The sequence below is a fragment of the Vibrio sp. MarTm2 genome, assembly GCF_027587055.1.
Taxonomy (GTDB): Bacteria; Pseudomonadota; Gammaproteobacteria; order Enterobacterales; family Vibrionaceae; genus Vibrio; species Vibrio sinaloensis_D.
In genome coordinates, this window is the sequence record NZ_JAPPTK010000009.1 from 1 (window position 1) to 115,343 (window position 115,343).

The following is a 115,343-nucleotide window of genomic DNA, read 5'->3' on the forward strand; positions in this document are numbered from 1 at the left end:
GCTGATACCACTGCCCTTTCGATTTACGTCAGTTGCAATGCACAAGGCAGTGCCGTTGGAAGTGAGTCTTGTGCTCAAATAGCAGAAGGCATGCTAGGCGTACAAACAGACTATTCCCTGCTAAATGAAAACTGCCATCAGTTCTGTAGCTACTGTCTAGACGGTGACATGTTCTCAAGCACTTTCACCTTAACTCAGCTTAAACGGGACGCTCGTGCGCACATTCAAGCGAGTCAGTGGCGCGTGTGGGATTTAAGGCATCGTCACAAAGGATAAACAGGTCATCTTTCTCAACCATCCAGGTCTGGTTACTGAGCTCCATTATCATTGCTCTTCCATCACAGAAAAGGCTAGCCCTCGCTAGCCTCATTACATATCAACTCAAAACCAACTAATATTAAATGAGCTCTGTTAATCGAGTATTCCTCCACTCAGTGACATCAGATTCAAACCACACCGTAGCTCTATCCTCAAAACTACGTCGCTGGCACCTGATAAGAGTAAGGCCCTAGCCCCGCCCGATCCTGCTACACCCAAATGAGCGTATCCCTTCTCCGAAATTCTTCGTTTCTCTTTTGGCTAAATAACACATTCTGAAAAGTAAGTCGTCATAGTTACTCTTGGTGTCAGGCCTATTTTGTACGACTCTGAAGTGATTATTCTTAGGGGGAAACTGAACTAAGCCTTTCATATCACAGTATGAAATTCCTAAAGCGTCAGACCATGCTTCTTGTAACAAGATTGCTAAGCTTTTTTCTGGCTCATGACTGGTAGAGTAGTGACCTAGAGTTCGGAAGTTTTCATAACTCAGTAGAATAAACATATGATAGTGGTCATTATTACTACTATCCCTTTCTCTACACCATATATTGAAAACCTTATTTCCCTTCTTGATATGATGAACCCTAGCCTTTCTCTTTTTTCTCTCCTCTAAAGTAAGAGCAACCTTCCTCTGAAATACCCTTATAAATTTTGAAATATATGATACATCTCTATCCTGCTTAAAATCTTGAGGGAACCGTAAGATAAGACTAAAAGAAAGAACTCTGTTATGTTCACTTGTAACATAATCAAGAAGTTCTTTCGACTTTATCAGATAGGGTTCATAATATTCTCTTTTTTTATTCAGTTTTATGTCGTGAAAGTACCTACCCTGATAAACCTTCGGCTCCCGTATCCTTTTCTTTGTATTCATTCTTATACCTAATCGATTTACTACCTCATAGGTTAGGTATCTTGGTAATAATTTATTGGTTGTGAATACTGATTGAGAATGAAACATATATAACTATATACCGACGGTTTACGAGCGAAACCAAACCGTACCAAGCCAGCTGGTTTATAGCGTTTTCAACGCTATTAGCTAATTAAGTAGCCTGTCCAATTATTTCCACCAGAAGCATAAGAAAGAGCCCTATCAAAGATAAAAGTAACAAAGTATAACCATCAGTTTCCAAGCAAATTAAAAACACTTTAAAAATAAAGCCAATCAGGCTAAGATGATATCTACTTATCTTGATTAAGTTTTCTTAGCTCAACTTTACGACACAACGGCTAAGCCCTACTTAAGTCACAAAAAACAGCAAAACCCACCAAAAAACCACACCAAACCAACCAAAAACAAACCCAATAGCGCAAAAAAACTCTCATAAACGTGGTATTTTTCTTGCTTCATACCGACAAAAAACCTCACTGAGAGTAAAACATGGTCCACAATCGCTACCGAGAACTAATAAAACATTCAACAATAGAAGACCTAAAGAAATATATAACCATTATCGAAACTAGACGCGATAATAATAGAAAAACAAAAGACTTAAATGAACGTAACAAACCCCAACTAGAGTTCTTATTAAAAGAATACATTTGTGAAAGATTAAATATAGATAGGGAAATCTTAGATTCTGGAAATTTAAACAAAGAAGAAGTGGAAGTACTAGGTGATTTTATTGATGATATTTTTTCACTATCTAAAAATATAAAGGATGAACTTGATGATTATATTGGTTGGTTACATGAACAACCTAGAGCTATTTACTTTTTCCTTGTAATGATTCGTGCTATATGTGAAAACGATTCAAACCATATTTGTTACCCTGTAATTGACTTTTCTTTTAAAGAAGCTAAAAAGCCTTCAGATATCGACATAAAACAAAGCAAAAATAGTTTAAAAATCATAGAAGATATGGATGATTTATTAAGCAAAACCAAACACCTTAATCCTTTAATAAATATATGCCCAAATAAAACCCCCTCAACTTACAATAAAATAGCAAATACTCTAGAGTTCATAGTCACATCAAGCAGCTCAAGGGAGCGTGATAGAACATATGATCTACTTCAGGATTTAGAAAAACTTTATAATACGGTTTATAAAAAAATAAACACGAATAAAAATGTCTTTCAGACAAGCAATAGCAATTTAATAAGCTGGCATTACCGTAGCTTAACCAAAGACTTCCCGGCGATCGGTCTCTCTGTAACAGAGAGCACCGATAAACAAAAGCAAACCATTTTGTGTATCTTTGATGTGCTTTGCGCTACCACAGACCCAAACCAATTTACAAAACTGGAAGCAAAACTAACCGAGAAGTTTGGCAGAAAGCAAAGAGAGCTCAATAAAAGCAAAGATACTAAAACCAGCAAAGAAGAAAAAACGCTAACATTTAGTGAAGCTGACTGGGCCAAACTTAGCCAAATTGCAGGTAGCCAGTCAAAAAGCCAGATCAAGGCAAAGCTAAAAGAGATGATTGATAATGAGCTGAGCATTGAGCTGTAACCTGCAGATACTCTCGACGATATACTTTAAGCAATACAGATTAAAATGGCCAAAGATCGTCTTATCATAACAGATTTAGGAACCATAGTAGTAACCACTTTAAAAATCAAACCGGCAATTTAACTTTAAAATCAAGAATTTAAACCATAAATTCAACTTACGCCAGCCCACCAAACGTTTGGAAAGGCGCTAACTCTTTGAGTTAGCGCCTTTTTTGTATTTAGCAACTTAACCTTATCGCGGTTGAAACTAAAAATAGGTACTAAAAATAGGTACTAAACCTGCGTAGTCTCAAGCCGATGAAACTAAATCCAAGGCATCAATTATTCCAACACAAAAATACCGAATTATTTGTTCCTTGATGTCTTTGATTCTCTACTAGAATGCATTCACCGTTTTGTAAGCACACATCGCTCTCGCTTTCTCAGCCCCTTGCGCTTTGTTTCGCAGGTAGCACGTTCGGTACGACTCGACATAACGGTTAAACAGTTTCGTCGCTTCAGGCTTAGGTTTGGAAACTAATTGGTTTACGAATTGCCTTGAGCCAACTTCAAAGTGCTGAGTATCAATAGGTGTGTTCCAATCCCCGCCCCAAATTAGAAAACCATGATGAGCAAAGAGATCAACCACCTCTTCCGCCATGCCTGTTCGGCTTAGTTCTGAGCGAGCACGAAACTGAGTTCGGTTGATGTACTTGGTCGCTGACTGAATCGGCTTAACGGTAATAGTACCGTTATCACCGAACTCTAAGAATGGGTTTTGCACTGGGTTAATGTCAATCGCGACACCATAGGCATGCTTTGACCAGCTAGAACCACCGGTTATTGGCCTCGCGTTGAAAGCACTGCTGTTATTAGCGTTCATTGAGGCGTTATCATCGCCTTTAAACTCACGCATTAAGCGAGCGGAGTGAAGCGGGAAATTTCGCTGCTTGAGATCAGAAAATATTTTCTCAACTGAAGGCGCAACGACATCAAGAACAATCACACTCCCCTGCTTTGATTGCCCTTGAAAATCGATAAACTCAAAGTCTACTTTAGATAGGCGCTCACACCCCACTGGCGCGCCCTGAGCTAACACACTGGTCTTACTCATCATGTCACATTGCCATTGTGAGATAGGAGCGACTTTAGCAAGGCTTGAAGCACTAAATATCGAAGCCGCGAGCATCATAGAAGCTGGCTTGAGGTTAAACATGGCATTCCCAAAAAAGATATACTTGTATCGAGGTAGTGTGCCTTGAATATCGATTTTTGCAATGCTCTCAATCCAAGTAGCAGGCTGCTAATCGTTATTTAATACGTCGATGACATCCACACTAAATTGAGGTATTCATCGAATGAGTAATGCCCTGAATACAAAAAAGAGCCTGCTTACATAGCAGGCTCTTTGGTTGAAATAGAAAGCTATTTTTTACGCACTTCAGAAGTATTGCTGTACCCTGAGACTTCACCAGATTTATACGCTTGAACACGATATGCATAGTTGCCGTTTGGCAATGAGCCGAATTCACTGTCCGTAAAGCTGGTTTCATTCGCACCGGCTTGACCTATTGGTGCAAAATCAATTTGACCTTTGCGTTTCAAGCCTCGCTCAATATAGAAACCTAACTCGTCGCCAGAATTATCTGACCAACTCAGATTAACCTTGCCACCGCTTGAAGACGCAACAAGCTTGGTCGGCGCAGCTAAGCCACCTGGCTCAGGCTCTGGATCAGTATTGGAATCCACCGTTACTTTAATGGTATCCGAAGTGGCTTCATCGTTTGTGTTTCTCGCAGTGATACGATAGCTGAACTCCCCTGTATTTGGCACGGCATCAACATAACTGGTTGAATCCATGGGTAGCACGGCAACTTGTTCAAACCGGACTCGGCCACGATATTTAGCCCCGCGCTCGACCACATATTCATCTTCATTGGCGCTATTATCTTGCCAGGTAAGTGTCACGGATAAGCCGTCAACACTCGCGGTTAATCCTGTTGGCGCATTAACCACAAATGGGTCGACTATCGTCACCATCACATCGGTACTATTTGCTGAGCCCGCATTATCTGTAACCGTTAAAGTCACGGTGTAAGTCCCTGCGGACGCGTAGGCATATTCGGGGTCCATGGATGAGCTGGTAGCACCATTGCCAAACTCCCATTGGTAGCTAACAATGTTGCCGTCAGGGTCGGTTGAGTTAGATCCAATGAAGAAAATACTCTCACCGATGTCATAGCTACTTGAAGCATTACTGATCTCAAGCACAGGCGTTGGCAGCATGTTCGTGACTTGAATATTAGTTAACGCAGAGTCACTAAGCCCATCATCATCAGTTACCGTTAAGCTCACTTGGAAGCTGCCTGCTTGAGCATAGGTGTGCGTAGCCATCATACTCGCGGATGTGTTGCCATCACCAAAGTCCCATAGATACGACACAATAGTACCGTCGCCATCTGTTGAACCCGAGCCATCAAAATCTACCGAACTGCCAAATGGCACAGAGTTACTGCTCACCACAATATCAGCCACAGGTGCCTCTAGGTTATTGAGGTTCATTGCGTACATCACAGCAGCGTATGCATCAACAAGACCATGACCAAACACATTATCATCACCCGCTGCGCCAATATCGACCGCGGTAGAGAAAAGCCCTGTTTCAATTTCCGCTGGAGTAATCGCAGGGTTAGCGGCAACCATCAACGCAGCAATACCAGCCGTCAGCGGAGAAGAAAATGAGGTACCACTATAGTAGACGTACTGGTCATCTGGGTAGGTCGTTGCGATATCGACGCCAGGAGCAGTAATGTCTACGTAATTACCCCAGCTTGAAAAACTGGCTCTGCTGTCATCTCTGTCTGTTGCGCCAACGCCAATAAAGCTGGTGAAATCAGGATAGGAGTGCTCTTGGCTGCTATTACCAGCCGACATAAACAGTAAGCCATTTTTCGAACGCAGATACTGGGCTGCGGCATCTATGGTGTCATATTGAATACCGCCATAGCTCAGGTTAACCACGCGCGCGCCATTATCAGCGGCATACTCAATACAAGTCGCCATAGTAGAAATATAAGCCGAACTGTTCTGATCGCTAATCGCTATACGAACGGGAATGATATCTACCTCCCAGTTCGCACCTGCAACGCCAATACCATTATTACCAACCGCACCTAGCGTACCCGCGCTCCCTGTACCATGGCCATTGGCATCAAAAATATTGGTCGAGCCATCATGGGCGTTAAAGGCAAGATCGGTACGTAGATTAGGACCTAAATCAGGGTGATTCACATCAAAGCCAGTATCACACACCCCCACTAAAACTGTGTGGCTCCCAGTAGTAATATCCCACGCTTGCTGACTGTTAACGTTGTTGTGGTGCCACTGATTGGCAAAGAAAGTGTCATTTGGCTGTAGTGTAGGTTCAACCACATAATCCGGTTCAGCAAACTCAACATAACCACTCTTATCAATGATGTTGGCAATCGCTGTTTCTCGGCCATGATGCTCAAAAGTCGCGATCACTATTTGGCTGCCTTCCAGTGTACGCTCTGAAACCAGTCCCTGACTTTTCAATAAGGCGTTAAGCCCTTTGAGATCACTGGGGGATGCGTTTGCGTCTATTTTGTAAATTACTGTGCCCGGTCGAAGTTCTACTGACTCATCCTTTTGTGCTAGGACGTTTATCGAAATAGGAAGAAGCAGAAGGCACAACCACTGCTTCCAATTGAACATCCCATAGTCCACTTCACGCATATCTCACTCCCCTCTAAGCATTTAGCGCTATAGATAGTTTGGTCAATAGCCAGCGATATGTACAACAGCAATAGCAATAAAATGGAGGCCTTTTACTATGCATTTTCGCCTCTCTGAAACCGCGTTCGAACAAACCTTAAAGAAGTCATCAACCTAGAGAGAAACTTCATTTATGCGGCGTTTTGGCTTCGCCATCTATTTACGAAAATAGTTTGAGGTAAACTTTAGGATTAGTGATGATTTGGTGTGACATTGGTGCATTTAGGGGCATAGCGTCAAAGTCTGATCCTAGATAATCACGTCGTGCGTATATACTGATTTGTACTACGACTCGGAGTATTTTAATGACTGCTCATTCACCGATTTCGGTTCTTGCACTCGATCATGTCGTGCTACGCACCACTCAACTTGACGCCATGCTCCACTTCTATCAGCAAATTTTGGGGTGTCAGCTTGAGCGAGAACTGCCTGATCTTGGCTTAACGCAGCTACGGGCAGGCAGTGCCTTGATTGATATTGTGACAGTAGACAGTGAACTCGGGAAACTTGGCGGTGAGCCACCACGCCAAAACGGACGCAACATGGATCACTTTTGCCTTCAGGTCGCACCTTTTGACGAGCAGCAATTGCGAGAATATCTTAGTCGCTACAACATTGCCGTGGAAGACTTTGCAGAGCGCTATGGAGCCCAAGGATTTGGTCGTTCAGTCTACCTCACCGATCCTGAGGGCAACATCGTTGAAATAAAGCCGTCTAAGCCCATCGGTGAATGCTAGCAGAAGGCTAAGCCCCTCTCTTCCAACTGAACAGCTTCAATAATCAGAGCCTCATCAATGTCTGAGGTTTTGGCTCGGCGTATAGTCAAAACTTTATTGCTCTGATCCAGAACTAGGAACCGCCCATGCTAACCCACGCTCAACTGACTGACTTACGAAAGGAGCTTCATCAACATCCCGAGTTATCGTGTTGTGAGGCAAATACAGCCGCACGCGTTGAATCACTATTCGAGCAATTTTCGCCGGATGAAACCTATCGAAACTTGGGCGGCCATGGTTTAGCCTTTGTGTTTAATGGCTCGCAGGCGGGCCCTACTACATTGATTCGTAGTGAACTCGATGCGTTGCCCATTCAAGAAATCAATCAGTTTGATCACCGCTCAGTCGTGGATGGGGTTTCCCACAAATGCGGCCACGATGGTCATATGGCGATTGTTTCATCGCTAGGAGCAGCGTTAAGTCATCAAAGACCGAAACAAGGGCGCGTTGTGCTTTGCTTTCAACCCGCAGAAGAAACCGGAACGGGTGCCATTGATGTGGTAAAAGATGCGCAATTTGCCAAGATTCAGCCAGACTACGCCTTTGCATTGCACAATTATCCGGGGCTAGCGCTTGGCAAGGTTGCAGTAAGAAGCGGCACCTTCAATTGCGCCTCTCGCGGGCTGATCATCAAATTGAGTGGAAAAACCTCACACGCAGCCCATCCAGAAGATGGCATTAGCCCAGCGATTGCCATGTGCCAAATTATTCAACAGCTCAACCAACTGCCAACACTACTTACACAGCAAGGGCTCAAGGGTAAAAGTTGGGTGACGGTTATCCACGCCAAACTTGGGGAAGTGGCGTTCGGCACCTCTCCGGGTGAAGCGGTGGTTATGGCAACGTTACGCAGTGAAACAAACTTGTGCATGCAAACCTTGGCTGAGCAAGCAGAAACTTGGGCTCGTTTGTATGCTAAGGAGTCTGGGCTTGAGGTGAGCTTTTCTTACGATGATGTCTTCCAAGCGAGTGTCAATAGCGATGAAGGATGCGAGCGGGTCGTGGCTGCATGTCGCCACACCAATACCGACTATATATTGATGGACGAGCCAATGCGCTGGTCAGAAGATTTCGGCCAATTTACCGCGGTCGCGAAACAAGGTGCCATGTTTGCCCTAGGTGCAGGAGAAACTAGCCCACAACTTCACAACCCAGACTACGACTTCGATGACCAACTGATTCCGATTGGCAAAGCGCTGTTTTTAGATCTAATTAAGCAAATCAATGGATTAGACTGAATCTCCAAATAGAGCCTAAGTTTCGGCTCAGGCTCTATTGCTTAGCTTTTAACGAACGACAAACACCGAACATGGCGCATGACGCACCACTTTGGCAGCATTCGAACCCAACAAATAGGAACGTAACCTAGGTTTGGCAGACGCCATCACGATGGCATCCGCATTTGAACGCTTGGCTTGAGCCACGACTTCATCAAACACAACACCATTTCTGACGATACTTTTGCCCCGATGTGGTCGAGGAACAAGCTGTTCAAGCATGGTTTGCACGCGGTCAAAAGCACTAAGGTGGTGTTCAGAAAACGCGTTTCCTGTCACCGTCGGAACCATACTGTGGTGCACTCTGGCATCATCCACATACAGCATGTCGATCACCCCGTCTTCAGCAATCAATTTGAGTGCCATTTCGACCTCCAGCTTAACGACATCTGGGTAAGCCAAATCTACAGGCATTAAGATTCGTTGCAGGCTCATATCAATTTACCCCCATCACTTTATTAGGCAGCCACATCACCACTTCAGGGAACAGCATACAAAGCACCAATACGCAGAGCTTGAGCAAGATAAATGGCAATATCGAACGGTAGATATCCATCATGCTCACCCCCGGCGGCGCAATACCTTTGAGATAGAAGAGGGCAAACCCATATGGCGGTGTTTGGACCGCGATTTCGATGTTCAAAATCATCAAAATACCAAACCATATCGGGTCATAGCCCAGCGATACCACAATCGGTGTGAAGAGTGGTGCACACATTAAAACAATGATCAGCTCATCAATGATGAAGCCCAGCAGCAGCATGATAACCTGCAGTAATATGATGACGCCAAGCGGAGGTAAGCCGAGATCTTGGGTAATTTGCGCCACCATATTTTGCACGCCACTGAGCATGTGGAAATTACTAAACAATGAAGCGCCGAGAATAATCCACATCGACACGCTGACCAACATGGCCGTTTCAAACCCAGAAGACTTAAACATCTCAAAACGGAAGCGTTTAAAGATCACCGCAAGCAAAATGGCACCAACCACACCGATTGCTCCCGACTCAGTGGGCGTCGCAATCCCTGTAATAATGCTACCCAGTACAGCAACAATCAGCAGTAGTGAGAACAAACCATCACGAGCCGTTCGCACCTTCTCTTTGCCTGTCATGCTGCTTTCCACACCTGTGCCTAACGGCGCTTTTTTTGGGTTGAGCTTGCAACTAATGATGACATAAGCAATCAGCAAGCTGATCGAGATAAGCGCGGGAATGATGGCGGCAAGAAACATACGCCCAACCGAGTTTTGCGTCGTCGCGGCATACATTATCATCGGGATGCTCGGCGGGATCAGAATCCCCAAGCCACCGCCCGCCATAATGACACCCAGAGCCAGTCGCTTGTCATACCCTCTTTCAAGCATTGGCTTGAGCGCGATACTACCTGAAGTCATGATGCCCGCACCGATGATGCCAACCATCGCCCCAATCATTGAGCAAACGCCGATCACGCTGATCGCCAGCGATCCTCGTAAACGGCCTATCACCATTTGGCTGGCGTTGAACATCGCATCCCCAATCCCAGAGCGAGTCAGCAATTGTCCCATGTAGATGTAAAGCGGAATAGCGAGCAAGATAAAACTGAAAAAGTTACTTTCTATCGTAGTAGGCACAAGGTTAAAAATTCCCTCTCCCCATGTCATGTACCCCATTCCCATAGCAATGCCGCCCAGAGCAAGGCCAACCGGCGCACCGAGTGCAAAACTAAATAAAATACAGCCGATTAACAGTAGGGTTAATACTTCAATACTCATACATCCCCCGCCTGTTCAACTAAGCTTTCGCTTGGTTGTTGCTCTTCAAACTGCTGTTCAATCAGCGATTTTCCCGTCACCACGTAGTAGAGGTCTTGGAGCATGTCACTGGTAAATTGAACAATAAATGCGCCGCATGCCACCATCATCATCACCCAGAAATGAGCCATAGACGGAGCCCACTCAGATTGGCGTCGATAGTTAAACTCCATCGCTTCTTCAAACTTGCCCAGTACCATCATCAGCACAACCGACAAGAAGAAGATTGCCAGTGAATAAGAAACGAGATTAAACAGCGAGCGAACGCGCATAGAAACGGAAAGGTAGAACACATCCACATTGATGTGCGCTTTATTCTGCTGGGCTAACGCGCCACCCAAGGCAGCAATATAGCCAAACAGAAACAATGACACGTCATATGCCCAAATAGTGGGTTGACCAAGCACGTAACGAGAGAACACTTCAAAGGCAACGGTGAGTGCTAATATCGGCACCAATACCGATGCGGACACACCAATCCAATAAACCAAGCGATTAACACCAAGGCAATACGCTGCCAAAACCTTACTTAACATAGACGCTATCCTTGCCAGCAAATGAGAAAAGGGGGCAAGCCCCCTAGATTGACCACTTCGCCTGTAATTCGATATCTACCCCAAGATTTGAACAAAGCGAAGTGGGCAAGTTTTAGTTATTTTGTACAATCTTAATTAGACGTTGGCTGTACTTGTCTGAATCGGCGTATTCGCTCCACAGTGAGCCTGCCGCATCGTTCCATTTCGCCACATCTTCAGCACTTGGCTCTGGGCTCCACTTCATGCCTTTCGCTTCCATATCTGCGATAGCTTGAGATTCCCACAGTCTCGACTTCGTCATCTGCTCACGAGCATGTACTGCGCTCGCCGCTCGAACGATCGCTTGTAGATCTTCAGGAAGTTTGTTCCACGCGCTTTTGTTCACCACGATTGGCAACGCCTGAGCGCCAGCAATCGGTAAGCGGTACATGTATTTCGCAACTTCGACGTGGTTACCATCTCGGTGGTCGATGAGGTTACTGCCAATTGAGCCATCAATAACCCCAGTGGCTAGGCTGGTGTAGATTTCACTCCAAGAAAGTGACGCAGGTGAAGCGCCCAAATTGCGAAGGAACTTACCGTATGCCCCTGGCGCGCGGATCTTCAGCCCTTTAAACTCTTCAACGGAGTTAATCGGCTTTTTGGTTAATACGTAAACAGGTAACTGAATGTAAGGTTCTAGCCAAACAAGGTTTTGCTTGTCATAAGCCTCTTCTAAAACGTCACCCCAACCTTTTTCGTGGAATAGCGCGCTAAGTTCACCGACATCGTCCGTCATTCCCGGTAGACCCACTTCCACCACGCCGGCAGGAAATTCACCCGCATGCATTGGCTGAAAAGGCGCTCCCATGGTCATTAAGCCAGATTTCACCGAGCCAAGAACGCCAGTTTGTCCAACGCCTTCTCCGGCATACATAACTTGTACTGAGATTCGTCCGTTCGACATCGCTTCAATATTTTCCGCAAAGCTTTTATACACCTCACCATAAGCGGTACCGCGTGAATAAAGGTTTACAAAACGCCAGTTATGCTCAGCGGCAAAGGCTTGCGACGCAGTAAAAAAGGTACTGGAAATGGCCAGTGCGTACCCTGCGACCATCTTGGTAATGCTTTTAGAGTGCAGCTTGCGTAAGGTTTTAAACATGAAGGTTCTCCTTGAATTATTCCTGTTTACTCTGACTGAGTCAGGCACAGTATTGACGTGACATTTCTCTTCCTCGTTGTCACCTTGTTAGAAATAATTACAATTCATTTACATTTATTAAATTCATATTTATCCACCTAAAGTTTTACCATCATCAAACCTTTTCATTTTTGGTGCTTATCTATGCATCTGTAGCAAACTACAAAAACAAAAAAAGCAGCACCGAAGTGCTGCTAAAAGCATGACCCCCAAGGGGCCTGAACAAACTAACAATGATAGGGAAACTGTTTTAAACGAGCCGATTACACCCCGTGACAGAGGTATTTGATCTCTAAATAATCATCAATACCGTATTTAGATCCTTCACGCCCACAACCAGACTCTTTCACGCCACCAAACGGCGCAACTTCGGTTGAAATGATGCCTTCATTGATGCCGATAATGCCGTATTCCAGCGCCTCACTCACTCGCCACACACGGCTATGGTTTTGGGTATAAAAATAGGCAGCCAGACCAAATGGGGTGTCATTGGCTCGGCGGATCACATCTTCTTCATCATCGAAGCGGAATATCGTAGAGACAGGGCCAAACAACTCTTGGTGTGCAATATCCATCGCTTCGGTCACATTCGTTAAAATCGTCGGTTGGTAATAGTGCTCACCGACCGATGAGACCGCGCCACCTAGCACTAACTGGGCACCTTGTTGCTGCGCCGTTGCCACCAGCTCGTCGACTTTATCGATGGCCTTTTGATTAATCAGAGGCCCGATGTCCGTTCCCTCAGCGAGACCTTGGCCGACTTTAAGCTCACTCACGGCTTGGGTATAGCGCTGTACAAATTCATCGTAAATCGCATCATGGATGTACAAACGGTTGGTACAAACGCACGTTTGACCGGCATTACGATACTTAGAAATCAACGCGCCCTGCACTGCTTTGTCTAGATCTGCGTCCTCAAAAACAATAAATGGCGCGTTACCGCCTAGCTCAAGGGAGACCTTTTTCACCGTATCAGCCGCTTGACGCAAAATCAGTTTGCCAACGGGAGTGGACCCCGTAAATGACACCTTACGAACTAAAGGATGGCAGCACAGTACCTCACCAACTTCGGCTGGGCGAGACGTAGTCACCACGTTAATCACCCCTTTAGGAATGCCGGCTTGCTCGGCAAGAGAAGCCATCGCCAATGCACACAGCGGCGTATCTTCACCAGGTTTTACCACCACGGTACAGCCCGCCGCGAGCGCAGGGCCGACTTTGCGGGTGATCATCGCAACCGGAAAGTTCCACGGCGTAATGGCACTCACAACACCGACGGGTTGTTTTATGGTCATGTAGCGATTATTAGGGTTGGCAGCAGGAATCACATCGCCGTACATTCGCTTCGCTTCTTCAGCGAACCATTCGATAAACGACGCGCCATACATCACTTCTCCGTAGGCTTCCTTGTAAGGCTTACCTTGCTCACTGGTCAGCAACTTAGCGAGCCCATCCGCGTTTTCAACAATCAAGTCAAACCAACGTTTGAGTAATCCCGCACGATGCTTCGCCGTAGTTTTACGCCACTCTTGGAATGCGGTATGTGCTGCGCTAACCGCGGCTTCCGACTCCACTTTTCCCATATCTGGCACAGTGGTAATGACATCTCCGGTCGCGGGATTGAGTACCTCGACTCGCTTACCATCGTTAGCATCGACCCATTCTCCGTTTATCCAACCTTGGGATAGAACCAAATCTCTCATCACTTAGATTCCTACTGTTATAAATATTATCAACGTCAAAGATTAATCAATCTAAATCGCGCATAATCACCAAAACACATAACAAAATAATAACAAACAGCCGAGGGATATAAATGCCCTTGGCTAAACATGAAGTTTTATGAGCCTAAAACTATGACTAAAAACCCTTCGCCTGTCGGTCAAATTGGTGACTACGAAATCAAACAACTCAAAATCTTTAAAGTTGTCGCAGATTGCGGTGGCTTTTCTGCGGCGGAAACCGAGCTGAATATCAGCCGCTCCACCATCAGTATCCACATTTCAAACTTGGAGTCTCGACTTAACCTCATCCTCTGCCGCCGTGGCCGTTCTGGCTTTGCGTTAACCGAAGAAGGCGTGGTTGTCTATGAAGCGACAGTCAAACTGCTCGGCGAACTGGAGGATTTTCGAAACACGATCAATCACCTAGACATACAGCTGTCAGGCAGCCTGACCGTTCTGTTTAGTGACACCATCAGTTTAGATCAACGAGCCTGCATTCCTGAGGTGGTTGGTAAGTTTTCAAAATTGGCACAAGAGGTCTATCTCACCGCCGAAGTCGCTCGGATGACAGAAATTGAACGCATGGTGATGCAAGAAGAGGCCGATATTGGCTTTATTCCTTTTCACCGTGAGTTGGATGGATTGGAATACGAACACATCTATACCGACATTTGCTACCTCTATGCGAGTAAAGAGAATCCGTTGGCGGCGCTGTCTGATGACGAACTGACTGATGAAATCATTGATGGCTTCCCCGTCGCCTATGCTGGAATGAAAACCCAAGAGCGCATTAACGGCCATCTTGCCAACATGAACCTCAAAGCCACTGCATACAACTATGAGTCTCGCATGGCGCTGTTGCTCTCTTCGCGCTTTATTGGTTACTTGCCAGAACACTACGCCAAACCTTACGTTGACTCTGGTGAGCTGGTAACAATCGCACCAGAGCGTCGCTACTATCACCTTGAGATCATGGCCATTACCAAAAAGACCAATGCGCTGAACAAGGTGCGCTCACTGTTTATTAAGACCATGCGCGATTATTACCGCAAGCACAATAAATAGCGGTGCGCACTGTGGCCCGAAAAGCAAAAAGCCTGAAGTGATATTCAGGCTTTTGACTCAATGGGTAATTAATCGTTATGCGACCTCTGAGATAGGATCATTTGAATCTTGCTGAGGATTGTCGCTCCCCTGTTTGGTGGCAATTTTGTCACAAATATAACCGCCGATAGGAATGGCGGAGGTGGCCGCAGGCGATGGCGCATTGCAAACATGCAAGCTGCGCTCACTTTCCGCAAACAAAAAGTCATGCACTAAGGTGCCATCTTTTAACACGGCTTGTGCGCGAATACCCGCTGGGTAGGGCTTTAGATCCTCGACAGTTATCTGCGGGCAATATTTATTAACCAGCTTTAAATAGCCCGGTTTCCACCACGAGTTTTTTGTTTCAATTAAGCCTGTTTTGAGGTGTTTGGCGCTCACTTTCCAAAATCCACTGAAACTCACCATGTCGAGCACATCACGCAAGTTGAAATTGATTTTGCCGTAACCTTCACGCTTCCAGCCTTGAACCGCGTTGGGGCCAACCGTCACAGAACCGTCGATCATCCGTGTTAAGTGAACTCCCAAAAACGGCAAATCAGGATCAGGGATCGGGTAAATAAGGTGATTAACAATATTGTTGTACTTCTCAGGCAAGCGATAGTACTCGCCGCGATAAGGCACAATTTGGAAATCGGTTTCGAGGCCCAGCATACGGGTTAATCTGTCGGCCATTAGCCCTGAACAAGCGACCAAGAACTGACCATGAAAATCGACGCTATGCTGCTGACACTCACCTTGAACCGTGATCTGCTTGGGCGTTTCCACCAGTCCTGTCACTTGAGTGTTGAGCTGTACTTCGCCACCCGCAGCAACGAACTCCTGCGCCATTTTTTCGGTCACTTGGCGATAGTTGACAATACTGGTGGTCGATACCGCAATCGCGCCCAAGCCCACGATGTTCGGTTCGCGCCTTTTCAGCTCAGCTTGATCGATCAGTTCTACGTCTAAGCCATTTTGATGACAGCGTTCGTACAGTGCTTGCATCCGCTCGACTTCTTGCTCTGAGGTAGCCACCAGCAACTTGCCACAGTTCTCCACTGGAATATCGTGTTTGGCGCAGAACTCCGTTGTCGCTGCCACGCCTGCTTTACAAAACTCTGCCTTTAAACTGCCCGGAGCATAGTAAACGCCCGCATGAATCACGCCGCTATTGTGACCAGTTTGATGGTGCGAAAAGCCCGATTCTTTTTCGATCAGCAATATCGTTTTCTCTGGATAGCGACTTTGCAACTGCCACGCTGTCGAGACACCCACAATGCCACCACCAATTACGATGTAGTCATACATTTTTTCCACGCTTACCTGCTCCTTCACTGCCGTTGTTATTGTTGTTTATAGCGAAACGGCTTCACCACTCCCCAGCAAAGCCGTTTGACTATACGCCCCATTTAGAGGCTAGCCGCTAACGCGTAAAGTGACCGCGTTGGCGTAACAGTTCACGCTTCAACCCTTCGTGTGCGACGAACTTATCGCGACCATGTAGCCAACAGTGGTTTTGTACCACCAGCATGCTGCCAACGTTGACACGAACATTGAAACAGTTGCTGTCACTCTCTAGTGACTCGCTCATCTGATGCAAATACAAACCTTGCTGCATGTTCTGTGGTTGAGCAAACTGGTCAATGAACAACATGTGCGGTTTGCCGTTCTTGTCCTCTTCAAAGAACACTGGATGCTCGATGGTGTAGCCAACGTTTTTACTCGGCGGCGCACCCCAAACAATGTTTTGCTTCGCCATTGGGTGATGATAAAAACGCTCAAGGTCTTGCCAATCATCCACATGAAGCAGCAGCGAATCCCCCATTTGCATGTTCTTCTCATCCATTTTCATCATCAGGACAAAATCGGTGCGCTCATTCACGTAGGTACCATCATTGTGCAGCTCCATACGACGATGCGCTTGACGCAAGTAACTATCACTGTTGTCGTCATTTTTTACTGTGAAGCGCGCGTAATATTTGCCATACATAGCATCGAAGTTAGGAATCCCGATAAGGTGAGAAATCGCAGTGGATAAGATGACAAAGAAGTCGCGCTGCTCATCACTGTCGTCAAATGCCGCTTTCGCCTCTTCAGACGGCTCCAGTAGAAACGCGCCAGTTTCACGATCTTCCATCGTTTCAACTAAGAACTTACCAAGTTGATAATCACACGCTTTGTCCAATGCATCAGCCACTGCAAAGCGGAGAAATGGCTTGTACTCCAACGATTGCAAATTGTAGTTTTGGATTAAATCGCCAAAGGCATCCAAGGTTTCTTTGGCTAACGTCACCACTTGTAAACGTGGGCTTTCTGGGTGCAAAGAGATGGTAAACCCGCTACGTTCTTCGACGTTTTGATTAAAAACCTTCGCAATGTTCATTGTTTCACTTCCTTATTTGGCTGAGCAGCAAATCTGCCGTTGTCGTCATTTGTTGTTTTGGCTAAGCGTCGACACTTGAGTTAACAAAACTATAACGATTGCGAGATCATATTAACAATATATGGTATGTATAGTTTTCATATACAAAATAGATAGTGAGTTAATAATGGATCTCAAACGCTTGCACTATTTCAATCAACTGGCCAAGACCGGTAACTTCACCAAGGCGGCGGATCAGCTAGGGATTGCGCAGTCCGCTTTAAGTACCAGTATCAAAAAACTTGAGCAGCAGCTCGGTCTAAAACTGGTGAACCGCACCGAACGACAAATGAGCTTGACCGCCGAAGGCCAAGTGCTACTGCGCCACGCCAAAATCATTTTGGAAGATGTCGAACAAGCGGAAAAAGAGCTCCAAGAGCTCAAAGGGCTAACAAGCGGAGTGATCAAGTTTGGTGCCCCAGCGATGCTCGCCTCTTACTTTCTGCCCGATGCGTTAGAGCAGTTCAAAAAAGCCTACCCTGGTATTCAAATCAACATTCACGAGGCAGGGACCGCAACATTGGCACAAATGCTGGTTAACGGTGAGCTTGACTTGGCCCTTATTCGTGGCGATCGCGAGCACGAACAAATCCGCCAAAGCTTGCTCGCTCAAGATCAAATCGCCGCTTGTGTGCCTATCTCTCACCCTTTCGCAAAGCGCAGCGTCATCACCCTTGATGAGTTTTGCCAACAACCTTTAGTGCTGTTTAAAAACGGCTACTTTTTGCGTGAAACGGTGAACAGCTATTGCCAGCAAAACAAACTCACCCCACAAGTGCATTTTGAGACCAACCTCCCTGAACTACTCAAATCCATGGTTAGGCGCCAAGTCGGAATTGGCACCTGCCTGCCCATTTTGGTCGCCGATGATCCCGAGCTAAAAGCGATCCCATTTGACCCGCCGATCCCTTTGCAACTGGGCATTGGTTGGAAGTCGAGCCACTATCTATCGACCGCCGCAAAAGCCTTTGTCGATTTTCTCCAAGGCACGCTAAAGCAAAGCAACACAGAGAAAGTTTGATGCCTCTAAACCTTTATATTTATCGCGCGTGATTTTACCGCTCTACTGGCATCGATAACATCTCTGCAACATTAACAACCGCAGAGCTTGTCGAACATGGAAAGAAAAGTCAGTTACGATGCCTTCTGGATGCCATTTACCGCGAACCGCGATTTCAAACAGAACCCTCGTATCATTAATCGAGCTGAAGGCATGTATTGCTACTCAGACCAAAATACCCAACTGCTTGACGCTACCGCCGGCCTTTGGTGTGTCAACGCCGGTCATGGGCGCAAAGAAATTGGCGAGGCGATGGCAAAACAAGTGGCCGAGTTGGATTACAGTTCGCCGTTTAACTTTGGCCACGACATTGGGTTTGAGTTCGCCGAGCGATTGGTTAAATACACACCGCCGGGGCTCAACAAGGTCTTCTTTACTAACTCTGGTTCTGAAGCCGTCGAAAGCGCCCTAAAAATCGCACTGGCTTACCAACAAGCCAAAGGCAACACCGGAAAGTTCAAATTGATTGGTCGCGAGCTTGGCTACCATGGCGTGAACTTTGGCGGCATTTCTGTGGGTGGTTTAACTCCAAACCGCAAAGGCTTTGGCCCACTGCTGCCAACCGACCATCTGGATCATACGCTCGATATTGAACGTAACGCCTTTAGCCGCGGCCTGCCTCAACATGGGGTAGAAAAAGCCGAGCAACTAGAAAGACTCATTCAGTTCCATGGCGCAGACTCCATCGCAGCCGTGATTGTTGAACCCATCTCAGGAGCGGGCGGTGTTATCCTCCCGCCAAAGGGATACCTACGCCGTTTGCGCGAAATCTGTACTCAACACGATATTGTTTTGATTTTCGATGAAGTGATTACCGGATGGGGACGCCTTGGCTCTGCATTTGCGGCCGAAGAGTTTGATGTGATTCCTGATTTGATTACCTCAGCGAAAGGCATCAGCAGTGGCGTTGTCCCACTCGGCGCGGTGTTCGCTCAAGACGAGATCTATCAAACGGTCGTCAACAGTGCCCCTGAAGGCAGCGTTGAGTTCTTCCATGGTTACACCTATTCCGGTCATCCGGTGGCTTGTGCGGCTGGTTTGGCGACGCTCGATATCTACGAGCAGGAAGGGCTACTTAATAGAGCCAGTGGTGAAATCGGCCAATACTTTGAGCAGGGTCTGCACTCACTAAAAGGGGTCGGCTCTATCGTCGACATTCGTAACTATGGCTTGATTGGCGCGGTACAGTTTGCCCAGCCCGCTCATGGTAAGCCGATTGGTTTCGATATTTTGAAGCGTTGTTATGACAAGGGCGTTATGGTGCGCAGCATGGGTAACACCATCGCCTTGTCGCCGCCGCTTATCATCGAAAAACAGCACATTGATGTTATTGTCGACACCCTTGGTCAAGTCGCCAAAGAACTGCCAAGCGAATAGACAAGAGACAAAAAAACGCCCCAAACGGGGCGTTTTGCTTATTGAGAGTACAAACTGCGGATGGGCTCGGGCTCAATGTAATCAATGAACTCACTACTGATGAGTTGATCGAGCTTATCTTTGCTCCCCTTCACCACAAACACCTCTTGCTTGCTCAGAGTTTCCACAATCTCCAGTTGATGTTGCTGAAGAAGCGCACGCGCTTGCCCTTCTTTTTCTGGATAATACTTCACAAAGAAACGAGGCATTTGCTGCTCAGCCTCTGCGACGCGGTCATCCACCGGAGGAAACGCCGAGTTACCCGCGACAACCAATGTCGTTACACCACCAGCAAGCACCATAAACAGCGCACTTGCCACGATTTGCTTCTTCATATTGACTCCTTACTGAAAGGATAGTGTCCAACTGTTGATCGCACCGGTGTCTTGGCGAGCGCTGTCGACCGCTTTAAGCTCCCACTTACCTTTGGACTCAAAACCAGTGAAATCCACTTGGTAGCTGGTGTTAATATCGTTTGCCGAACCACCCGTATTTTCGTGCAGCACCACTTGACCGCCAGTTGGCGACGTCAGCGTCACTTTGAGATCACCAATGTAGCTGTGGCTGATATCAACATCAATCGCAACCGTGCCTGAATCGCCCGAGCGCCAAACATCAATACCGCTAACGACTCCTAAGGCACTGTTATCTGGGATGCTCACTGCGTTGGTATTGCTGTAGCTTGATGGCGCTTCACCACCAGAGTTGCCACCGCTCGCACTGCCATTGTGAGTTGCCGTTAACGTCGCGCCAGAATAGGCAGAGTAACCATCAATCAGAACTTGATAAGTGCCTGCTGACGTCACATTCAGCGTGCAGCTCTCGTTGTTACCACTTTCCCATGAACGACAATCGTAAGTGCGCGTTGTTGGGGTGCCTTCAAAGCGTACGTACATGTCTGCATCACCACTGCCGCCTGCTAGCGTAAAGCTGGCCTGCGTGGCATCGGCTGGAACGTCAAAGGTAAATAAGATGCCTGATTTAGATGCGCCTGATAGCGGACCTTTTGCAACACCGTTTTCCAAAACATTGTCCGTTTGACCCCCATCTGGACCATTACAGCCCGCGTCTAAATATGTCTTGGCGGCATCAGCATTCACTAGACCATAACCAGTGCGGTTATCACGACCTGCGACATCAATATCCGTCGCACTCGCGGTTAGCGCTTTACGCACTTGCTGCGCGGTACAGGTTGGGTGGTAGCTCCATACTAAACCTGCAACACCCGCCACGTGCGGCGTTGCCATTGATGTACCGTTGTAGTACTCGTAATCTTCCCCTGTCGTTGTAGACACCGTCACCTCTTGACCTACTTGGCCAGCAAGCTCAAGACCAAACGCTCGGTCAACCGTAACCGACACCAAGCGGTAGCGATCGTAATCATCGAGTACAAATGGGTTCTGTAGACCTGGCAAGTCAGCGTTACTGTAAACAATCGCCGCTTTCGCCCCCGCGTTGTAACACGCTTTGACAGGATCGATTTCCGGACGCACGCCGCTGCGTTGGTTTTCGATACGTTCAGTCAAACATACTTTGTCGCTCATATCACCACAGTTGTAACTGCCCGATGAGATATCACAACTTGCCAGCACGCCAGTCACACTGCCAGCAACAGGATCCGACACGTAGCTGCCCGATGTTTTGCTCTTACGGTTATGTGGCACCACACCGCGATCAAAATTGCTCACACCGCCGATGGTAATGTCAGAAAGTACACCCTCGCCTACCGTAACGGTCGACAGTACCGCCACACCCGGAGCTGCGATGTCGACTTGATCAGTCGCTTGAGAGAAGGCCGCGTGATCGTTGTTGGTATCGACTGCTGCAACTGACATCACCGCATCGTAAGACGCAGGATAGCTGTGTGCGGTATTACCAGAGTTACCCGCCGCCGCGATCAGCAATACGCCTTGGTCATACAGATCTTGCAGCGCATTTTGTTCCGTGCGGCTCGACTGACTGCCCCCTAGGCTCATGTTGACCACATCGGCATTGTTGTCCGCACAGGTTTGAATCGCTTTAACTAGGCTTGACGAATAGCCCCAACCCGATTCATTGAACACTTTTACAATGTGCAGATTAACGTTTTGATTTGGCATCACGCCTTTCACACCTTCCGTGTTAGCGATAGCCGCGATGGTGCCCGCAACGTGAGTGCCGTGCGCATTGTTATTACCTGGAGAACTCCAAGAGCCCGTGCCGCTGTCGTTAGTTCCAGTCACACGGTTACCACTCAAGTCGTTGTGGCTAAGATCGTAGCCCGAGTCGATAATACACACGGTGCGATTACCCGCATTGGCGTCACTAAGAAGCTGCGCATTCACCGCGTTAAAACCCCATGGCGTTGTCTCACTCAGTAGGTAGCGCGGCGGATCCACCTCGACATACTCGACTTGTGCATTGCCGCGTAAGTTAGACACTTCACTGTCATCCATCTCAACGCTGTAAATTGTGTCTGAGCCTAGCCTTTCGACCTGACGTGCTTGCACCGCTTGCAGTACATTTTCACGCACCTCTGTTGGGGCCATTAAAGCCTCACCTGAGCGAGAAAATGGTACTGGCGCATCTTCCTTGAATTTAACGATGTATTTGGTTGGCAAGTCTGCCTCATTGAACCCCATCAGTGGTGCTGCGTTGACTGCTGATGTACTGGCCAAAGCCACTGCGATTGTTGAAAGGGCAAATAAGCCCTTGGTTTTATTATTAATGTTGTGCATCTGCTCGTTTCCTTATTGAGCTATTTTTATTCACTTTTTTGCTATGTCTAGTCATTAAAGCTGACTATGCATAAGCGCCTTAGCTATAAGACAGATTGATAAAATCACCAAAAATTTATAGAGCAAATGCACTATATCCAGACTGAATATCACCAAATAAATAAAAAGAGTGAACACTCAATAGAAAAATAAGGCTTTAAAAAGCAATTACTTAGTAACGCTAAAAGTGGGTAAATATGAACAAAGTGGGCTCAGGAGAGACGTTTATTACCACTCATTGACGAGTAAGCGGCTTTTCACGCCGCGGATTTGGAGTCCCATCGCATCAAAGACTTCCTCGAAGTCGCGACACTGAGGTGGAATATTGGGTAGAGACAAGGAGGCCTCTGAGAAAAATCGCGTTTGGTCGTTCGGAGAATCCCAAGCCGTTTGCCACCAGCTGACAATACGATGCTTAGAGTCCGACAAACGTTTCTTGGCAGGCAGTCGATCTTTTTTATCTAGGTTTTCTTTTGCTGTGGTTGGAACAAGGTTCCATCTGTCATTATTTGGCCAATGGGCGAACGGCAAGCAATGATCGACGTGATACCCTTTTGCCAGACTCGAACCACTCCATACACTGCGAACATCGATATCGGCAACTCGCAGCTCATCAACCCTGCTTCTGACATCTTTAGTATCGTGGACTTTATCCAGCCATACCAAGCAGTCATGATAGTTTTGCAGCGTGATGTTTCGCTCTTGATTGCGACTAAATCGCTGCATCTCCATGATCCATTGATTGACTACCAGAGGTTCAATCCACGCATGGTAAAGTCGGAAACAGTCCCAAAGACTCTCATCTAGGGTAAGTACGCCATAGCTTTGCAAAAACTGACTATCGATGAGGCAAGAATCGGACTTCTTGGGCGTTTTTCGATGGATGTGGAAGTAAGGATTGGAAATATCGCCGTGGTAGGTGAATTTAACAGGACCACTCTTTAATGTGCTGATGGTGTCACGAATCGCTTTGTCGAGTGCTTTAGCCTCGTCATCGATAAAAAGAGCCCCAATCGCCAAATCATCCGCCGACAAGTGTGCGAGTTTGCCCCAACCGTCAGGTTTCACAAAACCCAAACCTTTCGACACATCGGAGCTTTGCTGAAGGTTTTCTTTATCGATCAGACGTTTAAACTGGCGAATCCAATACAAGGCCACTAACCCCAACGGAATAGCTACTTTCCCTTCAGAGCGATCAACCACCGCACCAGAATGCGCATCTGCAATCCGTAAAATTGTCCTTAACAGTGCTAACTTATACGTCGCCGATTTGCTGTCATTGACGATAATGTGGCGCACTTTATTCAAATCACCAGAACCGTCATCAGGCAGTGTTAAAACAACCGTCTGCCACCACACATCTTGACGGCGCATTTGGTCATCACTGTCTGAAATCTCTCGCACGAGTAAGGCGCTGTTTTTCGCGAGCCTTTCTAACTCCTCAACAGAAACAGGAAAGCTTTTACGCGTATCATCAAACTCACCATGACGAAGTGAAACCACCAACTTACCATTTGGTGCCAGCAAATTAGACAGTTTTCGAAACGCGCGCTCTCTGTGGCTGGGTGCCAAGTGCATCCAAACGGCACTGACCAAAATCAGATCAAAACGCATCCCGAGGTTTTGTGTCGCCGTTAACTCTGGCAAGGCATCATCCAACCATGTCACAGAGTGCCCCGTAAACTGATTGCCCAACGCTCTCAATGAATGGCAAGGCTCAATCGCAATGACCTCACAACCTTGCTCTGCCATCCACTTCGCATCTCTTCCGCTTCCAGCGCCAACATCAAGCACCTTGTCGCCTGTCAATGGCCAGAAAGACTGCCAACTTTGATGCACGCGTTCAAATGCTACCGATTGGTATTGCTCCATCAGTTGGTTGGCATTTTGTTCGTAAAAAGAGAGAGTTGAAGACATAAATCAACATTGGTGATTAAACTCGTTGCATCATAAATCGCTTCAAAAGTGATTACCACCAACAGCTCTCAGAAAAATTGTTGCAATTTGGTTAAATAGAATTAAAACTCTAATCTTATTCCACCCCATGCGCTCTACTCGCCTAGAGCCCAGAAGGAGTTAGCTGTGCTTGCTGTTCTACGTTTAATCTTGGCTGCGGTTTTTGTGGTGTTTACCACCCTATTCGCCCTGATCTATTGTTTGTTTAGTCCAAGGAACCCAAAACACGTCTATTTCTTTTGCCGCTGGTTCAATCAACTGCACAAGATCGTGGGCTTAACGCTCATCCAAAGAGGATTAGAGAACGCGCCAACGCCAAAAAACAGTGTCTATATTTCCAACCACCAAAGCGTGTTTGATTTTGTTACGGATCCCGGAATGCTAAGACCTCGGGCGGTCTCTCTGGGTAAGCGCGATCTGCTGTGGATTCCTTTTTTTGGACAGCTTTATTGGATTACCGGCAATATTTTGATCAACCGAGAAGACAAATCCAAAGCGCGGGACACCATCAAGCAAGTCGCCGAAGCAATTCACCAACGTGACTTATCGGTGTGGGTCTATCCGGAAGGGACGCGCAGTAAAGGGCGAGGTTTGCTTCCGTTTAAAACGGGGGCGTTTCGTATGGCCATCGAAGCTGGCGTGCCAATTACCCCTATGTGCACCAGCACCACGCATAACAAGATCCAGCTTAATCGCGCCAACAACGGTATTGTCATCACCGAAATGTTAGCGCCCATTGATGTCTCAAACTATGAGCTACAAGATGCTCGTGCACTCGCCGACCACTGCCATCAACTTATGGCTGAAAAGATCGCGCAACTGGATGCGGAAGTCGCGCAATTAGAGGCTCAGGCGGCCAATCATAAAGAGAGCCCAAACCGCTTCGTTTGAGGGAGTCTAAGGTTAGCTCACACGTAACAAATGCATGTTCAGTCAGTGGACTCACCGCTGACTGAACATAGAGTACCCGTTACCAACTCGCTTCTTTCATGTGAACTTTAGCGCCAAGTTCTAGGCTAAAATCGGAACCGAACTGAGGGTAATGCTTTACCATCGCGTCGATCACCTCTGCGCTATTGTCACTGCGCTTCTTCGCCGCTTCAAAACGTTCAATCCATGTATGAGTAAACGAAATCGTGCTTGCATCAAGCTTGCCGTCTTCCATCATATGACCCGGCACCACCAGCTTAGGTTTAAGGGCTTGCATCTCTTCAAGCTGAGTTAACCAAGCATCCACTTCTTGCTGAGATTGGGTGTCTGCCATCCATACGTGCATGCCTTGCACAATGCCCACGTTACCTAAGATGGCTTTCTCGCTCGGTACCCATAAGTAAGGGCGATGAGCAAGCACACCTTCGGCATCGCGAATCTCGATAATTTTGTTGTCTACCGTAACCTGACGCGCATTAATCGCAGTTGGTAGCTTAGGATTCTCTGGCGCATTTAACCCCATTTTTGGCCCCCAGAAGCTCACTTTGGTTTCGAGCTTTTTGGCAATCGCCTCTCGAACCGCCGGAGTGGTGATCACGTTCGCTTCAGGGAATATCTCAAGCAGCTGAGACGCGCCAAAATAGTAGTCAGGATCCGCTTGGCTGATGAATATTGTTTTCAATGGTTTGCCCGCATCCATCACTTTGGCCGCAATACGCAGTGCATCGGCGCGAGTAAAGCCAGTATCAATCAGCAGCGTTTCTGTCTCACCGATAACGAGTGTCGATGTCACGTTAAAGCTGTTCTCGTCTGCGTTGTACACGTCAAACGTGAGATCACCTTTCGCCATGGCCGCCTGAGAGGTCGCAAGAAGTAATGCTAAAGTGGTGATGTTTTTCATAGTCTCTGTCCTAATTCGAAGGTTTTCTGTTCAGTCGCCGTCATAGTAGCGACTGGTTTTATTTCGAAATAGAGCCTATTCTTTGCATCATTATTTCTTAATTCGAGCAAGTAAATGGATAAACTGACCGCCGCTAAAGTGATGCTAGACGTAGCACAAACAGAAAGTTTTACTGCCACTGCCGAAAGGCTAGAGATGTCTCGGCCTATGGTGACTCGCTACGTGGAAGCGGCTGAAAACTGGTTGGGTGCCCGCTTGCTACAGCGCACCACAAGAAAAGTCTCTTTAACCAGTGCAGGAGAGCAGTTGCTACCGAACTTGCAGCACTGGGTTGAGCAAGCGCAGCAAATGGAAGAGAGCTTGATGCCATCGCAAGCCGTCACAGGTTACGTGCGCTTGTCGGTGAGTATGTCTTTTGGATTCTCTCAATTGATGCCTGCACTGCAAGCATTTCGCCAACGCTATCCCGGCATTAAGCTAGACATTGATGCCCAAGATCGCGCGGTAGATATGGTGGCAGAGCGCATTGATTTGGCCATTCGCACCACCAATGAGCCGAATCCTGCTTTGATTGGTCGTCCGTTTTCGGTGTGCTATTCAAAGCTGGTGGCCGCGCCCGAGTATTTGGCCTGCCATGATCCAATTACTCACCCTCAAGACTTAACGCGTCACGCTTGTTTGGGCTATAAGAATTTTGGTCGTCAGATCTGGCAGCTCACACAAGGAGACCAGCAGCACGATGTCGAGGTGAGCTGTGACGTGACCGCCAATGAAGCAACGGTGTTACTGCACGGCTCTTTGGCGAGCTTGGGCATCTCGATGCAGCCGGACTACTTGGCTCAAGAGTGGATTGACCAAGGTAAACTGGTTTGGGTATTGCCTGAATGGCAGTTGATGACGTTGCAAATGTACTTGCTTTATCCGTCACGCAAACATCTCTCACCGCCGGTACGAGCGCTGATCGACTTTATCATCGACCACTTTAAAACACGCAGCTCACAGTAATCGAATGCGAGCTCTTCTCTGGGTCTCACAGAATCAATATGACAAACAACGCAATTACCTAAAGATATTGTTTGGTTTCCAATATTTGTGACAACAGGATTACCGCGACACCCTCCACAATTAAGCTGTGAAAAACCAACAATTAAGGTGTGGCTATGAGTGATATGAGCAGCAATTTTGTTATCTGTGTTCGCAACGTAAAAGGCAAAGGGGAACAGGCAAAGTTTGGTAATGAGCCCGGGACAACCCGTTACTTGGAAGTACCTGATGGGCAGTCCCCTCACCCTCAACAGCACAGGCTGACACGAACCGAGTGGCTAGAACGCTTGCTAGTGAGAGCCCGCACAGGCCAGCACGACACCATTGAAAAATCGCCCGTTTCAGGCTACACCATTGGCGATATTCTTATCTTTGTTCACGGGTACAACAATTCGATTACCGCCATCATGCATCGACATGACTTGCTGAAAAAAAGGTTGCGAGAGGTTGGATATAAAGGCGCCATCGTGAGCTTCGATTGGCCAAGTGCGCAATGTACCCTCAACTACGTAGAAGATCGCTGCGACGCCAAGCAGACCGCGCTAAAATTAGTCAAAGACGGTATCGCAGTGTTAGCGAAAGCCCAACTGGAGCAAGACAGAAACCACTGCGATATTGACGTTCACCTGCTTGGTCATTCCACTGGCGCCTACGTCATTCGTGAGGCCTTTTATGAAGCCAAGTTCGATCGCTATTTGCAACGCATTAAATGGAACGTCAGCCAAATCGCTTTGATTGGAGGCGATATCGCACGTAAATCCACCCACCGAAAAGATGGCAAATCTCAAGCCCTCTTTGAACACGCCATTCGTATCACTAACTACCAAAATCCGCACGACAACGCACTGAAGATTTCAAACATTAAACGGCTCGGTGCCGCTCCGAGAGTCGGCCGCGTGGGTCTCGATGACAGCGCGCCCGACAACTTGGTCAATGTCCGAGTGGATCGTCATTGGAAGCAACTCGATGAAGATAAAAGCGCCGTTCACCCTGATGCCAATTGGACACATTCTTGGCATTTTGACGACAAACAGTTTGCTCGCGATCTGCTGTTTACTCTGCAAGGGGATGTTGACCGAGCCAGTATCGAGACTCGTGAAAAGATCGATGGTGAGTTGCACCTCAAAGTGAGCGAGCAATAATGAAGATTCGACCTGCCGACCACAAGGCAGGTCGAAACTTGGCTCAAACTTTCAATCAGAATATCCTATCGTCACCGTAAAAATATTTAGCGTTATCGTGGACTTATTGCCTATCTTTTATAAGTTGCTCTCGTTATCCTGACGACGTGTTTATTACTGGAACAATCAATGGATATTTTCATACTGGTGGGGCTTATCACCCTTAACGGCATTTTTGCCATGTCAGAACTGGCGCTCGTCGCAGCAAAATCGAGCCGCTTGAAAAAGCTCGCAGAAACGCAACCCTCCGCACAACTCGCATTAGAGCTAAAGAACAACCCAACCCGATTCCTCTCTACAATTCAAATCGGTATTACCGCGATCGGTATTTTGAGCGGTATTTTCGGTGAGGCGACCTTATCTGCCCCGTTTGCAATTTGGTTGACATCACAAGGGCTTGAAGCCGAACTCGCTTCTATTGTTGCGACCGCGAGTGTGGTTATTTTGATCACCTACTTCGCCATTGTGGTCGGTGAGTTGGTACCGAAACGCTTCGCGCAAAGAAACGCCGAATACATCGCGGTGATCGTGGCTTACCCTATCCACTGGCTGGCGATTTTGACCACTCCGTTTGTGGTGCTTCTAAGTCGCTCGACCGACGCTCTGTTAACGCTGCTGCGTCAAAACGGAGATGACAGTGATCAAGTCACTGAAGAAGACATCGTCGCCTTGGTGACAGAAGGGTCGGAGTCTGGAGCGATTGAACCGCAAGAGCAGCAAATGATCAGCAATCTGCTCCACCTGAATGACCGCTTAGCGACATCACTAATGACGCCGCGCTGCGATATTGAATATCTGGATGTCAGCCAGCCGATTGAACAGGTTCTCAAACAGATGCGTCAAACTCAGCATTCCGTTTGGCCTTTGGTCCACGGCAGTTTAGATAACATCATAGGAACGATTTCATCCAAGGTGCTGCTCGATCAGTATGACGAGCTCTCCATCACCACCTTAGTGAAACAAGCTCGCCGACCGCGTTATGTGCCAGAGTCGATCAAAGGCTTACCACTGCTGAACGATATGCAGAAAAGCAACAGCGAGATGGCATTTATCGTCGACGAATATGGCGACGTTCAGGGCTTAGTCACCCACTATGATTTGCTCGAAGCGATTGCTGGCGAGCTGGGCATGACTCCACTGCACTCGTGGGCGAAACAGCAACATGATGGCAGTTGGTGGATGGATGCCTTGATTCCACTCAATGAGCTTAAGCATCGCTTAGAAATTAGTGTCATTGAGGGCGAAGAGACAGAAGGCTTCCAAACACTGAACGGATTGTTGACTTGGATGATCGGTCGAGTGCCTGACGTTGGCGAGTGCATTCGTTATCAAGAATGGCAATTTGAGATCATCAAGGTCGATAACAACCGGATTCTTCAGGTCAAGGCGACGCGAGCCGATACCCTCCCAGAGTAACGCCTTTCCCTCATCCAGGCTCATTAAGCATTGAGCCTGGATGTGTTAGGCTTATGTTAATGCTGTAAAAAATGGAACACTGTTATGGACAACACGACGCCAAAACTTTCTCTACGAACCATCGAGAAAGAGGACTACCCAGAAATTGCCGAGCTCATGGATCTCGTCTTCCCAGATGTTGGAGGCGCTTGGCCACGCAGTACCATCATGGAATTGATTCGCCAGTTCCCTGATGGGCAAGTGTGTATCGAGGATAACGGAAAAATCGTTGGCGCCGCTCTGACCATCAAAGTCGACTACAATCGCTTCTCTTTGCCGCACGTTTACACCGACATCATTGATGAAAACAATGTCATCCAAAACAACCCGAAAGGCGATGCCATGTATGGTTTGGATGTCTTCGTTCACCCAGATTATCGCGGGCTCAGATTAGGACGCCGTCTCTACGACGCACGTAAAGAGTTATGCCGCAGTAAAAACTTTAAAGCGATTCTCACAGGCGGCCGTATTCCTAATTATCTGGAGCACGCTGATTCACTGACGGTGCCAGAATACATCGACAAAATAAAACGTCGTGAGCTGCATGATCCTATCTTGTCGTTCCAACTGGCGAACGATTTCGACGTCAAACGCTTGATGCGCAACTACCTGCCCGAAGACGACGCCTCGCAAGGTTACGCGACCTTGCTTGAGTGGGATAACTTCTTTTATGAAGAAGACATTCAGTCTGTACACGATATCGAAAAGACGTTAGTTCGCATTGGGGTGGTGCAATGGCAAATGCGCGCCATGCGAGACTTGGATGACTTGATGGATCAAGCGGAGTTCTTTGTGACCTCGCTATCTAACTACAAAGCGGACTTCGCCCTCTTCCCCGAATTTTTTAATGCGCCGCTGATGGGGATGCAAAAAGGTCAAAACTCAGTGGAGGCGATTCGCTTCCTTGCCCAATTTAGTGAAGAGATCAAAAACCGATTTTCACAAATGGCGGTGACCTACAACATCAACATCATCGCAGGTAGCGTGCCAGTACTGGAAGATGACAAGCTTTACAATGTCTCCTACTTGTTGCAGAGAGATGGTCACATCGAGGCGCAATACAAAATCCACATTACCCCTCATGAAGAAAAAGATTGGGTTATCGATGGCGGAGACAACGTCAAAGTGTTCGAAACCGACGCGGGTCGAATTGGTATTTTGATTTGTTACGACAGCGAATTTCCGGAACTTGGCCGCATGATGGCAGAGCAAGGCGTGCAGATCATTTTTGTCCCATTCTGGACAGACACCAAAAATGGTTATCAACGAGTCAGAATCTGTTCTCAAGCAAGGGCAATTGAAAACGAATGTTATGTGGCGATTGGTGGTAGTGTGGGCAACCTACCACGAGTGGACAACGTTGATATTCAGTACGCGCAATCGGCGGTCTTCTCACCTTCTGACATCTACTTCCCCCACGATGCCACGCTCACAGAGGCCAGTGCCAACACCGAGATGATCATCTTTGCCGATGTCGATCTTACTAAGCTCAAGCAGCTCAATACCGAAGGCTCGGTCACCAACCTGAAACACCGACGTCATGATATTTATGGCTCTTTCATCAAGCCAACCAACGAGTAAGCCCAAAGGTCACTAGGGTGAAATAAAAAACGGCGCTGACAATTTCAGCGCCGTTTGCTGTTTATGACCGTTAAGCGTTTAAGGCTTGCTCTAGGTCAGCGATGATGTCATCTATGTGCTCAATGCCCACTGACAGGCGAATCATCTCTGGTGAAACGCCCGCTTGTTTTTGCTCCGCTTCACTCAATTGACGGTGCGTGGTAGACGCAGGGTGACAAGCCAATGATTTTGCATCACCAATGTTGACCAAACGCTTAAAGATCTGCAGCGCATCATAGAAGCTGACGCCAGCGTCATAGCCACCTTTCAAACCAAACGAGAGAATCGCAGATGGCTTGCCCTTCATATATTTTTCCGCCAGTGGGTAGAACTCGGAGCTCGGTAAACCCGCGTAGCTCACCCAGCTTACTTTGTCGTGCTGCTCAAGGTACTGCGCCACTTTCATAGCGTTTTCAGTGTGTCGTTCCATGCGCAGAGATAAGGTCTCTAAACCTTGCATCAACATGAACGCATTCATTGGCGACAACGCCGCACCGGTATTTCTTAACGGAACCGTGCGAGCACGACCAATAAACGCCGCCTCACCGAATGCCTCAGTGTAGACCACACCATGATACGAAGGCTCTGGTTGATTAAAGACTGGGAATCGTTCTTTGTGATCTGCCCATGGGAACTTGCCGGAATCGATAATAATGCCGCCTAGCGTGGTGCCATGGCCGCCGACGTATTTAGTCAATGAGTGAACAACAATATCCGCACCAAACTCTATCGGTTTGCACAGCGCAGGAGTGGCTACAGTATTATCAACAATCACAGGAACGCCTTGTGCGTGCGCCAACTCCGCCACTCGCTCTAGATCAATGATATTGCCAGCGGGGTTACCGATGCTTTCACAGTACACCGCTTTGGTATTCTCATCGATAAGTTCAGCCAAACTTTCCGGCTTATCGTCTTTGGCAAATTTCACCTTGATGCCTTGGTTTGGCAGCATGTGGGCAAACAACGTATAGGTACCACCATAAAGCTGCGGCGTTGAGACGATATTATCCCCCGCTTGTGCCAACGTAAGAATGGCATAGTTAATCGCGGCGCTGCCTGCGCTAACAACCAAACCCGCTATCCCACCTTCTAAGGCCGCCATGCGTTTTTCCAACACGTCGTTGGTTGGGTTCATGATTCGGGTGTAGATATTGCCTGGGACTTCGAGGTTAAATAGGTCAGCACCATGCTGTGCATTGTCAAACTCGTAGGCAACCGTTTGATAGATGGGTGTCGCTACTGATTTGGTGGTTGGGTCTGTCTCGTAGCCAAAATGGATAGATAGCGTTTCGTCTTTCATGCGCTTTCCTTGCTTGTTATCGGTGAAATAGTGTCCAACCAATTAACCCGATAAAAACCAAGCATGCTGATTATTAATGCAAATATGGGCGGTGAATCACATTCATTTTTTATCCACCTTAAGACTGTGCTTATAAATCCTACAAACGGTCGACAGAACAATTACACCGCGACTCGGGTCACTTTACATTTGGGGTATTCACACTACCATTCCTTTGATATTCATAACCAGAATGCTTCTTAGATGAAAAAGCTAACAACTCCTTTGGCTCTCGCCATTAGCGCAACACTGCTAACTGGCTGCGGCGCTATGACCAACCAAACGACCGAGTCCCCAATGACTGAAGTAACCATCGCTACTTACAACCTCTCTTTCGACCGAGCGGCCTTCGAAGACTTAGTGAAAGAGATGCAGATCGAACCTAAGCAACAAACCACTTTAGTGACTCGCTACCTTGATGGCTCGATCAGTGAGGAAGACAAGCAAACGGCTGAGAAAGTCATTCAGATTCGCAACGTTGCGGCTATCATTCAGAAAAACCGCCCTGATGTGATCATGATGGCTGAATTCAACAACGACGGTACCGGTGAAGATAAAGCCGCGCTTATTGGTTTTCAAACCAACTACCTCTCTGTTCCGCAAAGCAGTGAGGGCGCGGGCGGCCAACCTAACCTAACCGCTATTGAGTACCCGTTTTTTGAATCTTACGCGACCAACACGGGGTTATTGAGCGATCTCGATTTGGACAACAATGACAAAAAAGGTCAACTGCCAGGCGACGCATGGGGCTTTGGTTTCTACCATGGCCAATACGCGTTCGCTTTAATGTCCAAGTATGAAATTGACACTGAAAACACGCGTACTTTCCAAGAGTTCAAATGGAAAGATCTCGCTGGTGCAACGATCCCAACCATCACCAAATGCAATGATAAGTACAATAAGATCCCGCAAGGCATGAAATGTGGTGACCCTTGGTACAGCGACGAAGAGTGGCAACAGGTTCGTCTCTCGTCGAAAAACCACGTCGATGCACCAATCATTATCCCGACTGACAAGGGCGACCAAGTGGTGCACCTATTGATGTCACACCCAACACCACCTGTGTTCGATACGGGCAAAAATCAGATGCAAAACGCAGCTGAAGTCGCCTTCTGGCATCAATACGTTCAAGGTAAGCCATACTTCTATGACGATGCGGGTAACACGGGCGGTCTGGAACAGGGCAAACACTTTGTGATCATGGGTGACCTAAACCTCGACCCTGTAGCTGGCGACGGCGTAAGTTCGGTGATGCAAGCGCTGCATAATGACCCGTTGCTCAATCAAAAAGTGATGAACGGTGAGCTCTATCCATCAAGCCAAGGCGCGGTCAAACACATAGAAACAAGTGGTAAACGCCATCCGAAGCCTGAACATGTGACGTCAACCTTCGGGTTAGGAGTGGATTACGCAATGCCATCTGCGACGCTAAACGTGATTGACTCGGGCGTGTACTGGTCGACGCCAACGGAAGAAAGCTATCGCCTGTTTAACGACAAACGTGTCGGCAAATATGGTAATGGAAAAGATGTATCTTCAGATCACCGCATGATTTGGGTGAAAGCCAAGTTCTAATCTAAACAAGCCCTACAACAAAGGTAGGGCTTACTTTTACTGACAAGTAAGCAAAAGTAAGTGATTTAAATATCAATTATAAATTCCGCTATAGTCCGTTCCTGATTTATGACCAATAACCATCGGGAAAGCACTATGATTACCTTCACGAATGACTCTCTGCTGACTATGTGTCGTTACCTGCAGGATGAAACCTTTCCATCTGAAACGACCTATCTGTTCAACGATGGTATCCAACTTAGATCCGTTGCCAACTTCAAAGCGATTGAACAGTACTTTGAAGGGGCTGGAATGCTCAGTTCTATCACGACAGGCTATACGCTGACGTTTGAATCTGGCGAAGAGATCCAATTCAAAATAAAAGATAACCAACTGGTGTTGGCTCAAACTAACTTACCTGCGAAAGCAAAAACCGATCATGGTGTGCACCACTCGGTATCTCAATACATGTTCTAAAGACGTGTATCTGGCTTTTAGGCGCATTTTGCAACCGGCCTAGTCGCACTCTTGCTTTGCGCCTTTTATACTAGGGCTTTGATTTAGCCAGACCATCAACACAATGAGCCCACAACTTTCGATTCCTTTGTTTGACTTTTGTCATACCGCCAACACGCCTTTACTCACTCAAGATTCAGCCAACTCCGCAGTTGCAAAACACCGCCAAGATATCGAACTACTGAAAACGTCACTGAACGAACTTCCACACTTAGCCGGACACCTTTTCTTGTCGCTTCCAGTGCCAGACTACTCTGAAAAAGTAGATTGCGTGGTTCTCTATCGCGGTTTGATTTTCGTGCTATTAATTGATCACGTCAGTCACGATTACGATTGTGCCAAAGCCGACCAAATCCATAACTTAGCTCGCCAGTTCAAAGAGCAGCATCAACCAAGTCGAGACAAGTTCATCATTCCAGTTCTGGTAACACCAAAAGCTCAGCCCCAAGCCAGCCCGGTTCATGTGTCTGAAGATTTGGTCGCCAACACGCTTTGCGATACGGGTGAACATCTGGCAGCTCTGTTAGAGCACTTCTCAAATCAATATAAAGATGATGAGATCTTGGCTGAGACTTGGCTTACTAAGCGATAATTTACTCAGTTTTCACGAACCTTAGCTCTTGGGTGCTGGGAGCCGATAACGACGGTAAAACATCAAGCCCAACCCAATCAAGCTTAACCACCCGTTGCTGCCACCACTGCTTGAGCCCGAATCGCAACCAAGCTGCGCCGTCCCACTGCCCACGCCGATATTGGCACTGCCCGAACAGTTGGGCGAGGTTTCAGGTGTGGTGCTGCCTTCTTCTGCCTCTTCATCGGGGGTATCGCCGGGATCAGGAGTCGTGGTTGAGGTCAAAAATGTCGGCTTGATGACAGTTTGAGTCGGTGGTGTTGGCGCACTTGTGTATGTCGATATCCAAGTCAGATAGTGATTGAGATTGGTGTGCCAAGCTGGAATAGTCGCAGAACTGCATATCGTGTTGCTCACAGGGCTAGCGCTAATAATGCCAACTTGGTAAGTGTTAGAGTCAGCAGCAACAAAGGTCAAAGGGCCCCCAGGATCACCCTCACAGGCTCCGTTTCCATACGCTTCATCTTGGTCATTTGTCACGACCAATGTCGACATCGTGCATAGCTTGGTAGGATCGGTTGTCGACGCAATGTATCTGGGCGTATCACGTCCGCTCTCTAGACGAGCATAACAATCGGCGATAGGGTTAAAAGCAACGTCGACTTCATCCAATATGGTATCACTACCACCAAAAGCGGGATCCGGCTCTGTGGTGTCACCATCTCCCCAACCTGCTACTTTTACATTAGGCTGCGGGTTAGCAGGATCCCACAGAGGTCCTAGCGCGAGCAATTCACTATATCTTGTCGAATCAACTAAAGAGACGGGGGTACCAGAGAAAGTGCGCTCAACATAAAGTAGCGCAATATCATTTTGATAAGCTGTTGTGGTTGCGCTGGCAGTCGGATAATAATCTGGGTGTATGACAACATGCGTAACGCGATACAAATTGCCAATGGCGGTATCGCTCAAATCAGCCACACCTGCTGTCACCGACAACTCTATTGGTTTCGCAACATTGTATTGCGTTATGTTCTCTGGGTTCTCTTCCGAGTCTTCTTGGCTAGAGCTTGATGCAACTAAACAGTGCGCCGCAGTCAATACCCATTGCGGAGCGATGATGGTACCACCACAAAAGTGGTCTTCAGCCTTAACACTCGCTCCCACTGATACAACATGACTGTAATCACTTGTGTACTCAATTTGGCTTACGGCATTACCTGAAACTATCGCATAAACAGAAAGCGGCCAAAGAGAGAAAGCCACCCAGATTAGGTGAAGTCGTGACATGTCACCTCCTTGTCCAAACTTAACGTTAGAATGACATTGTTACTAAACTAATCACTTATCTTAGTATTGACCAGTTGTGCAAATATCGCACAAAAATATTATTTTCAATATTCACTGTAGCTTCTCATCTGGATAGACCATTTGATTGACTGCCTTCATGTATACTTCGCTCCAGTTATAGTTATAGCCACATGAATTCAACTATGTTTCTGACACCGTATTTTTCGCAAAATAGCGACCAATTTCAGTTTACTCGTCAACAAGCGAGCCATTTCGCTAAGAAAGTGGCGGGTGATTTCAACCCAATCCATGACGAAGACAACAAACGCTTCTGTGTACCAGGCGATCTCCTCTTTGCCGTTTTGCTTAGCAAAGAAGGCATCAGCCAGAAAATGCGTTTTGATTTCTCAGGAATGGTGAATGATGGCGTCGCGTTATCGGTTGATAATAAATGCGAAAAAGAGAGTGCAGTTGTCGATGCCAATGGTAAAGAATACCTACACATGTCTCATGAAGGTGAAGTGAACCGCAACCCAGAGTTCATCGAACACGTCGTAACAAGTTACGTGCAGTTTTCTGGCATGAACTTCCCGCACATCATGGTACCGCTGATGGAAGAGCAACAGGCGATGATCAATTGCCAGCGTCCTTTGGTTATTTATGAAAGCATGGAAGTGGAGTTTGACCGCTTAGATTTGACTCACCCTGAAGTCGACTTTACTGGCGCGACCTTCGACGTGGATGGCAAGCGTGGTGTGGTGACGTTGAACTTTGCCTTTAAAGAAGATGGCGAAGTGGTTGGCAAAGGCATCAAGCGTATGGTGGCAAGTGGTCTAAAACCTTACGACCAAGCCTCTGTAGATGATTTGGTCGAACGTTTTAACGCTCGTAAAGATGCCTTCCTAGCGCAATTTGCTAACGCGGCATAATCGACAAAGGCTACCTCGGGTAGCCTTTTTTACGCGCTTAACGTTCTAAAAGCGTAATTGCCAACGAGACAAGGGGCTTTGTCTATCTACTCCCTTGCTTCCCCAGCGGTCCAACACATCAATCTGGACAATCCGCTCTACGGGAACCAATGACTTGAGCAGAGCTGAAGGCTTTTTACTCGTTATAAGCCACAATGTCTCATCTTGTTGAAACTGCGCAGCCAAAGCGCGCTTCTCTGCTTCTGACCATTCCAGTTCAGGCTTGAATTGACGATCAACAACGAACAGTTGGTTTCCAGACGCAAAATCCTCTAATGATTCCCCTAGCAAGACCACTGAATCAATCTCTTTCGCAAAGATAACGTCCTGTTGTTGATTAATCAGCTCACGTACGTCTAACATCAACGCTTGCTGGTTCTTTTCTATTTGAGCTTGATATTGAGGATAAACCTTTTGTAGATCCTCACCCACGATCGCAGCCATTCGAATTAAGTTAGTAGGATTCATCCACGCATACTTGGATGGTTCACCATTGTCTAACGTCAGTGCCGCAACGCCCGGTGCTCTTGGAGATATCGCCTGAGACGCGTCAATCTCAATCAAGCGAATGTTCCCCTGACGAGCATAAACAAAAGTTGGGTCTTGATGCCAAATAGCACCCAACGTAATCGCAACGGTCGCCTCCTGCCCGGCTTTAATGGCTTGTTGTTGACCTTTACTTGCAAACCAGTTCACCAAACGTTCAACGCCATATCGCTTAGGTGGCAAGTAACGGGTTTCAATGCCTGTGCCTTGCATCAGTTGCTCAGACAACATGTAAGTCACAGGCGTGCTGGTAATAATATCTTTGCCATAAGAGAACGGTGCAAATGTACTCGTCAAAACCAAGCCCATTGTTATGATTTGTTTTTTCATCTTCATCATTGGTTATCCAGATTTAAGCTTTTCGCACAATGCGGTAGATCGTTGCCGTTAGGAAAAACGCAGCAGAGACAATAATAATTGAGGCGCCAGACGGTACCGGCAATTCAAGTTCCATTGGCAAAACGGTCCCAATCAAGCAGGCAACGGTAGCCAATAAGGATGAAAGCAAAACAAAACTGCCCATTCGCTTAGTCAGCAAGCGTGCCGTTGCCCCCGGAATAAGCAGTAACGCTCCAACCAAAACCGCACCGATAATCTTCACTGCTGCGATTGTCACGAGCGTGATCATCATGACGAACAGGTAGTCATAGAAGCTGGTGTTGAATCCACGAACACGCGCGATGTCAGGGCTAATGCAAGTCAGTAAGATTCGGTTAAAGGTCGGAATCAGTAACAATAAAATGATCAAACAGCTCACCGCAAGAATCGTTATGTCTCTGTCTGTCACCGTCAGTATCGAGCCAAACAAAACGTTCTCTAACATATGAATATTGATCTTTCGTGCCACATACATCAGCAGGGCAGCACCGACTGCCAAAGCAAGAGCAAGGAACACACCCACGAGTGTATCGTAGGGGACATTGGTTCGATTTCGCACGAAATGCAGCAATAGCGCGAAAATCATGCAGAAGCTGAATAACCCGATAAATGGATTTTCCGGTGGTTCACCAAGTAGCACACCGATCGCTATACCAGTCAGCGCTGCGTGACCAACGGCTTCAGAAAAGAACGCCAAACGCTTCGCGATGACCAAGGTGCCCAAACCGCCCAGTAACGGACCAAGAATTAGCGCTGCAACAATTGCGTTAACCATAAACGCATAAGCGAAGCTGTCACTGAGCCACCCGGCTTCTACTCCGTTGAGGGCAAATTGTCTTAACCAATCCATTACGCCGCCTCCACTTTTGCCGTGTAGTGCTTAAACAGAGACTCAATACGCTCAGGACTCAATACTTCAGAGTGATGCCCCGAAGCGACGATTTGACGATTGACAACATGCACCTGCGCATCCAAACGGCGCACCGCTGTTACGTCATGATGGACAGCAAGAACGGTTTTACCTTCTGCTACCACTTCATGAATCAAACCTTCTAGATAACGTACCCCTTGCTCATCCATACCCGTTGTCGGTTCATCTAGAACAAGTAAGCTTGGATTATCGAGTAGAGCTTGGGCGAAGAGAACACGCTGTTGCTCACCGCCAGATAGTTGTCCCATACGACGATCACTTCTTGTTGCCATACCAACACGCTCTAATTGAGCTAACGCCTGTTGAGCTTGCTTGGTTTTACGGCGCCAAAATAAAGGCACACGCGTTTGGTTAAGCAGTACAAAATCCATGACCGTCAAAGGTAAGCTAGCTTCAAACATGGCTTTTTGTGGTACGTAACCAATTTTTCCGGCTTGCTCAGCCTCCGCCCAATGCACCGAGATGTCACCCGAAAATGGCGTAAGTCCTAAAACCGAACGTAACAATGACGTTTTGCCACCACCGTTTGGTCCCATAATCACATGGCATTGACCTGCTTCAAAACAAGTCTGAATGTCTTGCAGAATAAGGTTGTCCCCGTACTGCAAGCAGACTTTATCAAGAGAAATCGAAGGACCTCGCATTAGGCTTTCTCCTGCTCATGCTTGCTTGCAACAAACTTCATCGCCTCTATTAAGGTTGCTACGTTGTCGCGCATCTCCACCTCGACTTTGTCGGCTTCGTATTCGCCGTGCGTCATGTGAGAAAAGCGATATAGCTTCACGCCCGTCGCTTCTTCGATGGTATCAACAAAACGATTTGGCATATTCAGCTCGTAAAATAGAACATCAATACCAGATTGGCGGATCTTCTCGATGGTTTCCTGTAGCTGACTAGCGCTTGGCTCTACGCCATGAGCAGGTTCGATTACCGCGGCTACATCGACGCCAAACTCTTGCAGAATGTATCCATAAGCATTGTGCGTTGTTGCGACCTTCATACCTGCTGTATCTAGCTGCCCTAGAGACAACATCGCATCACGCTTTAAAAGGCGAAACGTTTTTGCGTACTTTCGCGCATTTTTTCGATAAAAAGCTGCGTTTTCTGGGTCAAGTTCGCTCAACTCACTGGCAATGGTGTAAACCTTTTGAATCGTGGTGGATAGTCCAACAAAGGTATGTGGATTCACTGCGCCTTTACCAACGGATAGCCCCATCGCAGGCAAGAGTGGCACTTCCTTATTTGCCTCAATCACCACCAGATCGTCGCGCTGCGCAGCTTGAATAACTTTCAGAGCAAAATCATCATGCCCAATCCCATTGACGACAATCACATCCATCTGATTCAGTCTTTTAAGATCATTGGGTTGGGGCAAATAGTTATGAGGATTGAAGCCCGCATCGACCAAAGGAATGATCTTGGCTTTATCACCGACCACCGCTTTTACATAGCTGTAGTAAGGTTGCAAAGTAATACCAACGCTGAGCGTTTCGGCATAACTTGAAGCGGAAGCGACCAGTAAAGCACTAGCCGTTAGAATTCGACGTAAAAGAGAGCGTGTCTTCATAGTTGTTATCATGTTGGTTATTGCTTAATGCTTATGAGGGCTTGCAGGAGAAGAAGGCGTTAACACGATTTGTTGCCAACCACTTAGCTTTCGTTGACTTTGCTGAGTTAAGTCCTCGATATCGATAGAAACAGCCGTGGAAAACCAAATATCAGCATGTTCGTGACGGCTATCAAGTAGCATCGACGCTGAACCTTCATCGTCCTGTCTCAAGCCAAGATAAAGTCCTGCATCCAACATCTGCCATTGATGAGAACCTTTGCGCTGCCAACTTTGGTCTTTAACAAATGGAGCGAGCCAAAACGTTTCAAGTTCACTGACTTCAGGCCACTTACCCTCATCAATGTAGAGATCTCGAATTTCCTCATGAGCAAGTTTAAGCTCTGCAACCATTGCCAACTCTTCTTGCCCAAGGTCAGTCATCAACACTTGATGCTCGAGTGCTTCTGCGTGCTCAACTTCGGTCTGATGATAGGGCAATAAGGCGGCAGACACCGCAAGAATGCCGGCGATGGTTAATGCCACCCATTTACCTTCGCGACTGCCATTATCCGGTCGAATTTTCTGAGTGATCATTTCTCTTTCAACTCAACCACATCAACTTCTACTGGGTTTTCATGCCCTGCGTCGAAAACAAGATAAAAATCCATTTTAGGATGAGTAAACTCAGCGATAGAGCGCTTGTCTGTGGTTACTTTGGCAATCAAGTTGTCATCGTAATCGTACATTTCGACGTCATAGTCCACTGCAGTAGAACCATCGGAGTAACCTGCTTCACAAATGACTTTGTCTTGTTCTAAATGGCAGCTCATTAATGGAAAGTGCGCCGCAGCTTGAAAGGACAGTAAGCCGCCCGAAAGAGCGGAAGCGATAAGAATAGAGCTGTTTTTCATGGTGTATCCAAAATGGCTCAGCGTCGCACTGAGCCTCAATTGTATTAGTTCAGTTGAGTTTCAAAGGTTAAATGCACATTTGAGCTAACCTTGTCGGCCAACGGATCGTTATTCAGTTCGCCTCTGTGATTCGCCTTCATGAGATAACGACCAGCGACCGTTGGGGTAAACGTAATCTTGCCTTCTGAGTCACTCACTAAATCCAGTTGCTCTTGGTGGTTTCGATACAGGGTACCGTCACGAGTAATTTCCGCCGTAACGCCTTGTTGCGGCTCACCATTAAAGAAGAATTGGAAAGTCACCGCTTCACCTTCGATGATGTCTGATGGGTGAGTGATCGGTTTCATTTCGAGCAGCTTGCCTTCAATTTCCAGCGCTTTTTCTGTCGGCATTCCCACCGTCACGTAACTTTCCGCTCGGGTGTAGCTAAGTTGCGTAACAACATCGCGGGCTTTTTCTGGAATAACACTCGCGCGATCGGCTTTACTTGCTCGCGCCCACTTTACTGTGTCTCGGCGACCTGCTTTATATTGTGTGTAGTAAGTTGGCTGATTGTTGATTGCGACCTTGTGCGTGCCTTCTTCTTCAAAGTAGAAATCAAACATTGAGCGACGTTTACCACGAACAACAAAGTTCGGACGCTCCGAACGACCATCCGGCATGATCACAAAGGCTTTTTCACTACCTGCTGGTTTATCAAATACGAATGTACCGTGAGAGGCAGTCACATCAAACGTCAGCCAATCTCCCCCTTCCTTCGATACCGTAAAGTGAGAAGGCAATACCCAGCGAGGGTGCGCTTGTGCCGTTGTTGCTGCAGCGAGTCCCATCGCCATTACACTTGCGAGAGCCACCACTTTCATTTTACTTTTCATTGTTGTTCCTTATCACTTAACTTGGTAGTTGACGGAAATCATGCCCGTCTCTTCGGTTGGTTTGAGTTGATAGCGCACGTCACTGTCCGCTAACTGCATTTTCTGTCGTAGGTAGTTTCGACCGCCATGTTCGCGTACCACCTCTATGTACAATGTGTAAGTACCCTGATCGACGCGCTTGCCGTCATCGTTCGTTCCATCCCAGGTAAATCGATACTGTCCCGCCGGACGAGTAGCAGATGTCACAGCGTCCACTAATTCGCGGTCATAGCGACCTACCTTTCGCCACCAGCTTCGAAGATCTTTTAGCCATTCGTCTTTACCCACCCACAGTTGAATGGTCTTTACAGGTTTACGCTTACTGTCTTCAATCCAGACTGCGACATAAGGACGGGCGTACATCGAGGTATCAATTTTTGGCAACTCGAATTCAAAATCGACTTTGGCACTGTCTGGCAAAGGGGTCGCAAAAACTGAAAATGGGGCTAGCGCGGCAATAAGAACGAGCTTTTTTACTGAGCTGCTGCGCAAAAGTCGGGCTGTATTTAACATAGGGAGTTCTCTAAACAGGCTGTCACATCCAACGTTGGATTAAGGCACAGCAACAAAATAAATAACGAGCGACAGCAAGGTGCCAAAAGCCATCCATTGCATCGACGTTCTTAACGTTTTTTTCTTAGGTAGCAGCAAACACACGCCAGTTAGAACAAAGAACACCATCAATAATGCAGTGATATCAATGAACCACTTCCAAGCATCGCCGCTATTGCGACCTTTATGGAGATCATTCAGTCGCGCAACAATGCCGTAATTCGTTGTTTCAACTTCTGCTTCTCCCGTGGTCATATCGACAAAAACGGTGGCGTTATAGCCAGGGCCTTTAAAATCCAAAGAAAGCTCGCCAATCACCAGCTCTCCACCTTCGATTTCGGTGTACACATCTAAAGCAGAGGGCATGCCACGCAAATGGGCTTCTTGAGTAAGGAAGTTCAATAAAGCAGAGCGATTAGGTTGGAAGCGGCCTTCCGTTGCAAAAAGTTGCTCTGAAGGGATCGAGAGTGTGTGTTGTTGAATGATTGGTTCGCTACGCTCAAACAATGTCGGTCTGTTCAAGGTAATGCCCGTGACGGCAAAAAACAGAGTCACCAATAACAGAGCCATTGAAACATAGATGTGCAGGCGGCGTGCCCAAGTTTGGACGCCTTTGCTTTTGAGCAACATAAAAAAACAATCATCACCAATAAATGAGGGCTTAATTTAGGTGATAATCATTCTTATTGGCATTTAATTTACATTGTTTACGTTTTACAAAATCAAACGTCGTTGTTCTATCCGACTTTGACCTGAGCCGAATACCAAGGACACCCTATTTTAGCAGCGCCCTCTACCCTCTATAAAAACAAAAAGACCCGAGATCTGACTCGGGTCTTTCGGTGCTATGAAATACGCATTAACTATTCTGGCTTGCTTTGGCTTTGCGCAATTGGGTTAGGTACTTCACCCAACTCTCAGATTGAGCTGAGGGCTTGATGGCATTAGCTCGCTTCGCATGTGCCAGTGCATCCTCAAAGCGTTTCAACTTGTAGTAAGCTCGGGCTTTCACCAGTGCCACCTCGGCTTTTCGTCCAGACACCTTATTTAGCGCGATCAATGCTTGCTCATAGTGACCTTCCTGAACCAATAACTGAGACAAGTTCCAATAGTACTGGCGATCGAGTTTCGCAGCGACACGCCAGCTTTCAATAGACTTATCCCACTCCTTTGCCAACTGCCAAAACGTCGCTTGTTGCGCTTTAAGTTTACCGTCTGAATTTAGGCCTTTTAGCTCGCCTAACACCTCAGCAGCACGCTCAGGGATTCCCCTTTGGCCGTACAACTGAGCCAGCAACTTAATATCATCTTGAGTGAATACCGCACCTTGCAGCTTAGCGAGGGCAAAGACGTCTAGAGCCCGTTTACTGTCTTCTGTCCGAAGGTACAAAGCGACGAGCTGTCGCCACCATTCCATACGCTCAGGTTCAATGACAATTAAGCGCTTGATCGTCCCTATGGCAGACGTCCATTGTTTGAGTTCAAGCTCTGCGGAAAGCTTAATCGACAATGGCGGCAACTCATCGGGTAAGCCAAATTGCTCGTATCGTGCCATTGAAGAGAGCACGTCTCGCCATTGACTCAACTGGTAATGAGACTGAACGATACGTAGCCACACTTCATGCGCTTTCTGGTTTTCAGGCACCGACTGGCTTAGCTCATAGTAATGAGGCAACGCTTGTGAAAATCGCTGTTCATTGAGCAATAAATCCGCCAGCATCTTACGAGTTTGCCAAGCTTGTTCGTCGTTCAAGAGCCCACTTTCGACAGATGCATCAAGCTGTTTTATCGCCAAGTTTATTTGATCGTTTTGCCAGTAAAATATCCCCAGCATACGAGCGATAAATGCCCGATCATATTCACGAGACGTTTCCAGAGCTTCCAGTGCAGAGATCGCTTCTTGGAGCTTTTCTTCTTGGGCCAAGTTATGCGCTCGTTGGACACGCACAGCGGTATATTCACTGAGCTCGTTAGCGATAGTGGTAAATGTGCTAATACTGAGTACTGCCCCGATTAAGAGAGTTTTCATCATTTGGCTAACTTAAACTCCACTCTAGCGGTTTGTCCAAACTGTTCAACCGATACGCCCTCTTCAACTTTTGGCTGATACTTCCATTTTCTCAAGGCGCGAACCGCTTCTTTCTCAAACATACGTTTTGGCTTTGCCTCAATCACTTGAATGTCTTTGGGGCGCCCAGCAGCATCAATCGTAAACTGCATAATCACATACCCTTCCACGCGCCTTTTCAATGCTTTACTTGGGTAGCGAGGCTCAACACGATACAAAGGAAGAGCACGCTGGTTCCCCATCGTTCTTTTTAGGTTTGGAGCACTAATAGCAATACCGTCAAGGGCAGTATTAAGCCCCAAGGCACTAATCGGTGTCACAGGGCTAACTGGCTTAACCTGCGTCTGCGCTTGCGCTAGGTTCATCGGTTCGGGAGGCGAAGGAGGCTCTGGCTGCTTTGGGACTGAACGCTGACGGCGTTGCACATCTGCATCATTTTCCAACATCACCATATCAAACCGCACAGCTTCAGACGCCTGAGGTACGCGTTGGTTGCCTTTATCAACCATCCAAGCCATTACGCTAAATAAGCTCACCGCAATCAGCATCGATATAGGCAACGCAAGTATGAGTCTACCCATTAAGGCTTCTCCGCCGCCAACGCAATATTTTTAACGCCCGCACCTTTTGCTGCATCCATCACTTTCACTACCGTGCCGTTGTAGGCATGTTCATCCGCTTGTATCACTAGCGACGCATCGGGTTGCTCAAGTAACAAGTGCTCAATGGTGGCTTCAACACGTTCAATATCGACCAAACGTTTATCAATATAAACATCGTTAGCAGCATTCACAGCGATAAAGATCCCAGCGTCTTTTTGGCTCACCACATTCGACGCTTGAGGACGGTTCACTTCTACACCTGACTCACGCACAAATGAGCTAGTCACGATGAAGAAGATAAGCATAATGAATACGATATCGAGCATTGAGGTTAAGTCGATTTGCGCTTCTTCTTGACGACTGTTTCTACGACCGAGTCTCACTTCTGACTCCTTAAAGATTGTTCTAACTGGAAGGCTTTGCGTTCACACACTTTGCTTAAGCGAGCGTGTACAAACATACCAGCAAGTGCGGCAACCATACCTGCCATTGTGGGCAAGGTGGCCAATGAAATACCGGAAGCCATTAATTTGGGATTGCTGCTGCCTTGCGTCGCCATCACGTCAAAGACAGCGATCATGCCAGTAACCGTGCCTAACAAACCGAGCATTGGGCAAATCGCGACCAGCACTTTAATGGTTGATAGGTTTTGGCGCAGTTCAATTTGAGCCTTTGCAATCCATCCATCGCGGATTTGATGCGCATACCAAGAGTGGTGTTCAGCTCTCGCATACCACTGCTCACAAAGCCGATTCTTTACTTTGGGGAAAGTCACTGCAAGGTAGAGAACGCGCTCCATAACCAGCAGCCAGCATAGTGTCACAACCGCCGCCAACCACCATAAAATAGGGCCGCCTTGCTGCATAAAACGCACTAAGGTTGAGGCCCAGTCCTCGCTGATCAAACCCAATGTGTTGAGTAGGATCTGCTCCATTATGCTGCGCTCTCCGCTACCGTATTCGACGCCATGCTCCCTGTGGACGTATCGCGTTCAGCTTGCTCAGCCACAAGGCCAATACCCTGTTTTTCTAGAATATTGCGAATGTTCTCAGCTTGAGAGCTCAGTATGTTGTGCGCCAGAAGCAACGGCATTGCAGCCACAAGACCCAGAACCGTTGTGACAAGTGCCATCGAGATCCCCCCCGCCATAACTTTTGGATCGCCATTACCAAACTGGGTGATCACTTGGAAAGTTTCGATCATACCCGTTACCGTACCAAGCAAGCCCAACATAGGTGCAAGGGCGGCGAGCAGCTTCAGCATCGACAAGCCTTTCTCAAGGTGAGTGTGTTCATCAACGACTGCTTCCAATAAACGCAGTTCCAGCGCTTCAACACTGCGATGTTTGTCTTTTTGATATACAGAAAGAATACGCCCCAATGGATTGTCACTTGGCTGAGTTGGATTCTTTAATTGCTTTGCAATCTTTTGACGTGCAATGAACAACGAGACACCACGAACCAGCGCGATGATCAAACCAATGGCGAGCAAACCAAGGATAATTTTACCCACTACACCACCAGCATTCAGTCGATCGGCCATGCTTGGAGAGTTTGCCAATTGCTCTAGCAAAATGCCTCGTGATGGGTCAATCACCAGTGAGTCAATATCTCCTGAGCTTAATGTGTTCGCCGTTGGACCGTTTTCAGGCTGGCGTAGATAGCTCACGGCATCGCCACGCTGACCATTCCACTTCACGTAGCCCGCATTATCCAATAGCGCCATAGAGCCCAAGCGAACACCATTAACGGTTTGTTCACGGCCCTCACCATCTAACAAAGAAAATTGCACATTGGCGATTTCACCGCTGGCTTTAATTTGCTCTTCCATACTGCGCCACATTGCACGCAGCTGAGGCAGTGTTGGCAGTGATTTCGCAGCAACGATATCATCAATGTTTTGTTGAAATGAGTTAGCATCGACGCCTGTGACAGAGAACTTAAGCTCTGACTCCAATTCTTTTGCGTTTTGACGCACGACGCCAAAAAGCTCACCTAAACTGCCTGTTTCTAAGCGAAGCTTCTCTTCAAGCTCGGCAAGCTGCGATTCGTTTTCGCTGAACGTAACGCTCAGGGTGTCCGCTTCTGATTGCAATGCTGCACGCTCGGCAACAAGCTGATTTTTCAGGGCTTGTAGTTCTTGCTGCGTTTTCTTAAAACCTGCTTCACGAGCCACATTGTGCGACTGCTGCTGACGATTTTCTTGTTTCGCTTTCTGCAATAATGCGTCGCTAGCAAATGTTGTGTGAGGTAGAAGAGCAGCAGAAGAAATCAGCGCAACCGATAGCCATTTTTTCATCATTTATTTGCCCTCCGCGACATTAATGGACACGGGCAGAGTCAGCATGCTTGGAGCAATCTGCTTGTTCGCAACGGCAAACGCTTTGTCTAGTTGCGCTTTTGGGTCAGTGCCCACCGCTTGCCATGCTTTTTGTTGCTGTGACCAGCTCCAGAATTGCTCACCTGATAAACTACGTGCAACCAATGAAACACGACCTAGATAAAGGATATCGGCTTCGATTTGATCATTACCATCTAATGCAATCTTGCCTTGGTAGACGCCTAACTTCGTGCCGTAGTCCATTTCAATCTGGTACGCCTCTAAAATACGACGAAATTTTTCAGCGTCAGCGACATCGGCGCGCGTCATCATTGCTTCCAGCTTTGCAATACGCTCTTCGCGTTGTGTCTTGCGGATCGGTTTGTCATTAGCAACGATACGCTTTAGGCCATCAATCATGTGATACATCAACGGCACCACACCCTGTCGAGTTTGGGCAATTTGCTCGATTTGCTCGTTGAGACTCGCCACTTCTTCATTTTGGCTGTTGACCAAACTCGAAAGGTGGTTGCGATAGATTGTTAAGTTGCTCACTTCCTCTTGCAACTGTTCGATTTCTGCTTCGAGCGTCAATGCCTTTTCAGCGCTTACGTCGATGCGTTTCTGACTCACGGCTGAGGCTTGATTGGTTTTACTCTGAACCGCTTGCGCATCACTAAGTGCATCCGCGTGTGCGGGAAGCAAAGTCGATGAGATCAACAAAGCGATACTGGATTTGATTAGATTCATACGAGTTATATTTCTGTTTTCTAAAAACCACTAAAGGGGAAGACATGTCTTCCCCTTTTACTATCAGATTGTTATCAGTATTTGAACTGGATGGTTGCCATGTAGTTTCGGCCTTCGCCTAATGTTACACCACTCGCACCTTCTTGCTCACTGTTTGTACTGCCGCCTCCGGCTAGATAATCCGTATCAAACAGGTTTTCAACGTTGAAACGAGCCACAATGTCTAAGTTCTCATCATACTTGTGGGTGTATGACACCCCCATATCGACACGGGTATAGCCATCTTTCTTGAAGGTGTTTCCAGCATCACCGTAACGCTCCCCTTGGTATACAATACCTAGGTTTACATCGGTATTGCTCTGCACTTTGTAACTAGACCACAGGCTGGCCGACAATTCTGGCACATCTGCAGGACGGTTACCTTGGTAGTATCGGCTTTTGGTAATCTCAGCATCAAGGTACATAGCAGAAGCCGTGATCGAGAACGCCTCCGTCACAAAGCCTTGCGCAAGAGCCTCCGCACCACGGTGAACTTGCTCGCCGCCTTGCGTTTTCTTGTACATAACGCGATCACTAGCATCTACACCATCTTCCACATCTAATGAGATGTTTTCTAACGTAATATCAAACAAAGCACCCGAAACGTACAGACGTTCATCAAACAGTTCCCATTTTGTTCCCATCTCATAAGAAATGCCGCGCTCTGCGTCCAATTGCTCGCCATCGTTGGTGTACTTTGTACCGTAGACGTTCCCTTGCGGCATAAAGCTCTCAGAGTACTGAACATAAACCGAACCATTGCTAGATGGGTGGTAAATCACGCCAAGTTTTGGAGAAATCTGATTTTCTTTAACTTTTTCATTTGTACGATCACGGCTACGCTTCTCGTCGTAACGAATGCCCGCTAACACTTGCCAATTTTCATTAATTGTCATCATGTTTTGCGCGTATGTCCCCCAAGTTTTGTACTCACTTGTCGGCCAAGTTCTGTCACTTTTGTAACCCGGCTTAGGAACAGTCTGCCCAGGAGCAATGTCCGCTGAGTGATGGAACTCCATTTTGCGCTTATAGCTGTATTCTAAATAATTCGTGCCTACAAGCAGGGTGTTTTCAGTACCAAGAAAATCAAAATCTGTCGCGACATCTGCATACGCAGTATCAAAAATCCAACGATCGGTACGGTCATTTCCTGAATGAACGATCTTGTTATCTTGAGCATATTTCCTGAAACTCGGATAAGACTCTACATCAAAACGATTGAAGTCTTGTCGGTTATAACCCGCTTTAACGTTAACGTTATCCAGTACTTGCGCATTGATGTCGATACCGTAGTTTTCTGAGTCATTTTCAATGGTCGACCACTGTGCATCCCAGATGTACTTGTCTCCAAGAACCGGTTTGCCATCAACAACATAAGCGCCTGAGTCGACACTGCCATCATCTTTAGTACGGTCATAGTGCGCCGACACCATGATGTCGTCTGTCATATCGTATTCGACGATCAACCCACCAACCAAGCGATCGGTTTGCGGTTTACTTCCATCGCCGTATTTACGCCATGAACTGTAACTTTCTTTGGAAAGAATCGCGCGCGCACGCAACGTTTCTTCATCATTCAGAGCACCACTCACATCAAGAACCGTACGTGAGTGATTATTTGAACCAATGTCTTGGCTTAAGCTTGCTTGGGTTTCCGTGGTAGGCTTCTTAGTTACCATGTTCACAAGACCACCCGGCTCAGATTTACCATACAGTAAACCTGATGGTCCTTTCAGAACTTCAACACGCTCTAACAGTTCAATCGGTTGACGGTAATGAGACCAGTGTTGGCGACCATCACGCAAGAAACCGTCCGAACTGCTTAATGGAAAACCACGCAAAGAAAAACGTTCACGGTTACGACTTGTGCCTTCTGCGCTGATACTGGCATCGTTTTGCAAAACTTTACCTAATGTGCTCGCACGTTGCTCATCGATAACCGTTTCATCGATAACCGCGACTTGCCCCGGAGTTTCCAATTGGGTCATTTCCATTCGCATGGCTGTACTGTTGGTATCCGCTTTGTAGCCGAATTCACGACCCTCTACCACGAGATGTTCATCTGCCTGATTTTCTTGTGCAATGGCTGGCGCAGCTAATACCGCACAGATCACTAATGCCAATTGGCTCTTAGGAAACATATTTTTCACTCCGACTATATTCGAGTCACTTAATACACGATGTCATGACCCTAGAATTATTTCGGGCGTGAATATAATTGATAATTATTACCATTTGCATCAAATTTACATTCTTTGCATTCACCTCATCGACGCAAGCGGTATTGCCTTTCTATCAGATATATGATCTTCTATGCATATCGATAATTATGACCAATTACGGTTTAAACAATAACGTCACTGCAAACCCACCGTGTAAGCGGTTTTCAGCCGTGACCTGTCCTCCCATTACCCGCATTGATTCTTTCACTATGGCGAGCCCCAGACCGTAGCCGCCTAATTTCTTATCTCGTGAGGTATCTAAACGCGTAAAGGGGTCAAAAATATTTTTTAATTTGTCTTGTCTGATCCCTTTGCCGTCGTCCATGACGGTTAGAGCAATATATTGATCGCTGTTGACTCGTTGATGACTTAACGACACCTCAATGATTGCTTGCTCTCCTGCATACTTAATCGCATTACCAACTAAGTTGTTCACGCATCGCAGCAGTAATGTCTCATCACACAACGCTTGAACATTTTTTAAAGGAGAAGTAAAAAACAGTTTTTGCCTCTCTTTCAGGTCGATCTTGCAGCATTCTATTTGAGGGCGAATAAGTGCTTCTATATCACACTGCTTCAGCTCTTTTTCATAGCGAGAGTTCTCTAACCGACTGAACTGCAATATTTCATCGATTAACCCGTTCAGTTCGTTTGCTTGCTGCTCCATTTGGCTGACCAGCGCCAAGTCTTGTTCTGCTACTCGCCCGCGAAGTAAGTGCAGCACCAAGTTCTGCCGCGCTAGAGGTGTACGCAATTCATGCGATACATCTCGAATCAATCGACGTTGTTTCTCAGCGAGCGAATGAATCTCATGCGTCATAAAATCAAAATCTCGGGCAAGTTCATTAAACTCTCGCGTATTCGATTTGAGTTCGCTAACTACGCTGACATTAAAATCCCCATTTGATAATTTTTTACTGGCTTCTCTTAACCTATCTAGAGGTTGCTGTAAGCGCCTGGCAAGCAGAGACGAAAATAGCGCTAAGATCACCACGGCGATCACCACTTTCAGTACGGAAAAGTAAACAATAAAATCATTTGCTGGATGCAATTGGTGGGGGAGCTGAACAACCAAACTGTTATTGTTTTTCAAAGGAATGTGAATGATGGGTTTGCTCACCCGGCCTTCAAGCTGTTCATCAAGCTTTCGGATAAACCTCAGCTTGAACTCAAAATGAGGGTGCATCATTCGATGAGTTAGTGGTTTTTTCTGCTCATCAAGAACAAACAGGTAAAAGTCTTGCGCATTGGCCCAGTCTGCCAGTTCATCCATGTCGCCAAACTCGATCAATTCATCGGCTTGATGTGCTAAATCGAGCATTTCATTTTTCACCCGCTCTGGCACTTTCAACATCGCCTTAATCAATGCCTGCTCTGCCAGAACTTGCATCAGGAGAATACTCACGATAATCGCAGCCATATAGCTAAACAGTTGAAACGCAAGACCATCTTTTCTATGACGAATATACGCTGGACAAGAAAACCGACTCATCCTTGGAGTTTCTCTTGGTAGCTGTACCCCTTTCCGCGAAACGTTTTAATGTGCTGTTTTGAAAAGCCAGATTGAACCAATTTACGTCTGATGTTGCTTATGTGCATGTCGAGGTTGCGGTCAAATGGGCTAAGTTCTTTCTTCAAGACTTGGGTTTGAAGTTCTGCTTTTGAAATCACTACTCCTTGGTTCTTCGTCAAGTAGCTAAGCAGGTCAGCTTCGGTCTCGGTCAGTGGCAAGCTGTCTAACCTGTCGTGAATGCCCTGATACATCGCCTGTCTTTGACGCTCTAAACCAACGCGACGCAATAAGGCTTTAATCCGAATTAGGAGCTGAGCAACATCGAAAGGTTTTCCTATGAACTGATCGGCGCCCGCTTCGTAGCCGTCGATCATCGAGCTATCGTCATTCAATGCGGTAAGCATTAAAATAGGTGTCGCAAACCGCTGACATATTCGTCGCGCTACCTGCATGCCGTTAAGATTAGGCAGCATCACATCAAGCAATACCAAATCAAAGGGCATTTTTTCCATCGCTTGAAGCGCACTCTCGCCACAGTGAACATACGACACACTATATCCCTCTTGCTTGAGAACCTCTTCTAGCAGCTCACACAAGAGAACATCATCATCAACCACCAATACTCGCGACATCATTTCAACCTCAAATAAAAACGATTCGCATTCTAGTGCTTGTTGATGATCTAAACAACAGCACAACTGCCTTGCTCAGCCATTTGATGAAGGAGCGATGTTTGCGGCTTGTTTAACTAAGCGAGCATGTTTCATTCAATAGTTTATAGGGGGTATTCTCCTGAAAAACGACATCAACGGGTCATTTTCTTCACGAAGACCACCACAAACAGCGCCATGGTAAAACTGCCTAAGAAGGCCTCAAACGCTGCTATAAACCGAGCAACTCCCACTGGGGATATGTCGCCGTAACCCAAGGTTGTGAATGTCACCACACTAAAGTAAAGCGAGTTAAAGAACTCAAGCAGATAAAACTGCCATCCAGTTACGCCTTCATAGATGGGGTGCGCCCCTGTGGTATCTAAAAAGAAATACGCCATCGCACAGACAAAGATTAACAAGATAGAGAACAGGACGACCCTAAGCGGATCCTCACCGTAGCCACAGAACATGTCGACTGATTTGGATATCCAGCGCTTCATGCTCAGTCTCGGCATTTGGTAACGCCGAAAGCGCATCTCTCGTTTAAAGAAATCGCCTGCGGTTTCAAATAATCCCTGCTTCTCGCACTGCTTACGGATGTTACGGCACACCTCTTCCGCTTCTTGATAGAGTGAAGCCGCCATTGAGGAGTCTCGCCGCTTCGAAGCTTGTTTAGCCTGCACTTCTTGTTTAAGCCGCTTGCCCCACTCAACGTTTTCTAACTTAGCTCGCCCAAGCTCTGCCCCAAGCAAGTTGCAGTTGTCTAACTTGGCACAATGTAGATTTGCGCCAAGCATTTTTGACTTCATCAACGAAGAACCACGTAGATCTAAGCCAAAAAAGTGAGCATCAGATAAATCGGCACGGTAAAAATCCGCATCCCGACAAGAAAAGCCTGTTTTGCACCCTCGGTTGACCAAATCGATGTCAACCAAGTTTGTTTTTGCCAACTGAAATCCGTCGAGAGGTTTACCCGCTGCGGCCCATTGCTCAACCTTACTTTTTACGTCATCGTTGCTTTTATCTATATCGGGATCGTGCCAGTAACAAAGCCCGGACTCTCCACTCGGTTGATCGCAGCACCAGCCATCAGGGTTTCGATAGCTGCATTGGCCATGTTCAGATTTCATAGTTGCTGCCCTAAAGTGTACAAACGTCGCGTTATCGCTTGTTCATCCTAAAGTGTAGTGGGTGCATATGAGGATGTAAGACTATTTTATGATTTATCAATAAGACTCTGCTGGCGAAGCCACTGTTTGAAAAGTCGTGTAGGCGGATTGTCGACATGAGTGATAATGAAATAGCCAGCATTGGCTTTGATTGGTTCAAAGGGGGCCACCAGCCGACCCTGATTGATTTCATCACCAAGCAGTGCGGTTCGTGCCAACGCGACGCCAACCCCGGCTTCGGCGGCCGACATCGCCATATCTGTACGGTTAAAAAAATGCCCTTGCTGGGTATTAAAATCGAGTTGTTGCTGTGACGCCCAATAAAGCCACTCGTAATCTTTCGGCGATCCCTGCCACGGCATAGCATCATGCAAAAGCGTCACACTCTGCCAAAACTGCCCCGCTTCAAGCGTCGCTTGGTGCTTCGACAAATAGCTTGGGCTCATCACTGGAACTAAACACTCTTCCATCAACAACTCCGCCTCCGTCAGCTTGTACGGAATCGGTCCGTAATCAATGGCAACGTCAAAGTTTCGATTGTCACTATCAACTAAGGCACCTTCAGCAAAGGTGTGTATTTGGATCTCAGGGTACTGCTTTTGAAAATCTTCTAGCCTTGGCACCAACCATTTAAAGGCGAGCGATGGCGTGAGTTTCAAACGGATCTGCTGACTGTCTGACACTCGGGTGAGTTGATAGACGTTTTCTTCAATCGCCAACAGGTGATGAGAAACAGAATCGACCAACTTTTGCCCCAAGTCTGTCAGCCGAATCCCACGAGCATGGCGTTCAAATACACTAAAACCCAAGCGCTCTTCGATTGCTTGCAATTGCTGACTCACCGCTCCCGTTGTCAAATTCAGCTCGCGAGCGGCGCTGGTCAAGCTCGCATGGCGAGACACAATGCAAATCAGATGAACACCATGTAATAAAGCAGACTTCATAAGTATTTAGTTTTTCTAAAGGGTGATATTAATTCTTATCGATTGTTAACCAGATGTAAACACCTCATTCTTGGCAAAATTGTTCTTCAGGAGTAAACAGTGAAGGTCGTTGTATTAGGAAGTGGTGTCGTAGGTTTAACCACGGCGTGGTATTTATCTCAAGCAGGGTGTGAGGTCACGGTTATTGATCGTCAACCGCGCGCCGCAGAAGAGACCAGCTTTGCCAATGCGGGTCAAATCTCTTATGGCTATTCGTCACCTTGGGCGGCGCCTGGCATACCAATGAAAGCCCTCAAGTGGCTATTTGAAGAGCACGCACCATTGAAAGTAAAGCCTTCCCTTAGCCCTGAACTAATGAGCTGGGCAAGTAAAATGCTGCTCAATTGTCAGCTTGATCGATACCGAATCAATAAAGCACGGATGTTAACGATCGCTAATCGTAGCCGAGAATGTTTAGCTGAATTAAACAAGCAATACGCAATTGAATACCAAGGTCGAACTCAAGGCACTTTGCAGATATTTCGCTCTGCCGCGCAGCTCAAAGCGGTTGAAAAAGACATCGCTTTGCTCGAAGAGAGTGGGACACGCTACCAACTTATGGATAGCCACCAATGCTTGGCCCAAGAGCCCGGGCTGGCCAATATGCGCGGCAATTTAGTCGGAGGTTTGTATCTGCCAGACGATGAAACCGGTGATTGCTACCTATTTTGCCAGCAGCTTCAGAAATTGGCGCAGCAAGCAGGTGTCACCTTCCTCTATAACACCGATATCGATAGCTTGATTCAGCAAGATGGTGAGATAAAGGCCGTCAAAACCCATCATGGAGAGATAACGGCGGATCGCTTTGTCGTGGCGTTAGGTAGCTACTCTAAGCATTTGCTGGAGTCTGTCGACGTGGATTTGCCCATCTACCCTGTCAAAGGTTATTCGCTGACCTTGCCAGTAATTGATGAGCTCAGCGCCCCTCAGTCAACGATTATGGATGAAACCTATAAAGTCGCGGTGACACGCTTTGAGCAACGAATTCGTGTCGCAGGTACCGCCGAGTTGGCAGGCTTTGATCCGGCACTGCCCGACAAGCGACTCGCGACACTTAATCATGTGGTTTCCAACTTGTTCCCACAGGGTACCGATTTAGCAAAAGCAGAGTATTGGACAGGCTTTCGCCCCATGACGCCAGATGGCACACCGATCATAGGGCAGACTCCGATTCGCAACCTTTACACCAACACCGGACATGGCACCTTAGGTTGGACAATGGCCTGTGGCTCTGCGGAAATTCTCACTCAAATAATGACGGGCGATGCTGCCCAATATCGCGAGTTGAGCTGCGATCGATATCAATAATAGAAGCTATCGCCAAGCATTTATCAATTTACAGAATATATAAACACCCCACGCACCTAGCCGATAATGATTAAGTTATCGGCTTTTCGTGCATTTTCACCCACAAAACCTTACCAAATACGCACATTTTAAGAATTAGCTTCAATTTTTAACATATATTTAGCATTTTGTGCCTAAGTTCACGCAAATCAACTTTAAAGAACAAATTCATTAACAATTGAGTTACAGAAAGGGTAATATTCTGCTCAGAAAACAACCATTACAAACTCATAACAGGGAAATACTTATGCAGTCACTTGTTGATTTTTTGAATGGAATCATCTGGAGCCCGGTACTGATCTATCTGTGTCTAGGCGCTGGTTTGTTCTACTCAATCATGACTCGTTTTGTTCAAGTTCGTCACTTTGGGGAAATGTGGCGCTTACTTCTATCAGGAAAAAGTTCTTCGAAAGGCATTTCATCGTTCCAAGCTTTAGCCGTGTCACTTTCAGGCCGTGTGGGTACCGGTAACATCGCAGGTGTTGCAGCAGCCATTGGTTTTGGTGGCCCAGGTGCGGTATTTTGGATGTGGGTGGTTGCTTTCTTCGGCGCTGCAACGGCATACGCAGAATCGACACTCGCGCAGATTTATAAAGAGGAAGACAACGGCGAATTCCGTGGCGGTCCAGCTTACTACATTGAAAAAGCGATGGGACAAAAATGGTACGCTTGGATCTTTGCGATCGCGACCATCTTTGCATGTGGCTTCTTACTTCCAGGCGTGCAATCTAACAGTATTGGTAACGCGGTAGAAGCAGCATTCGGCCCAGGTGAAATGATTGAAACGGCTATCGGCACATTCAGTTTTGCAAAAATTTTCACTGGTACGCTGATTTCTGTCATTCTTGCCTTCATCATTTTCGGTGGCGTTAAGCGTATTGCAAACTTCACGCAGATCGTCGTGCCGTTTATGGCTCTGGCTTACATCATCACCGCGTTTGTCATCATTCTACTCAACATCGGTGAAGTACCACGCGTATTTGCGATGATTGTTGGTGACGCCTTTACCCCTATGGCAGGTGTTGGTGCGGCAATCGGCTGGGGCGTGAAACGCGGCGTTTACTCAAACGAAGCAGGCCAAGGTACAGGTCCTCACGCGGCAGCAGCAGCAAGTGTTGATCACCCAGCTCAGCAAGGTCTTGTTCAATCTTTCTCAATTTACATTGATACCCTGTTGGTTTGTTCTGCAACCGCGTTTATGATCATCATTACTGGTGCTTACAACGTACATGGCGCAGAGGGCTTACTAGTGCAAAACGTTGCGGCAGACATCGCAGCCAACGGCCCTGTGTTCACCCAGATGGCTATCGAAAGTGCGCTACCAGGCATTGGTAAACCCTTCATTGCGATTGCACTGTTCTTCTTTGCTTTCACCACCATTCTGGCTTACTACTACATCGCAGAAACAAACATCGCTTACATCCGTCGCACATTCAAAGTAAGCGGTTTGATGTTCATGCTAAAAGTCGCACTTATCGCGGTTGTCTTCTACGGCACAGTGAAAACGGCTAACTTAGCTTGGGCTATGGGTGATGTGGGCGTAGGTCTCATGGCTTGGCTCAACATTGTGGGTATTTTGATTATCTTCTTTATGTCTAAGCCAGCACTTAAAGCGCTGCACGATTACGAAGAACAACAAAAGCAAGGCGTTGAAGAGTACACCTTTAACCCTGTAAAACTTGGTATCAAAGGCGCGGACTACTGGGAAGACAAGTACCGCCGCAAAACAGGTAAAGAACCAAGTGAAGAGGTTGAAGCAACGCCAGTAGAGCAGCCATCAACCTAATTCATTCAATAAGAAATGCAGTGGTAAAAAAAGGGGTTAGCCAATCGGCTAACCCCTTTCATTTACTGTTCCCGTATATGTCCGTCACAATGCTTCAGGCAAGCAGCGTAACATCATATTCATTTCATTACGCAGCAACTTGCTCAAGCTCTACGTGCTGCTCTACCTTCTTTTCACCGATAGGCAAAATGGTACGGCCGTACTCATTGTTAAGCACCTGTGCCATCGCAAAGTAAATTGCGCTCGCGCCACAGAAAATACCTTCAAATCCGGCAATCGTGCCAATAAGCTCACTACCTGTAAAGTCACGCGCCGCCAATAGGAAGAATAGAATGGTCAGAGAACCAAAGACAATTTGCTTAGCAACTGGGTAGCATAGTGAGCCGATAAACATGAAGCCTGTGAACACACCCCATAGCAATAGGTACCAACCCATAAAGCTAGCAGGGCTTGCTGGCAGCCCCATGTAAGGCATAACAATCAGGCCAACCAGTGTCAGCCAGAATAGACCGTAAGAAGTGAACGCCGTAGTACCAAATGTGTCACCGCGTTTGAAACACATCATGCCCACCAAAACTTGGCTAAGACCACCATAGAAAATACCCATCGCTAGGATCATCGAGTCAATCGGGAAAAAACCTGCATTGTGGATGTTAAGTAAGATGGTTGTCATACCGAAACCCATTAGACCCAATGGGGCTGGGTTCGCCAATTTAGTTGACATTTTGCGCGCCTTTAAAAAAAGTTAATAAAAATTACGCGCAAAGTTTAATCCGAACGCCGTAAAAAGATAGATAGCTAAATCGCAATCTTAGATTGCACCGTTAGCGAGTTCTGCTTGGGTCATAATTTCGAGCGTTTCACCCACTAACTTAACTTTCTGTTCAACCAATGTCGCCTTCACTTCCGGTGTCACACACGCCAACCATTCTGTCATTGGTTCATGATTAAACTTGTCCATTGGTCCCATCTCTGGGCTCCATTGACCTGAAATATTGACCGTCTCTTTTTGACCATCCGTTGTTGAGTAGTACTGAAAGGCAAACTCAATAGATTTAGCCGGAGTTAAGGTGCCAGAGGCTCCCCACGGGGCAGGCAATTCGAGCATTGGGCCAATAGGGTAACTCTCTCCCTCGATTTCAACAGTGGTCGCCTCTCCAATTGCAATCTCTGCATCGTTAACAGACTCATTCACGCTAAAATCTTGTACAGATGTAATGGAACGAGGACCCTGTGGTCTCCCCTTCTCTAAGAAAAATCGAACAACAGAAGGTTGAGCTTTTGCCGCGGTTCCGATCTCACCAATCTGTGCCATACATTCTTCATGTGAAAGCACTCCCACCTGGCCAACACCATAAAACAGAGCGCCTTGCAGGGTTTCGATCACATTGAATCGGCTATCAGGCCCAGTGATGGACATGACCTGACCTACTGGCGCTTTATAGATGTCATACTTTTGATTGCCAACGTCTGCAACTGTTGCTTCAAAGCTTAAACTGCCGAAGTTGTCCCAACCACGTGGCTTGGTCTCTTCATTTTTAACAGTTAGCCAGCTTGGCGTTTCTACTGGTTCTGCTGTTTCAGCGTTAGCACAACCGACCACACTGGCAACCAGGATTGTTAATAACGAAATCTTTGCTTTCATCTTTATTACCTCTAAACCCTATAACTGATGCAGCAATTGTATAGAGATTCAGCAGAAGGTACTGTAATGAAACGTAAGGGGAGTGTCGTAGGATTGTTACAGAGAAAGCAAGCCTCTTGGAGACTTGCTTATATAGGGAGTAAAAGAGGTTAACTACTGGCAGCTGATCTCATCCCAGAACCAGTTAGATTGTGTCGGGCTTTCCCACACTCCAGGTCCATTCTTGGCAATAAAGCATTTACCGTTGAATGTTACTTTCTCACCATTGGCAATTTGTGTTACACCCGGCTCCCACTGGATAAACGTATCTGGAACCGGAGTGGGTTCTGGAGTAGGCTCTGGGTCGGGTGTTGGAGTCGGCTCAGGATCTGGAGTAGGTGTTGGAACTGGGTCCGGAGTAGGCTCAGTTGGCGTGCCGGCGATCAGTTCCCATGGCCCGCCTAAGCTTGGATCATCCCCTTGAGTCCACCACTTCGCTTTGTACGTCGCGCCTTTGTAAGTCACCTGCTCACCGCCGGTATAAACTTTGTTTGCATCCCAATCAGTCCCCGTACCTGGGCCAGTGCCGGGATCAACAGGGTCTAGTTTTTCCACCACTCGAACCTCAGGCCAACTTGAGTGAGAGCCGTAGAAGTTCGTTACACACTTCTCGTAATCACCCGGAACCAAGGCAGAGTATGCGGTTTGGAATCCAACCAATTCACATTCAAATGAGTAACCACCAGGGCGATCAGCGTAGTACTTCCAGTTGCCATCCCAGTTGGTATACAGCACATCGGTCGCACCATTTAAGTTCAAGCTACCGTAAGGAGTTTGTTGCCAACAGGTGTTCTTTTCATCTGCGCCAATAGGGATTTGATAATGTGCTGCCAAGCCTTCCCAGTAGCGGATTCGGTTAACTGGCTGCCCCTTATCTTTATTTTGCTCACCACACTCAATACCGCCATTGATGATATTGATTGTGGTACCAAAGCCGTAACCGATACCTGCATCAATTTCGCGTTGAGAAGGTGTCCACGTTTTATCAATCACGTGCAGCATCGCTGGTTTTGGTGCTTGCGGGGTTAAAAAGAACCATACCGCAGAAGCAAGGTTCAGCCATGAATCTGCGACTAAACCCGGGTTGTTGAGTAATACAGACGCGTCTCCGTCAAACATTACCTCAGAGAACGCGCCATAGTTGAAGTGGTAAGAAAGCTGTTTTGCCCCACGCCCAAAGTAGCCCTGCCCTGCGGCACATGGCCATTTTCTGTTTTGCCAGTCATTTTGACCACAGCCAGTGGTGTAGCCCTCTTGACCTTCAGACCAACCCATTTCGCGGACATGAACCAAAGCTTGTTGCCACTCTTCTAGTGCCTGAGGGTTGTCTGAGATGTTGTCTTTGGCAATGTGTCCACCCGTCTCTTGCGCAAAATGAGCGAAAGCAGTCACGATAGAGCGCTTACAGATCGCGTCAGAATCACGGCCATCGGTGTACTCCGCACAAAACGCTGGGAACTTACCAATCGCTTTTAGAAATCGAGTGTAGGTATATTCTGGAGCGGCCATCTGAGTAAGAAAGTCCCACTCCGCTCGTGGAAAAACGCGTTCTGCGCGCTTAACGTTATCAGGATTGGTTGCGAGTCCTGCATCGATCGCATCGACCACGGTATTTGGTGCCGTTCTTAGTGCTTGCGACCATATGCCGTACATCGGGTTTGACGTTTTTTGCTGCTCCGCTGCCGTAATGTCTGCGCGTGAGACCACATAGCCAGTTGGGTTCTGTGGATCGGGTTGAATGTTCATTGCCGCCCAAGCGGAAGAGCTCATACTCAGCGCGCTGGCTACAGCAATAATAGGTAGGGTTTTCATTATTTTACAACTCCTTTCGTTTCGAAGTTGTATGAGGATAGTTGAGGAGAGATCCGAATAGACTCAATCAAAAGTCAACTTGCGAGGCAAGGCCAAAAGCAACGTAATAAACCTTTAACTGTATCGTAAGAATCGATAGCTGGGTTCAAAAAAACCAGCCCGAGGGCTGGTTTCATATGTGCTTAATTGCGTTCAATTTTCAGCAGAATTATTCCCACTCAATTGTCGCTGGTGGCTTACCAGAAATGTCGTAAACGACACGGGAAATACCGTCAACTTCGTTGATAATGCGGTTAGAAACCTTACCTAAGAAGTCATATGGTAGGTGCGCCCAATGCGCTGTCATAAAGTCGATTGTTTCAACAGCACGTAGCGATACAACCCAATCGTACTTACGGCCATCGCCCATTACGCCTACCGAACGTACTGGTAGGAATACCGTGAACGCTTGAGAGACTTTGTTGTACAGGTCAGCAGCATGTAGCTCTTCAATGAAGATAGCATCAGCACGACGTAGCAAGTCACAGTACTCTTTCTTGATTTCACCAAGGACGCGAACACCTAGACCTGGACCTGGAAATGGGTGGCGGTAAAGCATGTTGTATGGAAGACCTAGCTCTAGACCGATCTTACGTACTTCATCTTTAAACAGCTCACGTAGTGGCTCAACAAGACCCATTTCCATATCATCTGGCAGACCGCCAACGTTATGGTGAGATTTAATTACGTGCGCTTTACCTGTCTTAGATGCAGCAGATTCGATGACGTCTGGGTAGATAGTACCCTGAGCTAGCCATTTAGCATTCTTAAGCTTCTTAGACTCTTCATCAAATACGTCTACGAATACGTGACCAATTGTCTTACGCTTCTCTTCTGGATCAGATTTGCCTTCAAGTGCTTTTAGGAAGCGCTCTTCTGCATCAACTTTAATGATGTTTAGACCGAACTGATCGCCAAACATATCCATTACTTGCTGGCCTTCGTTCAAACGAAGCAGACCGTTATCAACGAATACACACGTTAACTTGTCGCCGATTGCGCGGTGAACCAACATAGCAACAACCGATGAATCAACACCACCAGATAGACCTAGGATCACTTCGTCATCACCCACTTGCTCTTTAATACGAGCTACCGCATCTTCGATGATAGATTCTGAAGTCCATAGACGCTCACAGCCACATACGCCAAGAACAAAGTTCTCTAGCATTTGTAGGCCATTCTTAGTGTGCGTTACTTCTGGGTGGAACTGAACGCCGAAGTATTTTTTCTCTTCGTTCGCCATCGCAGCATAAGGACACGTGTCTGTCTCACCGACTTTCACGAAATCTTGAGGGATTTCTACGACTTTATCACCGTGGCTCATCCAAACGTCTTGTGATGCTTCTAGATCTTTAAAGATCGAAGACTCACCAGAAACCTGAACCGCTGCGTAACCGAATTCACGCTCATCAGACGTTGAAACTTTACCACCCAGCTGCTCTGCCATGGTTTGCATGCCGTAACATACACCAAGAACAGGAACACCTGAGTCAAATACATATTGAGGAGCGCGTGGAGAGTTGTCTTCTGTAACACTCTCAGGGCCACCAGATAGGATGATGCCATCTGGGTTGAATTCACGAATATCCGCTTCTTCTACATCCCAGCTCCAAAGCTCACAGTAAACGCCGATTTCACGTACGCGGCGCGCGACAAGTTGAGTGTACTGAGAACCGAAGTCCAAGATCAGAATACGTTGGTCATGGATATTTTTAGTCATTTTGAGCAGTCTTATAAGCTAAGTGATTAAAACGGAGGCGAGTGTACTCGCCTCTTCTTAATGCTTCAAGGAAAAAAGCAAACGTTTACGTTAAGTATGTAGGTTTTATTTTTACGACGGTATTTCGTTTGAGAGCCAAGAGAAAGCGCGCAGTTTATAAATATAAATGAGCACTTTCGATGCAGCTATCGAACGAAATAACCAGTAAAAATTAACCTAGACGGTAGTTTGGTGCTTCCTTGGTTATTTGAACGTCGTGTACATGAGACTCTTTCATGCCTGCACCTGAGATACGTACAAATTCAGCTTTAGTACGCATATCTTCAATAGTTGCAGAGCCTGTTAGACCCATGCTTGAACGTAGACCACCCATTTGTTGGTGAACGATCTCTTTTAGGCGGCCTTTGTATGCGATACGGCCTTCGATACCTTCTGGTACTAGCTTGTCTGCTGCGTTGTCAGACTGGAAGTAACGGTCAGAAGAACCTTGAGACATAGCGCCAAGTGAACCCATACCGCGGTAAGCTTTGTATGAACGGCCGTTGTATAGGATTACTTCGCCTGGTGCTTCTTCAGTACCTGCGAACATTGAACCAACCATGACACAAGATGCGCCCGCTACGATTGCTTTACAGATATCACCTGAGAAACGAATACCACCGTCAGCGATCACTGGAATGCCGTGCTGGTTTGCTACTTCTGCAGCGTCTGCGATTGCAGTCACTTGAGGAACACCCACACCCGTTACGATACGCGTAGTACAGATAGAGCCAGGGCCGATACCCACTTTCACTGCGCTAACGCCCGCTTCGATAAGTGCTTTGGCACCTGCACCTGTTGCTACGTTACCACCGATGATGTCTAGATCTGGGTAAGCTGCGCGAGTTTCACGGATACGGTTAAGAACACCTTCAGAATGACCGTGTGAAGAGTCAATCAGTAGTACGTCAACACCTGCTTCAACAAGTGCAGCGACACGTTCTTCGTTACCAGCGCCAGCACCAACTGCTGCACCAACACGTAGACGACCTTGTGCATCTTTACATGCGTTAGGCTTACGCTCTGCTTTGTGGAAATCTTTTGCGGTAATCATACCGGTTAGTTGGAACTCATCGTTCACAACCAGTACTTTCTCTACGCGCGCTTTGTGCATTTTCTCTTGAACTTCTTCGCGAGTTGCACCTTCTTTTACCGCTGCAAGGCGCTCTTTTGGCGTCATTACAACTTCAACTTTCTTAGAAAGGTCTGTAACAAAGCGAACGTCACGGCCAGTAATGATACCAACCAGTTCATTGTTGTCCGTCACTACTGGGAAGCCTGCAAAACCGTGCTTTTCTGTAAGCGCAACAACATCTGCAATTGTCGCATCTGGATTTACGGTTACTGGGTGAGAAACCACGCCTGCTTCGTAAATCTTCACCTGGTGAACCATCTGAGCTTGCTGCTCAATAGACATGTTCTTGTGGATAAAGCCAATGCCACCCTCTTGCGCTAGCGCGATTGCTAGACGAGCTTCAGTAACAGTGTCCATAGACGCTGAAATCATTGGGATGTTTAGGGTGATGTTCTTAGTAAGCTGAGTGCGAAGATCAGCTGTGTTTGGGAGAACGGTGGAGTGTGCTGGCACAAGGAGTACGTCATCGAATGTCAGCGCTTCTTTGGCAATTCTTAGCATTTGCAATATCTCACAATTAGAGGAGTAAAAAAGAACAATCCAATCTCATCGTTTCGCATAATGAGGGTAACCGATTTTAGGTTGTTGGCTACATTTGGATTAGATATTGCGGACGGATTATACGGCTTACGTAATCGCTTGACCACAAATTTTTTAATTTTTTTCTTGCATTTACCCCCTTGCTATGTATTATATTGCCGCTAATTTCCATACTCACGTCTACGGAATTAGTCTTGTCTTCTCTGACCAATCAAAATATCTTCACGGTTTCTCGTCTTAATTCTGAAGTTCGCCTGTTACTAGAAAATGAAATGGGTATCGTTTGGTTGGTGGGTGAAATCTCTAACTTCTCCGCTCCGGTTTCTGGACACTGGTACCTGACTCTTAAAGATTCTCGCGCTCAAGTAAAATGCGCCATGTTTCGTGGTAACAATCGTCGCGTTACGTTCAAGCCGCAAAATGGTAATCAAGTATTGGTTAAAGCCCGTTTATCGCTTTACGAGCCTCGTGGTGACTACCAGCTGATCATTGAAAGCATGCAGCCTGAAGGAGATGGGCGATTACAACAGCAGTTTGATGAGCTAAAAATGAAGCTGGCGGGAGAAGGCTTGTTTGCTCAAACCAATAAGCAGCCTTTGCCAGAGCATCCAAAATGCGTGGGTATTGTCACCTCCAAAACTGGGGCGGCACTTTTCGATATTCTTGACGTTCTTAAACGTCGCGATCCTTCTCTTCCTGTCGTCATCTACCCGACCATGGTGCAAGGTGAAGAGGCGGCCATTCAGATTGCTCAAGCAATTGGTTGTGCCAATAGCCGAAATGAGTGTGACGTGCTAATTGTCGGTCGCGGTGGAGGCTCCTTAGAAGACCTTTGGTGTTTCAATAATGAAATCTTGGCGAGAACGATAGCAGCGAGCCAAATTCCAATCATCAGTGCCGTTGGACATGAGATTGATGTCACCATCGCCGATTTTGTTGCCGATATGCGCGCACCGACGCCTTCTGCTGCAGCAGAGTTAGTGAGCCGCGACAACAGTCATAAAGATCAAGTCATTGCGAGCCGCCAGCATAAGCTCGCCAGTGCAATGCGCCACTACCTATCGCAACATAAGCAAACCAATGCAAGTCTACTGCATCGCTTAGAAAAGCAGCATCCTCGTCATCAATTGCAACGCCAAAGCCAGCAACTGGATGATCTGGACATGCGCCTACAGCGAGGGATGGAGCGCTATCTCAGCAGCCGAGCTCAGAAGATTGAACGCCAGCAGCATAAACTGCAGCTTAATTCACCTATCAAGCGCCTCAATGAACAAGCCTCTTCACTACAAAGGCTCGAGCAAAAACTGTTGGATGCGATGGATAGAAAACTGCTCAACACGCGCCATCAACTGGCTTTGGCTGCAGAAAAGCTGGATACGGTTAGCCCACTCGCTACACTCAAGCGCGGCTATTCAATTACACAAAATCAACAAGGCGACGTCATTACTAAGGCGTCACAAACCAAAACGGGCGACACCTTGGTCACCCGTTTGTCTGATGGTGAAATTCGTTCCACCGTCAATTAAGCGCCGCTCTCTAATTAGCTTGATACTCGAAGCGCACTCGAGATTTGGACTTCAACTCGTTGCAAGTATTGCAAAAATAGTTCGCCGCACCACACGCTTGTAGTTTTTCTAGCTGCGCATTGCAGTCTGGACAAAAACCGACTTTTGTATAATCGATATCGCATTGATTACAGTGGTAATGCCCTTGCCACTCCAACTCTTGCTCACATGTTGGACAATGATTTTCGTTCATTGGTGACCCCTTAACTCTTTATTTACTTGTCACTTTAAGGTTTTGTACCCTTGATACTATGATCTGGCTCATAGGCAAATCAATCACTCTCCTCTCCAACTCACATAGAATTAAAGATCGAAACAAGATCATCGGCTAAATCCATTTTGATCAGCGATCTGCCTCAATAAGAATATTTATATCACCACACACCGAAAGCATAAGTTACATGTGCTGCATTTGCATTTTAAAAAGAATAAAACACCAATTACACTTATATAAGAAGAGGAATCAGAATTTAATAAAAAGATCGTATTTTAGAAACCTTGATTTACAGATACCCGTAATTCAAGTTATAGCTCGAAACGTATCCGGCGGTAAATCCGCGTAGGGCGCCCTACCTTTCCATGAGCCAAAAAGGCTTCAAGCTCGGCTTTATCGCTTGGTTTGGTGACATTGTGGGGAGTTCTTTGTCTGGTTTTGAATGGGGTATGACTTTAGTCATGCTGCTTCTGGTCTACTACTACAGCCACTATTTGATGGCCAGTGCCATGTACTCGGCGTTCCTAGCCATTGCGATCGCAGCGGGCGCACCGCCAATGCTGGCTGCCATTGTGTTGGGTATTTTTAGTAACCTTTATATGGCAACCACCCATTACTCCTCTGGCCCTGCACCGATTCTGTTTGGCGCTGGCTTCCTGATCCTAAAGAACTGGTGGAAGATAGGGTTCGTTTTCTCGCTCATCGTTATTCCTGTGTTCTTATTTATCGGCGGGGCTTGGTGGAAGCTTCTAGGTATGTGGTAATAACGCAAAGCCCGCTGATGAAACAGCGGGCTTTTCCTTTACAACGCCGCTTTCGCCATCACGCGTGTATCCATTTCGATGTTCTGCTCATCTATTTGAGTCAGGGTTACTGAGATTTGCTCATAAACGTCTAACGATGTTGCATGGGTTCCGCCACAAGGGATCTCTGCCAACTGAGCTTCGTTAAGATCGCAGCGCCAATAGCGAGAATCGGTGAGGGCATCCCCATCGCAGAAAACCTCAATACTCGATGGCAAGGTCAGCCACAACCGAACTTGCTCGTTAACTCGACTCTCGATTGACTTCAAATCTGCCACGACATCCGCACTATTGAGGCCGCGCTTGCGCAGTGTCTTTCCCAAGCGGTACGTGTCGAGGCAGCGATCTTCAGTCACAAAACTGGTTTCTTGTGCGTAACTGTTGAAGTCGTAGTAACCATGAGGATCTTTTCGGTCTGCATCCTTTCGCCAATACTGCCCTTCTACCAATACCTTGTTGAGTGCCAAATAGGCAATATGCCCCGCACTGTGGCCTCGGCTCAACGCATCTTGATAACGCTTATCGACACTTAGCTCAACATTGTCACCAACAGATAATTCCAACACGTCTTTATTTAAACAGTGGACGACCACAAACGCCCAACCTGCTTCATTTCGCTTCACGGGGATGGCTTGACCAACATGCAGCTCATTAGTCGCAAGCTCTACCGCCCCGACTTGGCAATCAACGACTGGACAACCGTTAAGTTGACCGCGATCGGCAGGATGGTCTGGCCAAATATGGCTCACTGGGTGAAATGGAGTTTTATCTGTCACCACGTAGAGTAACTCGCCCTCTTGCTTGAGCAGCTGAATCTTAGCGTCAAGCTGCCAGAGGTTGTGGCAAAATTGGGTTATGGTTGGAGTAACTTGCATGTCTTAACCTTTAAATACAAAAAAGCGCCACTGGAGAACAACGGCGCTTTTACAATATATAAAATCTCTAGAAATTATCCGCTAGAGTTACTTCTTACGATTCTTCATCACACTCATTAGGCGCTTGCGTTTGCGCTCTTGAGAGAGTGTCATCTTATTCGACTTGCCTTCAAACGGGTTATCGCTGTTTTGGAAGATGATACGAATTGGCGTGCCCATGATCTCTAATGATTTACGGAAGTAGTTCATCAGATAGCGCTTGTACGAATCAGGCAGATCATTGACTTGGTTACCGTGAATAACAACGATAGGCGGGTTGTAACCACCAGCGTGTGCATATTTCAGCTTAACACGACGACCACGAACCATTGGCGGTTGGTGATCTTCTGTTGCCATCTTCATGATACGAGTTAGAACAGACGTACCAACACGTGTCGTCGCAGACTTGTACGCTTCTTGTACCGATTCAAATAGGTGACCAACGCCTGTACCGTGCAATGCAGAGATGAAGTGAATGCGCGCGAAATCAACGAAGCCTAAACGACGGTCGAGTTCCTTTTTCACGTGCTCTTTCACATCCATATCCAGACCATCCCACTTGTTGACCGCAATAACAATTGAGCGGCCAGCGTTTAGGGCAAAGCCAAGTAGGCTTAAGTCTTGGTCTGAGATGTTTTCACGAGCATCGATAACAAGAAGCACGACGTTCGCATCTTCAACGGCTTTTAGCGTTTTAACAACCGAGAACTTCTCTACCGTTTCATTGATACGGGTACGACGACGAACACCTGCAGTATCGATCAATACGTACTCGCGGCCATCACGTTCCATCGGAATATAGATAGAATCACGCGTTGTGCCTGGCATGTCGTAGACAACCACTCGTTCTTCACCAAGAATACGGTTAGTAAGTGTCGATTTACCTACGTTTGGACGACCGATGATTGCTAACTTGATAGGTTGATCCTGCAGACGAGTAAACTCTTCTTCAGCTTCTTCTTCGCTGTAATCTAGCTTCTCTTCTTCGTCTTCAAACTCAGTCAAATCTTCGAGTTCGCCTTTGCTCTCATCCAGTAGCTTCTCGGCAAACGGATTCAATGCAAGATCGATCAATGCAGTCACACCACGGCCATGCGCTGCGGCAATTTGATACATGTTCTCTACACCAAGTTGCCAGAACTCTGCACTTGCTGCGTCAGCATCGATTCCATCAACCTTGTTCACCACAAGCATAGATGGCTTTTCGAGTTTACGCAGGTGCTTGGCGATCGCTTCATCTGCTGCCGTTAAGCCAGCGCGACCGTCCACCATAAATAGCACAACGTCAGCTTCATCAATTGCTGCCAGCGACTGCTGTGCCATTTTGGTTTCTACACCTTCTTCCGTACCATCAATACCGCCAGTATCGATAACGATAAATTCGTGTTCACCAAGCTTGGCTTGGCCATATTTACGGTCACGAGTTAAGCCAGGGAAGTCCGCAACCAAAGCGTCACGAGTGCGAGTCAGTCGGTTAAACAACGTTGATTTACCAACGTTTGGACGCCCTACTAGAGCAACAACAGGTACCATAACAACCTCTACAATATACTTTTCTTTATGTAGTTATAGGTAACAATTCGCCTAAAATCATACTTACAGCGATTTACCTATAACCACACATAACTTCTTGTTTTCAAAACAAACAAACGGCTCCCAACTGTTACCAGCTAGGAGCCGAATGTGAATTATATCACACGATTACTCGTTGATCGTCAGTTTCTTTACATTGCCATCACGCGTGGTAAGCACATAACCATCAGGAATAACCACTGGCGGTACAGCAAAACCGCTGCTGTCGACAAGCTGCTTAGAAACAAACTCGCCACTGTTGCGATCAATCCAGTACAAGTATCCTTCATTATCACCCACAACCACATAACCGTTAATCACAGTTGGAGCGGTTAATAGACGGTGCTCGAGACGCTCATTTTTCCACAGTTCAGTACCGCTTCGAGCATCAAATGCAGCCAGATGGTCTTTGTCTGTGACGACAAACAAACGGCTGCCATCACTGGCAATATCGGTTGCAGAGGAATAATTACGTTTCCAAGCCGGTTTACCCGAGCGCAAATCAATCGCAGTCAGTTGGCCATTGTAGCCGATGATGTATAGCGTGCTACCCAAAACAAGTGGCGTGGCATCAACATCAACTAGACGATCAATTTCAGTCGCACCTTGAGGAAGACCAATTGGTTGTTGCCAAATTAGCTGACCACGTTCAGCTATCGCGGCAGCAAGACGACCATTTGCCGTGCCCCAGAATACCCCACCAGAAACGGTAACAGGAGCACTGTTGCCACGTAGAGTCAGGTTTGGAACTTCTGTACTAATGGCCCATTTTTGATTGCCATCTTTTTGGTCAAGCGCGAGTACCGTACCTTCATTGGTATGAACAATGACAAGGTTGCTATCTGTAGCTGGTGCAGCGAGTACTTCACCATCTACCGCAACACGCCAATTAAGTTCACCCGTTTCTTCATTTAGGGCAATCACTTCACCGTTTTCGCTACCGATAAAGAGTTGGCTGTAACCAGCAGTGATGCCACCCGCAAGACGCGGTGAAACACCCTCAGCTTTGATGGTTTGCTCCCACAGCGTTTTCCCTGTTTCTGGGTCTAGCGCTTTAACCTTACCGTCACGACTTGCGACAAACACTTTGCCATAAGCATATTCTGGTGAAAGCTTAGAGTAGTAAGTGTCAACACCATTTCCAATGGAGTTGCTCCATACACCGCTTGGTGTGAACTCACTGTCTACCTGAGGGACAGGCGCCATGACAATGGTATCTTCTTCACTTGCACAACCTGCAAGAACACCGGTCAATACGGCCACTGCAAGTGCTTTTTTCAGCATTTCCTTCATGCTTTCGCCCTTACTTGGCTAGGTCATCCAACTTCATCTGTAGCGTCTGGCTCGCATCACCTGACTGCTGTGCTTCGGTGTAAGCTGCGTAAGCCGCTTGCTCGTCACCCTTGCGCAGTAGAATATCGCCTTTTTGCTCTGCCACACGACCAGCCCAGCTTTCATCTGTAATAGCAGCAAGTTCACTTAATGCCGCATCAAAGTTACCTTGCTCAGCTTTCAGACGTGCTAGACGGTAATTGATCACAGACAGTACTGCCTCATCTTTGGTTGCCGTTTTTGCCCACTCGAGCTGCGCAAGCGCTTCGTCGAGATTGTTCGCTTCAACTTGTACTTTAGCCAGTTGCAATGCCGCTAGTACGGCATATTGCGTCTCTTTATTTGCGTCAATAAAGCTCTGTACTGCTGCTTCACCCGCCGCACCGTTCGCAGCCAACTCTTGAACCGCTTGAGTGTAGCTTTCAGATGCCGCTTCTTGAGCCGCCGTCACCGAATCTTGATAGTATCGCCAACCGAACAGACCACCAAGGCCAAGAACCGCGCCGAAAATAACGGCTTTACCGTTCTCTTTCCACCAATCTTTGATTGCTTCTACTTGTTGTTCTTCAGAATCGTAGAGTTCCACTTCCTGTCCTCTTACATCAAAAGTGGCAGCCTTAACTGCCACTCAAAAATCAAAAAATTAAACCAGTTCAGCCAGTTTAGCGACAACATCTGCTTGGCTCAGGGTATCTTGCGTACCGCCAATCAGATCCTTAACCACGACGGTATTGTCGGCAACTTCATTCTCACCAAGAACGAGGGCAACCGCAGCACCTACTTTATCAGCGCGCTTAAACTGCTTCTTAAAGTTACCACCACCAAAGTGGCTCATTACGCGTAATCCTGGTACTTGCTCACGTAGCGTTTCAGCCAGCTTCATACCGGCTAGCATAGTGCCTTCGCCCGCTGTAACCATGTACACATCAACACTGCGACGAACGTCGGTCAGTTCAAGCGTTTCTAGCATAAGCACCAAACGCTCTAGACCCATTGCGAAACCAACCGCTGGAGTAGCTTTACCGCCAAGTTGCTCAACCAAACCGTCGTAACGGCCACCGCCACATACTGTACCTTGAGCACCTAGGCTTTCAGTGATCCATTCGAATACCGTGCGGTTGTAGTAATCCAAACCACGAACTAAACGCTCGTTAACTGTGTATTCGATACCTGCAGCGTGCAGAAGTTCACAAAGACCAGCAAAATGTTCTTTCGACTCTTCGCCTAGGTAGTCAGACAGACGTGGCGCATCGCCAAGGATGGCTTGAACATCCGGGTTCTTAGTATCCAAAACACGCAGCGGGTTTGTGTGCATGCGACGTTTGCAGTCGTCATCAAGGATATCAAGATGCTGCTCAAGGAACTCAATCAATGCGGTACGGTAGTTAGCACGATCTTCTAGAGAGCCTATCGAATTCAGCTCTAAGCGAACATGCTTGTCGATGCCCAGATCACGCCATAGACGAGCTGTCATCATGATAAGTTCCGCATCGACATCTGGCCCCTCTAGACCAAACACTTCCACACCACATTGGTGGAACTGACGGTAACGACCTTTTTGCGGACGCTCATGACGGAACATTGGTCCCATGTACCATAGGCGTTGCTCATCACGGTTGATAAGGCTGTTTTCAATGCACGAACGTACACAACCCGCAGTGCCTTCAGGACGCAGCGTTAGGCTGTCACCATTGCGGTCTTCAAACGTGTACATCTCTTTTTCAACCACGTCGGTCACTTCACCGATAGCGCGACTAAATAGATGTGTCATCTCAACGATTGGAATGCGCACTTCGTTATAACCGTAGGCGCTGATTACGTTTTTCACTGTGTTTTCTAACTTTTGCCACAGTGGTGATTGAGTTGGGAGGCAGTCATTCATGCCTCGAATTGCTTGGATTTTCTTTGCCACAGTTGTTTACCGTAAAGTTGTCACCGTAATTTACGTTACGTTGAGATTAATCTTGTACTTTGATGTCAATGCGATTCGATTCATCAAGCGTTGACGCTTTCGCTCGAATTTTTGCTTCCAATTGATTAACGAGATCGTTGTTGTCAAAACGTTCTTTTTGACGTTTGCCATCTTCGTAGAAAGCACTTTTTTTATTGCTGCCCGCTAAACCAAGGTGAGAAACTTCTGCTTCACCAGGGCCATTCACGACACATCCGATAATCGAAACATCCATCGGGGTAATGATGTCTTCTAGACGCTCTTCAAGTGCGTTGACCGTGCCAATAACATCAAACTCTTGGCGTGAACAACTTGGACAAGCAATAAAGTTAATTCCGCGAGAGCGAATGCGCAGCGATTTAAGAATATCAAAACCGACTTTGATCTCTTCAACCGGATTTGCCGCTAGCGAGATACGCAGCGTGTCACCAATGCCTTCCGCGAGTAGCATCCCTAAACCAACCGAGGATTTCACAGCACCAGCACGAGCACCACCGGCTTCGGTAATACCTAAGTGAAGTGGCTGGTCGATCTTTTTGGCGAGTAAGCGGTATGAATCTACTGCTAGGAAAACATCCGATGCTTTGACACTCACTTTGAATTGGTCAAAGTTCAAACGGTCAAGAATATCAACGTGACGCATTGCGGACTCAACCAGAGCTTCAGGTGTCGGCTCACCGTATTTCATCTGGATATCTTTCTCCAGAGAGCCACCATTCACGCCAATTCGGATTGGGATATTTTTGTCACGAGCACAATCGACAACTGAACGAATTCGATCTTCGTTACCAATGTTGCCAGGGTTGATACGTAAACAGTCAACGCCGTATTCAGCCACTTTAAGCGCAATTCGGTAGTCAAAGTGGATGTCCGCGACTAACGGCACGTTCACTTGTTGTTTGATCTGCTTAAACGCTTCAGCGGCGTCCATGGTCGGTACGGAGACACGAACAATGTCCGCACCCACATTTTCCAGTGCTCGGATTTGAGCAACAGTTGCTTCCACATCTGTTGTTCGAGTGTTTGTCATAGACTGCACCGCGATAGGTGCGCCGTCACCAATAGGCACATCGCCCACATAGATACGAGTCGATGGGCGACGTTTGATAGGAGATTCGTATTGCATAGTAATTTCTAAGGTAAGGTGAATCTTGCTACTTTGCCTGAAGTATACCCAGAAAGGTCGACAGGTTCACTTGCTAATGTCATTGAAACGTTTTCAGGCGCGCCTAAAACCAGTTTGTAAGGTAATTCGCCGCTCAACTCCAACGTTTCGCCTGCTTTCTTAACCCCGGTCGAAACGGTTTTGCCCGATTTGTCTTTTACTTGAATCCAGCAGTCACCTTCAAAAGTCATGACCAATAGGTTGGCCGCAACTTGAGGAACAGATTCTTCGACCGGCTCAGCTACTTCAGCGATTTCCTCCACTGACGTTACTTGCTCTTGTTGAGCCATCTCTTGCACGGTGTCCACGGTTTCTGAAGCTGGTACTTCCTCTGCTGACTCCTGAAGATTTGGCTCTTCAACGACATTGAGTTCTGTTTCGAGATCGACCTCTGGAATGATTGAGGCAGGCAGCTCTGTCATTTGAGCGTTTTCAAGTTGCTGCTCGAGCTCAAGTTCTTGCTCAGTAACTTCCGTTAAATCCACAATGGAAGACTGTTGATTCTGCCACCACCAAACAGAGGAGATGCCAACGATAACAAGCAGGATACCCCAGGTAATGATCATGATTCTGCTGTCGTGCTTTTCACGCTTGGTCTGACGCGAGAAGCTCTGCATTGGCTGTTCTTCGGTCTCAACCTTGTTGTGCTGCGTATACGCTGCAAGCACTTCTGACTCATCAAGTCCGACGGCCTTAGCGTAAGAGCGAAGGTAACCCTTAGTGAAAGTGGCAACAAGATCGGTAGTAAACTGATTACTCTCGATACTTTCAATGATCGAGACACGCAAACGCAAGCGATCAGCGATTTGCTTTTGGCTCAGTCCTAGTTGTTCTCGTTTTTGTTTTAGCAGCGTCCCTGCTTCGACGGCAGACTGAGTCTGCTCTGGTGCTGTCATGTCTTTATCAGCTGTCATGGTCGTAATGGTTCTCTTGACTGAATGAGCGCGGTTTTCATCACTTTTGTTATTCGTTATGGGTAGTGACACATTGGGCCGACTCAATAATTATTCGCTGGAGCCTAGCGCTCCGAATCAAATAACACTCCACAAAATTTCAAAGATGACTCTTTAGAGCGTTAACTATCAATTCTAATAGATATCAAGGATGAAACAACACAAGAGATGTGCATAATTTACAGTCAGCTCAAGGTTTTTCCGTAATTTGACACAATATCTGTGTCCCGATGTAACAAAAAAGCCAGAGCTAGGCTCTGGCTGTACAACTTTAGACTTAAGTATTACACCGCTTTTACTTCAATGGTGTCACCTTTCGCCGCTTTGATCATCGCAGTTCGTTTAGTACGGTCAATCACATCCCCGACTAATTGACCACACGCTGCATCGATATCATCACCACGAGTCTTACGAATCGTCACTGTGTGTTCATATTGCATCAATGTCTTTTGGAAGCGATCGATACGTGAATTACTTGGCTTCTTGTACGGTGACCCTGGGTACGGGTTAAACGGAATCAAGTTAATCTTACAAGGCGTATCTTTCATCAGCTCAGCAAGTTCGCGGGCGTGATCCATATCATCGTTAACGTGATCAAGCAGTACGTATTCAACCGTCACTTTACCACGGTTCGCATTAGAAGAGGCGATGTAACGACGCACTGACGCAAGGAAATCTTGGATATCCCAACGATCGTTGATAGGCATGATCTCGCTGCGAAGCTTGTCATTTGGCGCATGAAGAGAAATCGCCAGCGCGACGTCAATTTTGCCCGTCATTTGATCTAAACCAGAAACAACACCCGATGTTGATACCGTCACGCGACGCTTAGATAAACCAAATCCTAAGTCATCGAGCATGATTTCCAGAGCTGGAATCAAGTTCTTCATGTTAAGCAATGGCTCACCCATTCCCATCATTACAACATTCGTAATAGGACGACGGCCTGTCTCTTTCTCTAGACCAACTTCACGTGCAGCACGCCATACCTGACCAATGATTTCTGACACTTTTAGGTTGCGGTTGAAACCCTGTTGCGCAGTTGAACAGAATTTACATTCAAGAGCACAGCCAACCTGAGATGACACACACAATGTCGCACGGTCATCTTCTGGAATGTAGACTGTTTCAACGTCTTGGTCGCCGACTTTCATCGCCCATTTGATGGTGCCATCCGACGAATGCTGAGCTTCAGCAACCGTCGGCGCTTTGATTTCGCAGCGGTGTTGCAACTTCTCACGGAGCTTCTTGTTAATGTTGGTCATGTTGTCGAAGTTATCGACCCCGAAATGGTAGATCCACTTCATAACCTGATCTGCACGGAACGCCTTCTCGCCGAGTTCATCAGCAAAGAACTTACGCATACCTTGGCGATCAAAGTCGAGTAGATTGATTTTTTCAGTGGTCATGTGGCCTCTCAAGCGACGGAACATTAATTAAGGGCGCGAATTGTACAGCCTTTATGCAGGGACAACAAGGGTTGTAAAGCCACGTATTTTTTAAGACTTTAATATCAAAGCGATTAAATTATGTACAGAAACAAACAACCCGCCAATTCGGCGGGTTGTGGTAATCAATCGTTACTGGGCGATCTGTTGAATTTGCTCCACAATCGCTTTCAAGCCATTACCTCTTGATGGGCTTAAGTGAGCGATCAAACCGAGCTTGTCAAAGTAGTCATCTACATCAAATGCCTGAATCTCTTGAACACTCTTACCATCGTAGGCAGCCATCACCAATGCAATTAAGCCGCGAACAATTCGCGCGTCTGAATCAGCGCAGAAGTACCATTTACCGTCTACTTGTTGGCTAACAAGCCATACTTGGCTCTCACAGCCAGGTACTGTCACTTGATCTGACTTCAACGCATCCGACATGATCGGCAGCTTTTTACCCCATTGAATCACCTGGCGGTAGCGGTCTTCCCAGCCTTTAAAACCTTGCATGGTTTGAACGAGATCATCAGCGCTAATTTCGTGGCCAAATGGCGACTTTGCAAAAGGGGACATTCTATTCTCCAAACTCGATTACTTACTGTATTTCTGAATCAGTTTTTCTACGATGCGTGACACCGCGACAAAACCAAATGTCGCCGTAACTACTGTCGCAGCACCAAAACCGCTGGCACAATCCATACGCTTTGGCCCTTCTGCTGTAGATTTCACACCGCACACACTGCCATCTGGCTGTGGATACTTAAGTTGTTCGGTCGAGAAGACACAGTCGATCCCAAACTTACGTGCAGGATTGGTTGGAAAGTTATGATGGCGACGCAAAGTATCTTTGATCTTTTTCGCTAACGGGTCTTGAATGGTCTTGGTTAAATCTGCCACTTTTATCTGTGTTGGGTCGATTTGTCCGCCAGCTCCACCTGTTGTAATCACTTTGATTTTATTGCTTCGGCAATACGCCAATAGTGATGCTTTCGCTTTTACACTATCAATAGCATCCAATACGTAATCGAACTCTTTACTCAGATATTCGTGCTGATTGTCTGGGGTGATAAAGTCATCGATCAAATTCACTTTGCACTCAGGGTTGATAAGCTTTACACGTTCTGCCATGACTTCAATCTTGCTTTGCCCTACCGTTCCAGACATCGCATGAATCTGGCGGTTAATATTGGTCACGCAGACGTCATCCATATCGATCAGGGTGAGCTCACCAACGCCTGTTCTAGCTAAAGCTTCGACCGCCCAAGAGCCCACTCCACCAATACCAATGACACAGACATGCGCTGCGCGCAGGATATCTACCTCACTGTGACCATAAAGGCGGCGAGTACCACCAAATCGTTGGTTGTAGTTGTCAGAAGCTGGAGTGTCGAGTTCGCGCATGGTGCTATCTTCCGCTAGGTTCGAGTACAAAAACAAAGAGTGCGATTTATACGCACTCTTTATAGAAAAGTCTAGATGAGAACGCCTATTGTAGCTTCTCTGGCGGTAATGCCCAAGGCGCTTGCGTGGCAGTGCCCTCTAGGCCTAATTTCCACACTCGACCAAAATGCTTGTAGTGACCAGCTTCAGTGCCCGCTCTTGGCCCCATTCCATGGTAGAGGTCAAGGTGGTTCTGTTTCACCGCACCACCGGTATCAAGCACAATCAGTAAGCGTAATTGGTGAGCACCGCTCCAAGTGCCATCCGGTTTGAGTAACGGCACCTCGGCTAAAATAGGAGTGCCCATAGGGAAGATAGAACGATCGCCCGCCACCGACGCCATAGGCAACAGTGGGATCCCTGCGGAACCTGTCACAGGTGCATCAGCTCTAGGGCTAAAGAATACATAGGAAGGGTTTTGCTCTAACAACTCACGGACTGTAGCTTCATCATTGGCAAGCACCCACTCCTTGATGGCTTTCATTGACATTTTCTCGCGTGGGACTTCACCACGCTCAATCAGCACTCGACCAATACTAACGTAGGCCTTGTTGTTTTTACCGCCGTAGGCAAAGTATTCAAGTGTGTCATCATCTTCAAAATGAACAAAGCCACTCCCCTGCACTTCCATTAAAAAGGGATCGATCATGTTGGCTGCATAACCGAGCTCAAGCCCTAATCCTTCCAGTGCGCCTGAATAGATTTCAGCGCGAGTTGGGCACTCGGCCTCACAGTTGGGTTTGCGATACACAGGATATTTGTATGTTTCGTTCGGTTGGTGGCGCAGCTCCATAACCGGTGAAAAGTAGCCTGTAAAAAGCACATTGCCTTGTTTGTCACCGCCACCTAATTGCGCGGTTTGAATACCAAATTGGCTTAGCTCGCTTGGCTCACCACTTTGCAACACCCACTCATTGAGCTTCTCGTAGAGCGGTTGATACAACGCAGCCATGGACGGGGAATTCACAACCACTTGCTCGGCTTGACGGTGGAACTCGGTAAAATCACGCGGCTTGTCGGACTCGACCACTGCCGTTTTATTCAAAATCGAATTGAATTCACCATCACGATATTGTTGAGCTCGTTCGGTTGGTTGTGCGCAGCCAAACAGTACTGTGGCTGCAACGATAGGAAGATATTTTTTTAACACAGGTTAGATTCCTCTCCAGCAATGGGCTCAGCATGACAAACTGAGCCAAATTGCGCAATCAAAGAGAGGTTAACGAATGTTATTTTTGAATTTTTCTGACAAACGAAACACGGGTTGATAATGCGCCTGGGAGACTAACTTCATCTCACTAAAGGATTCATTGAGCATCTTATAACGGCGAACGGAGTCTCCGACGCGATACTCGACGAACTGACCATCAAAGCTGAACTCCGTATCGACAATACCGCCGTTGATAGAAACGCCATTCGGTCCCAAGGTGAACTCTTCGGCAGAATAGAGCGCTACATCTTGCTCAATCCAAGTGCCAAATACGCTCGACTTAGGAAACGTGACCGAAAGATAGTGTTGATACAGAGGAATAGACAACGCGACCACTGCAGAGAATACCGCGATAAAAAGCAGTTGAATCGTACGCTCGACTATTTTCTTTTTATAAGAACTCGAATTGTCCACTTTGTTCTTGACCGTTGCGCTACTGATAAGCTCACCTTCTACTAGTGTACGACGAAATCAGGCCATAAGTTGGTTCAATACCAACATACCGGACATATTAGGTCATTCTATACCACTTAACGATAAACAGAACCACTCTCTGTAAATGGGTTTTTGACAATTGTTCCAAAATACCGCTTGCCCAAAAAGGAATAAAATTGCAGTATTATTAAATATAAATTCACTCAAGTCGTACCATGAAAATAAGAAACACAGCACTCGTAAAAGGATTCAGACAGTCCGTTCCTTATGTTAACGCACACCGCGGTAAAACCATGGTCATCATGCTGGGCGGTGAAGCGGTCGCAGATGGAAATTTTTCAAACATTATTAGCGATTTAGCTTTGTTACATAGCCTTGGGGTTAAGATAGTCTTAGTCCATGGTGCTCGCCCGCAGATCAATGCCATCTTACAGCAAAATAACCACAACCCACCCTATCACAAAGGCATTCGAGTGACCGATGAAACGTCACTCAACTATGTCATGCAAGCGTCTGGGCAACTTCAACTTGCCATAACAGCCCAACTTTCGATGAGCTTAAGCAATACGCCTATGGCAGGCACTCAACTGAATGTGGTGAGTGGAAACTTTATTATCTCTCAGCCATTGGGCGTTGATGACGGCATTGATTACTGCCACAGTGGTCGTATTCGTCGCATCGATGTGGAAGGCATCAACAGAATGCTCGATCAAGGCTCTATTGTCTTACTTGGGCCAATCGCGAGCTCGGTAACTGGGGAGTCATTTAATCTCCTCTCTGAAGAGGTTGCGACTCAAGTCGCTATCAAACTCAAAGCAGACAAACTGATCGGCTTTTGTTCTGAGCAAGGCATTATTGATGAAAACGGTGATGCAGTCGCGGAGCTCTTCCCTCGCGAAGCAGAGCAAATACTGCAAAAACTAGAACAAGATATCGACGTAAGCAGCGATAATTCTTCAGGTACATTGCGCTTTCTTCGAGCGGCCATCTCAGCTTGTCATGCTGGGGTACCTCGTAGCCACTTAGTCAGCTATAAAGTCGACGGAGCCTTAGTTCAAGAGCTGTTCTCGTTAGACGGAATCGGCACCCAAGTGGTTCAAGCCAGTGCAGAACAAGTTAGACAAGCGGATATTGATGATATCGGGGGGATTTTAGATTTGATTCGCCCATTAGAAGAGCAAGGCATTTTGGTGCGCCGCTCTCGTGAACAGCTTGAGCAAGAGATCCACCAGTTCACTATTATCGAGAAAGATGGTTTGATCATTGGCTGTGCAGCACTCTACCCGTACCCTGAAGAGAAAATGGCGGAAATGGCTTGTGTCGCAATCCACCCAGAATATCGCGATGGCAACCGTGGTTTGCTGCTGTTTAACCACATGCGTCTACAATCAAAAGCGCAAGGCATTAAGCAGATATTTGTGTTGACGACACACAGCCTACATTGGTTCAGGGAACAGGGTTTCCATGAAATGGATGTGAACTTTCTACCTTCACAGAAGCAAAACTTGTACAACTACCAAAGAAAGTCCAAAGTGCTTGCGATCGAGCTCTAGGTTATGAAATTCTCATATTGGAGACACAATTTCATAAAATTGACATGAAAAACCTACTTTATTCCCTTTATTTCATATCTTCATTTGGTTAAAATTTCGGCTCCTTGTTCAAGGAGCCCATGGGACTCATCTCTACTTAACTTTTCAAGTTAGGTTGCACGGATTGCTTTAGGTTGATAACAACGTCACTAAGAGCACTATTCGATGAAAACTATTATTTGTAACTCAGTCCAGAGCTTTTGGGATATGGCGGACAATGAACTGCTAGAAGGCTTAGATGTACACTGTGTCTTTCCCGTTACGGAAGGTTTGAAAGCCTTTATCTTGAACTACCAAGAAAAGTATCAAATCCGCAGTATCTCTTTTTCAACCGCTCTTGCTTAAACGCTGCACACTCATTTCGCTAACCAGGGATGGTTAAGCGCCTCACTCACTCAGACGCTTTATTAGACCACTCGCCCGTTCAGTTTGAACTCGAATACCTCGCTTCATCACTCGCTCATCGATATACAAACTCAAACGCTTTTTAGCTCGAGTAATACCGGTATAAATAAGTTCTCGAGTCAGTATTGGCGTAAAGTCTGGCGGTAGGATCATTAGCGTATGCTCGAACTCACTCCCCTGAGATTTATGGATCGTCATGGCGTACGCCGTTTCATGCTCGGGCACTCGACTCGGTAACACCGCTTTGACACTGCCATCAGGTAACTCAAAGAAGACTTTCAGCTTGCCCTCTTGTTCATCGCGAATGCACAGCCCAATGTCACCATTGTACAAACCCAGAGCGTGATCATTTCGCGTCACCATCACTGGCCTACCGTGATACCAAAGCTCATCTTGAACTTGAATTAGCTTGCGATTAAGTAACGCTCGCTCAATGCGCTGGTTTAATCCAGATACGCCAAAGTCACCTTCGCGAATCGCGCACAAAAGTCGGCATCGGCTAAAGGCGTCCAGTGCCGCTTTCGCCATTTGCTTGGTCGTTTCAAGCTTACCGGTTTCAGGATGGGGCAATGTCTGCTCAATACGCTTTAAGTAAACACGATACTCACTCACCAAGCTCTGAACCATCTGACTGTAGTGTTGGCTATCAATGGGGAATTTAGCGATGTCAGTAAACTCTTTTTTCCAGACCCAATCCACTTGCTGTGCCGAGCCCGCATTGATCGCTTTCGCTAGTTGACCGATCCCCGAACGAGCGTCAAATCGGTAGCTTTTTTGTAGCATGCATAAGCTATCGGCAATGGTCGCGGCGTTATGATGGCTATGTGCCAAGGTTTGATATCCCGTCAGTTGGCTGATCTGCTGAGCTTGAGCACTGCCATAGCCAAATTGATGGAATGAGCAGATATCACCAAGCACCGCCCCCGCTTCCACTGAGGCCAGCTGATCCTTGTCCCCGAGCAATATCAGTCGCGCATGTTTGGGCAGAGCGTCGACCAATTTGTACATCATAGGCAAATCGACCATTGACGCTTCATCGACAACCAAAATATCGAGGTGTAACGGGTTGTTTTGGTTATGGCGAAATTCAGCGCTGTTTGGCAAAGCGCCCAACAAGCGATGAAGCGTGCTTGCATCGGTTGGAATCGCCTCTTTGAGCTTAGGGTCAACGGGTAACTGTGAGATGGCTTTACCTATTGACTCAGTCAATCGCGCTGCGGCTTTGCCCGTTGGCGCGACCAGTTTGATGGTCGGCACATCGCCAGATTGTTTAGCCTGTTCGATAAGCGCTGCCAGTAATTTGGTCACCGTCGTCGTTTTGCCCGTACCAGGTCCACCCGAAATAACTGCGAATTGACGCGTTAATGCCACCGCCGCCGCCACTTTTTGCCAGTTCACACACGCAGCCTGTGGGACAAGTTCATCGAGCACTGATAATTGCTCGATGGTTCGCACCTCTGCGAGCTTTTGGTCTATGGCAGGCCAATCGATCTGTTCCTCTGCCACCACGTCCAAATGGTCACACACTAACTGCTGCCTTTGAACCGCAGTCAGAGAAGGATAGTTTTCAATACTTTCAAACAAATAGCGATAATTTCTGGCAAACAAATGATTAAGAAGTTCAGTCAATTTTTGCTGTTCAGCGGGCTTTAGGATCATGGGTGTCCCAAAGCTATTTAACCGCTCAGCCAACGTCACTTCGTAATGCCAATAACGATGCAGATAAAGCCGTTCGCCATCAAAGACCAATGGCAGGGCTTGGGCACTTTTTGCCACCCATGGCGAGCTTTCTAGCAATTTGATCCAATCAACACCGACTAACAATGGGGTCAGCGCCATTGCACTGTCACCAAACAAGCCCAGTTTACTCGCCAAGTCGACAGCTTGACCTTCCCCATCAAACAGCGGTAAACAGACGTGTCCTTTGCCCAATTCGCTACTGACCACACCGGATATAAACGCCAACGCTTCATCATTGGATTGAGCGTAAATAAATCGCGCAAACTGATAGTCCAATTGGCGTAATGTACCTTTGTGAGCAAGCTGTTCTAATGTTGAAATGAGTGGTAATGCCATCAGATTAACTCCCCCTGACCTGCACTGTTGTATTTGGTATCAATGGGTAAGCCGTCAATCAAGCGATCCATATCATCGAGAAACTCCAAGCTCGGTTTTGCCGAGAAGATACCATGGCAGCTCTCGCCGTCCATACCACGTAAAAATAGGTAGTAGACGCCACCAAAATGTTGCTGATAGTCGTAGTTGGGCAAGCGGCTACGCAAGAAACGGTGCAGCGCCAATGCATAGATCTGGTACTGCAAGTCGTAACGGTGATCGGCCATCGCGGCTTTCAGCGCCTCGCCATGATAGTAAGAAACATCGTCCCCCAAATGGTTCGATTTCCAGTCCAAGACGTAGTATTTACCCTTGTCTTCAAAGACCAAATCGATAAAACCCTTGAGCATCCCTTGTACGTTTTGAAAACCGAGATCCCCCGCTTTTGCCGAGAGCGGATCGTGACGTTGAATAACGCGATTTAAAGCGGGAGCTGACAGCACTTCAATCGGCAGTAAAAACTCCATCTCAACCAGTCGTTGTGATGGCTTTTTCTGGTTCAAGATGATCGATTTGCCGTCCAACGGTGTGGCTAATACGGTATCAATCAGCGACTGCAAAATAGGTAACCAACTTGGGTCTAATTGCTCACTCTCCATTAACGTGATGATTGCTTGTTGATTCTCTTCACTGCTGGCTGGCTGAGTAAATTCAATCTCTTCAAATAAGCTGTGCAAGAACGTCCCCGGCCTTGCGCCACGTGGGAAGGTAAAGATCGTTTGCTCAGGTTCTAAAAACTCGTCTTCATCTTGCTCACCGGATGAATCCACATCCAGACGCATCAAGTCACTTAGCGCGTCATCACCATGGTGACTGTGTCCTTGCTTCACTAAGCCAGAATAACTGGTGATCCGCCAGTTTCGGTCGATACTTTGCGCCAAGGTGCGAGCGTGAAGCGTCTCGGTTTCTGTCGCCACAACGTGCAACGGCGCCTCATGCTCATCAGGTAACCCAGTGCAAACCACCGGCTCCAACGCTTCAACCTGAGCTTGAATCGCTTGCGCCAAATCATTGATTCCACCTTCTTGCCCGTCTTGAAGAAGATAACCCATCGCACTGTGGTGAACACCTGTTGGCTCCTTGGTTGAGCGTCCATTTCTCAGCGGTGCCGCGCCAATAAAACAGCCATAGACCGCGCGCGTCAATGCAACATAAATCAAGCGGAGATCCTCCGCTAAACGCTCTTTATCCGCTTGCTTGAGGGATGCTTCATGCTTGGTGATATCGAGAATGGTTCTGTCTTGAGTCGCGTCGTAGTATTTGGCCTCGCTTGCTCCGCGGTAACTGAGCACAAAAGGCAAAAAGACTAAGTCATATTCCAAACCTTTCGACTTATGAATCGTCACAATCTGGACGAGGTTACGTTCAGATTCTAAGCGTTGGATTTGGTCTTCGCTGCCCCCGAGCCCGTTTTGTGCATCGCTGATCGCTTGCGCCAACCAACGTAGTAACCCATGGTCACTGTCCAGTTCTGTACTGGCTTGCTGCAACAATTCGCCGATGTGCATTAAGTCGGTCAGGTTACGCTCACCGTTGTCTTCTTCGAGAAGTCGTTCTGCAATGTGACGTTTGCTCATCACACTGCGCAGCATAGGTAGCACACCTCGCTGAACCCAAAGCTTACGATACTCTTTGAACTCATTGATGGCGCTTTCCCACTCATTTTCATCGTTGTTGAGCTTGTCTAGGGTTCCGGCATCTAAGGCAAACAGTTCAGACGCCAAACTTGCACGCAGCGCCCGATCATTTTCAGGCGTCAGCACCGCTTGCAGCAAACGTTGTAAGTCCGCCGCCACCACCGAGGTGAATACGCTGTCTCGGTTAGAAAGGTAGACACTGGCGATCCCTTGTTTCGCCAATGCCTCTTTCACCATTCGTCCTTCGCTGCCAGTTCTCACCAGCACCGCAATGTCGCCGGCTTGAACTGCATGCGCTCCTTTACCATCTTCAAAGTGAGCTTCACCAATTTGCGCCGCTGAAAGAATGGTTTGAATTTGGTCCGCCGTTGCTTTCGCCATTGCCGACAAATATTCCCCTTTTGGCAGTGGCTTTTCGTCGGCATCTTGCAGCCAATACGTCAGCGCGGGTTGCTTTTGGCCTGCCATAGTCCAAACCCTTTTTTCAGCGTTTGGACTGTGGTTAACAGGAAGAAAGGGAATGTCTTGGTCGTAGATAAATGGGCTTGTCGGCAAAGAGAAAATTTGGTTGACCGCCGCAACCATATCCGCGCTCGAACGCCAGTTAGTGCCCAAGGTGAAATGGGAAGAGACCTGATTTCTTGCTTTGATATAAGTAAAAATATCAGCGCCGCGGAAACCGTAGATTGCTTGTTTCGGATCACCGATCATAAACAAGCCACACTGAGGATGTTCGAGGTAGATACGGCTAAAAATGCTGTATTGTAGTGGGTCGGTATCTTGAAACTCATCAATCATCGCCACTGGATACAAGGTGCGAATTCGCTCAGCAAGTAAGCCCATTTCATCACCGTCTATCGATGCCGATAGCTGGGTGAGTAAATCGTCAAATGACAGCCACTGCTTCTGCTGTTTCGCGCTGGCAAGCATTTCACGGCAATGTTCAATCGCATGCGCCAAAATCGGCGCTTTTAAGCTGATTGGATTGGCAAGAAAAGCGTCAATCGCGATAAAAGTATCGTGCTGTGGCGCACTGCCTTTCGGCGTTTTTTCTATTAATGCGGTTTGGGCAAACTTTTCCAGCTTATCAGGATAGTCATAACTGACCGTCTCAGTGCTGGCCCAGACATTGACGGCCTCTAGCCATGCCGGCAGCGACTTTTTGCTGTAGCTACGCTTATTGATGTCAGACTCACTGATCAACGCTAAATAGTCATCTTGTCCAGATCGCCACTGCGCTTTAAGCGCATCAATCGCCGCAAGGTTTTGTTGATGAAGATCCGCTAAGCTGCCCTGCATGGCCTTCACCGACAATGCAAGCGGCGCTCCGGTGAGGTAATTGGACACTTCCGACAGCAATGCAGCTGGCGATCCCCAAATTCGGCGCACTTCACCTGCCAATTGAATCGGCAGAGGATAAAAATTACGTCGCCAGTAGTCGGCAACAATTTGCGCTTTTAGGTGGCTTTCATCGGTCACAAACTCGTTGTTAAACCGACTGCCAGATTCAAAGGCGTTTTGAGTCAACATTCTTTGGCAAAAGCCGTGGATGGTGTAGACCGCCGCTTCGTCCATCTGCCGTTCTGCTTGCAGTAGAATGTTAGCCGCCTGCTTGTGATCGTCAATCTCCTCAAGCAAGGGCTGAATCACAGGGTCATGACTTTGGCCTCGGGCAAAGGCTAATCTAGCATCATGGATTCGCGCTCGAATTCGATCTCGTAGCTCCGCGGTTGCCGCCTCGGTAAACGTCACAACTAAGATCTGATCGACCGTTAACGGAGTTTGATGTTGAGTTTCTGAACTACCGTGCCCCAATAGCAACCGCAAATAGAGACCCGCGATGGTAAAGGTTTTACCTGTACCCGCAGAAGCCTCAATCAGACGTGCGCCATGAAGAGGAAAAGTCATGGTATTTAGCGGAGTCACCATAGACGATGCAGCCATAGAATATTTGCCCTTTGAATGTAAAGCCGACAACCAACTGTGATCCCGGCTTAAAAATGCGACTTATTAATAAATATCCTTTAAAAGTGAGAGTTTTATGCGATCCCTCTCACAGCAGAATATTATTCTAACCGTTAGTATGCGCCCCACGTGTTGAGCAGCCATCTGTGCTGCAAGAGACCAACCGAATCATGGTCCCTCTGACCTGTGGCCGTACAGCGAACGCCCTACACTATAATGATTTACTGGCGGCCACCTACTTTCTTATTCCAACTCATCATTTGATTTCACCATGAGCCTTGGTGCTTGAATCACCCTTACTGATATGTCTCGAGCTTTGGTCGCCAACTCTTCGTTCCAAGCGGGCCAAATCCGGGAAATGTATGCATTGTTGCCTTCACCAGTCGCCATATAACTGTCGTTGAAGACGTCCGCCATTTTCTTGCGTGACTTTTCTTCATCGTCCACCCAATTCCCTCGACTAAACCCAGCCTCAATACAAGCCAATGCCGTTTTCGGGAAATAGCACAAAGGCTCGGTCATCCCTTGGTAGAACAGGCCAATGAGCTCGGCCAGCAGAGCTTTCGCTTGCTGCGCATCTTCCATTGCTGGGTAGACTAAATGCACCACGCCTTCTTTGCGATCGTACCCGATCATATGCGTTCGTTTAGCATGCCCCATTGCAGACATAGCAAGGTGATCAATCCATGCCGACAGGTAATCTTGTGAGCGGATTTGACCACTGCGAAAACGAATCAGCCCCGACTGATAAAGCTGGGTAAGCCAACCAGTAAACAGCACGGGCTTGTTCTCTCCTAACACATCAAACTCAAGCTTGACTTCAAGATCGTCAGCGGCAGATTGGCACAAGAAGCCAATCTTCTCGACCAACTCTTCGGTTTGGACGCGATTGGTTTCAAACTCGATATCGCCAAATGCGCCAACGGGCAATTTGCCTTGCGCACGTTGCGTAGCGATAAATTGCTCTATCACGGTTTGACTATCTTGTTGCGGCTCTAATAACGCAGCTAGCAAGCTGTCTCGAATTTGGTAGCTCTCTAGCCCTCCAAGCACGAATGGCTCATCATCTTCCATAACAGGTAATGGCGGCTCAAACATCACTTTTAGACGGCGGTTAAAGAAATATTGCACAGGCAAGCGCCAGAAACGCTGCAACTCAACGAGATCCAGCTCCAGTGGGTAAGTGGCATCCAGAAGATAATCTTCAAGCTGGCGATTAAACAGACCGCTTTGCTGCCCCTGCCGATTGGCCGCGGGTAACCACTCTTTCGCATAGCTTGGCTGCGTGCCAATAAACGCGGTAGGGCTGAACGGCACCATCGAATGATGGGAGATTAAGGAAGCCAACAAACGATCACCCGATTCATCGCACGCCAGTGCCTGATCGCCTTCTAAGCAGTAATTTTGATGGCAATACTCCAACAACTCAGACACCAGCACTGAAGGGACGCGCTCAGTGTTGTCTTGAATCGAGCGTCCCACATAGCTGATGTATAACGTCTGCTGCGCAGAGAGCATCGCTTCTAAGAACAGATAGCGGTCATCATCTCGGCGAGATCGATCGCCGGGCTTTGCGCGCCCAGTCATCAAATCAAAACCTTCAGGTGGCATTGAACGCGGATACACACCGTCATTCATGCCCAGCAAACAGACGGTTCTAAACGGTATTGAGCGCATCGGCATCAAGGTACAGAAGTTTACTTGACCCGCTAGGAAGCGCTGGCTCACTCTGGTCCCCGAAAGCTTGTTTTGCAAATACTGAGTGACAACCGAAGGGGTTAGATCATGTTCAAACGCGGCGTCACTTAATTGTTCTTTTAACGCCGATAACGTATCGCGAATAGATTTTAATGCGACTTCACCTTCTAATTCTACCGAGAAGAAATCATCGAGCAGATGCGTTAAGGTTTCCCGCCACGCGTCAATCGACTGAGTCAGGCTGAGTTGCTTCCGGTATGCCCCGATACACTGAATAAAGTGCGCCAGTTTCCCTGCCAACTCAGCACCCATTCCTTGCACTTCGTTATAGGGTGCAAGCGCGCCATTCGCACCATTAAACAACCCCGCTGATTCAGGCATTGCGTAGCCAAGCAGCATACGCTCGATACCAAACTGCCACGTATTTTGCTGAGTGTCTGGCAACTCAAATTCGCGCCCTGTGGCTCTATTTAGCCCCCAGCGGATCCCCGACTCCTCGACCCACTGCTTAGCCTGAATGAAATCATCTTCCGTCAAACCAAAACGAGCCAAAATAGCGGGCGTTTCTAGCAACTCCAGCAGTTCAGAAGCGAGACAACGTGTGTTGGGTAAGTTCACCAGTTGCATGAAAGCGTTGAGAATGGGGCTCTCTTGATCGGCGGTTCGGTCAGAAATAGAGTAAGGAATAAAGCGCTCACCCGGCGCATTACCAAACACCGCCTGAATCGCAGGACTGTAAGCATTGATGTCTGCCACCATCACGATGATATCGCGTGGTTTTAGCGTTGGATCCGCATCAAACATCCCTAGCAACTGATCATGAAGCACTTCCACTTCGCGCATTGGGCTATGGCAAGCGTGCAAAGATACGGAGTTGTCCCCACCAATCACGATTTGCTTATGTTGGCTGGTTTCAAGCTGCTCGTCGTCTTGATGCTCTTCTAGGTTGAGAATGTCCGCTTGCAGTTGATGGAGCAAAGAATTTCGCTCGACATCAACAAAGGCTTCAATCTCGTTCGATTCAAGTTGCGATAGTAAGTACATGTTGTCGCGGCCAAGTTTGCCCATGGACGCCAACAAACTGTTGCCGACAACGTCAGTGTGCAGCTCATCATCTAGGTTATCGTCAATGCCGCCTTTTAGCTGTGCAGACTCACCTTCCATTTCAGAGTGGTTCTCTTTCCAAACCAGATGTTTACGATGTTTCGCCGCCAAACGCGCAAGGTATTTTCTGTCTCGCACTTCCCCCCAGTAATAACGGCACGGGTTGGTAAACATAAGGTGGACGTCAATGTGCTCGCCAATGGCTTTCAAAGCATCCATATAACGGGGTGGAAGCGAAGTAATGCCGAAGACAAACAGACGCTTAGGCAGATACGAAAAGTCACCGTTATAGTTTTCCAAGGTGTCGATAAAGTGCTCGTACAGGTTGGCGCGATGGTAAGGTGATTGGTCTAACGCAATGGTATGGTCATACAGCGCTTGCCACAAAATGGGCTGCCATGGATGTTCCTCTTCCAGTTCAAGAACAGGCTGCCCTGCTTCCCAACTGGCGATCCACTCGGGTCGATAGACCAAATAGCCATCAAAGATATCGGCAATTTTTTCGGACAATTGATAGAGCTTGCTGCTATCTTGATCCTTGTCCAAATAGCGGCTCAGCGGTTCAAATTCCGCTTGTGTCAGCATGTCAGGCAAGATGCGCATTAACTTCCAAGTCATCGCTTCTTTATTAAAGGCACTGCGCTTGGGAACATCAGGTAACACTTCAGTAAACATGTTCCAGATGAAGGTCGCTGGCAGCGGAAACTCGATGTTGGCAGCAACACCAAACTCTTTGGCAAGCTCCATCTTCAGCCACTGCGACATACCCGGACTTTGCACCAGAATTTGCTCGGCTTCAAAAGGGTTTTCTAGTGGATTGAGTCTGACCAGCTCAACGAGGAGTGACTTTAAAACATCGACTTGATTGGAATGGTAAACAGTAAACAAAATGTACTCACGCTGATCTTGCCCTAATTAGGATTGAGACTAGCACAAGCAAGACGGTTAGCAGAGCACTATAAGCGTATGATTTGGCTCGAATCAAAATAGCCGCTCAACCCTTGAACAAGTTGAGCGGCAAGTAAGATCCTACGAATGCTATTCTAAGGGCGGGCAGTCAAACCCAAAGCCTGACTGACTGGCCGATAAAAGGCTAAGTAACGCAGCGCCACGTAGCTCACCACCGCGGTCGCGATGACCAGTTCAAACCCAGCAAGCCAGTGAACTTGGCAAACATACTCTGCCGCTACGCCAACGTGTTCCATCCATGCTGCAAGTTTATAGAGGGCCGTTGAGCCGATCACCATTGGGAAGGTAAACGCCGCATAGCCAGGACTAAATGGCAATCTCAGTAGTTTAAAAAAGGCCAGGTAGATGATCGCGGTCATTAGTACCGCAATGCCAAACAACAGACCCACGATCACAGGTGAAGGCTCGCTACTCACTGTTAGATAGCCCGCTAGTGATAAGCTTGCAGGCGCCGCAAGAATTGCCATTGTCGGTTTAGCAGCATCAGGAATTTCCTGACTGAACATAAAGCGATAAATCATCATGGGTAGCATGACCGCATACGCCAACATACCAAACATCAAGGCACCATTAGCAATACCGCTCAGTGCAGGGTTACCTGAAAACGATACATCGGCAACGATAATGCCTACCGGTGGTACAAACCAGCTCGGAACCATATGGTGTAGCTCAAAGTCCTTAGCGCGGTGGTAAAGAAAACTCACCAAAAAGACAACGTGTAAACCAACGGCCACCAGCCACAGTCCATCTCCTAGCATCGGGTGAAAGTGCCCTAAAGAGTTAGACACCACCATGGTGCCCATCGCGAAGGTCGGCACCACACTGCCCACAACAGGGTGCGCTAAATCTTCACGCAACAAATGACGGTGAAAAAGAAATTTAACGGCTAGCACAATGAGCAACACACTCGCTAGCGCGGCTCCTGCCCATTGGGCATAACCATTAAACGATGCGGCGTTTTCCCAACACCAACCTAAACTGGCAATCCCTAGCGCTAAGCCAGCCATTGGGGTTGGCGCACCCATCACTTTTGCTTTTGCTGCTTTAATCATTGTTGCCTCACACACTCTTTGTTTAGGCGTTCAGTTTACGCTTGCCAAACGTTCGAAAACATCTAATTATTTAAAACACTTGTTCAACCAAACTAAACGACTTTATGGCAGCCAATATTTCGCTCAAACAACTCAAAGTGTTTATCACTATTACTCAGCACGAGACGCTCACCTCCGCGTCTGAAGCGCTGTTTCTATCCAAAGCCGCCGTCAGTATGGCGCTCTCAGAGCTCGAGAAACAGATCGGCCACTCCCTATTTGACCGGGTAAACAACCGTCTTATTCTCAATCAAGAGGGGCAGAAGTTACTGCCATTGGCTGATGAGCTTATTGAGCGAGCGCAAGATATTGAGCAACTCTTCGATAACGACCAAACCTTGTCGGGCGAGCTGAAAATTGGCGCCAGTGACACCATAGGCAACCAAGTCGCGCCTTATCTGCTTAGTGATTTTCGCCAACAGACACAACACAGGTCGCAAAGCTTGTTTATCTCCAACTCAGCGTTGATCTGCGAAAAGTTGGTCGACTATGAGCTCGATCTCGCGTTAATCGAAGGGAAGACCTTACATCCGCAATTAATCTCTCAGCAGTTCAGTGAGGATGAAATGTGCGTAATCTGCCCGCCAGATTCCCCGCTCGTGAAACAAACTCACGTTCGCGTGGGCGACTTAGAAAGCAGCGAGTGGATACTCCGAGAGCCAGGCTCGGGCTCAAGAGAGTTTTTCCTTCGCGTGATAGCGCCTCGCCTTGAGCATTGGCATGAGTCCTTTCAGCTCAATACCACCGAAGCATTAATTAATAGTGTTTCAGCAGGGTTGGGGTTGGGCTGTTTGTCGAGGTTATCCGCTGAACCCGCGATTCAAGATGGCCGCGTTGTTGAGCTCAAACTGCCTCTCGATATGAAAAGACGCTACTGGTTACTGGTTCATAAAGAGAAGTATCAAAGCCCACTGCTGAAAACCTTTATTGAGTTTTGCTATCAGTGGCGGAAAGATTCAACAAGTTAGACAGCGCGGGCACAAAGAGTAGCCACTTGGATCTCAGAATCACCGCCTCATCTAGACTTAATTGGTCAAAAACTGTATAAAAAGCCAGTAATGATTTTAATAAATTTTGACTAGAGGACCAACCATGGCTGTAATCGTCAAGTACGTGGTAGAACGCAATGGAGAAGAGAAAATGACTTTTACCTCTAAAGCGGAAGCTGACGCATATGACAAAATGCTTGATATGGCGGATGAGCTGTTCGAGCTACTGGGTAAAAGTGACCTGCTAGAAGACGAAGGCAAGCAAGAAGACTTGGCGATGTTCCTAGCTCAAAACAAAGAAGAAGTGCTATATGCACTTGGAGCGAAGCGCAAGCCAGCTCCGAAGAAAGCAAAGAAAGTTGAAGCAGTCGAAGATACTGCTGACGAGCCGCAAGAAGACGCCGCTTAATCAACCTCCAAAATGCACTCAAGCCTCAGCACTACGCTGGGGCTTTTGCTTTTAGGGAAAGTAAATTCCTCAGCTTTACCCTAATACCTGACACGCCCTCACGCTATGATTGAGACAGTTTCCTGCTACCGAGAATCACGATGAACCATCATATCGAAGTCTGTATCGACAACTTAGAATCCCTCCATCAAGCCATTCAAGGTGGCGCGACTCGAATAGAGCTCTGCTCATCTCTTGCTTTAGGCGGACTCACACCGAGCTTTGGTTTTATGAAAAAAGCGGCGCAGATTTCCACCGTTCCAGTCTATGCCATGATTCGTCCTCGCCAAGGGGATTTTCTTTACGATCAAGATGATATTGATGCCATGCTGCTCGACATTGAAGCTGCGGCAGAAGCGGGCTTACAAGGTATCGTGTTTGGTGTCTTGAACGCCGACGGTACAATCAACATCGCTTTGGCTCAACAAATCATGGACCGCGCTAACCTGTATGGCTTAGGAACAACCTTCCACCGAGCCATTGATCAATGCAGTAATTACCGCGAAGCCATTGAGCAAATCACAACACTAGGCTGTGAACGTATACTCACCTCTGGACTCGCGGAAAATGTTGAACAAGGCATTGATGTGCTCGCAGAGATGGTGCGCTTAGCCGACGGACGTGTCTCTATCATGGCAGGCGCGGGATTAACCGATAGCAACGTGGTTCAAATCGTTACGAAGACTGGCGTGAGAGAGGTTCACCTTTCAGGTAAGTCGACTCGTCGCAGTCACATGGCGCTCGCCGACAGTAAAGCCAAGATGGGTGCTAATAACGTAGATGACTTCACCATTCCGGTTACCTGCGCAGACAAAATTCAAAAGGTCGTAAAGGCTCTCAGTTCTCAGCGGTAATTCTTATCTTACTCGGCTCTAGTGCTAACATATTGATAGTTAGAGCAGCCGCAGTAGGGAGAAGCAGATGGCGAAACTGGATAAAAAGTTTTACGAGAACGAACTCGAGAAGCTTCAAGTCGAACTGGTCAAGCTACAAGAGTGGGTTAAGCAAGAAGGTCTGAAGGTCGTTGTTATCTTCGAAGGACGAGACGCTGCTGGTAAAGGCGGTGTTATTAAACGCATCACCGAAAAACTTAATCCGCGTATTTGTCGAATTGCCGCGCTGCCAACGCCGACCGAAAAAGAGAAAACTCAATGGTACTTTCAACGTTACGTGGCACACTTACCTGCCGCCGGAGAAATCGTACTGTTTGACCGAAGTTGGTACAACCGCGCGGGTGTAGAGAAAGTGATGGGCTTTTGCAGTGATGAGCAATACGAAGAGTTCCTGCGCTCATGCCCAGAGTTCGAACGCATGTTGCAGCGTTCTGGGATTATTCTGCTCAAGTATTGGTTTTCCGTATCCGATGAAGAGCAAGAAAAACGCTTTTTAGGACGCATCAACACCCCAATCAAGCGCTGGAAGTTCAGCCCCATGGACTTAGAGTCACGCAACCGCTGGGCTGAATACTCAGAGGCTAAAGACAAAATGTTCGCCTATACCGATACCAAGCATTGCCCTTGGTTGGTGGTCCCTTCTGATGATAAAAAACGCGCTCGCCTCAACTGCATCAGTCACCTTTTGAGCCAAATTGATTATCACGAAGTAGAATACCCTGCCGTAGAACTACCTGAATTAAACAAAGAAGGGTATATTCGAGCGCCTATTGAAGACCAAACGTTCGTCCCCGAGAAATATTAGGATAGCCATGGCCAAGGATCTGTTTTATAGCCTAGACCTCAATTTACTGCGTACCTTCTTGGTGTTATCGCAAGAGCTCAACATGCGCAAAGCCTCTCAACGGCTATTTGTTTCTCAACCAGCGATCAGTCAAGCCCTGCAAAAGCTGCGTAATCATTTTGATGATGAGTTGTTTATGAAAGTCCCCACAGGACTCGAAGCAACTCCATTTGCGGAAGAACTTGCGGTCGCCATTACCCCTCACTTAGATGGCTTGGCGGAAGCCTTAAATCATAAGAATCACTTTGATCCTGCGGCAATCGACTACCCAATTCGAATAGCAGTCTCTCCAATAGTATTAACCTGCCTATCTGGCACGCTTTATAAACGCATTAAACAACAAGCACCCAATTCAACGCTTGAGCTTATCGGTTGGAATGAATCCACTTTAGAAGAAATACAGAAAGGGCAAACCTTAGTTGGCATTGGTTATGACATTGATACTGTAAACAATATCTCGAGAGCCAAACTTGTTGAACTGACTGGACAAGTCATCGTACGCAAAGATCATCCCCTCACAAAAGATACCGTCTCTGCAGAAGATATGGTTGGCTATGATATAGCCTCCGTCATGACCCCAGGATGGAATGATGACTTTTCTCTTGCTCAGCAGATTATGCATCGCGCAGGCTATGAAGCTAAAGTCGGCTTTAGAAGTGAATTTGTTTTAGCTGCGGTCGATATTATTCAGCATACAGATATGTATATGCCGCATTCAAACCTGTTCCCGATCCAGCACTACCCACAATTGAAAGCGCTGAATGCTTTGGTAAACGGAAACAGTATTCAATACCCCATCCTTACCTACTTCCATTCTAAACATCGCCAAAGCCCGATGACTCACTGGCTTAATGACCTGATCAAAACCGTATTGATCGAACAAATTAGCTAATAAGCAATACTTATATTCAATATCACTACCAGTGATTAGATACAAGATCAGTTATCACGCATTATGACCTCATCAAAAGCAAGGGCTGCTATTTGAATGCGTGATACTGACACTAACCAATCACAACCTGTCAGTAGTTATTTTGAACTCCCTGGACGGATAGTCTTACAAACAGGTCAAATCGGCCTCATAGTTTAATTAGGTATTGATATGAAAAAGAGTGTAATTGCTTTAGTTATTACTGGTTCATTGGCATTAGCAGGCTGCTCATCTTCGGGCAGTGCAGGTTCAAGCAATGGTGATAATGTAGTAGATCGCCCTCAACCTCAGGTTCCTGTAATCCCAGATATCGATAACTCACCCGAATGGGGCCTAGATACAGGTAATAACCCAGACCGTCCTGAACCAGTTGACCCAGATTTTGGATTACCTACACCTTCTATCCCGGATATCGATAACACACCAGATTGGGGCCTAGACACAGGCAACACACCTGACCGAAACCCACCAATGTGGAGTGGCCCAGACAACAGCGGCAACACACCAGACCGTTTACCACCAGTTTGGGGCGGTCCAGAAATGCCACCAATTGATAATGGTCCTGAAGCTAGCTACACCATTTCAGGTAAAACAATTACTGACCAGAATGGCAATGTTTATGAAATTCAATCAGTTAATTGGCACGGACAAGCAATGGTCGTTACAGATAACGATGGTAATGTTTACGAAGTACAAATTGAGCGCCAGGGAATCTATGAAGGTGACTTCACCGTATTCTTTAACGGCCAAGCTATCACAATCGGTCGTGATACGGTCCAAGGTGGCCCCCGTCCACTAATGGAAGGTTCTGACTCTTCCATTGATCGCAACTCAATCCGTGATGCGGTCCGTGCTCGCCTAAACAAGTAATGATCTTTTTGCTCTCAGCTAAATCGCTGAGAGCGCCTTCCTAGGTAATACAATGAAGACTATTTCAATTGCTTGCAGCGCAATGATGCTCTGTGGTTCAGCGTTTGCTGGTATTGATTTATCAATTGAAAAGGATGTCGTCGAACTTGGTGTAACCGCTTCTGTAACCCCAAATACCTATCTGTTCATCGGTGGTGACTCGGACGAATGGGTTGGCATTGGGCTTGGTTACCACACCTTTGTAAACCCAGAGTGGAAGCTCAACGCTTACTATGAGTACGGGCTAGAAAATGATTGGTTGATGGATGAAATGCTTGATGTTGATGGCGTAAAAACGCACACTCACTTTTTTGAGCTCTCAGTGACCCGTTTCTTTGAAGGGTATTCAGTCAAAGCTGGCGTCACCAATGAGTATGTGCGAAACGGTTTCACATGGCTGACCGTGGACAACGCAAACAAGTACTCTGGCTACCTATCGCTCGCGAAATACTTCAATTACCTCTATCTATCCGGAAAATATGAACATCATTATGCCGTGGATAAATCCGATATGATCGATTTCAACCAAGGCCACGCCAATGAATGGGAGCTATCCGTCGGTACGATGCGTCCCATTTGGAAAGTCTACCCTTACGCCCAAGTATCTGCTTTTTCTCCCAACGGCACTTACTATGGTATGCAAAACACTGAGATTAATTGGACTATTGGCGGCAGAATCACTTTCTAAATAGTGATAAGCAAAAATTATTATCGATATAACGTCTGTCAATTATCCATTATCAACAAGCTCAATTAACATAACATCATTAGCTCATGCCACGGAAGGCACCTCATTAGTCTTCAATAGGTATGCACATGAAAAAACTCGCTCTCATCGCCCTTTCACTTTCTAGCTTTATGGCCAACGCGACAACGCTCCACCTCTCGCCAGAATTCAAAATAGGACCTTACGCTGGTTCAGGTATCTCAGGGGCAGGACTACAACTAGGGGTTACCGATGTATTGGGTCTTGATGCGCTTTACGTGAGCTACTCTCATACTGAAGCTGAAATCTTACTCGACGAAGATAAGCTCACGACTTATCGAGTTGGTGGTCAGTACCAGCTCGTTGATAAACCGATGAAGATGGCATTGCAACTTGAAGCCGGGATGGTTCAATACGAAGGTCATCGAGAGTATGTTTGGTCAGATCAATCCAAAAGCGCCGAAGGAAAAGGCGCGAGCATTTCAGGCGCTTGGGTTGTTTTTGTCAACGATAATGTAGGCTTTCGCGTGGGGGCTGATATCAACTATATAGACCAGAAGAACACCTTATTCGGCACTAACTGGTCAGCCATGTTTTCAAGCGGCGTCGTACTTCACTTTTAGCGCAACGCATCATCAATACTTTGTTCGCCCAAGTGGCGAACATCTTTGCCTTTGACAAAGTAGATGATGTACTCACAAATGTTTTGACAGCGATCGCCAACGCGCTCAATCGCACGCGCAGACCACATGACCTGCAAGATATTCGGAATATTCTTCGGGTCTTCCATCATGTAGGTCATTAGCTGGCGAATGACCGCTTCATATTCCGCGTCTATTTTATCATCAAGCTTATACACTTCAGCGGCGGCATCGACGTCCATTCGCGCAAAGGCATCCAGTACTTGGTGTAACATGGCAATGGCTTGGCGACACAAAGGTTCAAGCGACACTTGAAACTGTCGCTCTTTAGAAGATGGGCTTTCTATCGCAACGTAGGCGATTTTCGTCGCAACATCCCCAATACGTTCAAGGTCAGTGATGGTTTTGATGATCGCCATAATGAGGCGCAAATCTTTGGCAGTAGGTTGACGCTTGGCAATAATCCGAGTGCAGGCTTCATCAATCGACACTTCCATCGCGTTCACTTTATGATCATCACGGACCACTTTGCGCGCTAACTCAATGTCTTCTTTGTGCAGAGCTTGCATCGCAAATGACAATTGCTGCTCTACCAATCCGCCCATAGTAAGAACATGGGTTCGAATGGATTCGAGTTCGACATTAAATTGACCTGAAATATGGCGCCCAAAGTTCATTAATTATCCTTAAACCCTATAAGTGTATTAACCGTATCTACCTGTAATATAGTCTTCGGTCTGCTTTTTCAATGGAGAGGTAAAAATAGAGTCAGTATCTGAGTACTCTATCAACTTACCCATGTGGATGAACGCCGTATGGTCGCTCACACGAGCCGCTTGCTGCATGTTGTGCGTGACTATCACAACCGTGTACTTGGTTTTTAAATCGTTGATCAGCTCTTCGATGGTTAGCGTCGAAATTGGGTCCAAGGCGGATGTTGGCTCATCCAATAATAAAACCTCGGGCTCAATGGCGATCGCTCTTGCAATTACCAAACGCTGCTGCTGACCGCCAGACAAACCAAACGCATTTTCGTGTAATCGATCTTTAACCTCATCCCACAAAGCGGCGGATCGGAGCGAACGCTCTACTGCATCATCCAAGACTCGGCTATTTTTAATGCCTTGAAGGCGCAAGCCATAAACAACATTTTCATAGATCGATTTCGGGAATGGATTCGGCCTTTGAAACACCATACCCACTCGGCGACGCAAGGTGGCGACATCAACGTCATTGTCATAGACATTTTTATTGTGCAGTTTTACTTTGCCAGATACCTGACACCCTTCCACCAAGTCGTTCATGCGATTAATGCAGCGAAGCAGCGTCGACTTACCACAACCTGACGGGCCGATAAACGCAGTCACCTGACCTTTAGGGATTCGCATCGAAATATCGGTGAGCGCCTGAGCGTTTTGATAGAACAAGTTAAGCCCCTCGATCGAAATCGAGGTCTGCTCATCGCTCAAATTATTTACATCTAATGGCGGCTGATAGCCCAATGTTTGATCGACTGAAAACATGCTCTAATCTTGTCCTAATGTGCGGTATTTTTCACGCAAGTTATTACGAATACTGATTGCCGTTAAGTTAAGTCCGATGATGACCGTCACGAGCAAGAAAGAGGTCGCATAAACCAACGGTCTTGCTGCCTCAATATTGGTGGTTTGAAAGCCAACATCGTAGATATGAAAGCCTAGGTGCATAAACTTTCTTTCTAAGTGTAGAAACGGAAACTGGCTATCAACAGGCAATGTCGATGCCAATTTAACCACTCCAACGAGCATCAATGGCGCCACTTCGCCCGCTGCGCGAGCAACCGCAAGAATAAGTCCGGTGATAATTGCTGGGCTTGCCATAGGCAGAACGATACGCCACATGGTTTCAAATTGCGTCGCACCCAACGCCAGTGAACCATGTCGAACGGAACTCGGAATTCGAGTTAACCCTTCCTCGGTCGCGACAATCACGACCGGGAGTGTCAACACCGCAAGTGTCAACGCCGACCACAACAGACCCGGAGTACCAAAGGTCGGCGATGGTAACCGCTCGGTGTAAAACAACGCATCAATTGAGCCACCTAAGGTGTAGACAAAAAAGCCCAAACCAAACACACCGTATACAATCGATGGGACACCTGCAAGGTTAATCACTGCCACACGGATGATTCGCGTAAACGCGTTGTTCTTCGCGTACTCATGAAGATACACCGCCGCAATAACCCCTAATGGCATCACAACAATCGACATGATCAGTACCATCAACACCGTACCAAACATTGCAGGGAAAACCCCGCCTTCAGAGTTGGATTCACGAGGGTCGCTAGACAAGAACTTCCACGCTTGCTGCGCCCAATGGCCAATTTTATCCAGCATCGACATCTGATTCGGGTACCAAATATCGAGAATATCGCTCAAAGGAATTCGGTATTGATCGCCATGCATATCTTCAATCACCAGCCCTTGCTCGAGCAGTTGCGATCTCAATCGATCTAACTCAGCTTCCATATCAACAAGTTGCTGGCTGATGATACGGGTCTGTGTGTCGTAGCGGGTGATAAAGGCTTGGTCGAGTTTTCCATTCAACTCTCGTCGACGTTTCTCCAAGCGCAATTGCTCAGCTTGACCACTCAAGACACGAATTTGCTTGGTGACCAATCGTTCAATGTCGTCACGCAGTTCACTTGCAAAAGCCAAACCACGAGTAATATGGGTTAAGTGATCGTCGGAAACCTCTTCACCATGATAATAGCCACGAGGAATACCAAAGAAGTCGCCCCCACGCGTTCGCTCTACCACAGCCCAGCCTTGCGGTCGCGTTGCTTCGAGCAAGTCTAATTCCAATAGTGAAATAAAATCCGCAGGGTAGATATCTCGGTTGGCCACCTTGATACTGAGCCGTTTGACCTGCCCTTTTTCTTCTACCGTCGCTGGCAGAATAATGTCCATCTCTCGCAAGTGGCTTATAGGTACATACTCTTCTGCGTAGAGTTGACCCACTAGACTATCCCCTTGCTGGGTTTGCCATTGATAAAGTGGCGCTGGCCAAAAGTAAGAGAGCCCCTTCCAGCCAATCAGCAATAACAGCCCCAACACAGACAACAAGCTGATGCTCACCGCACCGCCTGTTAACCATATCCAAGGTGAACCCGATTTTAGCCACTTAAACACAAATAACGCTTCCCACAAAAATTCGATTACAACGCACGGTATTTCTCTCTCAATCGTTGTCTTACCCACTCAGCGATTGAGTTCACTGCAAAGGTGAAAATCAGCAAAATTAACGCAGCCAAAAATAGAATTCGATAATGGGAGCTTCCAACCTCAGACTCAGGCATTTCTACCGCGATAGTCGCAGACAAGGTACGCATCCCTTCAAGAATATTCCAATCCATAATTGGTGTGTTACCTGTCGCCATCAGGACAATCATGGTCTCGCCCACCGCACGTCCGAGTCCCATCATAATGGCTGAAAAAATTCCCGGACTGGCAGTAAGTAAAACAACGTGAATGAGGGTCTGCCAAGGCGTCGCTCCCAATGCGAGGGAGCCATCCGACAAATGCTTTGGCACAGAGAAAATGGCATCTTCGGCGATGGTAAAAATCGTGGGAATCACAGCAAAACCCATCGCAAAGCCAACCACCAAAGCGTTGCGCTGATCAAAGTCAATGCCATGCTCTGCAAGATAGACTCGCACATCGCCTGCGAAAAGCCACTGCTCGATGTTGGCACTTTGAGAAAGAATGACGACAGCCAACACGACGATCACTGGCATCAGGATCATGGCATGCAACCCATTGGGAAAACGTCCTACCCAAGCGCGTGGCAACTTGTGCCAAATCGCACCAACAATAACGGTCGACAGCGGTAAGAACAGCATTAAAGCAATAACTGCGGCGAGATTGCGCTCAACGATGGGCGCAAACCAAAGCCCCGCTAAGAAGCCGATGATCACCGTCGGCAGTGCCTCCATGAGTTCAATCGAAGGTTTTACGACGCGGCGCATTTTCGGCGTCATAAAGTAGGCGGTGTAAATGGCGCCAAATACTGCAATGGGCACAGCAAACAGCATCGCAAACGCCGCTGCTTTCAAGGTACCAAACGCTATCGGAACCAAGCTGAACTTAGCTTCGAACTCATCGTTCGCGGAAGTGGTTTGCCATACATACTGTGGCTCAGGGTAGCTTTCATACCAGACTTTCTGCCAAAGCGACGAAACTGAAATTTCAGGAAACGGATTATCAATGCCCGCTAACGAAATGGTCGAGCCTGTAATCGCAACCAGATACTTTTCATTGCTCGACATCGCCGCGAGATCGGGCGCTTTATCGTAAGCACGGTTGAACATCACCAGTTTTTCGCTCGTGGTATAATGGCTTTGCACCGTGCCGTTGATGTAGAAACTGTAAAAACCTTTGCGATACGTATCGGGCAGGAGAAATTGCAGCTCAGATGCCAACTTAAATTCGCGGATATGGGTTAAGTTTCGCTGGCCATCTTCGAGCACATCAAACCATTGCGAGACCAGCCCATCAGCATGACTGACCAACAAAGAATACGCTCCGCTGAGTAGTTTAATGTCGGTCACCGCGTGCTTTTCTTGACCGAGGCTTAAGTCTACGACCTCACGAGTAATAAACTCAGATTCTGTCTTTTTCGCGACCACCAGCTCAGAGCCGCTACGCAGATACAGGGTCGAGCCATCGGGAGTCAATAAAATTTGGTCTAAGTTAGGAAAGGGGACATTGAAACGATAGCGCTGCTCCTGACCTTGTGAGTTGAGCCACTGCACTACCACCGACTCGTCCGCAAAAAAGCCAGCCAAGGTCGGAGAAGTGTCAACAGAAAAACTCAAAGCGGTCAGTGGCGAGGATTCATTGAAGCGTAAAGCCGTCTTAAACGTTTCAACTCTCGGCTTAAAAACACGCGCTTGCCCTTCTAGAGTGCTGTTCATTTCTGGACGAAAGACTCGAACTTCTCCGGCTTCATTGGCAAAGGCAAACCAGCCTTGAGACGCCACCGACTGAGCAAACAATGGAAAGCCTGAAGCGACACTCTGACGAAATTCCGGCGAGTCGGATTGGGTATCTAATCGCCAAAAGTCCACATTGCCGTCCTGCGACACCACAAACGCATGCTCGCCATAATCGTCCACGCCCAGCGCGAGTGATTGAGTGTGGTGAATGTTTTTGTGGGCGATATTTGGGGAAAATTGGGCATCAGCAAACAGAGGCAAGACCATCATCGCCAGATAGACGAAGATCAAAACGAGAGCCGCCAAAACGCCGACTCCTCCGGTCGATACTGCAAGCCGAACAAAACGATCTTTGATTAGTCGCTTACGATCACGTTCTCGCAATGAAAATTCGGCTTTAGCCATTTGTCCCACTTAACTAGATTTGCCCAGACGTATAATATTTAATTTAGGTGACAATTATATTACAGATCGCATTAAACTGCTGAAAACAATGCAATAAAAAATTGCAATAAAAATGTCACACAAAGATCTTAATTTGCTTACGCTTAAAGGGGATCGCCCCCCTCACTCTCTTCGTCAGTCAGGTTAAAAAGGTACGTTCATGAGCGCAGAAAAACTCTACATCGAAAAGGAATTGAGCTGGTTATCATTCAATGAGCGAGTCCTCCAAGAAGCGGCAGACAAAGACGTACCCTTGATTGAGAGAATTCGTTTTTTAGGCATATTCTCCAATAACTTAGATGAGTTCTATAAAGTCAGATTCGCCGACGTTAAACGCCGAATTTTGATTAACCAAGAACGTGGCGGCAATGATAATTCCAAACACCTGCTGACGAAAATGCAGACCAAAGCGCTGCGACTCAACGAACGTTTTGATGAACTCTACGCAGACTTGATCAGAGAGATGGCGAGACGTCGAATCTTTCTCGTAAACGAGACGCAGCTGGATGAAGTGCAACAAAAGTGGGTCAAAAAATATTTCAGTAATGAGGTGCTTCCGCATATCACCCCACTGTTACTCCGTGAAGATATCGATGTGCTGCAATTCCTCAAAGATGAATACGCCTACATCGCTGTCGATTTACATAAGGAAGAACAGAGCGATTACGCGCTTATTGAAATCCCCACCGATCACCTTCCGCGCTTTGTTATGGTGCCAGAACAAAAAGGCAAGCGACGCAAAACCATCATCTTACTCGACAACATTATTCGTTACTGTTTAGACGAACTGTTTAGTGGCTTCTTCGATTACGACGAACTCAATGGCTACGCAGTGAAAATGACTCGCGACGCCGAATACGACCTGAGCCATGAAGTGGAACACAGTCTGCTTGAACAAATGTCTGAGGGATTAAGTCAGCGCCTAACCGCGATGCCAGTGCGTTTCGTTTATGAACGTGATATGCCAAGCGAAATGCTCGATTTCTTATGTGACAAATTGCAAATCTCCAACTACGACAGCTTGATCCCGGGCAGTCGCTATCACAACTTTAAAGATTTCATCGGTTTCCCTAACGTTGGACGTGACTATCTCGAAAACAGACCACTGCCACCGATGAAATGCGCCGACTTCGACGGCTATGCCAACAAGTTCGATGCGATTAAAAATCAAGATATCCTGCTCTATTACCCGTACCACACCTTTGAACATATCTCAGAATTGGTGCGCCAAGCTTCATTCGACCCTAAGGTTCTGAGCATCAAAATCAACATTTATCGTGTCGCAAAACACTCTCGTTTGATGAACTCGCTCATCGATGCGGTTCACAACGGTAAACAGGTCACCGTGGTAGTTGAGCTGCAAGCGCGTTTCGACGAGGAAGCCAACATCGAGTGGGCGCGAATCCTCACAGACGCGGGTGTGCACGTCATTTTCGGCGCCCCCGGTTTAAAGATTCACTCAAAACTTCTTCTTATCAGCCGTCGTGAAGAAGACGCGATCGTGCGCTACGCGCACATTGGTACAGGTAACTTCCACGAAAAAACTGCCCGCATCTACACTGACTTTGCTCTGCTGACAGCAGATCCAGAGATAACCAATGAAGTACGTAATGTCTTTGGTTACATTGAGAACCCATACCGCCCCGTAAGGTTTGAACACCTGATTGTGTCACCACGCAACTCGCGCAAGCAGTTATATCGTCTTATTGATGCAGAGATTGCAAACGCGAAAATCGGCAAACCGGCGTCAATCACCTTAAAAGTGAACAACTTGGTGGATAAGGGGCTTATCAACAAACTCTACGGCGCGAGCGCTTCTGGAGTTGAAGTGAATATGATCATTCGCGGAATGTGTTCTCTGGTTCCGGGCGTCGAAGGGATCAGTGACAATATCAAAATCATCAGTATCGTTGACCGCTTCTTAGAGCATCCTAGAGTGCTCGTCACACACAACGCTGGTGACCCGCAGGTTTACATCTCTTCTGCCGACTGGATGACTCGCAACATCGATCACCGTATTGAAGTGACCGCACCAGTTCGTGACCCACGTCTTAAACAACGCATTATTGATATCATTAACATTCACTTTACCGATACAGTAAAGGCGCGTTGGATAGACAAAGAAATGAGCAATACCTATGTTCCGCGTGGAAATCGCAAGAAACTTCGCTCACAAATTGCCATTTACGACTATCTTAAACAAGTAGAGAAACAAACGAAAAATCAAAAACGTAAACAGCAGTCGGAGAGTTATGACTCAAGCACAGGAAATTCGTGATGTTGCTGCGATAGACCTTGGTTCCAACAGTTTCCATATGGTGGTAGCTCGTGTCGTCGACCAAGATTTGCAACTCGTTAGCCGCCACAAACAGCGTGTTCACCTCGCTTCAGGCCTTGATGCACAAAAAAATCTAGACAATACCGCCATTGAACGTGGGCTTGAATGCTTAGCCATGTTTGCTGAACGCCTGCAAGGGTTTGACGTCGAAAACGTCCGCATAGCCGCCACCCATACATTGCGCCAAGCAAACAACGCGCACATTTTCCTCCAACGAGCGAAAGAGGTATTACCTTTCCCCATCGAAGTGATCCCCGGTGTCGAAGAAGCCCGTCTGATCTATTTAGGTGTCGCGCATACCCAACCAGAATCCGACTCCAAACTGGTCGTTGATATCGGCGGTGGCAGTACGGAGATGATCATAGGTAAAGGGTTCGAGCCAGAGCTTATCAACAGCAAACAGATGGGCTGCGTGAGCTACACCAACCGTTATTTCGCAAACGGCAAACTGTCCAAAAAGAACTTTGCGCAGGCCACCCTTGCCGCCGAGCAGCGTCTTGAATCCATTGCATCACGCTACCGTAAAAAAGGTTGGGACATCGCTTTTGGTTCTTCTGGAACTATCAAAGCCATCCGTGAAGTGTTGATTGGCATGGGCCATGACGATGGCATTGTCACCAGCAAACGCCTAGACAAACTGATTGAAAAGTTGTGTGAATGGCAAACCATTGATGAGCTCGAACTTGATGGTTTAACAGCGGAAAGAAAACCGGTTTTTGCCGCTGGCGTTGCCATTTTGTCTGCCATATTCAAAGCGCTCAAGATTTCAGAAATGCACTTTTCTCAAGGCGCATTGAGAGAGGGCTTACTGTTTGAGATGGAAGACAACTTCAAGCGTTCGGATATTCGTATGCGAACCACCGAAAATCTGGCCAGTAAGCATCTAGTGGATTTAGAGCATGCTGCGCGCGTCAAAGGACAAGCGCAAGAGTTTCTGCAACAAGTCCACCGAGTCTTGGGTATTAGACGCAGCTCTGAGCTGTTTGACTTGCTTGACTGGGGAGCATTACTGCACGAAGTCGGCTTAAGTATCAGCTTGCAAGCGTTTCACCGTCATTCCGCGTATATTTTGCGCCATACCTACATGCCCGGCTTCAACCAAGAGCAGCAACGCGTGTTGGCGATGTTAGTACGATTCCAACGTAAAGCCCTTAAACTTCACGAGATGGAAGAGTTCTCTCTATTCAAGAAGAAAGATGTTATCGGCTTAATCCGCGTCTTGCGACTGGCGATTTTGGTCCACGGTCAGCGCAATGACGACCCACTTCCGGAGCTTGAGTTGTCGATTGAAGGAGATACTTGGACACTCACCTCAAAAGACGAGCAGTGGCTGCAAAACAACCTTCTGCTTCACGCTGACCTGATGACAGAACAGCAGCAGTGGGAAAGTGCTGGGTGGGCGTTAAACTTTTAAACCTAAGTGACCGCTAACTGATCGGTTAGCGGTCGCGCTTAATACCTACTTTCTTGAGCTCTTGCTCCGCTAATTCTGCGGAAATAGGGATGTAGCCATCCTTCTTCACCAACGCTTGACCCTGCACCGAGAAAATGAAACGAATGAACTCTCGCTCGATGGGCGAAAGTGGTTTAGAGGGATGTTTATTGACGTAAACATAAAGGTAACGTGAAAGTGGGTACTTACCTGAAAGAATATTCTCTTGGCTTGCTTTGATGTAGTCGGTGCCATTTTTGGCTACTGGCAGCAACTTTACTCCCGACACCTGATAGCCGACCCCAGAATAGCCAATGGTGTTGATAGCAGAAGCAACCGACTGCACCACAGAAGCCGATCCAGGCTGCTCATTGACGCTGTTCTTAAAGTCACCACCACACAAAGCATTGTTCTTAAAGTAACCATACGTTCCTGATACGGAATTACGGCCAAACAACTGAATGCTACGCTTTGCCCATTGATAATCTAAACCCAGCTCTGACCACGTCTCGACAGGCGCATTAGCACCGCAACGCAGCGTGGCAGAGAAAATACTATCGAGCTGAGAGAAGTTCAGCCCTTTGATCGGGTTGTCTCGATGAACAAAAATGCCGATCGCATCGATCGCGACGCGTAACTCTGTCGGCTTATAACCATGCGCTCGCTCGAACGCTTCGATTTCTCGATTTCGCATTGGGCGACTCATCGGGCCAAATTGCGCCGTACGTTCGGTCAAGGCTGGCGGTGCCGTCGAAGAGCCGGACGCTTGAACCTGACCATAAACGCTCGGATACTGTTGCTTAAATTCTTCAACCCAAAGCGTTGTCATGCCTGCTAACGTGTCGGACCCTACACTGGTCAAAGTGCCTGTGACGCCCGGCACTTTTGTGTACTCAGACAATTGAGCTGCATGAGCAGAAAGAGCCAAAACAGAAAATAGAATTGTAGTAAGCACTAACTTCATTAACTCACCACCAAACGTTGTGGCAAGATAAACGAGAACTTACTCCCCACTCCGACTTCACTCTGAATTTCTAAATGAGAATCGTGGTGGGTCAACGCATGCTTCACAATGGCTAAGCCAAGACCACTACCACCAGTATCGCGAGAACGTGCTTTATCAACTCGGTAGAAGCGCTCTGTTAAGCGATGCAAGTGTTGGGGCTCTATACCATCACCTTTGTCTTCCACTTCTAAATGCGCACCTTGGGGTGTTTGATACCAGCGAACATAAACCTCAGCGCCTGCGGGCGTATACTTCACGGCATTATAGACAAGGTTGGAAATCGCACTGCGCAGTTGGTCCTCATCGGCAAACACTCGCAATCCAGTATCTACTTCAAATCGGAGTTGGTGTCCCTGTTCGCCACTAAGGCTCGCGGCCTCTTTCTCAAGTACATCGAGCATTGCAGGCACATTCACGACTTCATCGAGTTCGTGCATCGGCGCCGCTTCAATCTTGGACAAGGTCAGCAGTTGGTTCACCAAACTGTTCATTCGGTTGAGCTGCTCCGTCATCACTCCGTGAGCTTTCGGCCACATAGGCCCAACGACCATATCTGGGTCTTCCGTCATCTCGAGATAACCTTGCAGTACCGTCATTGGTGTGCGCAGTTCATGGGAGACATTGGCAAAGAAGTTACGACGCATACCCTCAAGTTGCTTAAGCTGAGTCACATCACGTACCACCATCAGGTGCTCGCCTTCTGTGTAAGGCACAATACGCAACTCGAGCATACGCTCAACATTGAGTGGCGAACGCATTTCGAGTGGCTCGGCAAAATTCTGTTTATTGAGGTACTTAATAAAGTCTGGCGTGCGGATCAAATTTGAGATGGGCTGCCCCGTATCATCGGGCCATTTAAAGCCTAAGAGATGCTGTGCGAGCTTATTGCACCACACAATGTTGCCTTCGCTACGAAAAACCACGACCGCATCGGGCAGAGATTCAGCACCGTTGCGAAAACGGCGAATAAGATTGGTCAGCTCTTTGCGCTTTTTGCGTTGGCGCTGCTGTAAGCGGTAGATGCCATTAAAAAGCGACTCCCAGTTTCCAGACCCTGAAGGTGGCGTTAGGCGCTTTTCATCCCACAACCAAGCGGACAAGCGCATTTGATTATGTAAGTGCCATCCAAGCTGCAATACCGTTGCTGCCAACAGTAACCAAGGCATGTAACCAAAAATCCAGCCCACGATAACCCAAGGGGCGTAAAAAAAAGCCAGCTCCCAGGCTAGCTTCTTCCAAGTTAACCGCTCTACCACCTAATACTCCGTGTTTCGAATTCGTCTCTCAATTATGCTTTGGTCGAGAAACGGTAGCCTGCACCGCGCACTGTTTGGATCAGCTTATCATGACCGGCGGCTTCTAAGGCTTTACGTAAACGACGAATGTGAACATCAACAGTACGATCTTCGACATACACGTTGGTGCCCCATACGTTGTTAAGCAATTGCTCACGACTGTACACGCGCTCTTGGTGCGTCATAAAGAAGTGCAACATTTTAAATTCAGTCGGTCCCATATCGAGCGCTTCATCGTTTGCGGTCACTCGGTGCGAAACGGGGTCTAACTTAAGACCTTGGACATCAATCACATCTTCAAGTGCCGTTGGTGTTACACGACGAATCACCGCTTTAAGACGAGCCACTAACTCTTTCGGAGAGAATGGCTTAGTGATGTAATCATCCGCACCCACTTCCAAGCCACGAACTTTATCTTCCTCTTCGCCGCGTGCAGTCAACATCACGACAGGGATATTACGCGTCAGCTCTTCACGCTTCATGTGCTTAATGAAGTTGATACCACTGCCACCAGGTAGCATCCAATCTAGCAGTACTAGATCTGGGAAGGGTTCAGCCAATTTAGTTACCGCAGAGTCGTAATCTTCCGCTTCTACTGCTTGGTAACCTTTTTGCTCAAGAACAAAGCATAGCATTTCGCGAATTGGCGCTTCGTCTTCAACAACCAGAATCCTTCTAGACATAATTGAATAACCTTTGTTTTAGTTGAATTTAATCGGGCATTAACCCTTTGCAACGATAAGCATTATTACTAGCAATTATGACACTTTTGTGACCTTTGAAAACAAATTTTCATATAACTTTCATCCCACTATTGTGTGTTTGCAGTAAGACAAACTCGACAAAAGTCTTTATGATTAGCTGCAATTTTAAAGGTATAGAGAAAGAGTATGTGGTTTAAAAACTGTCTGGTATATCGTTTTAACCGTGAAATCGAATTCAATGCAGATCAACTAGAAAAGCAGTTAGCTGAGTTTCGTTTTACCCCATGTGGCAGCCAAGATAAGCAAAAATTTGGCTGGGTTACAGCGATGGGTAAACATGGCGACATGATGACTCACGTCTCTGAAAACCGCATTCTTGTGTGTGCCAAAAAAGAAGAAAAAATGCTGCCTGCGTCAGTAATCAAAGATTCATTGAACGCAAAAATTGAAGCGATGGAAGCACAAGAAGGTCGCCCTCTTAAAAAGAAAGAGAAAGACAATCTAAAAGACGATATCGTGATGGATCTTCTGCCACGTGCATTTAGCCGCAGCAGCCATACATATGTGCTCATCCTGCCAAAAGAAGGCTTTATTCTGGTTGATGCAAGCAGCTCGAAGAAAGCTGAAGATGTACTAGCTCTGCTGCGCAAAACCATGGGTAGCCTACCTGTTGTGCCTGCAATCCCTGAAAAGCCGATTGAAAACACGCTGACAGAGTGGGTGAAAACGGGTGAAACTCCCGTTGGCATCCAAATGCTTGATGAAGCTGAACTTAAGTCAGTACTCGAAGAAGGCGGCGTGATCCGTTGTAAGAAACAAGAACTGACCGCCGATGAAATTCGCAGCCATATTGAAGCTGACAAGATGGTGACTAAACTCGCCGTTTGGTGGCAAGAGCGTATCGAGTTTATTCTGGCAGAAGATGGCAGTATCAAACGCCTGAAATTCTCAGATGAACTGAAAGATCAAAACGATGATATTCCTCGTGAAGATCAAGCGGCTCGTTTCGATGCCGATTTTTCTCTAATGTGCGGTGAGTTCAGTGCCTTCTTACCAAACTTGTACGAGTGCTTAGGCGGTTTGCCTCACCCTAACGCTTAACTTCTCTTTAAGGTGCTCGACCCGTCGGGCACCTGCTTGCCAATTCCCTCACCATAGTCATGGACTTTTTCCTAGTCACAAGTCACATTTTGGCGTAAAATTTGCGCCCCCGATCCCATCTGGTGGGTTCGGCCTGACTTGAGATCAGATTAAGAGAATTACACATGACTGAGAAAGCATTCGTACCTGAGCTACTGTCACCTGCAGGTAGCCTTAAAAACATGCGTTACGCATTTGCCTACGGCGCAGACGCGGTATACGCTGGCCAACCTCGTTACAGCCTTCGCGTACGTAACAACGAGTTCAACCACGAGAACCTAAAAATCGGTATCGATGAAGCTCATGCCCAAGGCAAAAAGCTTTACGTGGTATGTAACATCCAACCGCACAACTCCAAGCTAAAAACCTTTATCCGCGACCTTAAACCAGTTGTTGAGATGGGCCCTGACGCCCTAATCATGTCTGACCCAGGTCTTATCATGATGGTTCGCGAAGCCTTCCCTGAAATGCCGATCCACCTGTCAGTTCAAGCGAACGCAGTAAACTGGGCAACAGTGAAGTTCTGGGCGGCAAACGGCGTTGAGCGTGTGATTGTTTCTCGTGAGCTTTCTCTAGAAGAGATCGAAGAGATTCGTGAGCACTGTCCTGAGACTGAACTGGAGGTGTTCGTTCACGGCGCTCTATGTATGGCTTACTCTGGCCGCTGCCTACTGTCTGGTTACATCAACAAACGTGACCCTAACCAAGGTACATGTACTAACGCATGTCGTTGGGAATACAAAGTTGAAGAAGGCAAAGAAAACGACACTGGCGACATCGTAGAGAAGTTTGACCCAACCCAAGCTCAAGCGGTTGAAGTTCAAGACGAGCGTCCTGAAACGACTATCGGTCGTGGCAAACCTACTGATGAAGTGGTTCTGCTTTCGGAAGCGCACCGTCCAGAAGAGAAGATGGCCGCTTACGAAGACGAGCACGGCACTTATATCATGAACTCAAAAGACCTACGTGCAGTTCAGCATGTTGAGCGTCTGACTAAGATGGGTGTTCACTCTCTGAAGATCGAAGGTCGTACTAAATCATTCTACTACTGCGCTCGTACTGCTCAGGTTTACCGTAAAGCGATTGATGACGCAGTTGCAGGCAAACCATTTGATGAGAGCCTAATGGGTACACTAGAGAGCCTAGCGCACCGTGGTTACACGGAAGGTTTCCTACGTCGTCACACGCACGATGCGTACCAAAACTACGACTACGGCTACTCTGTATCTGACGCTCAGCAATTTGTAGGTGAGTTCACTGGCAAACGCCGTGGTGACCTTGCTGAAGTTGAAGTGAAGAACAAATTCGTTGTCGGTGACAGCCTTGAGCTGATGACACCAAAAGGCAATGTAATCTTCACGCTTGAAGCAATGGAAAACCGCAAGTCAGAAGTTATCGACGACGCAAAAGGAAACGGCCACTTCGTATTCATTCCAGTTCCACAAGACATGGACCTAGAATACGGCCTATTAATGCGTAACTTAAATGCAGGTCAGGATACCCGTAACCCAACAGGTAAATAAGCATGGCTTTACTGATCACTGACAAGTGCATTAACTGCGATATGTGTGACCCAGAGTGCCCAAACGGCGCGATTACTATGGGTGACACTATCTTTGAGATCGACCCCGATCTCTGCACTGAGTGTAAAGGTCACTACGAGAAGCCAACGTGTCAGTCGGTGTGTCCAATTACTAAATGTATCATCACCGATCCAGACCATGTTGAGACTGAAGAAGAACTGCTCGAAAAGTTCGTTATTATTCAGGGCTTAGCTTAATAAATAAAACGCCGCTCATCCTCGAGCGGCGTTTTCGTATCTGATGTTTTACTTGTAGCTCAACTCCGTCGCTTTACCCTTAAAGATTCGATACACCGCGAAGGTATAAAGCAAGATCATCGGCATCACGATCATTACCCCATAACCGACAATCATTAAAGTTGCAGGAGAAGACGCCGCCTCT

At 47.2% G+C, this 115,343-nt stretch carries 100 protein-coding genes and 1 pseudogene (1 of these 101 running past the window's edge); 35 read left to right on the top strand and 66 right to left on the bottom strand.

Features of this window, described 5'->3' with window-relative positions:
* Positions 1–276: lecithin retinol acyltransferase family protein (locus OH458_RS15840; RefSeq protein ID WP_269979058.1), on the top strand; the 276-nt coding region annotated here is incomplete at its 5' end.
* A gap of 232 nt (positions 277–508) precedes the next feature.
* On the opposite strand, the gene OH458_RS15845 is transcribed toward OH458_RS15840, so the two are convergent.
* Positions 509–1,282, bottom strand: coding sequence for a YagK/YfjJ domain-containing protein (locus tag OH458_RS15845; protein ID WP_333482674.1), 774 nt, complete (start codon positions 1,280–1,282; stop codon positions 509–511).
* 423 nt (positions 1,283–1,705) lie between these two features.
* Between OH458_RS15845 and OH458_RS15850 the strand changes: the two genes are divergently transcribed.
* Positions 1,706–2,779: a hypothetical protein gene (locus OH458_RS15850; protein ID WP_269979060.1), complete on the top strand. Its 1,074-nt coding sequence runs from the start codon at positions 1,706–1,708 to the stop codon at positions 2,777–2,779.
* A 378-nt stretch (positions 2,780–3,157) separates the two neighbouring features.
* On the opposite strand, the gene OH458_RS15855 is transcribed toward OH458_RS15850, so the two are convergent.
* Together OH458_RS15855 and OH458_RS15860 are read right to left on the bottom strand one after the other, a co-directional pair.
* A complete protein-coding gene (locus OH458_RS15855; RefSeq protein WP_443088528.1) occupies positions 3,158–3,952 on the bottom strand; it encodes a M15 family metallopeptidase in 795 nt (264 codons plus the stop codon).
* 233 nt (positions 3,953–4,185) lie between these two features.
* Entirely contained in the window at positions 4,186–6,516 is a 2,331-nt protein-coding gene (locus OH458_RS15860; protein WP_269979062.1) for a PKD domain-containing protein, read from the bottom strand.
* A 344-nt stretch (positions 6,517–6,860) separates the two neighbouring features.
* On the opposite strand from OH458_RS15860, the gene OH458_RS15865 reads away from it, so the two are divergent.
* A complete protein-coding gene (locus OH458_RS15865; RefSeq protein WP_269979063.1) occupies positions 6,861–7,292 on the top strand; it encodes a VOC family protein in 432 nt (143 codons plus the stop codon).
* Positions 7,293–7,417: 125 nt separating this feature from the next.
* Positions 7,418–8,569, top strand: coding sequence for an amidohydrolase (locus tag OH458_RS15870; protein WP_269979064.1), 1,152 nt, complete (start codon positions 7,418–7,420; stop codon positions 8,567–8,569).
* A 48-nt stretch (positions 8,570–8,617) separates the two neighbouring features.
* On the opposite strand, the gene OH458_RS15875 is transcribed toward OH458_RS15870, so the two are convergent.
* The 5 genes from OH458_RS15875 to OH458_RS15895 form a co-directional block, all read right to left on the bottom strand.
* Complete coding sequence (locus tag OH458_RS15875; protein WP_038215381.1) at positions 8,618–9,043, bottom strand: universal stress protein; 426 nt, start codon at positions 9,041–9,043, stop codon at positions 8,618–8,620.
* Between the two features lies 1 nt (position 9,044).
* The gene (locus tag OH458_RS15880; RefSeq protein ID WP_005471561.1) at positions 9,045–10,367 is read right to left on the bottom strand and encodes a TRAP transporter large permease; all 1,323 of its coding nucleotides are present in this window, start codon (positions 10,365–10,367) and stop codon (positions 9,045–9,047) included.
* Entirely contained in the window at positions 10,364–10,942 is a 579-nt protein-coding gene (locus OH458_RS15885; RefSeq protein ID WP_269979065.1) for a TRAP transporter small permease subunit, read from the bottom strand. Before OH458_RS15885 ends, OH458_RS15880 begins: the two co-directional genes overlap by 4 nt.
* Before the next feature lie 112 nt (positions 10,943–11,054).
* Positions 11,055–12,086 carry a TRAP transporter substrate-binding protein gene (locus tag OH458_RS15890; protein ID WP_038189890.1) on the bottom strand — a complete coding sequence of 344 codons (1,032 nt, stop codon included), beginning with the start codon at positions 12,084–12,086 and terminating at the stop codon, positions 11,055–11,057.
* Positions 12,087–12,388: 302 nt separating this feature from the next.
* Positions 12,389–13,828, bottom strand: a complete 1,440-nt coding sequence (locus OH458_RS15895; protein ID WP_269979066.1) for an NAD-dependent succinate-semialdehyde dehydrogenase — start codon at positions 13,826–13,828, stop codon at positions 12,389–12,391.
* 153 nt (positions 13,829–13,981) lie between these two features.
* Between OH458_RS15895 and OH458_RS15900 the strand changes: the two genes are divergently transcribed.
* Positions 13,982–14,914 (top strand): LysR family transcriptional regulator, encoded by a 933-nt coding sequence (locus OH458_RS15900; protein WP_038215375.1) that lies wholly within the window; start codon positions 13,982–13,984, stop codon positions 14,912–14,914.
* A 75-nt stretch (positions 14,915–14,989) separates the two neighbouring features.
* On the opposite strand, the gene lhgO is transcribed toward OH458_RS15900, so the two are convergent.
* A complete protein-coding gene (gene lhgO, locus OH458_RS15905) occupies positions 14,990–16,252 on the bottom strand; it encodes an L-2-hydroxyglutarate oxidase (protein ID WP_269979067.1) in 1,263 nt (420 codons plus the stop codon).
* Positions 16,253–16,358: 106 nt separating this feature from the next.
* Complete coding sequence (gene glaH / locus OH458_RS15910; protein WP_038215372.1) at positions 16,359–17,318, bottom strand: glutarate dioxygenase GlaH; 960 nt, start codon at positions 17,316–17,318, stop codon at positions 16,359–16,361.
* 166 nt (positions 17,319–17,484) lie between these two features.
* On the opposite strand from glaH, the gene OH458_RS15915 reads away from it, so the two are divergent.
* Both OH458_RS15915 and OH458_RS15920 read left to right on the top strand, forming a co-directional pair.
* On the top strand, positions 17,485–18,378 hold the full coding sequence (locus OH458_RS15915) for a LysR family transcriptional regulator (protein WP_269979068.1): 894 nt from the start codon (positions 17,485–17,487) through the stop codon (positions 18,376–18,378).
* 96 nt (positions 18,379–18,474) lie between these two features.
* On the top strand, positions 18,475–19,794 hold the full coding sequence (locus OH458_RS15920; protein ID WP_269979069.1) for an aspartate aminotransferase family protein: 1,320 nt from the start codon (positions 18,475–18,477) through the stop codon (positions 19,792–19,794).
* Positions 19,795–19,832: 38 nt separating this feature from the next.
* Here OH458_RS15920 and OH458_RS15925 read toward each other — a convergent pair whose 3' ends face one another.
* The 3 genes from OH458_RS15925 to OH458_RS15935 all read right to left on the bottom strand — a co-directional run bounded on the left by OH458_RS15925 (position 19,833) and on the right by OH458_RS15935 (position 24,506).
* Complete coding sequence (locus tag OH458_RS15925; RefSeq protein ID WP_005471488.1) at positions 19,833–20,168, bottom strand: ATPase AAA; 336 nt, start codon at positions 20,166–20,168, stop codon at positions 19,833–19,835.
* Between the two features lie 9 nt (positions 20,169–20,177).
* Positions 20,178–22,550 carry a S8 family serine peptidase gene (locus OH458_RS15930; RefSeq protein ID WP_269979070.1) on the bottom strand — a complete coding sequence of 791 codons (2,373 nt, stop codon included), beginning with the start codon at positions 22,548–22,550 and terminating at the stop codon, positions 20,178–20,180.
* Positions 22,551–22,817: 267 nt separating this feature from the next.
* Positions 22,818–24,506: a class I SAM-dependent methyltransferase gene (locus tag OH458_RS15935; RefSeq protein ID WP_269979071.1), complete on the bottom strand. Its 1,689-nt coding sequence runs from the start codon at positions 24,504–24,506 to the stop codon at positions 22,818–22,820.
* Positions 24,507–24,671: 165 nt separating this feature from the next.
* On the opposite strand from OH458_RS15935, the gene OH458_RS15940 reads away from it, so the two are divergent.
* Positions 24,672–25,436 (top strand): 1-acylglycerol-3-phosphate O-acyltransferase, encoded by a 765-nt coding sequence (locus tag OH458_RS15940; RefSeq protein WP_038140001.1) that lies wholly within the window; start codon positions 24,672–24,674, stop codon positions 25,434–25,436.
* Between the two features lie 79 nt (positions 25,437–25,515).
* On the opposite strand, the gene OH458_RS15945 is transcribed toward OH458_RS15940, so the two are convergent.
* Positions 25,516–26,376, bottom strand: a complete 861-nt coding sequence (locus OH458_RS15945; RefSeq protein ID WP_269979072.1) for an MBL fold metallo-hydrolase — start codon at positions 26,374–26,376, stop codon at positions 25,516–25,518.
* Positions 26,377–26,490: 114 nt separating this feature from the next.
* On the opposite strand from OH458_RS15945, the gene OH458_RS15950 reads away from it, so the two are divergent.
* From OH458_RS15950 to OH458_RS15965, 4 genes are all read left to right on the top strand, one after another.
* Positions 26,491–27,381, top strand: coding sequence for a LysR family transcriptional regulator (locus OH458_RS15950; protein ID WP_269979073.1), 891 nt, complete (start codon positions 26,491–26,493; stop codon positions 27,379–27,381).
* Between the two features lie 155 nt (positions 27,382–27,536).
* A complete protein-coding gene (locus OH458_RS15955; protein ID WP_269979074.1) occupies positions 27,537–28,562 on the top strand; it encodes an alpha/beta hydrolase in 1,026 nt (341 codons plus the stop codon).
* A gap of 168 nt (positions 28,563–28,730) precedes the next feature.
* Positions 28,731–30,017, top strand: a complete 1,287-nt coding sequence (locus OH458_RS15960) for a hemolysin family protein (protein WP_269979075.1) — start codon at positions 28,731–28,733, stop codon at positions 30,015–30,017.
* 84 nt (positions 30,018–30,101) lie between these two features.
* Positions 30,102–31,637: a bifunctional GNAT family N-acetyltransferase/carbon-nitrogen hydrolase family protein gene (locus OH458_RS15965; RefSeq protein WP_269979076.1), complete on the top strand. Its 1,536-nt coding sequence runs from the start codon at positions 30,102–30,104 to the stop codon at positions 31,635–31,637.
* Between the two features lie 70 nt (positions 31,638–31,707).
* Here the strand turns inward: OH458_RS15965 and OH458_RS15970 are convergent, their stop codons facing one another.
* Complete coding sequence (locus tag OH458_RS15970) at positions 31,708–32,976, bottom strand: O-acetylhomoserine aminocarboxypropyltransferase/cysteine synthase family protein (RefSeq protein WP_039624159.1); 1,269 nt, start codon at positions 32,974–32,976, stop codon at positions 31,708–31,710.
* A gap of 243 nt (positions 32,977–33,219) precedes the next feature.
* Between OH458_RS15970 and OH458_RS15975 the strand changes: the two genes are divergently transcribed.
* From OH458_RS15975 to OH458_RS15985, 3 genes are all read left to right on the top strand, one after another.
* Positions 33,220–34,590 carry an endonuclease/exonuclease/phosphatase family protein gene (locus OH458_RS15975; RefSeq protein WP_269979077.1) on the top strand — a complete coding sequence of 457 codons (1,371 nt, stop codon included), beginning with the start codon at positions 33,220–33,222 and terminating at the stop codon, positions 34,588–34,590.
* Between the two features lie 135 nt (positions 34,591–34,725).
* A complete protein-coding gene (locus OH458_RS15980) occupies positions 34,726–35,046 on the top strand; it encodes a hypothetical protein (protein ID WP_269979078.1) in 321 nt (106 codons plus the stop codon).
* A 103-nt stretch (positions 35,047–35,149) separates the two neighbouring features.
* Positions 35,150–35,677 carry a hypothetical protein gene (locus tag OH458_RS15985; RefSeq protein ID WP_269979079.1) on the top strand — a complete coding sequence of 176 codons (528 nt, stop codon included), beginning with the start codon at positions 35,150–35,152 and terminating at the stop codon, positions 35,675–35,677.
* 21 nt (positions 35,678–35,698) lie between these two features.
* Here OH458_RS15985 and OH458_RS15990 read toward each other — a convergent pair whose 3' ends face one another.
* Positions 35,699–36,946: a S1 family peptidase gene (locus OH458_RS15990; protein ID WP_269979080.1), complete on the bottom strand. Its 1,248-nt coding sequence runs from the start codon at positions 36,944–36,946 to the stop codon at positions 35,699–35,701.
* Between the two features lie 203 nt (positions 36,947–37,149).
* Between OH458_RS15990 and OH458_RS15995 the strand changes: the two genes are divergently transcribed.
* Positions 37,150–37,875, top strand: a complete 726-nt coding sequence (locus tag OH458_RS15995) for a DUF3581 domain-containing protein (RefSeq protein ID WP_038139980.1) — start codon at positions 37,150–37,152, stop codon at positions 37,873–37,875.
* A gap of 45 nt (positions 37,876–37,920) precedes the next feature.
* On the opposite strand, the gene OH458_RS16000 is transcribed toward OH458_RS15995, so the two are convergent.
* From OH458_RS16000 to OH458_RS16095, 20 genes are all read right to left on the bottom strand, one after another.
* Entirely contained in the window at positions 37,921–38,796 is an 876-nt protein-coding gene (locus tag OH458_RS16000; RefSeq protein ID WP_269979181.1) for a metal ABC transporter solute-binding protein, Zn/Mn family, read from the bottom strand.
* Between the two features lie 16 nt (positions 38,797–38,812).
* Positions 38,813–39,688, bottom strand: coding sequence for a metal ABC transporter permease (locus tag OH458_RS16005; RefSeq protein ID WP_269979081.1), 876 nt, complete (start codon positions 39,686–39,688; stop codon positions 38,813–38,815).
* The gene (locus tag OH458_RS16010; protein ID WP_009696849.1) at positions 39,688–40,413 is read right to left on the bottom strand and encodes a metal ABC transporter ATP-binding protein; all 726 of its coding nucleotides are present in this window, start codon (positions 40,411–40,413) and stop codon (positions 39,688–39,690) included. The genes OH458_RS16005 and OH458_RS16010 overlap by 1 nt, the downstream gene beginning before the upstream one ends.
* On the bottom strand, positions 40,413–41,336 hold the full coding sequence (locus tag OH458_RS16015; protein WP_269979082.1) for a metal ABC transporter solute-binding protein, Zn/Mn family: 924 nt from the start codon (positions 41,334–41,336) through the stop codon (positions 40,413–40,415). The genes OH458_RS16010 and OH458_RS16015 overlap by 1 nt, the downstream gene beginning before the upstream one ends.
* Positions 41,337–41,360: 24 nt before the next feature.
* The gene (locus OH458_RS16020) at positions 41,361–41,912 is read right to left on the bottom strand and encodes a DUF6162 family protein (RefSeq protein ID WP_269979083.1); all 552 of its coding nucleotides are present in this window, start codon (positions 41,910–41,912) and stop codon (positions 41,361–41,363) included.
* The gene (locus tag OH458_RS16025; protein ID WP_269979084.1) at positions 41,909–42,229 is read right to left on the bottom strand and encodes a hypothetical protein; all 321 of its coding nucleotides are present in this window, start codon (positions 42,227–42,229) and stop codon (positions 41,909–41,911) included. The genes OH458_RS16020 and OH458_RS16025 overlap by 4 nt, the downstream gene beginning before the upstream one ends.
* A 44-nt stretch (positions 42,230–42,273) precedes the next feature.
* Positions 42,274–43,104: a DUF4198 domain-containing protein gene (locus OH458_RS16030; protein WP_269979085.1), complete on the bottom strand. Its 831-nt coding sequence runs from the start codon at positions 43,102–43,104 to the stop codon at positions 42,274–42,276.
* A 12-nt stretch (positions 43,105–43,116) separates the two neighbouring features.
* Complete coding sequence (locus OH458_RS16035) at positions 43,117–43,656, bottom strand: DUF2271 domain-containing protein (RefSeq protein WP_269979086.1); 540 nt, start codon at positions 43,654–43,656, stop codon at positions 43,117–43,119.
* Positions 43,657–43,695: 39 nt separating this feature from the next.
* Positions 43,696–44,325, bottom strand: a complete 630-nt coding sequence (locus tag OH458_RS16040; RefSeq protein ID WP_269979087.1) for a PepSY-associated TM helix domain-containing protein — start codon at positions 44,323–44,325, stop codon at positions 43,696–43,698.
* A gap of 229 nt (positions 44,326–44,554) precedes the next feature.
* Entirely contained in the window at positions 44,555–45,727 is a 1,173-nt protein-coding gene (locus OH458_RS16045; RefSeq protein ID WP_269979088.1) for a tetratricopeptide repeat protein, read from the bottom strand.
* Positions 45,724–46,344: an energy transducer TonB gene (locus OH458_RS16050; RefSeq protein ID WP_269979089.1), complete on the bottom strand. Its 621-nt coding sequence runs from the start codon at positions 46,342–46,344 to the stop codon at positions 45,724–45,726. Before OH458_RS16050 ends, OH458_RS16045 begins: the two co-directional genes overlap by 4 nt.
* On the bottom strand, positions 46,344–46,748 hold the full coding sequence (locus tag OH458_RS16055; RefSeq protein WP_269979090.1) for an ExbD/TolR family protein: 405 nt from the start codon (positions 46,746–46,748) through the stop codon (positions 46,344–46,346). Before OH458_RS16055 ends, OH458_RS16050 begins: the two co-directional genes overlap by 1 nt.
* Positions 46,745–47,299, bottom strand: coding sequence for a MotA/TolQ/ExbB proton channel family protein (locus OH458_RS16060; RefSeq protein WP_269979091.1), 555 nt, complete (start codon positions 47,297–47,299; stop codon positions 46,745–46,747). Before OH458_RS16060 ends, OH458_RS16055 begins: the two co-directional genes overlap by 4 nt.
* Positions 47,299–48,666, bottom strand: coding sequence for a MotA/TolQ/ExbB proton channel family protein (locus OH458_RS16065; RefSeq protein ID WP_269979092.1), 1,368 nt, complete (start codon positions 48,664–48,666; stop codon positions 47,299–47,301). The genes OH458_RS16060 and OH458_RS16065 overlap by 1 nt, the downstream gene beginning before the upstream one ends.
* Positions 48,667–49,434 (bottom strand): DUF3450 domain-containing protein, encoded by a 768-nt coding sequence (locus OH458_RS16070; RefSeq protein WP_269979093.1) that lies wholly within the window; start codon positions 49,432–49,434, stop codon positions 48,667–48,669.
* A 74-nt stretch (positions 49,435–49,508) separates the two neighbouring features.
* A complete protein-coding gene (locus OH458_RS16075) occupies positions 49,509–51,614 on the bottom strand; it encodes a TonB-dependent siderophore receptor (RefSeq protein WP_269979094.1) in 2,106 nt (701 codons plus the stop codon).
* A 196-nt stretch (positions 51,615–51,810) separates the two neighbouring features.
* Positions 51,811–53,187 (bottom strand): histidine kinase sensor domain-containing protein, encoded by a 1,377-nt coding sequence (locus tag OH458_RS16080; protein ID WP_269979095.1) that lies wholly within the window; start codon positions 53,185–53,187, stop codon positions 51,811–51,813.
* A complete protein-coding gene (locus OH458_RS16085) occupies positions 53,184–53,840 on the bottom strand; it encodes a response regulator transcription factor (protein ID WP_269979096.1) in 657 nt (218 codons plus the stop codon). The genes OH458_RS16080 and OH458_RS16085 overlap by 4 nt, the downstream gene beginning before the upstream one ends.
* 173 nt (positions 53,841–54,013) lie before the next feature.
* Positions 54,014–54,991 (bottom strand): ion channel, encoded by a 978-nt coding sequence (locus OH458_RS16090; RefSeq protein WP_269979097.1) that lies wholly within the window; start codon positions 54,989–54,991, stop codon positions 54,014–54,016.
* An 86-nt stretch (positions 54,992–55,077) separates the two neighbouring features.
* Entirely contained in the window at positions 55,078–55,974 is an 897-nt protein-coding gene (locus OH458_RS16095) for a LysR substrate-binding domain-containing protein (RefSeq protein WP_269979098.1), read from the bottom strand.
* 99 nt (positions 55,975–56,073) lie between these two features.
* Here OH458_RS16095 and OH458_RS16100 point away from each other — a divergent pair, with 99 nt between their 5' ends.
* Entirely contained in the window at positions 56,074–57,321 is a 1,248-nt protein-coding gene (locus OH458_RS16100) for a D-amino acid dehydrogenase (protein WP_269979099.1), read from the top strand.
* A gap of 286 nt (positions 57,322–57,607) precedes the next feature.
* Entirely contained in the window at positions 57,608–59,146 is a 1,539-nt protein-coding gene (locus OH458_RS16105; protein WP_269979100.1) for an alanine/glycine:cation symporter family protein, read from the top strand.
* 127 nt (positions 59,147–59,273) lie between these two features.
* Here OH458_RS16105 and OH458_RS16110 read toward each other — a convergent pair whose 3' ends face one another.
* The 5 genes from OH458_RS16110 to guaB all read right to left on the bottom strand — a co-directional run bounded on the left by OH458_RS16110 (position 59,274) and on the right by guaB (position 66,079).
* On the bottom strand, positions 59,274–59,870 hold the full coding sequence (locus tag OH458_RS16110; protein WP_269979101.1) for an acetate uptake transporter: 597 nt from the start codon (positions 59,868–59,870) through the stop codon (positions 59,274–59,276).
* Between the two features lie 87 nt (positions 59,871–59,957).
* Entirely contained in the window at positions 59,958–60,791 is an 834-nt protein-coding gene (locus OH458_RS16115; protein ID WP_269979102.1) for a hypothetical protein, read from the bottom strand.
* Positions 60,792–60,944: 153 nt separating this feature from the next.
* Positions 60,945–62,642, bottom strand: coding sequence for a chitinase (locus OH458_RS16120; RefSeq protein ID WP_269979103.1), 1,698 nt, complete (start codon positions 62,640–62,642; stop codon positions 60,945–60,947).
* A gap of 208 nt (positions 62,643–62,850) precedes the next feature.
* Entirely contained in the window at positions 62,851–64,404 is a 1,554-nt protein-coding gene (gene guaA / locus OH458_RS16125; protein ID WP_269979104.1) for a glutamine-hydrolyzing GMP synthase, read from the bottom strand.
* A gap of 211 nt (positions 64,405–64,615) precedes the next feature.
* The gene (gene guaB / locus OH458_RS16130) at positions 64,616–66,079 is read right to left on the bottom strand and encodes an IMP dehydrogenase (protein ID WP_269979105.1); all 1,464 of its coding nucleotides are present in this window, start codon (positions 66,077–66,079) and stop codon (positions 64,616–64,618) included.
* A 233-nt stretch (positions 66,080–66,312) separates the two neighbouring features.
* On the opposite strand from guaB, the gene xseA reads away from it, so the two are divergent.
* Positions 66,313–67,644, top strand: coding sequence for an exodeoxyribonuclease VII large subunit (gene xseA, locus OH458_RS16135; RefSeq protein WP_269979106.1), 1,332 nt, complete (start codon positions 66,313–66,315; stop codon positions 67,642–67,644).
* A 10-nt stretch (positions 67,645–67,654) separates the two neighbouring features.
* Here xseA and OH458_RS16140 read toward each other — a convergent pair whose 3' ends face one another.
* Positions 67,655–67,876 (bottom strand): zinc ribbon domain-containing protein, encoded by a 222-nt coding sequence (locus tag OH458_RS16140; RefSeq protein WP_269979107.1) that lies wholly within the window; start codon positions 67,874–67,876, stop codon positions 67,655–67,657.
* A gap of 401 nt (positions 67,877–68,277) precedes the next feature.
* Here OH458_RS16140 and OH458_RS16145 point away from each other — a divergent pair.
* Positions 68,278–68,661: pseudogene (locus OH458_RS16145) on the top strand (anion permease); the annotation flags it as partial.
* Positions 68,662–68,699: 38 nt separating this feature from the next.
* Here OH458_RS16145 and OH458_RS16150 read toward each other — a convergent pair.
* From OH458_RS16150 to OH458_RS16205, 12 genes are all read right to left on the bottom strand, one after another.
* A complete protein-coding gene (locus OH458_RS16150; protein WP_269979108.1) occupies positions 68,700–69,575 on the bottom strand; it encodes an alanyl-tRNA editing protein in 876 nt (291 codons plus the stop codon).
* Between the two features lie 87 nt (positions 69,576–69,662).
* Entirely contained in the window at positions 69,663–71,147 is a 1,485-nt protein-coding gene (gene der / locus OH458_RS16155; RefSeq protein WP_269979109.1) for a ribosome biogenesis GTPase Der, read from the bottom strand.
* Positions 71,148–71,315: 168 nt separating this feature from the next.
* Entirely contained in the window at positions 71,316–72,479 is a 1,164-nt protein-coding gene (gene bamB / locus OH458_RS16160) for an outer membrane protein assembly factor BamB (protein WP_269979110.1), read from the bottom strand.
* Positions 72,480–72,489: 10 nt separating this feature from the next.
* Positions 72,490–73,104, bottom strand: a complete 615-nt coding sequence (locus tag OH458_RS16165) for a YfgM family protein (RefSeq protein WP_005471593.1) — start codon at positions 73,102–73,104, stop codon at positions 72,490–72,492.
* Positions 73,105–73,161: 57 nt separating this feature from the next.
* The gene (gene hisS / locus OH458_RS16170; RefSeq protein ID WP_269979111.1) at positions 73,162–74,430 is read right to left on the bottom strand and encodes a histidine--tRNA ligase; all 1,269 of its coding nucleotides are present in this window, start codon (positions 74,428–74,430) and stop codon (positions 73,162–73,164) included.
* A 46-nt stretch (positions 74,431–74,476) separates the two neighbouring features.
* Complete coding sequence (gene ispG, locus OH458_RS16175; protein ID WP_005471599.1) at positions 74,477–75,595, bottom strand: flavodoxin-dependent (E)-4-hydroxy-3-methylbut-2-enyl-diphosphate synthase; 1,119 nt, start codon at positions 75,593–75,595, stop codon at positions 74,477–74,479.
* An 8-nt stretch (positions 75,596–75,603) separates the two neighbouring features.
* Positions 75,604–76,548 (bottom strand): cytoskeleton protein RodZ, encoded by a 945-nt coding sequence (rodZ, locus tag OH458_RS16180; RefSeq protein ID WP_269979112.1) that lies wholly within the window; start codon positions 76,546–76,548, stop codon positions 75,604–75,606.
* Between the two features lie 323 nt (positions 76,549–76,871).
* Positions 76,872–77,996 (bottom strand): bifunctional tRNA (adenosine(37)-C2)-methyltransferase TrmG/ribosomal RNA large subunit methyltransferase RlmN, encoded by a 1,125-nt coding sequence (locus OH458_RS16185; RefSeq protein WP_269979113.1) that lies wholly within the window; start codon positions 77,994–77,996, stop codon positions 76,872–76,874.
* Between the two features lie 171 nt (positions 77,997–78,167).
* Positions 78,168–78,596, bottom strand: coding sequence for a cysteine desulfurase sulfur acceptor subunit CsdE (gene csdE / locus OH458_RS16190; protein WP_269979114.1), 429 nt, complete (start codon positions 78,594–78,596; stop codon positions 78,168–78,170).
* An 18-nt stretch (positions 78,597–78,614) separates the two neighbouring features.
* Positions 78,615–79,424 carry a tRNA cyclic N6-threonylcarbamoyladenosine(37) synthase TcdA gene (gene tcdA / locus OH458_RS16195; RefSeq protein WP_039624114.1) on the bottom strand — a complete coding sequence of 270 codons (810 nt, stop codon included), beginning with the start codon at positions 79,422–79,424 and terminating at the stop codon, positions 78,615–78,617.
* Between the two features lie 85 nt (positions 79,425–79,509).
* Positions 79,510–80,613: a murein transglycosylase A gene (mltA, locus tag OH458_RS16200; protein ID WP_269979115.1), complete on the bottom strand. Its 1,104-nt coding sequence runs from the start codon at positions 80,611–80,613 to the stop codon at positions 79,510–79,512.
* A gap of 69 nt (positions 80,614–80,682) precedes the next feature.
* The gene (locus OH458_RS16205; protein WP_269979116.1) at positions 80,683–81,087 is read right to left on the bottom strand and encodes a DUF2850 domain-containing protein; all 405 of its coding nucleotides are present in this window, start codon (positions 81,085–81,087) and stop codon (positions 80,683–80,685) included.
* A gap of 236 nt (positions 81,088–81,323) precedes the next feature.
* On the opposite strand from OH458_RS16205, the gene argA reads away from it, so the two are divergent.
* Positions 81,324–82,661, top strand: coding sequence for an amino-acid N-acetyltransferase (gene argA, locus OH458_RS16210; RefSeq protein WP_269979117.1), 1,338 nt, complete (start codon positions 81,324–81,326; stop codon positions 82,659–82,661).
* A 204-nt stretch (positions 82,662–82,865) separates the two neighbouring features.
* Positions 82,866–83,045, top strand: a complete 180-nt coding sequence (locus OH458_RS16215) for a hypothetical protein (protein WP_038139940.1) — start codon at positions 82,866–82,868, stop codon at positions 83,043–83,045.
* Positions 83,046–83,087: 42 nt separating this feature from the next.
* Here OH458_RS16215 and recD read toward each other — a convergent pair whose 3' ends face one another.
* The 4 genes from recD to OH458_RS16235 all read right to left on the bottom strand — a co-directional run bounded on the left by recD (position 83,088) and on the right by OH458_RS16235 (position 93,645).
* Complete coding sequence (recD, locus tag OH458_RS16220; RefSeq protein ID WP_269979118.1) at positions 83,088–85,181, bottom strand: exodeoxyribonuclease V subunit alpha; 2,094 nt, start codon at positions 85,179–85,181, stop codon at positions 83,088–83,090.
* Positions 85,181–88,801, bottom strand: a complete 3,621-nt coding sequence (gene recB, locus OH458_RS16225; RefSeq protein WP_269979119.1) for an exodeoxyribonuclease V subunit beta — start codon at positions 88,799–88,801, stop codon at positions 85,181–85,183. The genes recD and recB overlap by 1 nt, the downstream gene beginning before the upstream one ends.
* Positions 88,802–89,065: 264 nt before the next feature.
* Positions 89,066–92,512, bottom strand: a complete 3,447-nt coding sequence (recC, locus tag OH458_RS16230; protein ID WP_269979120.1) for an exodeoxyribonuclease V subunit gamma — start codon at positions 92,510–92,512, stop codon at positions 89,066–89,068.
* Positions 92,513–92,667: 155 nt separating this feature from the next.
* Entirely contained in the window at positions 92,668–93,645 is a 978-nt protein-coding gene (locus OH458_RS16235; RefSeq protein ID WP_269979121.1) for a TDT family transporter, read from the bottom strand.
* A 104-nt stretch (positions 93,646–93,749) separates the two neighbouring features.
* Here OH458_RS16235 and OH458_RS16240 point away from each other — a divergent pair, with 104 nt between their 5' ends.
* The 8 genes from OH458_RS16240 to OH458_RS16275 all read left to right on the top strand — a co-directional run bounded on the left by OH458_RS16240 (position 93,750) and on the right by OH458_RS16275 (position 100,027).
* Positions 93,750–94,652, top strand: coding sequence for a LysR substrate-binding domain-containing protein (locus tag OH458_RS16240; RefSeq protein WP_005471506.1), 903 nt, complete (start codon positions 93,750–93,752; stop codon positions 94,650–94,652).
* A gap of 124 nt (positions 94,653–94,776) precedes the next feature.
* A complete protein-coding gene (locus tag OH458_RS16245) occupies positions 94,777–95,082 on the top strand; it encodes a YebG family protein (protein ID WP_038139926.1) in 306 nt (101 codons plus the stop codon).
* A 140-nt stretch (positions 95,083–95,222) separates the two neighbouring features.
* Positions 95,223–95,975 (top strand): copper homeostasis protein CutC, encoded by a 753-nt coding sequence (locus OH458_RS16250; RefSeq protein ID WP_269979122.1) that lies wholly within the window; start codon positions 95,223–95,225, stop codon positions 95,973–95,975.
* A 67-nt stretch (positions 95,976–96,042) separates the two neighbouring features.
* Positions 96,043–96,819, top strand: a complete 777-nt coding sequence (gene ppk2, locus OH458_RS16255) for a polyphosphate kinase 2 (protein WP_269979123.1) — start codon at positions 96,043–96,045, stop codon at positions 96,817–96,819.
* A 7-nt stretch (positions 96,820–96,826) separates the two neighbouring features.
* Positions 96,827–97,750, top strand: a complete 924-nt coding sequence (locus OH458_RS16260; protein WP_269979124.1) for a LysR family transcriptional regulator — start codon at positions 96,827–96,829, stop codon at positions 97,748–97,750.
* 210 nt (positions 97,751–97,960) lie between these two features.
* Positions 97,961–98,659 (top strand): hypothetical protein, encoded by a 699-nt coding sequence (locus OH458_RS16265; RefSeq protein WP_269979125.1) that lies wholly within the window; start codon positions 97,961–97,963, stop codon positions 98,657–98,659.
* A gap of 52 nt (positions 98,660–98,711) precedes the next feature.
* The gene (locus OH458_RS16270; protein ID WP_269979126.1) at positions 98,712–99,386 is read left to right on the top strand and encodes a hypothetical protein; all 675 of its coding nucleotides are present in this window, start codon (positions 98,712–98,714) and stop codon (positions 99,384–99,386) included.
* 128 nt (positions 99,387–99,514) lie between these two features.
* Complete coding sequence (locus tag OH458_RS16275) at positions 99,515–100,027, top strand: hypothetical protein (RefSeq protein WP_269979127.1); 513 nt, start codon at positions 99,515–99,517, stop codon at positions 100,025–100,027.
* Here OH458_RS16275 and phoU read toward each other — a convergent pair.
* From phoU to OH458_RS16295, 4 genes are read right to left on the bottom strand one after another with little or no spacing between them, the layout of a single operon-like run.
* The gene (gene phoU, locus OH458_RS16280) at positions 100,024–100,722 is read right to left on the bottom strand and encodes a phosphate signaling complex protein PhoU (RefSeq protein WP_038139917.1); all 699 of its coding nucleotides are present in this window, start codon (positions 100,720–100,722) and stop codon (positions 100,024–100,026) included. The genes OH458_RS16275 and phoU overlap by 4 nt on opposite strands.
* A gap of 27 nt (positions 100,723–100,749) precedes the next feature.
* Positions 100,750–101,568, bottom strand: coding sequence for a phosphate ABC transporter ATP-binding protein PstB (gene pstB / locus OH458_RS16285; protein ID WP_269979128.1), 819 nt, complete (start codon positions 101,566–101,568; stop codon positions 100,750–100,752).
* Between the two features lie 3 nt (positions 101,569–101,571).
* A complete protein-coding gene (pstA, locus tag OH458_RS16290; RefSeq protein WP_269979129.1) occupies positions 101,572–103,215 on the bottom strand; it encodes a phosphate ABC transporter permease PstA in 1,644 nt (547 codons plus the stop codon).
* 26 nt (positions 103,216–103,241) lie between these two features.
* Positions 103,242–105,425: an ABC transporter permease subunit gene (locus OH458_RS16295; RefSeq protein ID WP_269979130.1), complete on the bottom strand. Its 2,184-nt coding sequence runs from the start codon at positions 105,423–105,425 to the stop codon at positions 103,242–103,244.
* Between the two features lie 199 nt (positions 105,426–105,624).
* Here OH458_RS16295 and ppk1 point away from each other — a divergent pair, with 199 nt between their 5' ends.
* Together ppk1 and ppx are read left to right on the top strand one after the other, a co-directional pair.
* Positions 105,625–107,742: a polyphosphate kinase 1 gene (ppk1, locus tag OH458_RS16300; protein ID WP_269979131.1), complete on the top strand. Its 2,118-nt coding sequence runs from the start codon at positions 105,625–105,627 to the stop codon at positions 107,740–107,742.
* On the top strand, positions 107,717–109,216 hold the full coding sequence (ppx, locus tag OH458_RS16305; protein WP_269979132.1) for an exopolyphosphatase: 1,500 nt from the start codon (positions 107,717–107,719) through the stop codon (positions 109,214–109,216). Before ppk1 ends, ppx begins: the two co-directional genes overlap by 26 nt.
* A gap of 25 nt (positions 109,217–109,241) precedes the next feature.
* Here ppx and OH458_RS16310 read toward each other — a convergent pair whose 3' ends face one another.
* The 3 genes from OH458_RS16310 to phoB are packed head-to-tail and all read right to left on the bottom strand — an operon-like array spanning position 109,242 to position 112,218.
* Positions 109,242–110,198, bottom strand: a complete 957-nt coding sequence (locus OH458_RS16310) for a PstS family phosphate ABC transporter substrate-binding protein (RefSeq protein ID WP_269979133.1) — start codon at positions 110,196–110,198, stop codon at positions 109,242–109,244.
* Positions 110,198–111,496, bottom strand: a complete 1,299-nt coding sequence (gene phoR / locus OH458_RS16315; protein ID WP_005471446.1) for a phosphate regulon sensor histidine kinase PhoR — start codon at positions 111,494–111,496, stop codon at positions 110,198–110,200. Before phoR ends, OH458_RS16310 begins: the two co-directional genes overlap by 1 nt.
* Positions 111,497–111,528: 32 nt before the next feature.
* Positions 111,529–112,218, bottom strand: a complete 690-nt coding sequence (gene phoB / locus OH458_RS16320; protein ID WP_004747931.1) for a phosphate regulon transcriptional regulator PhoB — start codon at positions 112,216–112,218, stop codon at positions 111,529–111,531.
* A 207-nt stretch (positions 112,219–112,425) separates the two neighbouring features.
* On the opposite strand from phoB, the gene rdgC reads away from it, so the two are divergent.
* The 3 genes from rdgC to OH458_RS16335 all read left to right on the top strand — a co-directional run bounded on the left by rdgC (position 112,426) and on the right by OH458_RS16335 (position 115,159).
* Positions 112,426–113,340: a recombination-associated protein RdgC gene (rdgC, locus tag OH458_RS16325; protein ID WP_269979134.1), complete on the top strand. Its 915-nt coding sequence runs from the start codon at positions 112,426–112,428 to the stop codon at positions 113,338–113,340.
* Positions 113,341–113,504: 164 nt separating this feature from the next.
* On the top strand, positions 113,505–114,902 hold the full coding sequence (gene trhP / locus OH458_RS16330) for a prephenate-dependent tRNA uridine(34) hydroxylase TrhP (protein WP_269979135.1): 1,398 nt from the start codon (positions 113,505–113,507) through the stop codon (positions 114,900–114,902).
* Between the two features lie 2 nt (positions 114,903–114,904).
* Positions 114,905–115,159, top strand: coding sequence for a YfhL family 4Fe-4S dicluster ferredoxin (locus OH458_RS16335; RefSeq protein WP_038189740.1), 255 nt, complete (start codon positions 114,905–114,907; stop codon positions 115,157–115,159).
* A 48-nt stretch (positions 115,160–115,207) separates the two neighbouring features.
* Here the strand turns inward: OH458_RS16335 and OH458_RS16340 are convergent, their stop codons facing one another.
* Positions 115,208–115,343, bottom strand: the end of a protein-coding gene (locus OH458_RS16340; RefSeq protein WP_038139902.1) for a cytochrome d ubiquinol oxidase subunit II. The gene runs 857 nt beyond the window's last position; only the last 136 of its 993 coding nucleotides appear in the window; its start codon lies beyond the right edge, outside the window — the gene reads right to left on this strand; the stop codon is at positions 115,208–115,210.

Bases quoted from the DNA above. Each gene is read 5' to 3' on its own strand.
- OH458_RS15845 (WP_333482674.1), bottom strand. From the start codon at position 1,282: ATGTTTCATTCTCAATCAGTATTCACAACCAATAAATTATTACCAAGA.
- OH458_RS15850 (WP_269979060.1), top strand. From the start codon at position 1,706: ATGGTCCACAATCGCTACCGAGAACTAATAAAACATTCAACAATAGAA.
- OH458_RS15855 (WP_443088528.1), bottom strand. From the start codon at position 3,952: ATGATGCTCGCGGCTTCGATATTTAGTGCTTCAAGCCTTGCTAAAGTC.
- OH458_RS15860 (WP_269979062.1), bottom strand. From the start codon at position 6,516: ATGCGTGAAGTGGACTATGGGATGTTCAATTGGAAGCAGTGGTTGTGC.
- OH458_RS15865 (WP_269979063.1), top strand. From the start codon at position 6,861: ATGACTGCTCATTCACCGATTTCGGTTCTTGCACTCGATCATGTCGTG.
- OH458_RS15870 (WP_269979064.1), top strand. From the start codon at position 7,418: ATGCTAACCCACGCTCAACTGACTGACTTACGAAAGGAGCTTCATCAA.
- OH458_RS15875 (WP_038215381.1), bottom strand. From the start codon at position 9,043: ATGAGCCTGCAACGAATCTTAATGCCTGTAGATTTGGCTTACCCAGAT.
- OH458_RS15880 (WP_005471561.1), bottom strand. From the start codon at position 10,367: ATGAGTATTGAAGTATTAACCCTACTGTTAATCGGCTGTATTTTATTT.
- OH458_RS15885 (WP_269979065.1), bottom strand. From the start codon at position 10,942: ATGTTAAGTAAGGTTTTGGCAGCGTATTGCCTTGGTGTTAATCGCTTG.
- OH458_RS15890 (WP_038189890.1), bottom strand. From the start codon at position 12,086: ATGTTTAAAACCTTACGCAAGCTGCACTCTAAAAGCATTACCAAGATG.
- OH458_RS15895 (WP_269979066.1), bottom strand. From the start codon at position 13,828: ATGAGAGATTTGGTTCTATCCCAAGGTTGGATAAACGGAGAATGGGTC.
- OH458_RS15900 (WP_038215375.1), top strand. From the start codon at position 13,982: ATGACTAAAAACCCTTCGCCTGTCGGTCAAATTGGTGACTACGAAATC.
- glaH (WP_038215372.1), bottom strand. From the start codon at position 17,318: ATGAACATTGCGAAGGTTTTTAATCAAAACGTCGAAGAACGTAGCGGG.
- OH458_RS15915 (WP_269979068.1), top strand. From the start codon at position 17,485: ATGGATCTCAAACGCTTGCACTATTTCAATCAACTGGCCAAGACCGGT.
- OH458_RS15920 (WP_269979069.1), top strand. From the start codon at position 18,475: ATGGAAAGAAAAGTCAGTTACGATGCCTTCTGGATGCCATTTACCGCG.
- OH458_RS15925 (WP_005471488.1), bottom strand. From the start codon at position 20,168: ATGAAGAAGCAAATCGTGGCAAGTGCGCTGTTTATGGTGCTTGCTGGT.
- OH458_RS15930 (WP_269979070.1), bottom strand. From the start codon at position 22,550: ATGCACAACATTAATAATAAAACCAAGGGCTTATTTGCCCTTTCAACA.
- OH458_RS15935 (WP_269979071.1), bottom strand. From the start codon at position 24,506: ATGTCTTCAACTCTCTCTTTTTACGAACAAAATGCCAACCAACTGATG.
- OH458_RS15945 (WP_269979072.1), bottom strand. From the start codon at position 26,376: ATGAAAAACATCACCACTTTAGCATTACTTCTTGCGACCTCTCAGGCG.
- OH458_RS15950 (WP_269979073.1), top strand. From the start codon at position 26,491: ATGGATAAACTGACCGCCGCTAAAGTGATGCTAGACGTAGCACAAACA.
- OH458_RS15955 (WP_269979074.1), top strand. From the start codon at position 27,537: ATGAGTGATATGAGCAGCAATTTTGTTATCTGTGTTCGCAACGTAAAA.
- OH458_RS15960 (WP_269979075.1), top strand. From the start codon at position 28,731: ATGGATATTTTCATACTGGTGGGGCTTATCACCCTTAACGGCATTTTT.
- OH458_RS15965 (WP_269979076.1), top strand. From the start codon at position 30,102: ATGGACAACACGACGCCAAAACTTTCTCTACGAACCATCGAGAAAGAG.
- OH458_RS15970 (WP_039624159.1), bottom strand. From the start codon at position 32,976: ATGAAAGACGAAACGCTATCTATCCATTTTGGCTACGAGACAGACCCA.
- OH458_RS15975 (WP_269979077.1), top strand. From the start codon at position 33,220: ATGAAAAAGCTAACAACTCCTTTGGCTCTCGCCATTAGCGCAACACTG.
- OH458_RS15980 (WP_269979078.1), top strand. From the start codon at position 34,726: ATGATTACCTTCACGAATGACTCTCTGCTGACTATGTGTCGTTACCTG.
- OH458_RS15985 (WP_269979079.1), top strand. From the start codon at position 35,150: ATGAGCCCACAACTTTCGATTCCTTTGTTTGACTTTTGTCATACCGCC.
- OH458_RS15990 (WP_269979080.1), bottom strand. From the start codon at position 36,946: ATGTCACGACTTCACCTAATCTGGGTGGCTTTCTCTCTTTGGCCGCTT.
- OH458_RS15995 (WP_038139980.1), top strand. From the start codon at position 37,150: ATGTTTCTGACACCGTATTTTTCGCAAAATAGCGACCAATTTCAGTTT.
- OH458_RS16000 (WP_269979181.1), bottom strand. From the start codon at position 38,796: ATGAAGATGAAAAAACAAATCATAACAATGGGCTTGGTTTTGACGAGT.
- OH458_RS16005 (WP_269979081.1), bottom strand. From the start codon at position 39,688: ATGGATTGGTTAAGACAATTTGCCCTCAACGGAGTAGAAGCCGGGTGG.
- OH458_RS16010 (WP_009696849.1), bottom strand. From the start codon at position 40,413: ATGCGAGGTCCTTCGATTTCTCTTGATAAAGTCTGCTTGCAGTACGGG.
- OH458_RS16015 (WP_269979082.1), bottom strand. From the start codon at position 41,336: ATGAAGACACGCTCTCTTTTACGTCGAATTCTAACGGCTAGTGCTTTA.
- OH458_RS16020 (WP_269979083.1), bottom strand. From the start codon at position 41,912: ATGATCACTCAGAAAATTCGACCGGATAATGGCAGTCGCGAAGGTAAA.
- OH458_RS16025 (WP_269979084.1), bottom strand. From the start codon at position 42,229: ATGAAAAACAGCTCTATTCTTATCGCTTCCGCTCTTTCGGGCGGCTTA.
- OH458_RS16030 (WP_269979085.1), bottom strand. From the start codon at position 43,104: ATGAAAAGTAAAATGAAAGTGGTGGCTCTCGCAAGTGTAATGGCGATG.
- OH458_RS16035 (WP_269979086.1), bottom strand. From the start codon at position 43,656: ATGTTAAATACAGCCCGACTTTTGCGCAGCAGCTCAGTAAAAAAGCTC.
- OH458_RS16040 (WP_269979087.1), bottom strand. From the start codon at position 44,325: ATGTTGCTCAAAAGCAAAGGCGTCCAAACTTGGGCACGCCGCCTGCAC.
- OH458_RS16045 (WP_269979088.1), bottom strand. From the start codon at position 45,727: ATGATGAAAACTCTCTTAATCGGGGCAGTACTCAGTATTAGCACATTT.
- OH458_RS16050 (WP_269979089.1), bottom strand. From the start codon at position 46,344: ATGGGTAGACTCATACTTGCGTTGCCTATATCGATGCTGATTGCGGTG.
- OH458_RS16060 (WP_269979091.1), bottom strand. From the start codon at position 47,299: ATGGAGCAGATCCTACTCAACACATTGGGTTTGATCAGCGAGGACTGG.
- OH458_RS16065 (WP_269979092.1), bottom strand. From the start codon at position 48,666: ATGATGAAAAAATGGCTATCGGTTGCGCTGATTTCTTCTGCTGCTCTT.
- OH458_RS16070 (WP_269979093.1), bottom strand. From the start codon at position 49,434: ATGAATCTAATCAAATCCAGTATCGCTTTGTTGATCTCATCGACTTTG.
- OH458_RS16075 (WP_269979094.1), bottom strand. From the start codon at position 51,614: ATGTTTCCTAAGAGCCAATTGGCATTAGTGATCTGTGCGGTATTAGCT.
- OH458_RS16080 (WP_269979095.1), bottom strand. From the start codon at position 53,187: ATGAGTCGGTTTTCTTGTCCAGCGTATATTCGTCATAGAAAAGATGGT.
- OH458_RS16085 (WP_269979096.1), bottom strand. From the start codon at position 53,840: ATGTCGCGAGTATTGGTGGTTGATGATGATGTTCTCTTGTGTGAGCTG.
- OH458_RS16090 (WP_269979097.1), bottom strand. From the start codon at position 54,991: ATGAAATCTGAACATGGCCAATGCAGCTATCGAAACCCTGATGGCTGG.
- OH458_RS16095 (WP_269979098.1), bottom strand. From the start codon at position 55,974: ATGAAGTCTGCTTTATTACATGGTGTTCATCTGATTTGCATTGTGTCT.
- OH458_RS16105 (WP_269979100.1), top strand. From the start codon at position 57,608: ATGCAGTCACTTGTTGATTTTTTGAATGGAATCATCTGGAGCCCGGTA.
- OH458_RS16110 (WP_269979101.1), bottom strand. From the start codon at position 59,870: ATGTCAACTAAATTGGCGAACCCAGCCCCATTGGGTCTAATGGGTTTC.
- OH458_RS16115 (WP_269979102.1), bottom strand. From the start codon at position 60,791: ATGAAAGCAAAGATTTCGTTATTAACAATCCTGGTTGCCAGTGTGGTC.
- OH458_RS16120 (WP_269979103.1), bottom strand. From the start codon at position 62,642: ATGAAAACCCTACCTATTATTGCTGTAGCCAGCGCGCTGAGTATGAGC.
- guaA (WP_269979104.1), bottom strand. From the start codon at position 64,404: ATGACTAAAAATATCCATGACCAACGTATTCTGATCTTGGACTTCGGT.
- guaB (WP_269979105.1), bottom strand. From the start codon at position 66,079: ATGCTAAGAATTGCCAAAGAAGCGCTGACATTCGATGACGTACTCCTT.
- OH458_RS16140 (WP_269979107.1), bottom strand. From the start codon at position 67,876: ATGAACGAAAATCATTGTCCAACATGTGAGCAAGAGTTGGAGTGGCAA.
- OH458_RS16150 (WP_269979108.1), bottom strand. From the start codon at position 69,575: ATGCAAGTTACTCCAACCATAACCCAATTTTGCCACAACCTCTGGCAG.
- der (WP_269979109.1), bottom strand. From the start codon at position 71,147: ATGGTACCTGTTGTTGCTCTAGTAGGGCGTCCAAACGTTGGTAAATCA.
- bamB (WP_269979110.1), bottom strand. From the start codon at position 72,479: ATGAAGGAAATGCTGAAAAAAGCACTTGCAGTGGCCGTATTGACCGGT.
- ispG (WP_005471599.1), bottom strand. From the start codon at position 75,595: ATGCAATACGAATCTCCTATCAAACGTCGCCCATCGACTCGTATCTAT.
- rodZ (WP_269979112.1), bottom strand. From the start codon at position 76,548: ATGACAGCTGATAAAGACATGACAGCACCAGAGCAGACTCAGTCTGCC.
- OH458_RS16185 (WP_269979113.1), bottom strand. From the start codon at position 77,996: ATGACCACTGAAAAAATCAATCTACTCGACTTTGATCGCCAAGGTATG.
- csdE (WP_269979114.1), bottom strand. From the start codon at position 78,596: ATGTCCCCTTTTGCAAAGTCGCCATTTGGCCACGAAATTAGCGCTGAT.
- tcdA (WP_039624114.1), bottom strand. From the start codon at position 79,424: ATGCGCGAACTCGACACTCCAGCTTCTGACAACTACAACCAACGATTT.
- argA (WP_269979117.1), top strand. From the start codon at position 81,324: ATGAAAATAAGAAACACAGCACTCGTAAAAGGATTCAGACAGTCCGTT.
- OH458_RS16215 (WP_038139940.1), top strand. From the start codon at position 82,866: ATGAAAACTATTATTTGTAACTCAGTCCAGAGCTTTTGGGATATGGCG.
- recD (WP_269979118.1), bottom strand. From the start codon at position 85,181: ATGGCATTACCACTCATTTCAACATTAGAACAGCTTGCTCACAAAGGT.
- recB (WP_269979119.1), bottom strand. From the start codon at position 88,801: ATGGCTGCATCGTCTATGGTGACTCCGCTAAATACCATGACTTTTCCT.
- OH458_RS16235 (WP_269979121.1), bottom strand. From the start codon at position 93,645: ATGATTAAAGCAGCAAAAGCAAAAGTGATGGGTGCGCCAACCCCAATG.
- OH458_RS16240 (WP_005471506.1), top strand. From the start codon at position 93,750: ATGGCAGCCAATATTTCGCTCAAACAACTCAAAGTGTTTATCACTATT.
- OH458_RS16245 (WP_038139926.1), top strand. From the start codon at position 94,777: ATGGCTGTAATCGTCAAGTACGTGGTAGAACGCAATGGAGAAGAGAAA.
- OH458_RS16250 (WP_269979122.1), top strand. From the start codon at position 95,223: ATGAACCATCATATCGAAGTCTGTATCGACAACTTAGAATCCCTCCAT.
- ppk2 (WP_269979123.1), top strand. From the start codon at position 96,043: ATGGCGAAACTGGATAAAAAGTTTTACGAGAACGAACTCGAGAAGCTT.
- OH458_RS16260 (WP_269979124.1), top strand. From the start codon at position 96,827: ATGGCCAAGGATCTGTTTTATAGCCTAGACCTCAATTTACTGCGTACC.
- OH458_RS16265 (WP_269979125.1), top strand. From the start codon at position 97,961: ATGAAAAAGAGTGTAATTGCTTTAGTTATTACTGGTTCATTGGCATTA.
- OH458_RS16270 (WP_269979126.1), top strand. From the start codon at position 98,712: ATGAAGACTATTTCAATTGCTTGCAGCGCAATGATGCTCTGTGGTTCA.
- OH458_RS16275 (WP_269979127.1), top strand. From the start codon at position 99,515: ATGAAAAAACTCGCTCTCATCGCCCTTTCACTTTCTAGCTTTATGGCC.
- phoU (WP_038139917.1), bottom strand. From the start codon at position 100,722: ATGAACTTTGGGCGCCATATTTCAGGTCAATTTAATGTCGAACTCGAA.
- pstB (WP_269979128.1), bottom strand. From the start codon at position 101,568: ATGTTTTCAGTCGATCAAACATTGGGCTATCAGCCGCCATTAGATGTA.
- OH458_RS16295 (WP_269979130.1), bottom strand. From the start codon at position 105,425: ATGGCTAAAGCCGAATTTTCATTGCGAGAACGTGATCGTAAGCGACTA.
- ppk1 (WP_269979131.1), top strand. From the start codon at position 105,625: ATGAGCGCAGAAAAACTCTACATCGAAAAGGAATTGAGCTGGTTATCA.
- ppx (WP_269979132.1), top strand. From the start codon at position 107,717: ATGACTCAAGCACAGGAAATTCGTGATGTTGCTGCGATAGACCTTGGT.
- OH458_RS16310 (WP_269979133.1), bottom strand. From the start codon at position 110,198: ATGAAGTTAGTGCTTACTACAATTCTATTTTCTGTTTTGGCTCTTTCT.
- phoB (WP_004747931.1), bottom strand. From the start codon at position 112,218: ATGTCTAGAAGGATTCTGGTTGTTGAAGACGAAGCGCCAATTCGCGAA.
- rdgC (WP_269979134.1), top strand. From the start codon at position 112,426: ATGTGGTTTAAAAACTGTCTGGTATATCGTTTTAACCGTGAAATCGAA.
- trhP (WP_269979135.1), top strand. From the start codon at position 113,505: ATGACTGAGAAAGCATTCGTACCTGAGCTACTGTCACCTGCAGGTAGC.
- OH458_RS16335 (WP_038189740.1), top strand. From the start codon at position 114,905: ATGGCTTTACTGATCACTGACAAGTGCATTAACTGCGATATGTGTGAC.